The following is a 111,317-nucleotide window of genomic DNA, read 5'->3' on the forward strand; positions in this document are numbered from 1 at the left end:
TCTAGAGCAGGATGCGAAAAAGTGGGAACCGGTTTTTCGCATCGATCCTGCTCTAACTCCTTGATGAGAGCCGGATGAGTTCGTATTCCAAAGAAAAAGCCGGCCTCGCGGCCGGCTTGTTTCGTTAGCGTCGGGCACAAGGCCAGGCGCTGGGCATTGAGGCGATCAGGCCTCGGCCTTGACCTTCAAGACCTGGCGGCCGCGATACATGCCGCTCTTCAGATCGACATGGTGCGGGCGGCGCAGTTCGCCGGAGTTCTTGTCTTCGATATAGGTGGGCTGCTTCAGCGCGTCGGCCGAGCGGCGCATGCCACGCTTCGACGGCGACGTCTTTCTCTTCGGAACGGCCATAGTAATCTCCATCGTGCCGCCGTCCGGAAGCGCTTGGCTCAAGGCCGCGCTGCCGTCACGACGACGGATCAATCTCGTGAGGCGTTGCCCATACACGCTGCGGCGCGCGCTGGCTAGAGCGGGATGCGAAAAAGTCGCAAGCCAGCCTGTGAATTGAGTCCATAGCTTCCGAACTAGTCCATGTCTTCCTCGCCCTCGGGCACCGCGCAGTTGCCGAGCGCGCCCAATTGTCCGACGCGTCGCTGCACGCGTGCCGCCCCTGCCTGCAGGCTGCGGCTTGGCCGGCCAGGGTCGCGCGCGCTCGGATTCGGCAGGGCGGCGGCGAGCCTGGAGGCTTCCGGCCCGGTCAGCCCTGCCGCCGATTTCTTGAAATAGCGCTGGGCCGCGGCCTCCGCGCCGAACAGCCCATCGCCCCATTCGGCGACGTTGAGATAGACCTCGATGATGCGCTGCTTCGGCCAGGCGAGGTCGATCGCCAGTGCCAGCGGAATTTCCAGCGCCTTGCGGATGTAGGAGCGGCCGGGCCAGAGGAAGAGGTTCTTGGCGGTCTGCATGGTCAGGGTCGAGGCGCCCCGGCTGGGCCCGTCCTCATCGTCGAGCACCGTGTTGAGCTCGATCCAGTCGACGCCGGAATGGGCGCAGAAGCGCTGGTCCTCGGCGGCGATCACGGAGCGGATCAGGGCCGACGAAATCTGGTCGAGCGGCACCCATTGCCGTTCGACCGGCTGCAAGCTCAGCCAGCGCGCGATCATCAGGGTCGATGGCGCCGGGATGAAGCGATAGAGCAGGAGGCCGAGCGCCAGCGCGATCAGCAAGCCGAGGACGAGCCGGCCGATCCAGCGAATCAGACGCGCGAAAAGCCCGCGCCGCGCCGTCCGCTGTCCTGCCGCCATGCCCTCACGTCCCCTTGGTTTGCTGTCCCTTGGCTTGACGGTGCCGGCCGGCTCCGGCAATCGGGGCTCTCATCACCTGGTGAGGGCAGGCTTCATGCGAGACACCGGTTGCCGCCGTCCCGCATCCCGCGCTCACGGCGAATGCGAGATCCGCGCATGAGTTCCGCCCTGCCCACCGCCGAGACCGGCGACCTTGCCTCCAGCCTCGCACGGACGGCGCAGGCGATCGAGTCCCTGTTGGACGCGCTGCTGTCGGCTGCGCCACGCGAGAGCGAGATCGCCCGGCCGGAGCCTTTGCTCTCGGCCATGCGCCATGGCGCGCTCGGCGGGGGTAAGCGGCTGCGGCCCTTCCTGACGGTCGAGACCGCGCGGCTCTTGCGTGGCGATGCGGACCAGGCGCTGCGGGCGGGTGCGGCGGTCGAGCTCGTGCATTGCTACTCGCTGGTCCATGACGACCTGCCGGCGATGGATGACGACGACACGCGCCGTGGCCGGCCGACCGTGCACAAGGCCTTTGACGAGGCGACTGCGATCCTGGCCGGCGACAGCCTGCTGACGCTGGCCTTCGATGTGATGGCGGATGAGGCGACGCATCCTTCGGGCGAGGTTCGCGCGGGGCTCGTTCTAGCCTTGGCGCGCGCCTCGGGGTTAGGGGGCATGGCGGGCGGGCAGATGCTCGACCTTGCGGCGGAGGGGCGCTTCGACGGCGGCCGGCCGCGCAGCCTCTCCGAAGCCGAAATCCGCCGCCTGCAGGCGATGAAGACCGGCGCCCTGCTGGCGGCGAGCGTCGAGATCGGTGCGCTGATCGCAGGTGCCGCGCCCGAGGCGCGCGCCGCGCTGGTCCGTTACGGCCGGGCGCTGGGTGCTGCCTTCCAGGTGGCCGACGATATCCTCGACATCGAGGCCACGCCCGAGGAGCTCGGCAAGGCGACGGCGAAGGACCAGGACAAGGGCAAGGCGACATTGGTCGCGGCGCTGGGGCTCGCGGGCGCCAAGCGCGAGCGCGACCGCTTGAGTGCCGACGCAATCGCGGCGCTGGCGGGCTTTGGCTGGGAAGCGGACATGCTGCGCGCGGCAGCGCGTTTCGCTGCGGAGCGCACGAGCTGACGGGGCCCGGTGCAACCGGGAGCGGAGCTAAGTCTTGAGCTTCACCGGCTGGCGCAGGATCGTTTTGAGCTTGGCCGAGTCAGTCTTGCGCGGATCGCTCAGATAGATCTCGTGGTGTGGCCCGTTGAAGGCCAGCCCCCTGTTCGGCATCACCTCACCATGGAGCCGGGCCAGGACCGGACCTTCGTCATCGTAGCTGCCCACATGCAGGGTCTGGAGCGATAGCCCTTCACTATGGGGTTCGAGGCGTAGGCTTTGCGGGGGCTGGCCGCGTTTTCCGCCCGTCTTGGCCACAGCGTTCTCGAATAGGTCACGGGTGACGAAATCAGGGACCATGATCATCATCGTCCAGCGCCACTGGTCCTTTTCGCGTGCGATGAAGCTCCTGGGATCGTCTGCCCACCACAATCCTTCCAGCGGCGGCACGACATAATCCTTGCCGAGTGCCGCCTTCGCCGCGAATTTCATGGCATAGCTGACCCCGTAGAGCCATTCGACCGCCGAACGGTAAGCTGGAGCGGTGTTGGGATCGCCTCCGCCATCCACCTTGACGAACTGCATCTGCGGCACTTCGACCGAAACGAACTCTCCGGCGGGCGGGTTAAGGAGCGGCTTGAGAAGCTTTCTGAAATCAAGCTTCTCCATCCTCGTCGCCATCCTCGTAGACCCCAGCTAAAAAGCGCGGCTCTAACGCCAGCGGCCGAAGGCGTCGGCCAGGGTCTGGCTGCCCGGGAAACCCTTCTCGAAGGTCAGGATGCCGCGCTTGCCTGAGGCGAAGCGGATCGGCACGTCGATCCAGTTGCGGTTCAGGATCAGGTCGAGATTGCGCTCGACCTCCACGGGCACGTTCGACAGGGCCGCGACGAAGAGGTTCTCGCCAAGCGCCGAGTTGATCGCCGACAAGGGTGCGCCGCGCTCGTTCTCGTCGGTTTTGAACTGCGGTACGCCGACCTCGCGGATGGTCTCCGGCGCTGTCGTGCCCGTATTGGTGAAGCGCAGGCCGATAATGTGCGAGGCCGGGAAGGCCGTATCGGTGTTGCGGCGGATGGTGAAGTCGAGCCCGATGCCGGCCTCCGGTACCTCGATCGTGGCGCGTACGATCGTCTCGACCGGCCGGCCTGGGCCGGCGCTCTCGCTGTCCAGCCGCCAGAAGACGCGGCCGTTCACGGTGCGCGGCTGCTGCGGGTTCTCGGCGACCTCGGTGTAGAGGATGGCGCGCTGCGCGACGGTGATCTCGCTGCCCTGCGCGGGTGCGCCGGTATTGCTGTTCGGCCGGGTCTGCGGCGGCGCTCCGGCATCGCCGACGCGGTCGTTCAGCTTGCCGGCGGCGTCGGGCTGCGGCGGCTGCGCCGGCGTCTCGACATGGCTGCGCGCCGTGTTCTCGGGCGGCCTGACCTTGTTGACGTAATAGGCGGCGGCGGCGATCGCCGCGACCGCGATGGCGACGCCGCCGCCGACGATGGCGGTGCGGACATGGCCGGGATTGACGCGGCGTTCGCGCCGGGGCGCGACGCGGGGGCGGATCGTCTGCTGCTCGGCGGCTTCCGGCAGCGGATCCTCGAAGCGCCCGTCATCCTGGGTTTGCTCGGGCTCCGCTTGCGCGATGGCGGCCGGAGGCGTGGTGACCTCCCTGCGGGCCGGTTCGGGCGTGACGGCGGGGCGGAAGACCGGCCCGGCCTGGGCTGGCGGATGCGCCGGTCCCTCGCCGTAATCGGCCTCGATCTTCGCCACGGCCTCGTCGAGCGAGAGCCGCTCGCGCATGATCTCGGCCTCGCCGAGCGGCGGGTCAAGACTGCGCAACTGCGCGACGAGCGCGGTCCTGGCGCGGTCATAGACGGCCCGCCGCGCCGCAGACGACTTGTCGGGCAACCCAGCGATTGCACGTGCCAGGATGGGATAGAAATCGGCCATTGGCCTCACTTGTCGATGTTGGCTGGTCCCGTCAACCCTCGAAAGGGTTGTGGACGAGGATGGTGTCGTCGCGTTCCGGGCTGGTCGAGAGCACCGCCACGGGCGCGCCGATCAGTTCCTCGATACGGCGGACATATTTGATCGCCTGGGCCGGCAGATCGGCCCATGAACGGGCGTTCGCGGTCGAGCCTTCCCAGCCTTCGATCGTCTCGTAGACGGGCTCGACGCGGGCCTGGTCGCTCTGTCCGGCGGGCAGATGCTCGAGCAGGTCGCCATTGAGCTTGTAGCCGATGCAGACCTTGATCTCCTTGAAGCCGTCGAGGATGTCGAGCTTGGTCAAGGCGATGCCGTCGATGCCCGAGGTCTTCACCGTCTGGCGGACCAGACAGGCGTCGAACCAGCCGCAGCGGCGCTTGCGCCCCGTGACGACGCCGAATTCCTTGCCCTTCTGGCCGATCAGTTCGCCGATTTCGTCGAAGAGTTCGGTCGGGAAGGGGCCTTCGCCGACGCGGGTCGTATAGGCTTTGGCGATGCCCAGCACATAGCCGACCGCGGAGGGGCCCAGCCCCGAGCCGGTCGCGGCCTGGCCGGCGACGATGTTCGACGAGGTCACGAAGGGGTAGGTGCCATGGTCGACATCGAGCAGGGCGCCCTGGGCGCCCTCGAACAGGATGCGCTTGCCGGCGCGACGCTCCGAATCGAGCAAGGCCCAGACGGTGTCGGCATAGGGCAGGATCTGCGGCGCTATGGTCGTGAGCTGCGTCAACAACTCCGCTCCGTCGACCTCGGCGATGCCCAAGCCCCGCCGCAGCGCATTGTGATGCGCGAGCAGGCGCTCGATCTTGGCCTCGAGGATCGCGGGATCCTTCAGGTCGATGACGCGGATGGCGCGGCGGCCGACCTTGTCCTCATAGGCCGGGCCGATGCCGCGCTTGGTCGTGCCGATCTTGAGACCGGCATTCGAGGTCTCGCGGAAATGATCTAGCTCGCGATGCAGCGGCAGGATCAGGGTCGCGTTGTCGGCGAGGCGCAGGTTCTCAGGGCTGATCGCGACGCCTTGCTTGCGCAGCCGCTCGATTTCCTCGACCAGATGCCAGGGGTCGACGACAACGCCGTTGCCGATGACCGAGAGCTTGCCGGGCCGCACGATGCCCGAGGGCAGCAGCGAGAGCTTGTAGACATTGCCGTCGATGACGAGGGTATGCCCGGCATTATGGCCGCCTTGAAAGCGCACCACGACATCGGCCTGGCTCGACAGCCAGTCGACGATCTTGCCCTTGCCCTCGTCGCCCCACTGGGCGCCGACCACCACCACATTTGCCATGGTCCAGGTGTCCTGCTGTCTTGCCTGTTTGATCCCACGCAAGCGCCGCGCACATGAAAAACCCCGGCGCAAGACCGGGGTTTGTAAGGCAGGTTCTTGCAGGCCCTCATGAGGCAACACTGCGGCGAGGTCAAGGCTGTGCATATCCGATGTCGCTGGTCGCGGGGCTCGTGGCGGCGTCGCTGTGCGTTCTTTGGCGATCGAAAAGGCTGCATGGGGCGCTTGAGGCGAGGAATCCTGGTTCCTGACCAGGGCTGCCTGCCTGCGAAACCCGAGCGGCACAGTCCCGACGTCGCTCAGCCCGCCAAGGAGCGGCGCATATAGGCGCGCGGCGGGGTTCCCAGGCGGCGCGTGAACATCGTGGTGAAGGCGGCGACATTGTCATAGCCCGCCAGCATGGCGATCTGCGTCACCGGAGCGCCGGCGGCGAGCTTCGGCAGGCAGGCGAACAGGCAGGCCTGCTGGCGCCATGCCGCGAAGCTGAGGCCGGTTTCGCGCAGGAAGAAACGGGTGAAGGTGCGCCGGCTCATCGCCAGCCTGTCCGCCCATTGGTCGAGACGCAGATGGGCCGAGGGCGCCTCCATGAAGGCCCGGCACAGCACCGAGAGCCGGGCGTCGGTGGGGAAAGGCAGGCCGAGCGGCCGGGGCGCCAGGGTCGTGACCTCCTCGGCGAGCAGGTCGAGCACCAATTGCGGCTTGCGGCCTTCCACCCCGGCGTCGTGCAGGCGAATCGCCTCGATGATCAGGCCGCGGACGAGGTCCGTGACTGCGAGCACCTGCAGGAAACGTTCGGCAAGCGCGTCGTCACCGGGCAGCAGATAGACCGAACGCATGCTGACATCGCTCATCATCTCGACGGAATGTTCGAGATGGGGCGGGATCAGCAAGGCGTGGCCGGGCGGGATCATCCAGCAGCCGACCTCGGTCGCGAGCAGCACGACGCCGGAGAAGACGCAAAGCAGCTGGATATGCCTGTGGCTGTGCGGCGGCACGGTGTAACCGGCCGGATCGTCCGAGCGATGCACGATCACGCTGCTGCCGGCATGGTAGATTTTGCCGACACTGTGACGGTGGCTCTCGTCGAGCGCTGCGACCGTCGGCGCCGGCAGTTTCGTCATATCTTTAGTTTCGTCACAACCTTGGCCCAATCGCGAAAGTTTTTGACCAAAACACGAATGAAGGTCAGCGGCAAGGCCTGTAGAAGGAACCCGGCATGGCGCGCCGAATGGCGGCGCGAAAGAGGTTTCGAGATGGTTGCGGCATTTCCGGGGGCTGAGCCCCGCATCGAGAAGACGACGACGTCGATCCTGCTGGCGGTGAGCTTCTGTCATCTGCTCAACGACCTGATGCAGTCGCTGCTCGCCTCGCTTTACCCGCTGTTCAAGGCGAATTACGCGCTTGATTTCGTCCAGATCGGGCTTCTGACCATGGCGTTCCAGGTCACCGCGTCGCTGCTGCAGCCTCTCGTCGGCATGGCGACCGACCGCTGGCCGATGCCCTATTCCCTGCCTGTCGGCATGGGCTCGACCTTCCTCGGGCTGATCCTGCTCGGCAATGCCGGCAATTTCGCGCTGCTGGTGACGGCGGCCTGCCTGATCGGGCTCGGCTCGGCGATCTTCCATCCGGAGGCGTCGCGGGTGGCCCGGCTGGGCTCCGGCGGCCGGCACGGGCTGGCGCAATCGCTCTTTCAGGTCGGCGGCAATATGGGCTCGGCGACGGGGCCGCTGCTGGCGGCCTTCATCGTCCTGCCCTTCGGCCAGGGCAGCGTCTCCTGGCTGTCAGGTGTCGCGATGCTGGGCGTCGTCGTGCTCTGGCGCGTCGGGGCGTGGTATGCGGCTCATCGCAAGCAGAATGCGGGCAAGCCCGCCGCCAGCCGCGCCTTGCCGCTGCCACAGGGGCGGGTCGCCATCGCCTTCGGCATTCTCGTGCTGCTGACCGCGACGAAGAACGTCTACATGGCCAGCATCTCCAGCTATTTCACCTTCTACGTCATCGACCAGTTCGGGCTCGGCGTGCGCGAGGCGCAGCTCATGCTGTTCCTGTTCCTGGCTGCTGCGGCGGCGGGAACATTCCTTGGCGGGCCGATCGGCGACAGGATGGGCGCGCGCTTCGTGATCTGGTTCTCGATCCTGGGTGTCATCCCCTTCGCCCTGCTGCTGCCTTACGCCAACCTGTTCTGGACGGGTGTGCTCAGCGTGGTCATCGGGCTGATCTTCGCCTCGGCCTTCTCGGCCATCGTGGTGTTCGCGCAGGAGCTGGTGCCGGGGCGCGTCGGGCTGATCGCGGGAGTGTTCTTCGGCTTCGCCTTTGGGGCCGGCGGGCTGGGAGCGGCGCTACTCGGCAACTTCGCCGACACGCATGGCATCGCCTTCGTCTACCGCATCTGCTCCTACCTGCCGCTGCTGGGGTTGCTCACCATCCTGTTGCCGCGCCTTCCGCGTGCGGGGTAGGGGCTGACCGCTCCGTCTGCAGGGCAGGCCGTCATCCGCGGCGGTTGCCGCGAAGGGGGCGGCTCGCAAGAGCAGGATGCGAAAAAGTGGGCACCGGTTTTTCGCATTGATCCTGCTCTCGCTTTTAGATGAGAGACGGATTCAGATCTCAGATGGGATCACTTCGTGATTCCATCTGAGATCATCCGGCTCTATGCCGGCAGCTCTCTCCTGCCGCCGGAGCTCCCGCATGAAGACGCTCGCCATCTCGACCCTGACGATCTGCGGCATCGACGAATTGCCGGCGCAGAGCGAGCGCCGCGTCACGCATGTCCTCTCCCTGCTCGATCCGGGCCTGGCGGAGCTCGACGCCTTCGGCGCCTATGGCGAGCATCATCGCGTCACCTTGCGCTTCCACGACATCCTCGGCCCCTCGCAGGGCTATACCCATCCGCAGCCGAAGCATGTCGAGGCGATCCTGGGCTTCGGCGAGAGCCTGCGGGAGGGCGTGGCCGGCCGCGTCGAGGGCCATCTCCTGGTGCATTGCCATATGGGCATTTCGCGCTCGACCGCTGCGATGCTGGCGCTGATGGCGCAAAACGACAGCGAGGCGAGCGAGGACGAATTGTTCGACCGCCTGCGCAGCGTGCGTCCGCAGGCCTGGCCGAATTCGGTGATGATCGGCTTCGCCGACGAGCAGCTTGGCCGTGGCGGGAGATTGGTCGAAGCGCTGCGCCGCCATTACGGCCACCAGCTCAAGGTCCAGCCGCAATATCAGGACTGGATGACCCGGCTCGGCCGGCAGAGCGAGCTCGACATGGCGCTGTGAGCGCCGATTTGCATTTGGCCTTCGCCGTTATTCCGGGGCGGCCCGCAGGGCCGAGCCCGGAACCCACGACCGGGTGAGCGCCGGAAACGGCTAGAGCATTTTCGAGCGAAGTGGACACCGGTTCGCGTGAAGAAAATGCTCTAGTGGCCGGACGGCCCAGTCGTGGGTTCCGGGTTCATGCCTGCGGCATGCCCCGGAATGACAGTGCAACGGCGGCAAATCTCCAGTTCACCGAATGCCTCAGCGCGCCAGGCGCGGCTCGGCTATGGCCTGCGGCTGGAAGGTGACCTCGCGATCGCCGGGCCATTTGATCCGGTAGGCGAGCTTGATCTCCTTCTCGGTCGCGGGGGCGAGGTCGAAGGTCCAGGCCTGGATGCCGCGCTTGTCGCCGACCTGCTTTTCGGTCGGCGGCGTGGTCTGCGGCAAGGTCTCGATGGTGATGGCGCTGCTCTCGGAGAAGGGCACGCGCTCGGTCACCGTGACCTTCACCGGCTGGGCATGCAGGCTCTTCACCACGGTGCGGAACTCGCGCAGGTCGGTGCGGCTCTGGCCGAGCCAGGTCGGGTCGTTCTCGCGCCGCCTGACCGGCGCGCGCGTCACCTTGAGCTTGTCGTCGGCGCCGAAGCCGAGCTCGACCTTGTCGCCTGAGGCGACGAGGCCGATCCGGCCCTTGCCGATATAGCCGCCGTCGCGATGCAGGAAGACCTCGCCCGGCAGCAATGGGGCCTCGTCCTCATGGGTGAAGGCGGCTTCGAGATAAGCTTTCTCCTCCAGCTCCGGCGTCGTCCGCGCGCTTAGATTCGGGCTGACCTTGCTCTGGCTCAGCAGGACGGCCTTGGACGAGCCGTCCTGCGGAACCGTGATCCGGCCGGGCACCTGGAAGCTCGCCTGATAGGCGCCGGCCTCGATGGTCGAGGCCGTGATGGTCGCCGGCTGCGCGACGCGGTCCTCCAGCGATTGCGTTGCACCAAAGCCGCGTGGCGCCGGCGCACTGGCAATGGCGGGAGGAGCGGCGCGCTCCGTCGCCTGCTTGCGGGCCTGCTCCATGGCGCGCTCGCGAGCCTGATAGATTTCCTGCGGCTCGAAGAACATCACCTGCATCGGGGCGAGATCGGGCGCCCGCGTGCCGCCGGCCGAGCGGGTCGTCGAGAGGGTGACGGCGACATCGGCCCAGTCCTCGCCGCTGCGCTGGCGCAATTCGGCGCGGCGCATGAAATTGATCTCAGGCTTGGCCCCAGCGCTGCCGGTAGCGAGCCTGGCCTCATAGAGCGGCGTCCAATTCGCCCCGGCGACGCGATAGCTCACCGTGAACTCGGCCGCGACGGGAGCAGGTGCCTCGACGGCGATGGCGACGTCGCGCTTGGGCGCGCCAGGGCGGCCCGTTTGCGGGCGGGCGCGTTCGAGGGCTGCGATCTCGCTTTCGATTTCGGAGGCGCGACCGCGCACAGCCCTGAGCTCGGCATTGACCTTGACCAGCGCGGTGCCGATCGCGTCAAAAATCGCCGGCCAGTCGGCGACCGGCAGCGCCTTGCCGTCGGGGCCGAGCTTGTCGGGGCCGGTCTGCGCAAAACGTTCGATCGTGCCGCGCTTGGCCTCGATGGCGCCAGCCTGGCCGTCGAGCACGGCCTTCTCGTCGCGCAGCGCCTTGAGCTTGGCCTCGATCACGCTGTCGAGCGGCTTGGCGTCGCCAGGTGCGAGGCGGACATCGACGGCGCCGATCGAGAAGGAGCCGTCACCTTTGCCTTCGACGCGGATCGAGGCGGGGTCGATCGTCGCCGGCAGGCCGCGCAGGACGATCTGCGAAGCGCCCTGCAGCAGTTCGGCCCGGCCGAGGCGGGTGATCACCGCCCCGTCGGGATAGACGGTGACGCGGTCGATCCGCGAGGCGAGGTCCATTTCAGCGGCGGCGGCAAAGCTCGGCGCGACGATCAAGGCTGCGGCCAGTCGGCTCATCATAGCGGTGTCCCCTCCCAAATCACGGTGCCCGCGATAAAGCACGCCCGATTTCGACGTGGCAAAGGCGGAATTGGGCCGGACTGCGGAAGGGAGTGGCGGAGTGCGCCACAGGTGTTGACGCGGGGATGGGGAGATGGGGGTTAGGCTGTGCGAATATTCAGAGCGGGACCACTCTCGATCCATTGCGGAGATTGCATCGGATACGTCGCTACGTCCGAGATGAACGGCCCATAAGCGTTATGCTTTCCCCGGGCACGGCTTATGCTTGTCCACCCAATGTCGCGTTTGACATGGGGGGTAGGCCGATGGAGCGGTTCCTAGCGCTATTCTTCTGCCTATGCGCCGTCTGGATACCGGCTGTCGCCGCAAACGCAGCCGATCCCGTGCAACCCATGACGCGTCAGGCACGGGCCTGTCTTGCCTGGGACAAGGACCTGCATCGCCTGCTCGATTGGAGCGAGCAGTTCGGTATCCATGCGCCGGAACTGCGTGTGAGCATTCGCGCAGAAGCCCGCAAGCTACGGGAGAGATGCATACGCGACATCAGCATGGCCTCGCTCAATCGCTATGTCATGCTCATGAAGCTGCTTTATGATGACGAAGCGGACGAGTTTGAAAGCTTCGACTGAAGCACCGCTATAGTGCCGCATTTCAGCCAAGCGGGGTCAGGGCTCGCGCCGGATTGCCGAGATGGCCGGCCGCCGCCGAGGATCAGAACGGCGGAAGGTCGATCGTGGTGCTGCGCATCGGTCCCTGGATCGATCCCAGAAAGTCGAAGTTCAGATAGCTCGGCTCGTTCCACTTCAAGGGTTTGACCAGATAAGTGAAATCGGCGGCCCCGCGTGTCTTGCCGAAGGCGAATGAGTCGCTCGGCGCAAAAAAGCCCTTGATGATCTTGGCGTCGCCGCCGAAATCGCGGGTCGCCATGATCCGCACCTGCCCCGGGGGCGTCCAGAACGGGTGATAGTCGCTGGGTTTCAGGGTCTGGCCAGCCTGGATTTCCAGGCCGATGCCGGCATTGAGCTCGTCGCCTTCGAACAGATAGCGGTGAGGCCTCTGCTTGAAGCGATCCGTGATCTCGACCACGATCTTGAGCTTGCCCAGGAAGTAGGTCCCGACCTTGGAGATCTTGAGGAAGCGGAGGTGGAACAGCTGCGCTTCGCCGATCTGGGGCGGCAGCGGCTTGTCCTCGAAGGGCGGCGGCTCGTCATCGGGCTCCACGCCCTTGTCGCTCGGCACCGCCTTGATGTGCACGGAGCGATCGAGGCGGTTCTCCCACTCCTTGGCGTATTTTTCGCCGGCGCCCGTCGGCTTGATGCGCAGCGAGCGCAGCGGCGTATGGAGGCGAAGATGCAACGCGACGGCCTGCGCCCGCCGCAAGGACAGCGCCTTGTTGTGGGCCGTGCTGCCCGAGGCGCTGCAATGGCCGATGATGGCGATGTTCCAGGGCATGAGCATGCCCTTTTGCATGATGATCGGGGCGAGGACCTTCTCGATATAGCCGCGATGCAGCGACTTCAGTCGGGCGCTGTCGATGTCGAAGTCAAAGAGCAGAGTGCTCACAGTCGGTTCGCGTCTATATTCTTCAAACCCGCCGGCGCTTCCGGTTTTTCTTATCATCGCGCATCCTCCGGTGAGTAGAGGTTTCCGGCGACGTTACGGTATAGAAAACTCTATTGCACGCGGATTCCTTGGCCCAATATGGAGGATTACGCATTGCCGGGAATGCGGGCGATGACCTTGATTTCGAAGTCGAAGCCGGCAAGCCAGTTGACGCCGATCGCGGTCCAGTTCGGATAAGGCGCCTGTGTGAATACTTCGCTCTTCACGGCCATGATGGTTCCGAACTGGTTTTCGGGATCGGTGTGGAAGGTCGTCACATCGACGATATCGTCGAAGCCGCAGCCCCCTGCGGCGAGGGTCGCCTTCAGATTGGCGAAAGCCAGCCGAACCTGACCGGCAAAGTCCGGTTCCGGCGAGCCATCGGAACGGCTGCCGACCTGGCCGGAAACAAACAGCAGATCGCCGGAGCGGATCGCGGCCGAATAGCCATGTGCCTCGTAAAGAGCATGGCGGTTTGCCGGGAAGACGGCAGCGCGTTGCATCATGTCAGGGTCCTTTCAGATATTGCTGTCCCGCGCGAAGTCGATTTGGCAGTCGGCGGCCGGGACTTCACAAAAGGCAGCGTGATTTGATATACGTCTCGTATGTAGAATAATCTCACATACGGTACGTATGTCAACTCGGGTGCGCTGCGTATCCGCAGTGAAGGTGAGCCATGGCCCCAAAGCGCCGTATCGAAACGATGGAGGAAAACCGCGCCAAGCTGATTTCGGCTGCGCGCAAGGCCTTTGCTGAAAAGGGTTTTGCCGCAGCCTCGATGGACGAGTTGACGGCAGATGTCGGCCTCACTCGCGGGGCGCTCTACCACAGCTTCGGCGACAAGAAGGGGCTGCTCGCCGCCGTTGTCGCTCAGATCGATGGCGAGATGGCCAGGCGCGCGCAACAGGCCGGCGCCGCAAAGCGGACTGATTGGGAGGGGCTGCTCGCTGAAGGGGCGGCCTATATCGAGATGGCGCTCGATCCTGAAGTGCAGAGGATCGTACTGCTCGACGGACCTGCTTTCCTCGGCGACCCGTCGCAATGGCCAAGCCAGAATGCGTGTCTGCATGTGACGAAGCAGGCGGTCGCCAGGCTGGTCTCGGAAGGCATCCTGGCGCCGGTTGATGTCGAAGCCGCGGCTCGCCTTCTCAATGGAGCGGCGCTGAATGCAGCCCTGTGGGTGGCGGCGAGCGAAGAGCCGCAGTCGGTTTTACCCAAGGCCATAGAAGCGTTTCAGCTCATGGCGTCAGGCTTGTTGGCGAAGCGAATCTGACCTCAAGCGCGCCGGCAGGGTTCCGGTGTTTTTCAGGGAGCGCGAACGCATTCGGGCTCTCGTCAAAGAATGAGAGCAAGATGCGAAAACCGGTTCCCGCTTTTTCGCATCTTGCTCTAAGCCCGTCCCCGCGCGCTTGCCTGCGGCTGGACGCGGTGCTCCAGGAAATTGCGCAATTCGGTGACGCGGCGCCAGGGATCGAGCACCTCCTCGTCGAGCCCATGCGCCCAGGCGAGGTCGCTGCGCGCCGGGTCGGCGTCGAGGGCCGTGATGTCGGCGAGCCAGGCGGCCGTGGCGGCTTCGTCCTTGCGAAACCCTTCCGCGATTAGCAGCGGCGTCATCCGCCCCAGGATCGAGGCGACCTGCGCCAGCGGGAATTCGGGGTGGTACTGCACGCCCCAGAACAGCCCGCCTGCATGGGCGATCTCGCAGGCATGGACCGTGCTGTAGGGGTTGGAGGCCAACACGGTCGCGCCAGCGGGAGGCTGTGCGATGGTGTCGAGATGGATCGCTGGCGCGTCGAAGGCGGCCGGCCGGCCCGCGAGCAGCGGATGGCTCTGCCCGGCCTGTGTCAGCGTGATCCTGCGGGCGAAGCCGATCTCGCGGCCCCTGGGATTGGCGATGACCGTGCCGCCGGCCGCGACCGCGCCCATCTGGATGCCCCAGCAGGAGCCGAAGCAGGGCGTGCCGCTGGCATAGATCGCCCGCATCAACTCGATCTGGCGCGTGACCGCCGGCTCGAGATTGTAGATGTGCAGCGAGGAGCCGGTCAGGAAGATGCCGTCATAGGATTGCAGGCCGCTGCCATCGGGCAGGTTGGCGCCCTCATCGGCCGGCAGGCAGATATCGGTGATGCTGCCCGGCGCGATGCGGCTGATCTCCTCGGCATAGGCGTCGGCGGGTGAGAGGTCGCGATAGCCCGCCGCATGGTTCTCGCGCTGCTCGCGCGTGTTGCCGTCGACGAAGAGCAGGCGGAGCGGGCGAGGCGAAATCTGCAGCATGAGCGGAGTCCAGGCCAGAAAAGCGTGCCAAAGGGGCGTACGGAGGGATGCGCGGGGCGACGGGCGGCCCTGCGCCTCATCTCATAGGAGGCAAGCCGCCTGCAAGGCTATTGCAATTGCTCATTCCTGAGGCAGCCGGACGCCAGACGTGACAGAAGCCGAGACCATGCCGGCCAAAATTCCGCCCAACAAGATTCCGCTCAGCAAGCCCCCGCTCGACAAGACTTCCGTCAACGGGATCGTCAGCAAGACGCTGCCGCAGCGTCTCTGGGGCAATGCCTATCTGCTGCTCAGCCTGACCACGCTGATGTGGGCCGGCAATGCGGTGGCCAGCCGCCTCGCGGTCGGCCAGATCTCGCCCATGGCCCTGACCTCGCTGCGCTGGGTTTTCGTCTGCGCCATCCTGCCCTGGCTGATGCGGCGCGAGCTTGCCGCCTATTGGCCGGTGTTCAAGGCGCGCTGGCGCTATGTCGTCATGACGGGGGCCGTGGGCTTCACCGCTTTCAACGCGCTGATGTATCTCGCGGGCTATTCGACGACGGCGATCAATATCGGCATTCTCCAGGGCGCGATCCCGATCTTCGTCCTGGTCGGGGCCTTCCTGGCCCATCGCACCGCGATCGGCCCGCTGCAGGCGTTCGGCGTCTTCGTCACCCTGCTCGGCGTCATGGTCGTCGCCAGCCGCGGCGATTATCACGTGCTGACGCAATTCGCCTTCTTCCCCGGCGACCTGCTGATGATCCTGGCGAGCTTTTTCTATGCCGGCTACACGGTTGCGATCCATTCGCGGCCGGTGATGCCCGGCCTCGTCTTCTTCACTGCGCTGGCGATCGTCGCCTGCCTCGCCTCGCTGCCGCTTTTCGGTGCCGAGATCGCGATGGGCCACAGCTACTGGCCGACGCCGAAGGGCTGGCTCATCCTCGCCTTCGTGGTGATCTTTCCCTCGCTGATCTCGCAGATCTTCTTCCTGCGCGCGGTCGAACTGATCGGCCCCGGCCGCGCCGGCGTCTTCGTCAATCTGGTGCCGGTCTTCGCGCCGATCCTGGCGGTCTTCATCCTCGGCGAGCAATTGGCGCTCTATCACGGCCTGGCGCTGGCGCTGGTGCTCGGCGGCATCTTCATCGCCGAACGGCTGGGGAAGCGGTGAGGTTCAGGGTCATGATCTCACAGGTCAGTTTGGTCGCCGGTTTGATGATCGTGTCGAGCTCCGGCGCCTTGGCGGCGCCGCGATATCTATCCTGCGAATTTGCGCAGCCCTCGGGCAAATCCCAGATCTTCAATTTTGCGCTCGACGCTTCCTCGGGAACGCTTGGAATCCATGTTCCGAGCACCGGCAGTGAAAGACAGGTGAAGGCGGTCTTCGCCGCCAACACAATCACCGCGAATGAGGGCGCGGTCGCATGGGAGATCGACCCATCCAAGCTGGTCGTTGTCCGCGACAAGCGGATGGTGGGGGAGAAGGATCGCGGCGTCTGCAAGCGCATATCCGCCGGGGAAAGCGGTTTTGACCAATAGGGGCGTTCTCAGAGCGCGCGCCATGATATCGGCCGGCCCGGCTCTCAATCGGCTGTCGCGGAAGCCCTGACATTCGCGGCAAGATCGGCGGCCGCGGCCGGCATGCCGCGGGAACTCTCGGGCGCATTAAACGCATTTTACGAGGCAAGTCTCCTTTTACGAGGCAAGTCCCGGCGGAAGCGCGATCGCCCGCTTTTGCTGCTCCGCCGCGATCAGCATTTCCACGAAAGCGGTCACCTTGCGCGGCCGAAACCGCGCTGCGGGATAGACCGTATGGATGCCGCCGGACGGCAGCGACCATTCCGGCAGGATGTGAATCAGCCGGCCCGACGCCAGTTCATCTGCAACCAGGAAATCCGGCAGAACCGAAAGACCTCCCCCGGCTCGAACGACCCCGAGCACCCCGGGCGTCGTGTCGATGGCAATTCTCGCCTGCAGGCGAACCGCGCGTCGATCGAGATCCCCACGCGAGAATTGCCACAGCAGCGGTTCGCGCAGTGCCATGTTGGCGACGAACGGAAGGGACACAAGATCGTCCGGGTCGAGGACCCCGGCAATCCGGTCCGCGAACGCCGGTGCTGCGACCAGCACTTGCTGGAAGGAACCGATCTTGCGCGCCTGAAGGCTGGAATCCGCAAGCCAGCCGACGCGGACCGCCATGTCGACCCGGCCGGATGTCAGATCCATGGTCCGGTCGCTCAGCGTCTGCTCCACGCGGCAAGCCGGATAACGCGCCGTGAAAGCCGCGATGACCGGAGCGAGCACCGCGGCGCCATAGTCGTTGGGCGCGGTGATCCGCAAGGCTCCGGTCGGCTCGATGGCGGCCTGGGCTAGTTCGTCGAAGGCATCCTCCGCTTCACGCAGGATCATCACGCAGCGGGCGTGAAACATCACCCCTGCCTCGGTCGGATGGACGCGGCGAGTGGTGCGCACGAGAAGGCTCGTCCCGAGATCCTGTTCGAGCTGCGCCACCTGGTGGCTGACCACGGCCTTGGTGATGCCGAGCCGCTCCGCCGCGCGCGTGAACGAGCCGGTATCAACGACTGCGGCGAAATAGCTCAACCGATTGAGATTCATCGTTTCGATCAAGTCTCGCCGGCATTGATTGTCAAACAATAACAGACATTCTGTCTTATCTGTCGGTCTTTCTCAATCAATACCCGCGCGTCATATCTGGTGGCGAAGGAGGCCGGATATGATCGCTGCCACACACGTCACCTATCTCTTCGATCCGCTGTGCGGCTGGTGCTACGGCGCCTCGGCGGTGCTCGAAAAGCTTGTGGCCAGGCCGGACTTCATCATCGATCTCGCGCCGACAGGACTGTTTGCCGGCACTGGGGCTCGTCCGATGGATGACGGTTTCGCGGCTTACGCCTGGAGCAATGATCAGCGCATTTCCCGCTTGAGCGGCCAGCCCTTCAGTGAAGCCTATCGCCGCGATGTGCTTGGCGACCATACGCGCCTCTTCGACTCCGGTCCTGCGACGCTGGCGCTCACCGCTGTCGCCGTCACCGCCCCGGATCAGGAATTCGCAGCGCTCAAAGCCATTCAAAGCGCCCGTTACGTGGACGGACGCGACATCACCGCTGTCTCCGTCCTCTCCGATATGCTGCGCGCCCTGGGCCTGCAGGAGGCCACTGATCGCCTCACAACGCCCGATGACGATCTGCTTGCCACCTATCGCAAGCGTACCGAGGCCGCGCGCGAAGAAATGCACCGCTTTGGCGCCAACGGCGTTCCAGCCCTGATTGCGGGCGTGGGAGAGAGCCGCCGTCTCGTGCCCGGGAATGCGCTCTTCGGCAGCCTTGAGGTCCTGGTCGCCAGGCTGAAGGGCGTGAGCCCGGATCTGACGTCACCAGACAAGCGTCTCGGCTGAATTTCATCGTCGCAAACCCATCGACAGGAGACCATCATGTTCACAAGGAGATCCATCATGACATCCAGCATCGCCGCCGGCACTGCCGCCGTCTTTGCTCCGGCGGGCCTCAGCCATGCCGCAGGGGCGCTCAGCTGGAAGCATTTTCCTGCCGGGCAGAACGGTTTCTATCGCGCCCCGGTCCTGGTCTCCGGGGCCACGGAAGCCGTGCTGATCGACGGCGGCTTCACATTGTCTGACGGCCGCGCCCTTGCTGAGGCGATCAAGGCGACCGGCAAGAGGCTCACCACGATCTATATCAGCCAGTCCGACCCCGATTATTATTTCAGCCTCGGACCGATCAAGGCCGCCTTTCCCGATGCGCGCGTGATCGCCGCCTCAGCCACGGTCGAGGCGATCAAGGGCAGCGTCGAGAAGAAGCTGGCCGTCTGGGGGCCGCAGCTCAAGGAGAACGGCCCGCAGACCCTCGCCGAGGTGGTCATTCCCGAAGCATTCGACGGCAAGGCGATCGCCGTCGATGGCGAGAGCATCGAGATCGTCGATGCGGAGGGCCTCCCCAACCGCCGCTATCTCTGGGCGCCGTCGCTCAAGGCGGTGTTCGGTGGCGTGCTGATCTTCTCCGGCGTTCATGTCTGGACCGCGGACACCAATAGCGCCGAACTGCGGGCCGCTTGGGTCAGGAACCTCGACCTGATCGCCGCGCGCCGGCCTGCCATCGTCGTCGCAGGCCATATGACGACTGACGCCAAGACCGATCTGTCCGGCCTTGATCACACGAAGGCCTATCTGCTGGCTTTCGAGGAAGAGCTGGCGAAGAAGCCCGATTCCGCTGCGCTCAACGCGGCCATGAAGGCGCGCTTCCCCAATTTGGGAATGAGCGTCGCGATCGATATCGGCGCCAAGGTCGCGACCGGCGAAATGAAGTGGGGCTGAGCGCCACGGGCGCCAATCTCGATCTGATCCGCACGCGGCCTTGCGCGCTTCAGCGCAGCGCCGCGACCGCCGCCTTCGCCACCGCCGCATGGGCGGCCTCGCGGGTCTTCTCGTCGGCCTTCGACCCGGCGAGATAGACCGCGATCGCGAAGACGCGGCCATTGGGCAGCGTCACGATGCCGATGTCGTTGGTGGCGTGGTTGACGCCGTCCATGGTCAGGCCGGCCCCGGTCTTGTGGGCGAAGCGCGCCCCTAGCGGCAGGCCGGCGCGGATGCGCAGCGGGCCGCTCGTCGTCTGCGTGATGACCGTATCGAGGAAGGCGGCATGGGCCGGGTCGCGCAGCCAGTTGCCCTTGGCCAGCGCCTCCAAGAACAGCGTGCTCGCCTCGGGCGTGGCGGCGTCGCGTGGGTCCTTGAGGGCGAGAGCGAGCGCGGCCGAGCGCCTCCTCGGAGAGAGCGCCTTCAATTCGGCCCGGAAAGCCTGCTCGTCGACGGTCCTGTCCCAGCCGAAGCCTTGCAGGCCGAACACCTGCGGCTGGAACTCGCGCTCATAGCGATCGACCGAAATCCCCCCGATGCCGCCATCCCGGAGCATCTTCGTCACCGCTTGGGGGCCGCCAATGAGGCGCATCAGAGTGTCGGCCGCGGTATTGTCGCTCTGGCCGGCGGCGAGCACGATCAGCTCGCGCAGCGGATAGGCGTTGCTCTCGCCCGTGAAGGCCTTGGCCAGCGGGCTGTGGAACAGCGAGAAATCCTTGCGGGTGATGGTGATCGGCTGGTCGAGCTTCAGCTTGCCGGCCTCGACCGCCTGCAGCACCGCGACCGCCAGCGGCAGCTTGAAGACGCTCTGCATCGGGAAGGTCTCCGCTCCGCGATGCGACCAGCTCTTGCGGTCCTTCAGGTCGAGCAGGGCGACGCCGAGCCGGCCCTGCGACTGGCGCTCGATCGCCGCGATCTCCTGGTCGAGCCTGGCCTTGTCCCAATCGGCGAGGGCCGGTGTCGCGAGCAGAGCCGGCGTAGCGGCGAGGATGGCGAGGGCAAGGGCAGCGTAGCGAAGCATGAGGCGTCTCCTGTGGCGGCGCCACAGGGGAGTGTGATTGGGGCGGCGATGGGGCGCGTTTTGGGCTAAGCCGCCCCGCCCGGCTCTTCCGTGCAGATCTCCAATTCGATCGGGCAGTCGCAGTCGAGATCGAGATGATCCGGCACGAGCTGCTTCAGGCGTTCGCGCAGGCCCTCCAGCGTCGGCGCTTCCGTGACGATGCCGAGATCGCAGCAGGAAACCGCGTACCAGAGGTCGGCCTCCTCGTCGCGGCGGACCTCGAACTTGACGGGAAGCATGGGCGCAGCCTTGCGGGGTGCGACCATGGCGCGCAGATCTGCAAAACGCATCAGCTCAGAACCTCAGCCGCCGGGCGCGTTTGACCATCGGGATTTCGTGGATCTTGTCGAGCAGCGCGTCCGAGATCGGCTCGTCGACGGCGACATAGCAGATCGCGTCGCCGCCCGGCTTGTCGCGGCCGAGCGAGAAGGTCGCGACATTGACGCCGGCCTCGCCCAGGAGCGAGCCGAACTGGCCGATGAAGCCCGGCTTGTCGGCATTGCGGACATAGAGCATGTGCGGGGCGAATTCGGCATCGACCTGGATGTCGCGGATCTCGACGATGCGCGGCTTGCCGTCCTGGAAGACCGTGCCCGAGGCATGGCGCGGCATGTCCTCGGCCTCGACCACGATGCGGATGACGCTTTCGAGGTTCCCCGCGACTTCGCGGGTCAATTCCTCGACCACGATGCCCTTCTCCTTGGCGATCATCGCGGCGTTGACCATGTTGATCTCGGGCAGGAAGGGCCGCAGCACGCCGGTGATGGCGGCAGCCGAGATCGCCTTCAGGTTGAGATGGGCGACTGCGCCCTCATATTCGATGCGGATGCCCTTGACCGGCGCCTCGGTGAGCTGGCCCAGGAACGAGCCGAGCTTCTCGGCCAGCGCCACGAAGGGCTTGATCCGCGGCGCTTCCTCGGCCGAGATCGAGGGGAAGTTCACCGCATTGGTGATCGCGCCCTTGAGCAGGTAGTCCGACATCTGTTCGGCGACCTGGAGGGCGACATTCTCCTGCGCCTCGTTGGTCGAGGCGCCCAGATGCGGCGTGCAGACGACGTTCTCCAGGCCGAAGAGCGGGTTGGCCTCGGCGGGCTCGACCGAGAACACGTCGAAGGCCGCGCCCGCGACATGGCCGGATTTGATCAGTTCGGCCAGCGCCGCCTCATCGACCAGCCCGCCGCGGGCGCAGTTGATGATGCGCACGCCCTTCTTGGTTTTGGCGAGGTTCTCCGCCGAGAGGATGTTTTTGGTCATCGCCGTCATCGGCACATGCAGCGTGATGAAATCGGCGCGCTTGAGCAGGTCCTCCAATTCGACCTTCTCGACGCCGAGCTGCACCGCCCGCTCCGCCGACAGATAGGGGTCGAAGGCGATGACGCGCATCTTCAGGCCGATGCCGCGCTCGGCGACGATCGAACCGATATTGCCGCAGCCGATCAGCCCCAGCGTCTTGGCCGTGATCTCCACGCCCATGAAGCGGTTCTTCTCCCATTTGCCGGCCTGGGTGGAGGTGTCGGCCGAGGGGATCTGCCGGGCGAGCGCGAACATCATCGCGATGGCGTGCTCGGCGGTGGTGATCGAATTGCCGAAGGGCGTGTTCATCACGATGATGCCGCGCGCGGTGGCGGCGGGAATCTCGACATTGTCGACGCCGATGCCGGCGCGGCCGATCACCTTCAGGTTCTTGGCAGCCTCGAGCAATTTGGCGGTGGCCTTGGTCGCCGAGCGGATGGCGAGGCCGTCATACTCGCCGATGATGGCGGCGAGCTTGTCCTTGTCCTTGCCGAGGTTGGGATCGAAGGTCACCTCAATGCCGCGATCCCGGAAGATCTGCACGGCGGCGGGCGACAGGGCGTCGGAGATGAGGACTTTGGGGGCGGGGTTCTGAGCGGTCATCGGGGATGGCTCCGGCGGCGCAGTGGCGCACGCGAAAAGAGGAGTGCCTCGCCTGTCATTCCGGGGCGGCGCGTCAGCGCCGAACCCGGAACCCATGACGGGGTGCGACGGTGTGGATGCAGCAGCGGGGAAGGCTCGCCCGGTCGTGGGTTCCGGGTTCGCGGGCAAGAGCCCGCGCCCCGGAATGACAGGGCAGCGCCTTACGCCGCCTTCTTGCTCAACCCCGCCTTGGCCTCGGCGAAGGCGTATGTGATCCAGGGCAGCAGCGCCTTGAGATCGCGCGATTGCACGGTCGCGCCGCACCAGATGCGCAAGCCCGGAGGGGCATCGCGGTAGTGGCCGAGATCGAAGCCGGCGCCGGCCTTCTCGATGATCGCGACGACCTGCTTGGCAAACGCCGTCTGCGCGTCGGCCGAGAGCGCCGTCACCGCCGGGTCGGTGAATTTGAGGCACACGCTCGTATTGGAGCGCGTCTTCGGCTTCACCGCCAGGAAGTCGATCCAGTCGTTTTCGCGCACGAACTTTTGCAGCACGCGGAAATTGCCGTCGGCGCGCTTCACCAGCCCGTCCAACCCGCCGACCTTCTTCGCCCAGGCCAGCGCATCGAGATAATCCTCGACCGCGAGCATGGAGGGCGTGTTGATCGTCTCGCCCTGGAAGATGCCCTCGGAGAGCTTGCCGCCCGAGACCATGCGGAAAATCTTCGGCAGCGGCCAGCTGGGCTTGTAGGTCAGCAAACGCTCGACCGCGCGGGGCGAGAGGATGATCATGCCATGGGCCGCCTCGCCGCCGAGCACCTTCTGCCAGGAGAAGGTGGTGACATCGAGCTTGGGCCAGTCGAGGCGCTGGGCGAAGGCTGCCGAGGTCGCGTCGCAGATCGTCAGCCCCTCGCGGTCATCGGCGATCCAGCTCGCATCCTGAACGCGCACGCCCGACGTCGTGCCGTTCCAGGTGAAGACGACGTCGCGGGTTTTCGTGTCGACCTTCTTCAGGTTCGGCAGTTCGCCATAGGGCGCGGTGATGGTGCGCACATCGGTGAGCCGCAGCTGCTTGGCGACATCGGTCACCCAGCCCTCGCCAAAACTTTCCCAGGCGACCATGTCGACGCCGCGCGCGCCGAGCAGCGACCACATCGCCATCTCGACGGCGCCGGTGTCGGAAGCGGGCACGATGCCGATGCGGTAATCGGCCGGCACCTGCAGCACCTCGCGGGTCAGGTCGATGGCAAGCTTGAGCTTGTCCTTGCCGACCTTGGCGCGGTGCGAGCGGCCGAGCGCTGCGTCAGAGAGATGTTTGAGAGCCCAGCCGGGGCGCTTGGCGCAGGGGCCGGACGAGAAATGCGGCACGCGCGGACGCGTGGCCGGAACGGTATTCGCCATCGATGTCTCCATCCTTACAGATGGGCGCGCCACGGTGGGGTGGCGTGTCCCGTCGATGGGGGTAGGGCGGGAGGGGTGGGGGAGTCAAGCGGCTTCCATTTTTCTGACCAGAATTGAGTTTAAGTTACAATTATTTTCATATAAATTCAATATTTTCTACTCCTCAATCGAGGTTTCTGAAAAGATGACCATCTGTTCGATTAACTTAGTCATCTCATCTGGAATTTCATCCTTGTGCATCGCGTCTATTATCGACGACGGTGTTACGTTGACGCCGAATTTTTCTTGAATCGATTTATTTATGCAACTTAAAGCCTCTTTTCCTGGAATAAGATCTATCCGCGTTTCCATTTGTTTCCAGGAAGATTCTAGAGCATTCAGAGTTAGTTCTGTGATTTTTGCATCGTGACGCCCTGATGGGTTGCTCCGCTCAAATCGCCTTCTCTCATCCAAAAAATGCGCCGTGACATAGTTCTTCTGCGAAGCGCAGAATGAAGTCAGTAACTCGCCTATGTCTGGGTTGGACGCTATCGCGATACCGGCACGCCTCTCGTTCTCTGCTATCCTTTTGGTCGCGGCTCGATTAATGGCATTGGTAACGAGGAGAAAATTTTCTATTTCTTTTTTGTTGTGTATTGTAATGTAATCACAAAAATCTCGGCATTTGGCGACTATATATTCCTTTTCTTCTTCGCATCTGTAATCTCTATCCAGTATGGCGGCCGCTTTTATTTTGCTGCCTAACGTGGCTTCCATGCCGGCTTTGAGAGTGCGCATTCGTTCCGGGTTGAATCCTTCGACAGGCACAACCGCAAAGTCCCTCCGGTTACCTACGCCGTTGGCGCCCAGTTTTCTTGCAAATCGACTTATAATCTGAAAGTCCTTACCTTCTACAAATAAAACCCTTCTCGTCTTAGCGAGCTGAGTCAGTATTGGATTTAAATTTGAGCCTAGAACGTCGAAAACGTGACGTAATTCTGACGGGTCTTTAATTCGGCGAGCGGATTTTTTATTCTTGCTGATTAAAACGATATCGTCCGTCTCTGCCTCTGTCACTATTTCTGTCGAATGAGTCGCAAGCAGGATGTCCGGCCCGAGATTTCTGAGTAATGATAGGAGTTGTCTCTGTAATTCAGAATGTAAATAGATATCTGGCTCGTCAATCAGGAATAAAGCGACGTCCTTTGATTGAATGACGTGAGTCAGCATTTGACACCATACCTGGAATCCAAATCCTGACCAGAACAATTCTCTCGGGATACGATTCTCAGGACAGTACATGTGAAGGCGAGGTTTGTCGTGAGATCGATCTACCTCGGGGCGCTGTATGTCCATCCCCGGCCAAGTTTGCTGCAATGCTGCACGAAATTCATCAAATTTATCAGGGTAATGATGCCAGATATTTCTAAAATTCCTTGCTGCGCGGTAGCTGAATAGAGCCATTCGTGCTGCTTCTTTTTCATACAAATTCTCATGATGCTCCACGGGCCCAAGTATTGGAACGAATCCAATTGGGCAATTGAAGTTCTCTGAAAACGTTTTCGGGCTTGAAAAATTTTTTCCTTGCGCATCCGGGATCAAAAAGCATGATCCCTGTTCGGGAAAATATAACGTAAGTTTATTATCGTTCGACAGCGTAAATATTACCGATGCAGGATTGTCTTCGTCGTAGTTGAAGAAAATATTTTCTTCAGCAACTGATATCGATTTGAGTTCAATTTCGTGCCCGTAAGCCAAGCCATTCGGCCCCCGTACTAAGGCGGCCTTCTTGGCCGACGCCTTTCTCATAGCCGCAGCTAAAATTCTAAACCCCGCGAGAACCGTCGATTTCCCAGCATTGTTGGGGCCGACTAAGATATTGAAATGCCGTAAATCGATGCGGAAGTTTTTGAAAGCTTTAAAGCGATTAAATTCAACTTTCGTAAATTGATGCAGCATGATGAGCTCTGTCATATTTTGCACGCGTTTTTTTGATTATCGAATCGATCTACAAATTAGTTGATTTTAATGTACCCGGCAATTTGCTGAGTTCAGCCATCGTGGGAATTTCCTCAAGCCAAAGCTAGAATGCAGGGCACGCCTTATCGCTGTCAGTTCATGTGGGGCGTCCTTGTGGCAGCCACTCAAATGTCGGCCCTGCCGCAAGACATGTATGATCGGGACAAGCCCGACCATGACGAAAACGGCGCGGAAACCCTTCTCCCCTGGCGTGAGAAGGTGGCTCGGAGCAGCCGAGACGGATGGGGGGCGCTGTGAGTTTTCCATTTAGCCGAACAGAACGATAGCCGGATAGGGCACGGCGCCCCCTCATCCGCCCCTGCCGGGGCACCTTCTCCCGCCATCAAAGTCGGCTGTTGCCGACTTTGACAGTTTGGGTTGCCCATCTCGGGCAAGCCCGAGATGGGTGGGAGAAGGGAAGAGGCGCCTCAATCCCCCGTCACTGTCATCTCCGCGTCGATCGCTTTCATCTTCGGGTTGGCGGCGCAGAAGGCCCTGATCCTGGCCTCTACATTGGCCTGGTGGGCCTTCGGTTGGCGATGGCTTGCCGCGCTGTTCTTGAGATAGGTGGCGCAATCCATCTCCGGGTCGGTGATCGCAGCAAAGGCCGTGGCGGCGGTGAGGAGGCAGGCGAAGGCCGCGACGAGGGCGCGGGAGGCGAGGGGCATGATGGCGGTCCTGAACGAGCGGGCCGCGCGCTGCGGCCGCGCCGCTCCTGCACCGCCCCGCTGCTGCGCGCAACGGCGTTTCCCGATGCCCCGGCTTGCAGGGAGGGCATTGCTCGGGGAAGGGCACGTCATGCTCGGGCTTGACCCGAGCATCTCTGAAACCAGTGCCTTCTGGTCATGAGATTCTCGGGTCTGCGCTTCGCTCCGCCCGAGAATGGCGGAAAGGGCGGCTCACCTAAAACCGCGCCCAAGCCCAAAATTGACATGATCGCGGCAAAAATTGCTATTGGGACGGGGCGCTGGGAACACGGCGATCAAGATGACCAGAGATGACGATCAGGGCGGCTTTGACGACGCGCCGCCTCAACCGCAGGACCCTGGCGACGACCCCCTGGTCGCGGAGGCGATGGAGCTGGTGAAGCAGTTCCGGGCGCTGCCGCCGATCAAGCGCAAGCTCGTCATCGACTTCGCCCGGGCGCTGGCCGAGGAGGCCGCGCGATAGCGGGATGTGGAGAACCAGCTTAGAATTGTTGCAAGCTTGGCCTGGAGCAGCGCACTCTTTTGCGGCGCAGCAAAGTGCCGGTCCGGCTTCGCGGCGATGAGGTCAATATGGCGGTACCCGCAAAGCGTGATCCAGCTCTGATCGGTCCCAGGCGCGTGCTCGGCTCGTGGCTGTGGAAGATCGAGGACGGCACGCTGCGGGCCAGCCCCGCCATCGCCAGGGCTTTCCGGGTTGATCCCGAGCGCGCCAAGATCGGGCTGCCGCTCGACGATTATATCCACGCCGTCCATCCCGATGATCGCGAGGCTTTCGACATCGAGGTCTCGAAGGCGGTTGCCGTCTCCGGCGAGTTCTGGGCCGAATATCGCGTCGTGGCGCATGACGGCTCGGTGCGCTGGCTCTGGGATCGCGGTCAATGCGTCGTCTCGAAAGCCGGGCGGCCGATCGAGTATATGGGGGTGGTGATCGACATCACCTTCGGCTCGCGCCACGATCTGGACGATGCCGCCGACCATCTGATGGCAGCGCGCGAGATCGCGGCCGCGGCGGGGCAGAACGATCTGCGCTTCATGATCGACATGGCCCTGCTCGAGGTCGGCCGCGTGGCTCCGCACGAGCAGGGGCGGCTGTCTCCCGGCAGCGAGCGCTAGAGCGAGGCTAAGGCTGCGCGAGCAAGACGGCCCTTGCGCGCGCCCGGCGGGCATGGTGGGACAGGCCGACACACAAACCGGAGCCCGTCATGGCCAAGAAGACCCCCGAACAGCTAGCCAAGGAGTTCGAGGGCCGCAAGGCGAAGGGGCTCGCCAAGGGCGGGGCGGCGTTCTGGCCCAACATCATCGCCAATGCGGTGCTGAAGCTCACCGTCGCCGGTAGCGAGATCAATGCGGCCGTGCTGATCGAGATGATCGAGCGCGAGGCGCAGACGCAGGAGCTGGTGATCAAGGCCGGCGCGACGGAGGCCGTGGCGCGGTTGAAGCAGGCGGTGGCGAAGGGGGCTTAGGGCTTTCCTTCTCCCCTCTGGTTTTTCCTTCTCCCACCCATCTCGGGCTTGCCCGAGATGGGCAACTTAAAGTGTCAAAACCGGCAACGGCCGGTTTTGATGGAGGAGAAGTGAGAGAGGGCGCTCAGGCGCCCTTCAGCCTGGTGTTGCACTGGCTGTAATAGCCGCCGCCCTTCTGGATCCATTTCAGGTCGCTGTTGCCGCCATTGGCCTTGTTGATGTTGTACTGGTCGTTGCAGGTCTTGAAGCGCTGCTTGCCGGCCGAGAGGGTCGAATATTTCGGATCGACCTTGGCGGGGAAGACGGCGTTGCCGGCGGCGGCCGGGGCAGCGGCTGCGGGCTTGGCGGGAGCCGCCGCCGGGGCCGTGGCCGCGGCCGGGGCGGCCGTATCGGAGCACTGGGCCTTGCGGAAATCGTTCCAGGACTGACCGCCCAGCGTGTTGCCGGTCTTGGCCGCGTTATATTTGGTGCTGCATTCCTTCATCGTCAGCGCCTGGGCCGGAGCCGAGGCTTGCAGGATGAACCCGCCGACGAGTGCGAAGACGCCGGCGGCGAGCGCGGTGCTGGTCTTTGTCATGGTCATCGTTCCCTGACGGGCATGGCCCGTTGGTGGAGCTTCGGCCGGACGGCTCATTCCGGGCGGTCGTGCTGCAAGGAAGGAGGCTAACGCCTTTAAAATGAACGGTCCATGACAGAAACCCGGGCGCTCGGCCGGGGCGTGCGGGCGGTCTAGCCGGGTTCGCCGGCGATCACGCCCTTGCGGAACAGGAAGCAGCCATAGGGGCGCGGATCGCCGACCTGCACGACGGCGAAGGCCGCCTTCGCCGCCTCGTAGAAGGCGAAGCGCTCGATGCCGACGAGGGGGAGGGGAGCGCCCGTCGCGCGGTCGAGCTCATGCTGCACCTGCGCCTGCACGACGGGGACCGCCTGCGCATCGCCGACCACCAGCATGCGTCGCACTGGGCCGGGCTCGAAATCGTCGATCGGCAGCACGGAGAGGATGGCGCGGGCAGCGCGGGCCATGGTCAGCCCGGGCAGGCGAATGAGCCGGCCGCTGGTGGTGGCGCGCGCGATGGTCTCGGCCGGGTGATTGGCGTCGACCAGCGCAAGATCGTCGCCATGGCCCATGGCGGCAAGCAGCCAGAGCAGATCGGCGGAGAGGACGGGATCGAGGCCCTTCAGCATGTAAGACCTTTCAGCATGGCAGCACGCTCATAGCGGGTTGCGCCCCCGATGCGCGAGATAGAGCCGGCGGGCGTTGCCGCCCATGATGGCGGCGCGCTCGGTCTCCGAAAGCGGCGCAAGCAGCGCCTCCACGGTCTCGATCCAGCGGCCATAGCTGGCGCGCAGGGTCAGGACAGGCCAGTCGCTGCCCCAGATCAAGCGCTGCGGGCCGAAGCTTGCAAGCAGATGTTCGATGACCGGGCGCAAACTCGCAGGCGTCCAGTCCTCGGCCGCCTCCGTGACCAGGCCCGATAGCTTGCAGAACAGGTTCGGATGCCGCGCCAGGGCCGTGATGCCCTGGCGCCAATCGCCGAGATCGCCGCTGACGAGGTCGGGCTTGGCGGCGTGGTCGATCACGGCGGCGAGCTCGGGATGGCGTTCGAGCCGGCTCAGCATCGGCGCGATGTGCCGGGGCTTGAGCAGCGCGTCGAAGACGAGGTTTTCCGCGATCAGCGCGTCAAAAGCGGGGTCGAGCTCCGGTTTGCCGAGCCAGCCCACGTCGGGGATGTCATGCACCATCGGGCGCAGGCCGACGAGCAGTGGGGTCGAGGCGAGATGCGTGATGCGCAGGCTTACGTCCCGCGCCTCGAAATCGGTCCAGCCGACGACGCCGGCAATGAAGGGCGTGCGGGCCGCGACATCGAGCAGGAACAGGGTCTCGGCCTCGGTCGGCGCGGCCTGGACCAGGATGGTGCGGTCGATATCGTGGCCGGCCAGAAGCGGCGCGAGATCGTCGGGGCCGAAATCGCGATGGATCGGTCCCAGCGCCGGCGTCAGCCAGCCATAATCGCCGCGTGCGAGTGTCCAGACATGCTGATGAGCGTCGATCCGCATCGGTTCAAACCGGCACGGGGACGTCGGCGCCGAGGAGCCCTTCGGCCTTCAATTCGGCCCAGAGCGCGGCGGGAACGGGGGCGGAGAGTTCGGCGATCTGGTCCTCGACCTCGCGGGGCGAGACCGCGCCCATGACGAGGCTCGCGACAGCGGGATGCCCCAGCGGGAAATGCAGCGCGGCGCGTCGCAGCGGTACGTCATGGCGGAGGCAGACGGCCTCGATTGCGGCGACGCGGGCGAGGATCTCGGGCGGCGCGGGCTTGTAATTGTATTTCGCCCCAGTGACCGGGCCGGTCGCGAGGATGCCGGAGTTGAAGACGCCGCCCAGCATCAGGCCGATGCCCTTCTTCAGCGCCAGTGGCATGAAGGAGGCGAGCCCCGGCTGTTCCAGCAGGGAATAGCGGCCCGCCAGCAGCATCGTGTCGAAATCGCCGGCGCGGGCGAAGCGCTCGCACATCTCAGCCTCGTTGACGCCGACGCCGATCGCTTTCACCGCGCCGGACGCGCGCAAGCCTTCGAGCGCGCGATAGGCCCCGCCCATGGCCTGCGAGAAGCGCGCCTCGATCGCGTCCGCGCCATGTGTCCAGACATCGACGTCATGGATCAGGACGATGTCGATCCGGTCGACGCCGAGCCGCAGCGCCGATTGCTCCAGCGAACGCATCGCGCCGTCATAGGAATAGTCGAAGCGCAGCGCATGCGGCAGGCCGCCGAGATAGCCGGAGCCGTCGCCGCGCGCGCCGAAGGGCTCGGCGACGCGGCCGACCTTGGTCGAGACGGCGATATTGGCGCGGTCCACACGGCGCAGCGCTGCGCCGATGCGGTGCTCGGACAGGCCGTGGCCATAGAGCGGGGATGTGTCCAGAAGCGTCACGCCGCCCGCGATGGCGGCCTCGACCGTCGCCACCGCCTGGGCCTCGTCGAGCCGGGCATAGAGATCGCCGAGCGGCGCGCCGCCGAAGCCGAGCGTCGAGACATCGAGGCCGGAGTGGCCGAGCGGGCGCGTTGCGAGGGCGGTGGCGGCAGGCATGTCAGGGCGTTTCCATGGTTGTAGCCGACACTAGAGGTTGCCAGGGGTTATGGGGAGAGTTTGACCGCGCCCTTCGGGTGAGGTGAAAACGGCGGAGCTGCAGCGTCGCATCGCTTGCCGATACCGATGGTATCGGCGGCGCAATGCTCCTCCCATCTCCGCCGTTTTGACCTCATCAAATCCGCCCCATAACCCCTGGCAACCTCTATGTGCACGCCAACATGTTAGCTTGCAACCGCCAGGGAACCGGATTAGCGTCGCGGCAAGATGTCGGTCGTTCTTTCCTAAGGGGAGCGGCGGCCGGCAACCAACAGACCCGTCAACGGGTCGTGCCATGTCCGGAGGGAGGACACCAATGTCATCTGAGATTCTCAAGCCGACCCGTCGCGCCTTGTTGCGCAATGCCGCAGCGCTCGGCGCGCTGGGCACGCTCGCGGCGCCCGCGATCATTCGCGAGGCCAACGCCCAGTCGAGCTTCAACTGGAAGCGCTTCGCGGGGACCAAGCTCGACGTGATGCTGGTGAAGAACCCGCGTTCCGACCTGATGCAGTCCGAGGAAAAGGCCTTCACCGCGCTGACGGGCATCGAGGTCTCCTCCGAGCAGGTGCCCGAGCAGCAGCAGCGCCAGAAGGCGATGATCGAGTTCTCCTCGGGCAAGCCGGCCTTCGACGTGACCATGCTGGCGCTCCATGTCCAGAAGCGGCTCTCGGCCAAGGGCAAGTGGATGGAGGACCTGCGGCCCTATCTCGCCGATGCCTCGCTGACCTCGCCCGATTTCGACTATGCGGATTTCGCGGCCGGCGCGGTGGATTTCGGCAAGCAGGCGGACGGGTCGATCGACACGCTGCCGCACTTCATCGATTTCTGGATGGTCTACTACAACAAGGAGATGTTCGCGCAGAAGGGGCTCGAATATCCCAAGACCATGGACGAGCTGGTCGCTGCCGCCGCCAAGCTCAACGACCCGTCGAAAGGCGTTGCCGGCTTCGTTTCGCGCGGCCTGAAGAACGCCAACATCCCGGTCTGGACCTCCTGGCTGCTCGGCCAGGGGCTGGAGACGGTCTCGGCGACAGGCAAGCTGCAGACCGACGGGCCGGAGGCGGTCTGGGCTGCGGACATGTACCGCAAGCTCAACAAGGATTACGGCCCTCCGGGCACGATCGGCTTCAACTGGAACGAGTGCCAGACCACCTTCATGCAAGGCCGCGCCGCGATGTGGCTCGACGGCATCGGCTTCGCCACGCCGCTGGAAGACCCGACCAAGTCGCGCATCGTCGGCAAGGTCGGCTATGGCGTGACGCCCGCTGGCCCCAAGGCACATCACTCGGCGCTGTTCGGCGATGGGTTGGGTATCGCGCGCGGGTCGAAGAACAAGCAGGCCGCTTGGCTCTACCTCCAGTACATGTGCAACAAGGGCAACCAGCTGGCGATGATCAAGGCGGGCGCCGGTGCGCCGGGCCGGCTGTCGGCACTGAGCAGCACGGAGGCCTCTGCGGGGTCGCGCTTCCCGAAGCAATATTTCGAGTGCCTGGCGGAATCCGGCAAGATCGCGCGCGCCGGCCTGCCGCAGATCATCCCGGTGACCGAGTTCCGTGATGTCTTCGGCGTGGCGCTCACCAACACGCTGACCGGTGCGGACTCGGCTACCGAATTGAAGAAGGCGACCGAGACCTTCAAGCCGATCCTCGAGAAGAGCGAACAGGCTTAAAGCATCTGCGCTCGCGTCATGGCCGGGCTCGTCCCGGCCATCCACGTCTTCGCGGCGTCGATGCGGCGTTCAAGACGTGGATGCTCGCCACAAGGGCGAGCATGACGGAGTGTGCAAGACAAGGCGCAGACGATGACGATCACCACATCCATGCCCGCAGCTGCCACGCGGCCGCCCTCCGTGGCGTTCCAGCATTCCGCCGATTTCACGCCGCGTTACTGGCTGTTTTCGCTGCCGGCCGTGCTCATCATCGCCGGGGTGATCGTCTTCCCCTGGCTGTTCACGCTCTATATGTCGACGCAGGACTGGAAGATCGGCGGCGGGCCGGAATTCGTCGGTCTGCAGAATTTCGCCGAGCTCTTTCGCGATGCCCGCTTCATCGAATCGATGGGTCACACGGCCTATTTCACAATTTTAGCAGTTGTGCTCCCCATTGTGTTCGGCACGGCCGCGGCGCTGGTCTTCCACCGCGAGTTTCCGTTCCGGGGCTTGCTGCGCACCGTCTTCGTGATGCCGATGATGGCGACGCCGGTCGCGGTCGCGCTGGTCTGGACGATGATGTTCCACCCTCAGCTCGGCGTGCTGAACTACCTGCTCTCGCTGGTCGGCATCGGCCCGCAGAACTGGGTCTATGACCCGGGAACCGTGATCCCGACGCTGATCCTGGTCGAGGTCTGGCACTGGACGCCGCTGGTCATGCTGATTGTGCTCGGCGGCCTCGCCGGCCTGCCGCGCGAGCCCTATGAATCGGCGCTGATCGACGGCGCCAATAACTGGCACATGTTCCGCCACATCACGCTGCCGCTGGTCTGGCCCTTCATCATGGTCGCGATCGTGATCCGCACCATCGACGCGCTGAAGGCCTTCGACACCATCTTCGTGATCACCCAGGGCGGGCCGGGCACGGCGTCGGAGACGCTGAATATCTTCCTCTACCTGCAGGCCTTCCAATTCTACAAGATCGGCTACGCCTCGGCCGTGGTGGTGATCTTCTTCGTGATGATCATCATGCTCTCGCTGCTGCTGCTCTATGCGCGCCAGAAGTCGAAGTGGAACGCGTGATGAAGCGCCTGGCAACCAAACTCGGCTTCTATGCCTCGGTCTTCGTGCTGGTCTCGCCGGCGGTGCTGGTCTTCCTCTGGATGATCTCGCTGTCGCTGAAGAACGAGCTCGACAACACCGCCTTCCCGCCGGTGTTCATCCCTGATCCGCCGACGCTGAAGAACTATGTCGACGTCTTCGCGCAGAACAATTTCGCGCTCTATCTCTGGAACTCGATCCTCGTCACCGGCGGGGCCGTGCTGATCGGTCTTTTGGTCGGCGTGCCCGCGGGCTACGGCATCGCGCGCGGCAAGGCGGCGAAGTTCGCGATCCTGATCCTGATTGCGCGCATGACGCCAGCCTTGTCCTATCTGATCCCGCTCTTCCTGCTGTTCCAGATCACCGGGCTGGTGGGCACGATCACCGCGCTGGTGATCACCCATCTCGTCATCACGATCCCGATCATCGTCTGGATCATGATCGGGTATTTCGAGAATGTTCCCATGGAACTCGAGGATGCAGCGCGCATCGACGGCGCCACCACCTGGCAGGCCTTCCGCCATGTCGCGCTGCCGCTGGCGCTGCCCGGCGTCACGATCGGCGGCATCCTCGCCTTCATCTTCTCCTGGAACAACTTCATCTTCTCCGTCGTGCTCGGAGGCAAGAACAGCCGCACGCTGCCCTCGGCGGTCTACAACTCCCTGACGTTCGAGCAGATTTCGTGGGGGCCGCTGGCTGCGGCGGCGCTCCTCGTCACTCTGCCGGTTCTTCTCGTCACTGTCCTGGCGCAGCGCCAGATCGTCGCCGGCCTGTCGGCCGGAGGCCTCAAGGACGGGTAAATCACCTGCCCGGCCTTGCGGCTCTTCCGCGCTCAAACTAACATGTCAGTCCGTCATCTTCCTCGAAAGACAAGTTCCATGGCTCTCAATCCCGACCGCTTCGGCCTCTCCTGCGCCATCACCACGCCGATGCGGGAGGGCGGCGCCGTCGACCTGCCGCGCCTCGTCAAGCATGCGCGCCATGTCCTCACTGAGGGCTGCGACAGCATCACCCTGTTCGGCACCACGGGCGAGGGCGCCGCGCTCGGCCTGCCGGCGCGCACGGCGATGATGGGGGCGCTGATCGGGGCGGGCGTGGATCCGAACAAGCAGATCTATGCGGGCATCGCGGCGGCTTCGCTGCATGAGGCTGTCGAGCAGGCGCGGCTGGCGCTCGACGCCGGGGCCAAGGGGCTCCTGGTCGCGCCGCCCTTCTACTTCAAGGGCGTCAGCGACGAAGGACTCTATGCCTGGTTCTCGCAGTTCTTCGACAAGCTCGGCGCCTCCGCGCGCAACGCCATTCTCTATCACATCCCCTCGGTGACGGCGGTCAGCATCAGCGTCGGGCTGGTGCAGAAGTTGAAGACAGCGTTCCCGGGCGTCGTCACCGGCATCAAGGATTCGTCCGGCGATTATGCCAGCACGGAAGCCTTCCTGAAGGCGCATGGCGAACTCGCCATCCTGGTCGGCGACGAGCGGCAGCTCGCCCGGGCGGTGCGTGCGGGTGCGCAGGGCTCGATCTGCGGCGTCGCCAACCTCGTGCCGCATCTGCTGCGGCCGCTGGTCTATGAGGGAACCGACAGCCCGGTGGTGAACGCGCTGGTCGACGAGATCTGCAGCTATCCGGTGCTGGCGGCGGTGAAGGCCCTGGTCGGGCATTTGCATGGCGATGCCGGCTATGGCGCGATGCGCGCGCCGCTGGAGGCGCTTGACGACAGCCAGCGCAAGCAGCTCTTCGCCGCCTTCGACACGATCACGCGCGCCAAGGCGGCCTGAGACCAGGCGGCCCCAGGGAGGACAGGTTGAGCCAGCCGGAGACGGAGCCCGAACGCGAGGCCGAGCCGCTGAAACTGCGGGAGCGGGCTTATGCCAGCTTCACCGAACGGTTGCTGGCGCGCGAGATCAAGCCCGGGCAATTCGTGACCCAGCGCGAGCTCGTGGCGCTGACCGGCCTGCCTCTGGGGGCGATCCGCGAACTGATCCCTCGGCTCGAAGCCGAGGGATTGATCAAGACGGTGCCGCAGCGGGGCATGCAGGTCGCCCATGTCGACCTCAACCTGATCCGCAACGCCTTCCAGTTCCGGCTCTTCCTGGAAAGGGAGGCGACCGCGCTCTATGCGGCGAACGCGACCGACGCGGAAATCGCCGAGCAGCGCGAGCGGCACGAGGCGATCATCGCGCGTGCCGAGGCCGGAGGCGACGAGACGCTGATCGAGGACGCCGAGGATGTCGACCGGTTGATGCATGAGGCGATCATCGATCACCTCGACAACGACATCGTCTCGAAGGCCTTCCGCGTCACCTGGCTGAAGATCAGGCTGATCCGGCAATATGAGACGCGGATTCAGAACCACATCCTGGTGCCGGTGATGCGGGACCACCTCAAGATCATCACGGCGATCGAGGCGCGCGACCCGGTGCGCGCCTCCGAGGAGATGAGCCTGCATATCGGCAATGCCCGGATGCGGGCGATGAATTACTGATGCGATATGAAGCCGGCTCATGAGGGGCGGCTTCACCTCAATAGCGATCCGGACAACCGGGCATTCTCGGGAGGAACAAAGATCATGACCAGGCTGACCAAACGCGAACTGCTCGTCGGCTCCGCGGCGCTTGCCGGAGCGAGCATTGCCATGCCGGCCGTCCTGCGCGCGCAAGCGATCGTGTTGCGCTGGGCCGACGGCCAGGCGATGACGCATCCCTCGCCGCAAAGCGCGGTGAAGGCCGCAGCCGATGTCAAGGCGAAGACCGGCGGGCGCATCGACATCCAGACCTTCCCGGCCGGCCAGCTTGGCTCGTCGCGCGACATGGTCGAATCCGTGGCCAGCGGCGCGCTCACGATGGTGACGGAGGGCGCGGCGCTGCTGGGCCAGTTCGTGCCGCAGATATCGATCATCGAGGCACCCTATATCTGGCGCGACCCGGCCCATATGACGCGGGCGCTGAAATCGCCGCTGATGGACGAACTCAACAAGGTGCTGGTCGAGAAGCGGGGTCTGCGCGTCATCGGCGTGACCTATTACGGCGTCCGCCACCTCACCAGCGGCTCCAAGCCGATCAATTCGGTGGAAGACATGAAGGGCTTCAAGCTGCGGGTGCCGGAGGTCGACACCTTCCGCGCCATGGCCGAGGCCTGGGGCGCGCGGCCGACGCCATTGAACTTCAGCGAGCTCTATCTCGCTCTGTCGCAGGGTGCGGTCGACGGCCAGGAGAACCCGCTGCCGACGATCCAGTCGGCCAAGCTCGCCGAGGTCCAGAAATACCTCATCCTGACCGCACATATCATCACGCCGCGCCTCGTCATCGTGAACGATGCCGCCTGGTCGAAGCTGAGCGAGGCCGACCGTACTCTCGTCCGGGCTGCGATCGACACGGCCTCGGCCTGGCAGGACAACGAGATCGTCACGCAGGAGAACGGGCTCGCCGAGACCCTCGGCAAGAGCGGCATGACCGTGATCAAGCCCGATCTGGAGAGCTTCCGCAAGCCGGTCCTGGCGTCGCTGCCGGCCAAATTCGAAAGCAAATGGGGCAAGGGCCTCTGGCAGCGCATCGAGGCGCTCTGAAACGACTTCGCAGAATATCTCAGCCCTCATCCTGAGGAGCGCTCCGTAGGGGCGCGTCTCGAAGGATGCTCCAGCTCGCTCCGGAGCCTCCTGGAGCATCCTTCGAGACGCCGCTTCGCGGCTCCTCAGGATGAGGGCTGAGGCAGCAACCCGCTTTGGAGACACAGCATGATCGCCTTCGTGCGCACGGTGTTCGACCGGGCGATGGACATTCTCGCCGGTATCCTGATCGTGACGCTGCTCGTCTGCGTGACGCTGGGCATCGTCACGCGGGCGCTGGGCGATCCGCTGATCTGGACCGACGAGGTCTCGCGCTTCCTGATGCTCTGGGTCGCGGTCTGCGGCTGGGTCATCGCCAGCCGGCGGCAGGCCCATATCCGCATCCGTTTCTTCCATGACCTGCTGCCGCGGCAGGCCTGGCGGGCCGCCGAGACGGTGATGCAGATCGCCATGATCGTCTTCGGCCTGCTGGCGGGCTGGTACAGCATCCATCTCGTCGCGGTGAACCATGATCTCGAGGCGACGACAGTGCCGATCTCGATGGGGCTGCTTTACGCGCCGATGGTCTTCGCCGGCTTCGTCACGGCTGTGCAGGGCCTGTTCGAACTGATCGCCAATCTCAGGAACTGGGCGGTCTCGCCCTATGAGCCGGCCGAGCCGCCGATCACGGGAGAGGTTCTGTGAGCACGCTGATCTTCCAGATCTCGGGCGTCTGGCTGCTTTCGATTCTCGCCGGCTTTCCGCTGTTCGCCTCGATGGGGCTCGCCGCCTTCGCCTTCGTGGCGCTGGCCGATCTCTCGGCCTCGATCGTGCCGCAGAAGATGGCGCAAGCCATGAACGCCTTTCCGATCGTCGCCGCCCCGCTCTTCATCCTGATGGGCAACATCCTGGGCGCGGCGCGCATCACCGACCGGATCGTGGAGTTTGCGACCTCGGTGATCGGCTGGCTGCGCGGCGGCTATGCCCATGCCTCGATCCTGACCAGCATGATCTTCGCGGGCATGGTGGGCTCGGCTGTCGCCGATGCGGCAGGCTCAGGCGCAATCGAGATCAGGGCCATGAAGAAGGCCGGCTACCGGCCCGAGACGGCCGCCGCGATCACCGCGGCCGCGGCGACGATCGGCCCGATCATCCCGCCCAGCTTGCCGATGGTGATCTACGGCGTCACGGCCGATGTCTCGATCGGCCGGCTCTTCATCGGCGGCGTCATTCCCGGCATCCTGATGGGGCTGTCGCTGATGGCGATGGTCATGCTGATCTCGAAGCGCCAGGGTTTCCGCAAGGAGCCGTTCAAGGGTTTTCGTGAGATCGGGCGGACCTTCTTCAGCGGCTTCTTCGCGCTGATGACACCACCCTTGATCCTGGGCGGCATGTTCTCCGGCATCTTCACGCCGACGGAAGCTGCTGCGGTCGCCTGCCTTTACGCATTGTTCCTCGGCTTCTTCGTCTACCGCACCCTGGAGGTGAAGCAGCTCGGGCCGATCCTGGTCGAGACCGTCGAGACCACCGGCCTCGTCATGGTCCTGGTCATGGCGGCGGGCGCGCTCGGCTGGTGCATGTCGATCTCGCGGGTGCCGCAGACGCTGACACCGCTGATCGTCGAGACGATCAAGGATCCGCTGGTCTTCCTCCTGGTCTGCAACCTGATCCTGCTCCTGGTCGGATGCTTCATGGAAGCGCTGGCGGCGATGCTGATCCTGATCCCGATCCTGGTGCCGGCTGCGCATAGCTTCGGCATCGACCCGGTCCAGTTCGGCATCATCATGATCCTGAACCTGATCCTGGGCACGATCCATCCGCCGATCGGGGTGGTGCTCTTCGTGGTGACGCGGATCGCCAATGTCTCCTTCGAGACCATGTCGAAGGCGATCCTGCCCTGGATCGTGCCGCTGCTGGTCGTGCTCGCGGCGATCACGCTCTGGCCGCCGCTGACGACCTGGCTGCCCAATCTGGTGATGGGCAAGTAAGGCGCTTGGTTGAGCAGTGCGCTGCTCATGCTCTGAACCACGCCGCCATCCTGGGCGACCCACCGGGTCCGGCTTTCAGCCGGCCCGATGGCAGGCTCCGGTCACGCACTTCTCGGGGCACAAGTGTTGTTCTTGAGAGATATCGCCCGAGAACGACGCCCTCCGTTCGATCCCGAAGCTGCGCCTGGCGTTTTCGCATGCCCGAAACCGCGTGCAGAGGCGGGTTGCGATTGCGATTTGACCTCCCCTGACGCAGAGTCACGGCGAGGGCTCGTCTTGCAATTGGTATTCTAGAGGGCTAGCCTTCGATGAGACCACTCCGGGCAAGGCCATAGGTCGCCCGATGCATTCGGTAGGGGAGTTGAGGCATGGCGCGTTCTCTGACCACCACGGCGCTGGCGCTGACCATGGGGCTCGCTGCGGCGGCTCTTCTGCCGGCGCCATCGCAAGCTCAGGTCCTGCAAGCGGCGGTCGATGCCTCTCCCGCCGGGCTCGACCCGCATATCATCACGGCTTTCAGCTCATTCCAGGTGGTGAACGGCTCGATCTATGAGGGCCTGACCGGGATCGACAAGGATCTGCGCGTGGTGCCGGCCCTGGCCCAGTCCTGGACGCTCTCCAGCGACGGCAAGAGCTATGTCTTCAAGCTGGTTTCGGGCGCGACCTTCCATGACGGCAAGCCGCTGGAGGCGGCCGATGTGGTGGCGAGCTTGAACCGTGTGCTCTCCAAGGACATCGCCTCGCCATTGGCGAGCCGTCTCGCCGCGATGGAGAAGGCGAGCGCCGTCGATGCCGGGACCGTCGAGGTCACGCTGAAGGAGCCGTCGGCGCCCTTCCTGACCGCGCTGGCCTCGATCGCGATCGTGCCGCGCGCTTTCGAGACCAACAAGGATGGGTTGCAGCGCCAGCCTGTCGGCACAGGCCCGTTCAAATTCAAGGAATGGCAGCCCAACGGCTTTATCGAATTGGAGAAGCATGCCGGCTACTGGAACAAGGGCCAGCCCAAGCTCGACGGGGTGAAGTTCAACATCATCCCGGAATCGGCGACGCGCCAGGTCGGACTGTCGAGCGGCCAATATGCGCTGCTGCCGAATATCGACGCGGCCACGGCCCTGCAGCTCAAGGGCCGGCCGAACGTCAAGATCGCCGACACGCTGGAGCTCGCCTATACGCTCGTCGGCATGAACACCTCGAAGCCGCCCTTCGACAATCCCAAGGTGCGCGAGGCGCTGAACTACGCGCTGAACCGGCAGGAGATCGTCCAGGCCGCGCTCTTCGGCGCCGGCGTTCCCGGCGGACCGCTCTCGCCGGCGCTGAAGGAATGGGCGCTCGACGTGAAGGAGTTCCCCTGCTTCACGCCGTCCGCCGCCAAGGCGCAGGAGTTGCTCAAGGCCGCAGGGATCACGGCGCCGGTTGCGGTGACGCTGCTCGTGCTGCCGCGCCAGGATATTCGCGACATCGCCCAGGTCGTGCAGGCGCAGCTCAACAAGGCCGGCTTCAAAGCGGAGCTGAAGATCCCCGAGCTCGGCCAGTTCGTGCAGGATTGGCGTAACTCGAATTTCGACGCCTTCGTCTCGACCAATGCGGGCTCGATCGATCCGGACGACTATTTCTATCGGACCTTCCGCACGGCCGGCTCGACCAATGTGTTCAAATACTCGAACCCCGAGATCGACGGCCTGCTCGATGCGGCCCGCATCGAGACCGATAAGGCGAAGCGGAAGGCGTCCTATAACCGGGTGCAGTCGCTCCTGACCTGCGACGGTCCAGCCGCCTTCATGACCTATGGCCAGCTCTTCACCGCCATGCGCACGAATGTCAGCGGGTTCGACATCGTCGCGAACCGCTCGCTGTTCTCGCTGGCCACGACGACACAGGCGCGGTGAGGCAGGGTTGATACATTCGGCGCTGGAATAACCGAGCCCGTGCTGCTTCATGGATTAATGGGTTCTCTGGGAAACACGCCGTCATCCCGGGACTTCGCTGAGTTTATCCTTGGGCCGATCGAAGATCGGACCCGAGGGCGAAGCCCAGAATGACGGCGCGTGTTTTATAAGCCATGAGCTTCGTCCGCTCCCGTGCGCTTGATCTCGCCGTCGTTTTGTTTGGCGTGTCGGTGCTGACCTTCCTGATGATCCGGCTGATCCCCGGCGATGCGGTTGCGATCATGCTGGGCGCCAACACCGAGGTGACGCCCGATCGGGTCGCTGCGCTGCGCAGCCGGATCGGGCTCGATCAGCCGGTGGTGCTGCAGTATTTCAATTGGCTCGGCGGCGTGCTGACAGGCGATCTCGGCGTGTCGTTGTGGACCCGGCGGCCGGTCTCGCAGGAGATCACGGGGCATATGTGGCCAACGATCCAGCTCACCGTGCTGGCGCTGATCGTGGGAGCAGGCCTGTCGCTGCCGCTGGGCGTGCTGATGGCGCGATTGCGCGGCAAGGCCTGGGACACCGCCTTGCGGGTCGGCTCGGTGGCGGGGCTCACCATCCCCTCCTTCTGGCTCGGCATCATGATGATCCTGGCGCTGACGACGCTGGCGCCGGAATGGCAGCTGCTCGGCTATGTCCCGTTCAGCGAGGACCCGCTCGGCAATGTCGCAAAGCTGCTGCTGCCGGCGGTGGCGCTGGCCCTGCCGATCCTGGCCAATCTCTCTCGCCTGGTGCGCTCGGCCATGCTCGACGCGCTGCAGCAGGACTATGTCCGCACCGCCCGCGCCAAGGGCCTGTCGGAGAGGCGCATCCTGTACCGGCACGCGCTGCGCAATGCGCTGATCCCGTTCGTGACGAGCGCCGGCATCATGACCGGCTATCTGCTCGGCGGCGCCATCGTGGTGGAGCAGGTTTTTGCCATTCCGGGCCTCGGGCGATTGATCCTGGGGGCCATCGCCGAACGCAATTACCCGCTGGTGCAGGCGACCATCCTCGTCGTCACCTTCGCCTTCGTGCTCGTCAATTTCGCGGTCGATCTGCTGTATGTGCTGATCGACCCGCGCGTGCGGCTGTGAGCGCTGCCATGGCCGGGAAGACGCCAAAGACAGGCAAGACACCAAAGACAGGCAAGACGCCAAAGCTGCTGATCGTCGCTGCGAGCGCCGTGATCGTTCTCATCCTCGTCGCGGTGCTGGCACCCTGGATCTCGCCTTACGATCCGCTGGCGCAGGACATCCTGGCCCGGTTGAAGGGCCCGAGCGCGGCGCATTGGCTCGGCGCCGACCAGTTCGGCCGCGATCTGTTGTCGCGCCTGATCCATGGCCTGCGCGCTTCGCTCGGCATCTCGGCTGCGGCGGTGATCGTCGCGCTCCTGATCGGCGGCACGCTTGGCCTCGTCGCGGCCTATTATCGCGGCTGGACCGAGCGCATCGTCATGCGCTGCATGGATGTGCTCTTCGCCTTCCCGGTGATCCTGCTCGCCATCGGCGTCATCGCGATGCTGGGTCCGGGTTCCGGCCCGACGGCGATCGCGATCGCGGTGGTCTACACGCCGATCTTCGCGCGCCTGCTGCGCGGGCCGGCACTGGTCGTGGCCGAGAGCGATTTCGTGATGAATGCGCGCGCGATCGGGGCCTCCGATGCGCGCATCATCTTCGTCCATATGCTGCCCAATCTGGCGAGCGTGCTGCTGGTGCAGACGAGCCTGTTGCTCTCGGCCGCGATCCTGGTCGAAGCGTCCTTGTCCTTTCTCGGGCTGGGCACGCAGCCACCGGCGCCGTCGCTGGGCACCATGCTGTCGGAGGGGCGCAATGTGCTGCTGCTCTCGCCCTGGAGCGCGGTGTTCTCAGGGGTTGCGATCCTGATCCTGGCCTTCGCACTCAACCTGCTCGGCGATGTGCTGCGCGACACGCTCGACCCGCGCCTGAGGGGCGAGCAGTGATCTGCCGCGACGCTACCCCAGCGATTTAGCCGGAATCCGTGGGGCTCTGATCGTCACAGCGTCTCCGTGACCTTCTTCAGATGCGGTGGATTGTCGGGGTCGTAACCCATCGCGAGCGCCGTGCGCTCGATCATGCGATAGGCTGGGGCGAGCATGGCGATGGCGTCCGTGACCGGATGATCGTCGCCGATCCAGGGCAGGCGCGAGGCCGGCCCGCCGGCCAGGTGCGCCGCGAGATGCGAGGCGTCGAGATTGGCGACCAGCGCGTCGACCGCCTCGGCGGTCTCGTCCCCGACCCGCAGCGCCAGCACCGGGGTCTGGTCGGTGACGGCCGCGCGCGGCCCGTGCAGCAATTCGGCCGCGGAATAGGCGAGCGCCGGCAGGCGCAGGGTCTCGGCCATCTTGAGCGCGATTTCGCGCGCCGGACCCAGGCCGTAGCCGCGCCCTGCGATGAAGGCGGCGCGCGCCATCGGCAGGCTCCGGCCGACCACGTCCCAGTCGAGCTGCAACGCCTGCGACAGCCGCCCCGGCAGGCGCTCCAGCGCCGCCACGAGCTCGTGATCATCGGCAAGAAGAGCGACCAGCAGCGCGCCCAGTGCCATCGACCCGATCACACTCTTGGTGGCGGCGACCGAGCGCTCGAGCCCCGCCTCCAGCGGTAGCACCCATTGGGCCGCGCGAGCCACGGGCGAGGCGGTGTCGTTGAGGATCGCGACCGTGGCGGCGCCCTCGCGCCGGGCGGCCATCGTGGCCGCCACGAGGTCCGGGCTGCGGCCCGATTGCGAGATGACGATGAACAGCGCGCGGCGCAACGCCACCGGCCGTTTCAGGCTGGTAATCACCGACGGCGCGGTCGCGGAAACGGGTATGCCGATGCGCGTCTCCAGGAGATAGCGCAGATGGACGCCGGCATGGCCGGAGCTGCCGCGCCCGCAGATCACGGCGACATCGAAATCCATCCGCTGCAAGCGCGCGGCCAGCGTTGCGAGGTCGCTGCGCGAAGCCATGATGCGGGCGACCACATCCGGCGCTTCGGCGGTTTCCTGCGCCATCGCGGAGCCGCGTCCGAGGTCCGTGGGAGCCGTCATAGGTCGTTGGCCATTGCTTGACCGGGGCGCAATTCGACCAGCACCTCGCCGGTCATCCAGCCGGAATCGACGAAACGTTGACTGATGCGTTCCGTCGGCATGGCGAGATTCCCTGGTGGCTATAGAACCACTTTAATGCCTTTCGTCGTTCCAGCAATACCAATCGATGCGCTGTCGGGTAAAATCGCTGCCGCTGGTTGGCCGGAGCCCATACTCAGCTCCAGCGTTTCTCGGTCTCTTAGATCGTACCCGCCGCCTGCAACCGTTCGATCTCGGGGGCGCTCATGCCGAGCCAGTCCGACAGGATCTCGGCGCCGTGCTCGCCGAGGCCGGGCGCGCCGCGGCGAATGACGGTGGGCGTGCCATGCAGCCGCACCGCAGGCGCCTGGAACGGCACCGAACCCATCACCGGGTGAGGCACGTCGACGATCTGCTTGCGATGCACGACCTGCGGATTGGCGATGACGTCGGCGATGGTGGCGACGCGCTCGCAGGGTATGTCGGCTGCGTGGATGATCTCGAGAACGGCTTCGCCATCGAGCCCGGCCGCCCAGGCATCGATGATCGCCTCCAGCTCGGCGACATTGGCATTGCGGGCGACGAAGGTGGCGAAGCGTGCATCCTGCGCCAGCTCCGGCCGGCCCATCGCGGCGGCGAGCCGCGGGAAATGCACGTCGTTGCCGGCGACGATATAGATCCAGATGCCGTCCCGGCTGCGGAAGCAATGCGAGGGCGAGAGGTAGCGGTCGCGATTGCCAAGGCGCTCCGGCTCGCGGCCGAAGAGGATGCGCTCCGGGATCGCGGTGGTCATCAGCGCCATGCCGCTGTCCATCAGGGTCGCCTCGACGACCTGGCCGCGGCCGCTGGTCTCGCGCGCATGCAGCGCCGCGAGGGTGCCGATGACGCCGTAGAGCGCGGTCGAATAATCGCAGACGAAGACGCCCGCCATGGTCGGCGCGCCGCCTGCCGGTCCGGTCATCGCCATGACGCCGGACTGAGCCTGCGCGGCGCCATCGAAGCAGGGGTGTTGGGCGAGCGGCCCCTCCTGCCCGAAGCCGGAGATGCGCACCATGATCAGGCGCGGATTCAGCGCGCTCAGCACGTCCCAGCCGAGCCCCATGGCCTCCATCGTGCCGGGCCGGAAGTTCTCGATCAGGATGTCGGCCGTAGCGGCGAGCTGCCGGAGCAGCGCCTGGCCCTCCTTGTCGCGGAAATCGATGGCAAAGCCGCGCTTGTTGCGGTTGGCCGAGAGAAAGAACAGCGTGTCTCCCTCCACCGTCTCGCCGACGCGCCGGCCCTCCTCGCCGCCGTCGATGCGTTCGACCTTCACCACATCGGCACCGAGATCGCCCAGAAGCTGACCGCAGAACGGCCCGGCAATATAGCGCGAGAGGTCGATTACCTTTACCCCATCAAGCGACGCCGACATGAATTCACCCTTCAGTTATTGACATGGTTCTGCAGGAATACTGTAGGTCTTATTTTAAAGAGGGAAATTTTTATTGACAAAAGTGTCGATGTCAGAATTTATTACGCTTGGAAATGGAGATCCATATGAAAATTTCCTATTTCTCCTGGCTCCGCACCAAGACCGGGATCCCCAATGAGGAGATCGCCTTGCCGGTGCAATGCAGGACGGTTGACGACCTCGTGCGGCATCTTGCGGCGCGCTATCCGGCCCTGGCCGAGATCGCCGACGCGCGCGGCAGCATGCGCTTCACCGTCAATCGCCGTTACGTCGAGAATTCGCACGAGCTTGCCTCCGATGACGAGGTGGGGCTGTTCCCGCCGGTGACGGGCGGCTGAACCATCGCTTCGCAGGTGAGGCAACCCACCCGGCGCGGCAGGGCGATGGCGTCGAGCGCGCAGCGCCAGGCGTCGTACATCATCAGGGTGCCCGAGAGGCTCGGCCCCGTGCCCAGGATCTCCTTGATCACCTCGATGGCCTGCATCGAGCCGAGCGCGCCGACCGCCGGGCCAAGCACGCCGATTTCGGAACAGGACGGCGTCACCGCCGCCGGCGGTGCATCCGGGAACAGGCAACGGTAGCAAGGGTGCGGCGGGCCGAGATAGGCCTTGAAGGTGGTGATCAGCCCGTCGGTGAGCTGCACTGCGGCGCTGACCAGCGGGATCTGTGCCGCAAGGCAGGCTGAATGCACGGCGTCCCGGGTGGCGAAATTGTCGCTGCCGTCTGCGACGATGTCGTAGTCGCGCACCAGCTCTGCCGCGTTCTCCGCGCTGATGGGCATGTCGTGACGGATGATCGCGACATGCGGGTTGAGCGCGCGCAGCGACCTCTCGGCACTCTCGGTCTTGGGCATGTCGAGCCGCTCGACCGAATGTAGGATCTGCCGGTGCAGGTTGGAGATCTCGACATAGTCGAAATCGACGATGCCCAGCGTGCCGATGCCGGCCGCGGCGAGGTATAGCAGCAGCGGCGAGCCCAGCCCACCGGCGCCGATCACCAGGACCCGGGCCGCCTTGAGCTTCTCCTGGCCGGAGACGCCGATCTCCGGCAGCACGGTCTGCCGCCGATACCATTGCAGCTCCTCGGGACTCAGCGTCTGGGGCATCGGCATTCCGGCGCTCCTCCTTGCGTGCAATCCTGGCGGGCTGACGCTCATGCTTCCTGGGCGATCTGACGTCCGTCCGACGCGGCTGCTGCGGCCGCCCTGATGCGCTTGACCACCAGATAGAGCCCGTTGGCGCGACTTGGCGCGAGGCTGCGGCCGACGAGCAGCCGCTCGACCACCTCGGGCGAGTAGGCCAGGATCTCGTCCGGCCGCCGATCGCCATAGAGCCTGAGCAGCATGGCGAGCAGGCCGCGCATCAGCATCGCGTCGGAATCCAGCGCGAGCCGCATGCGGTCCTGGTCGGCGTCATGCTCGGCCACCACCCAGACCTGAGACTGGCAGCCCTTGACGCGGTTATCCTCGCAGCAATCCTCCGGCGCCAGACGCGGCAGGCGCCGGCCGAGGCTGAGCACATGCCCGACCCGTTCGGTGAAATCCGCGAAGGCGGCGAACTCGGCTTCGAGTTGCGCCGCGACTTCGGCGATGGGCTCCTCGATCGGGCTGTCGAGCATGGTCATGGCCGACTCCGGCTTGATGACGTTGGTCGTGCAGAGAGCTTGTTCCAGGCCGGTTCACGCCCGCCTGGCCGTGGCCGGGCGGGTCGCGATCTGCCCTCCGGTCATCGGCCCGGCGACGCCGGTGGTGAGGGGGAAGCTCAACGGCATGCCGCGCAAAGCGCGGACCGCGAGAAAGGCGAAGCACTCGGCCTCGACCGCGTCGCCGCGGAAGCCTACCGCTTCGGCTGGAACGACCTCGACCCCGGCGCGCTTTTGCAGCGCCGCCATGATCGCGGGGTTCTTGCGCCCGCCGCCGCAGACGATGAGCTTCGTCGGCCGCTGCGGCAACTGGTCGAGTGAGCGCCCGACCGTGCCGGCGGTGAAGGCGGTCAGCGTCGCTGCCCCGTCTGCCAGCGAAAGCCCCTCGGCCATGTCGGCGGTGAAATCGTAGCGGTCGAGCGATTTCGGATAGGGCGCGGTCAGGTAAGGGTGGTCGAGCAAGCGGGCGAGCCGCTCCTCATCGACCGTGCCGCTGAGCGCCAGGGCTCCGTCGACATCCATCTCGCCCCTGCCGTGGCGCATGATCCAGTCGTTGATCGGTCCGTTGGCCGGCCCGGTGTCGAAGGCGTGGAACTCCTCGCCACCCGCCCACCAGGTGATGTTGCCGACCCCGCCGAGGTTCAGCGCAGCGGTCTCGGGCCCCGCATTGATGCCGCGCAGCAGCGCGACGTGATAGCTCGCCGAGAGCGGCGCGCCATGGCCGCCGGCGCGCATGTCGGCGGTGCGGAAGTCGTAGACGACATCGACGCCGAGCCTATCGGCCATCAGGCGCCCGTCGCCGAGCTGGCGTGTGTCGCCATGCCGGCCGGGCTCGGGCGCGCGGTGCAGCACCGTCTGCCCGTGGAAGCCGACAGCCGCGACGTCGGACGGCGTCAGACCCGCCTCTGCCATGAAATCAGCCACCGCCTCGGACTGCGCCCGGGTCAACGCCGCCTCGGCTTCGGCGAAGATGGCGGGCTCCGGCCCTTCGAAGCGCCAGGCCAGCGCCGCCTCGACTGCGGCCGCGAGCAGGGCCCGGATGTCGGTCTTGTACGGAGCGAGCTTCCAGTGGCCGAACTCCGCCACATTCTCTCCATCGGTGCGGATCGACGCCACGTCGATCATCCCGTCGAGAACCGTCCCGGTCATTAACCCGATAGCCCAAACCGGCTTCATGCGTCGCACTCCCTTTCCGTTCCCAGATCCTGGTGATTCATAGTCAATTCGGCGCGGCGCGCATTACGGTTCATCGCTTCAGGCGGCCAGGCGGTGCTTGGCGTAGACCTGACCCTCCGGCTTCCGGCAGCTCTTGCAATGGCCGACGCTGCAGCGGCCCAGCGTTTCCATGCGGTCGCGGAAGGCCAGGCCGCGCTCCAGCACCTGCTCGGCGCTCTCCTCGAAGAGATTGCCGATCACGCCGTGCTGGCCGTGGCTGATGATACAGATCGAGACCTTGCCGTCCGGCGCCAGGCACATGACATGACCGGCCCAGAAGCAGGCGCCGCTTGGCACGGGCAATTTGGGGTTGACGTCCTGCATCATGCGCTGGTGCAGCTTCTCGTCGCTTTCGAGATCCGACAGGGAGGCGACGTCGTGATGCGCGCCGCCGGGCAGCAGCGGCGTGACCTTGACGTGGTCGTCGACGCGTTCGAGCAGGCGCAGGAAAGCCGGATCATAGCTCTCGATCGGCTCGCCGAGATCGATCTGGTAGACCCCGACCTTGACGTGCTCGTCACCGGCCGCCTCCTCGAGCAAGATCTCGAGCCCACGCAGCGTGCGCAGGAAGGTGCCCTCGCCGCGGTTGAGATCGTGAGACAGTGCGTTGCCGCCGTCGATCGAGACGAAAATCTTGTGCCGGTGCTTGACCTCGAGCAGCTGCCGCGCCCGCTTCCTGGTCAGCATCGTGCCGTTGGTGTGCCATTGCAGCTGGGTGTCCGGCATGATGTCGCGCGTGACCGCCAGCAGCTCGTGGAAACGGTTGTTCATCAACGGCTCGCCGCGCCAGTTCAGGTGAATGGTCTTCACCTCGAGCGCTGGCGAATCCTTGAGCTTGATCAGCGCCTGCTCCAGATCGGCCGGATCGAGGTCGAGCTTGCCGTGACTTTCCTTGGTGTAGCAAAGGCGACACGCGAGATTGCAGCGTGTCGTCGGATCGAGCCAGAGCCAGACGGGCGACGGAGCGGCCCCCTGGGCGGTGTTTGCATGCAGCATAGGCTTGGCCTCCGGGTTGAATTGCCTTTGCACGGTTGCCATGGCCGACCTGCCTTCCGCCTGGCGCACGCGCCGGGCCCGCCTTGACGGCAGAAATACGCGCCGCCCTGCAGCGGCCAACCCTGTGCAACCTCGAAACGCCCCACCACGGCGCTCGCTGCGCCGGTCGACCTCCATTCCGTGCTTGATCATGGCCTCGCGACGCGTCACGGGGACGCCGCCTCGACAGCCTGGGAGATTGTTTTTCGCGTATTCTAATAGGACCACTTTAGTATCAAAATAAGACCACTGCGTCAAACGATCCACCGTGCCGGAGGCTCACGCCGGAGCCGGCGTCCGGAGAAATTTCGTCTCGTCCTGTGCCGGAACACCAGCCTCGCGCGGGTAATAGATCGGCACGCACCAATGGTTCGCGGCGGCCCATTCCGTATTCGGCAGCGAGACGTCCTGACCGAAAATCCGATGGCACGGCAGTTCGTAGACCTTGCCGGTCGAGACCGGGATCTCATCGAAGACGATGTATTTGTAGAAGCCGCTCGACATGCCGGCGGGCAGGCGCACGCGGTTCGGGTGGAGCGGGTCTAGCACGTCGCGGGCATAGGCCTGCTTCCAGGCCACGATCTCGCCGAGGCGCCGGGTCTGCACCACGCCCAGCGCGGCCCGGAACTCATCCAGGCGGTGATTGAGGCTGCGCACCTTGTAGCGCGAGCCGCGCCCGTAATCGCGGTAGCTGCGCAGATGCCGCACCATTTCGTCATTGGCGCTGACGGCGATGCCGCCCTCGGCCGTGGAGATCGTCTTGGTGGCATAGAAGGAGTAGAGGCCAACCTCGCCCCAGCTCCCGGGCTTGCGGCCGTTCCAGTCCGCGCCCGCAGCATGGGCGCAGTCCTCGAACAGGACGATGCCTTTCTCGCGGCAATAGGTGGCGATGCGCTCGATGTCGAAAGCGATGTGCCCGCCGATATGAACGATCCAGGCGAGTTTGGGCTTCACCATCTCGGCCTTGGCGACGAAATCGTCATAGGAGCCGCACAGATCCTCGCGGTTGCAGTCGTAGAACACGATTTCGGCGCCGGCGAGCTGGGAGGCGCGCGGCGTCGCCAGGAAGGTGTTCGACGGGCACAGCACCGTCTCGCCGGTGACGCCGACGAAATCCAGCGCGGCCAACGCGGCCCCGGCCCAGTTGTCGAAAGCGACGGAGGCGAGGCCGTTCCAGTCCCGCCATAGCGCTTCGAACTCCTCGATCTGTTCGCCATGGCTCCAGCGCTGCGAGCGCAGCACCTTGCGCCAGCGCGCCATCACCTCGTCCTCGTCGCGGTCGTCGAAGCCGACGGTGAAGGGCATTGGCGGCGGCGTGGTGACGGACATGGGCTGTGCGCTCCGGTGTTGATCGATGACGCTTGAAAGCGTCAGATTCTCGAATTCACCAAGTTTCTACAGTTGCAATCTGGAGAGAATACGAATCTATGGTAGTAGTCAATCAGGTTATTATAGTAATTTTATGGATACTATTCCATAAAATAGGCTATAATACTGTATCGTCTGCGCCGACGCCAAGCATCAATGCGCCGAGCGCGCGACCCTGAGCTTCGCTTTGATTGGCCGCATGCTGGCGTGCGGCGGCGATATCGGCGAGATACCGCCCGAAAGGATGGCTCTTCGCCAGCCCGGAGGCGCCGCAGGCCTTGAACAGCCGCGCGGCAAGCAAGGTGCAGCGTTCGGCCGCCATCGTCGCCTGCAGGCGGTAGACCATGCGCTGCGGGATCGGCGCCTGCTCGCCGCGACGGGCATAGTCCGTCAGCCGTGCGAAGTTGCGCCCCATCATGGCGGTGATCTCGTCGAGCGAAGCCTCGACCTCGGCGACGATGAGCTGGGCCACCGGATCGCGCGCCACGGCCTGGCCAGTGACGGCGACGCGGGCGCGGCTATGATCGAGGAAGGCGTCGAGGAATCCCCGCAATGCTCCCACAGCCGGCATGGTGATGGTGCGGAACAGCAGTTGCGGCAGCGGCAGCCGGTAGAGCGGGGCCGTGTTGATCGCGAGCCCTGGGCTGGTGCCGAGGAAGCGGTCGACATGCCGGTGCGTGCGATGCTCGGGAACGAAGATGCCCTCCACCGTGACATCCTGGCTGCCGGTGCCGCGCAGCCCCGTCGTGTCCCAGTTGTCATGCACGAGGGCGTCGGCGCGGGGCACGAGGAAGACGCGCAAATCCGGCGGCGCGCCTGGTGCCCCCACTTCCTGTCCGGCCGTCTCGGCGCTGACACTGCCGGCGAGTATCAGCCAGTCGCAATAGTCGGAACCGCTGGCGAAGCCCCAGCGCCCGCTGAGCCGGAAGCCGCCGCCGACCGGCGTTGCCTTGCCTGTCGGCATGTAGCTGCAGGCGAGGAGAGCGTCGGGATCCTCGCCCCAGACATCGTCCTGCGCGCGTTGGTCGAACAATGCGAGATGGAAGGCGAGCACCCCCATCACGCCCTGCAGCCAGCCGGCCGACATGTCGCCTTCGGCGAGCGCTGCCTGGATGATGAAGAAGCTCTCCGGCTCGAGTTCCGGCCCGCCATAACGCTGCGGCTGCAGCAACCGGAACAGCCCGGCCGAACGCATCGCGTCCATGACGATCGGCGAGAGCCGTGCATCGCGATCACCATCCGCAGCCTTGCTGCGCAGCAGGGGGATCAGCGTCCGGGCCCGCATCAGCGCTGCAGCACGAGACTCCTCCGTCGCGGCACCGGGCGGGGCGGAGAATGATCGAAATACGCTAGCATTCTGCATGGTCACACTCCCTGAGATAGGACCAATTCGAATTCTCTTCGCGTTCACCTGCGACGCGCTGGCAAACGGCGGGGCCGTCTAACGATGGATAAAATATCGAATAATATCAGTAGAATTGGACTATTCAGCTTCGGATGTGACCAAAATGGGAACATTTGAGATCTTACGCTGAATTCCCGGCGGACATCCAGCGGCAGAAAGCCGTCATAGATGTCGGCGAGAACCCTCTCAAGAGCAATACCTATCCCGTACCAATCTGTCTATTGCGTGGCGGGAAAGAGAACGCCATCCTGAACCGGAGCGGCGCTGCTGCAGGCATGGACTCGGTGATCGCGTCGGGCACAGGCGGCGCCTGCGCGACCGCCTAGAAGCCGCTCCGGGAGAGTCGATGACGAATGCCGTTTTCGCCCTGAAGGCCGCGCTGGCCGATCCCGCTCAACTTGAGGCGCGCGCCGCATGGCTTGCCCGCGCCGGCCGACCCATCGTGCTGGAGCTGCATACCTTCGGCGCGCGCGACATCGATACGACTGCGGGCCTCGCCGCCTCTCGCGCGACGGTCGCCCGGCTCAGGGAACACCATGCGGTCGAGCGCCTGATCGTGCATGTGCCCGTGCAGCAGGTGCCTGTGGTGACGCAGATCGATTTCGACGCCGGCCAATGTCAGAGGGCGATCGCCTTCGCGGCGGAGATCGGTGCCGAGGCGGTGGTGATCCATCGCTATTTCGAACTGGTTTTAGGGGATGCGCCGCCCCGCGCATTCTCGAAGCCGGAGGCGGTTCGGCGTTTTAATGCCATCATCCGTGACCTTGCCCGTCTCGCGCCCGAAATCAGGCTGCTGGTCGAGAATATCGGGCACTACTCGCTGCTGCCGCGCGATGGCCGGAATTACCTCAACGGACCGCTCGACCATTTCTTCCCCTGGGAGATCAGCGCCTTCCGCCGCTTCTGCGCGCAGGAAGGGCTGAACAATGTCGAGCCCTTCGTCGACGTGGCGCACGCCACGCTCTCGGCCAATCTGTTCAACCGCCGCAAGCGGCGCTTCACTGAGACGGCGGACGATCCGCGCTTCGCCTGGATCACGCCGAACGATCTCGATCAGGCGGAATGGCTGGCGCCCTTCGATTTCGTCGATCCCGCTATGAGCTACCTCCATGTCTCGGACGCCTGCCTGCTTGCCGCGGCCGAACTTGCGGAGCCGAACCTGCCCGAAGCGCGCCTGGTCGAGGGCATCGTCAGCGAGGGGCTGGAAATCGGTACGGGCAATTTGCCTTTCGCGCTGCTGCCGGGCCGGCTGGGACAGGGGAAGCCGACGCTTGTCCTGGAGGTCGAGCCGGGAGCCGGCGAAACGCATATAGACAACGGTGCCCAGCTCCGCTCGCTCGAACGGCTCGCGGCGCTGTTCGACCAGGCTCCGGCGGTCTGAAGCCCTTGGTGCCGGGCACTCGCATGAAGCGGGATCACGGGGACATCGCGCAGATGTGGCGTCCGGCTGTCCGGGGGGGCGGATTTCCGCCAGGCTCGGTGTGTCACGCGCCGAGGCTCCGCCCACTCCTCTAGCCTTTGGATAAGGGCGTATTCGCGGAATGAATCGATATTAAAGTAGTTCCGTCTGGCATAATCTCGGTCTGCGGCCCCTGAGGCTTTTCAAGTACCGGCGGGGTGGAGCGTGTCGGCTCCCGGCGCAGTAGCACCCGTCGCGAGACGCTGCGGCCGAGTTCCGGTGCGCTTCGCGTAGCGCGGACCTAACAGACGAACGGATGATGACGAAACAGCCGTCGAATCGCGCCCGGTCGACGGTCGCCGAACAAGCATCTGAAGCGGGCGATGCCGTCCGGCGCAATGTGCGGACGGAGCTCCTCGCGGCACTCAACCCGGCAAGCGCAACGCCGCGCTATCTGCAGCTCGCCTCGGCCCTCCGCTACCTGATCCAGCGCGACGTCTTTCGCGCCGACGAGGCGTTGGCATCGGAACGCGACCTGGCGGCCTGGACCAATTTCGCGCGCATCACGGTGCGCCGCGCGATCGAGGTGCTGCTGCGGGAGGGCATCCTGACACGGCGGCAAGGCTCGGGCACCTATGTCACGCGCCGCATCGAGCAGCCTCTCTCCGTGCTGGCGAGCTTCACCGAGGAGATGTCCTCGCGCGGGCGCCGGGCCGGCTCGACCTGGCTCTCCAAAGAGATCGCGCGGGTCTCCTCCAGCGAGGCGCTGGCGCTGGGCCTGGATCCCGGCGAGTCCGTGCTGCGCCTCTCCCGGGTCCGCACTGCCGAGAACGAACCGCTGGCCATCGAGATCGCGGCCGTGCCCGCCGCTTTGCTGTCCTCGCCGGATCTGGTGGGGGATTCCCTCTATGCGGCGCTCGCGACCGCCGGTTGCCGGCCGGCGCGGGGCGTGCAGCGCCTGCATGCTTCGCTCGCCACCACGCAGGAAGCCAAGCTGCTGATGATCCCGCCCGGCAGCGCGGTGCTGCGGATCGAGCGCCGAGCCTTCCTCGCCAATGGCCGCCCCATCGAGTTCACCATCTCTGCCTATCGCGGCGACCGCTATGATTTCGTCGCGACGCTGCGTTCCAGCCCGAACGAGGCCAATGGCGAGGGCGAGGGGGGCTGACGCAACCTTCGCGCAGAACCAGCTTACCCGAGAGCAGGATGCGAAAAACTGGGCACCGGTTTTTCGTATCCTGCTCTAGACGTTTTCCGCCACGATCTTTCGGGCCGGCTCCCAATGGACCGGCGGCTGGAAGGGAGCCGTGTCTGCAGCCTGATCGGCGAAGCCGCGCACCCGGCCGCAGACGCAATCGCCCTTGCGGCGCTGCGGACGGTCGACGGCGCCGAGGCATTCGGCCACGAGATCGAGCTGGAGGCGCTCGAATTTGGGATCGAAGCGCCCGGTCAGCCAGCCGATGACGAAGCCCGCCGCCAGCGTTCCCGCCGTCGTGGTGATGTAGCCCACCGTATCGATCTGCGGGATCGCACTGGCGATCGGGTCTGGCCGCTCACCGCGCGCGACGGCAGCCTCGGCCTCGGCCTTGGCGGCCTCGCGCTCGTCGGCCGACATCATCTCCTGTCGGAAACGGGTCGGGTTTATCATGCCCCTGCACTGCGGACAGGGATCCTCCGGGAGGAAGCGGACGAGTTGGACGATCTGTCCCGTGACCACCCCGTTCGCGCCCTCGATCAACCCGCCGATGTCGAGCGCCGGCATGGCGTAGCGCCGCGCGATGTCGGAAACCGCGAGCCGGCTCGTATGCTGGTCGGTACAGCCCATCAGGACATCGGCCTGGATCACGGCGTCGATGATCTCGGGTTGGGGCAGCCGGCCGATCCAGGTCTCGACTATCACGTCGGGCGACATGCCGGCGACATGGCGACGCGCGATCGTGACCTTGGGCACCGCATCCGCCGCGTCCTGCGGCACGCTGCCATGCAGTCTTTCCAGATTCGATTCGCTGGCATGGTCGGAATCGATCACGATCAGGCGTCCCACCCCGGCGCGCGCCAGGATCGGGATCGCGGCCGAGCCGGTGCCCCCGGCACCGATCAGCGCCACGGTCGCGCGCTGGAGCCGCTGATAGGCCTCCTTGCCGAATGCGCTGGTAAGCCGGGCCACGCGCTCGGGCGGAATCGGAGGGGCAGGTGGGCGCTCGCCGCGCGGCCAGGCGACAACGTCGGGCCGGCGTGCCGCCGCCACGCGTGTCGCCTGCCGCCAGCCGCCGCCGTGGAAGATCCGGCCCGAGACCGCGATCTCCTTGCCGGTGTCGCCTGCGAGCTCTGACATGATGATGCTGACATAGGGGCGGCCCGGCGCGAAATCGGCAAAATACTCCGCGTAATAGCGATCCATCTCGTCGTCGATGGAGCTTGGCCGGGGCGGAGCGCCTTCGGGATGCGAGTGGATGATGCCGACGCCAAGCGCATGCCGCTCCGCTGCGAGCGCGATCCGCCGCGAATAGCTGGCCGTGATCTTCACATCCGCGACGCTGTCGTCGAGATCGCCCTCGACCGGCTCGTCGAGCGCAGCCAGGGTCACCACGAGCCCCTCCGGCGTCTCGCGCCAGCCGAAGCGCGCGAAACTCGCCCATTCCTTGCGCGGATAGCGCCGGAAGACGAGGCGCTCGAGGAGGTCGAACTCCGGCGAGGCGAAGCGCAACAGCGCCGTCGGCTCCGCCATGCGATGGAGGGCGTTCACGCGCCGTCTCCGGCCGGCGATCCGCCCATCACATATTGGCGCGTGACCAGGAATTGCTGGCCAGGCGCGAGCGCGACGGGCGCATCCAGCACCAACTCGGTGGGTTCGCCATCGCCCGGCTCGATCTCGACCACGGCGTTCTCCGCCGGCACTCCGAGCAGGGCGGCGATGCCTGCGCCTGTCACCCCCGGCTTGACCTCGAACCGCCTGCGATTGACGAAGATGACGACGGCGCTGGAGGTCGTCTGATTACCGGCAGGGTCTGTCGTGCTGCTCATCGCTTGCCTCCTGGGGACGCTGCAAAGCCTTGGGTTCAAAAAAGCCTTGGGTTCAAACTTTGGGTTCGAGCGCATGCGTGCGGCACAGCGGCCGCTCGCGAATACCTGCGGCGAGGCAGGGCGAAATCAATGACGCGACTGCCTGCGGCAATACCAATATGAAACCAGATAGTCGCAACTTGGGGTAGATAGTCAAGGATGGATCGGATCATCGTTAAGGGCAGCCCAATCCGCGATGGAAGCATTGAACGATCGGCGCGGCAGAGCTAATTCCACTCCCGGCCCGCGAAGCGCTCTCTTTGCGTCTATGGCGGCGGCACGTACTGCTGGCCATGGATCGATAGGCGGCATGGGCTGTCGTTGACGCCGGGCGATGCGATTGTGGGCCTGCTATTTCCTACCGACCGCCCCTGAAAATTTCGGCGCTGCGGGCGGGTATCGACGTAAGTGGCTTGCAATTGGTATTATCGATGATTACCAGTTCAGAACCAGATGGACGCTGGTATCGTCCGCCCGATGCACGGGCAGTCTCCGCCCGCGCCTGCAGTCGAAACCAGGTCAGTCAAACCGCCTCATGCGCAGCTCTTTCCTTGCCAACCGTGCGATCGATCTCGCCGTCGTTTTGTTTGGCGTGTCGGTGCTGACCTTCCTGATGATCCGGCTGATCCCCGGCGATGCGGTTGCGATCATGCTGGGCGCCAACACCGAGGTGACGCCCGATCGGGTCGCTGCGCTGCGCAGCCGGATCGGGCTCGATCAGCCGGTGGTGCTGCAGTATTTTAATTGGCTCGGCGGCGTGCTGACAGGCGATCTCGGCGTGTCGTTGTGGACCCGGCGGCCGGTCTCGCAGGAGATCACGGGGCATATGTGGCCAACGATCCAGCTCACCGTGCTGGCGCTGATCGTCGGAGCGGGCCTGTCGCTGCCGCTGGGCGTGCTGATGGCGCGCTTGCGCGGCAAGGCCTGGGACACCGCCTTGCGGGTCGGCTCGGTGGCGGGGCTGACCATCCCCTCCTTCTGGCTCGGCATCATGATGATCCTGGCGCTGACGACGCTGGCGCCGGACTGGCAGCTGCTCGGCTATGTCCCGTTCAGCGAGGACCCGCTCGGCAATGTCGCAAAGCTGCTGCTGCCGGCGGTGGCGCTGGCCCTGCCGATCCTGGCCAATCTCTCTCGCCTGGTGCGCTCGGCCATGCTCGACGCGCTACAGCAGGACTATGTCCGCACCGCCCGCGCCAAGGGCCTGTCGGAGAGGCGCATCCTGTACCGGCACGCGCTGCGCAATGCGCTGATCCCGTTCGTGACGAGCGCCGGCATCATGACCGGCTATCTGCTCGGCGGCGCCATCGTGGTGGAGCAGGTTTTTGCCATTCCGGGCCTCGGGCGATTGATCCTGGGGGCCATCGCCGAACGCAATTACCCGCTGGTGCAGGCGACCATCCTCGTCGTCACCTTCGCCTTCGTGCTCGTCAATTTCGTGGTCGATCTGCTGTATGTGCTGATCGATCCGCGCGTGCGGCTGTGAGCGCTGCCATGGCCGGGAAGACGCCAAAGCTGCTGATCGTCGCTGCGAGCGCCGTGATCGTTCTCATCCTCGTCGCGGTGCTGGCACCCTGGATCTCGCCCTATGATCCGCTGGCGCAGGACATCCTGGCCCGGTTGAAGGGCCCGAGCGCGGCGCATTGGCTCGGCGCCGACCAGTTCGGCCGCGATCTGTTGTCGCGCCTGATCCATGGCCTGCGCGCTTCGCTCGGCATCTCGGCTGCGGCGGTGATCGTCGCGCTCCTGATCGGTGGCACGCTTGGCCTTGTCGCGGCCTATTATCGCGGCTGGACCGAGCGCATCGTCATGCGCTGCATGGATGTGCTCTTCGCCTTCCCGGTGATTCTGCTCGCCATCGGGGTCATCGCGATGCTGGGTCCGGGCTCGGGCCCGACCGCGATCGCGATCGCCGTCGTCTACACGCCGATCTTCGCGCGCTTGCTGCGCGGGCCGGCGCTGGTCGTGGCCGAGAGCGATTTCGTGATGAATGCGCGCGCGATCGGGGCCTCCGATGCGCGCATCATCTTCGTCCATATGCTGCCCAATCTGGCGAGCGTGCTGCTGGTGCAGACGAGCCTGTTGCTCTCGGCTGCGATCCTGGTCGAGGCCTCGCTTTCCTTCCTCGGGCTCGGTACGCAGCCACCGGCGCCGTCGCTGGGAACCATGCTGTCGGAGGGGCGCAATGTGCTGCTGCTCTCGCCCTGGAGCGCGGTGTTCTCAGGGGTAGCGATCCTGATCCTGGCCTTCGCGCTCAACCTGCTCGGCGATGTGCTGCGCGACACGCTCGATCCGCGCCTGAGAGGCGAGCAGTGATCTGCCGCGACGCTACCCACAGTGATCTCGCATGGCTGACCGCGGTGGCGCTCGACAATTATCGCGCGGTCTTCGCGCCGCTCTTGCCGGATTGCGACTGGGCGCCCTTCGACCAAGCGCATTTCCAGTTGCGCTTCAGCGAGGCCTGGCCGCGCGTCAGGATCGTTGCGGATGCCGTTCCGCTTGGCTTCGCGCTGGTCACGGATGGGCATATCGACATGTTCTTCGTCGATCGCAGTGCGCAGGGCAGGGGCGTCGGGGCGAGATTGCTTGGCGACGCGCAGGAGCGCGGGGCATGCTCGCTCGAAACCTTCGCGGTCAACCTGGCCGCACGGCGTTTTTATGAGCGCGCCGGCTGGCGCGTCGTCGCGCGCTATTCCCGGTCTTTCGCCGGGGTGGAGTGCGATTTCGTTCGCTACGAGCGGTCCTGACCGCTGTCAGGTCCCGCTCTCGACCTTGCCGGTTTCGATTTTGCCGCCCTCGCTGCGCAATTCGCGGACCTCGACGACGAAATCGTAGCGGTCGCCGCGATAGGCCGAGCGGGTGAACTCGACCGGCGTGCCGTTGGGCAGGAAGCCGCGGCGCTCGATCCGCAGGATGGCAGCGCCCACCGGCACGGATAGCAGTTTCGCCTCGGGCGCGGTCGCGAGCGAGGCTTGCAGGCGCTGCAGGCCGCGCACGGGCTTGGCGCCGCGCGCCTCCAGCGCGGCGTAGAGCGAGATGCCGACCTCGTCGAGCGAGGGCAGATGACGCGCGGGGACGACGGCGCGCTCGATCGCGAGGGGCTCGTCATCAGCGGTGCGCACGCGCGTCAGGCGGTGCACGGGTTGGTCGAGCGAGAGCGCCAGCGCCATGGCCTCGTCGGGCGTGGGCAGGCCGGTCGCCTTTTCGACCCAGATCGAGCCCGCAGCATGGCCGCGGATCGCCATGTCGGCCGAGAACCCGGCCAGCAGCGCCGCCGGCTGTTCGATGCGCGGCGCGATATAGGTGCCCGAACCATGCTTGCGCGAGAGCAGACCCTCCCGCAGCAGCACATCCAGCGATTTGCGCACGGTGACACGCGAAATCCCGATCGCGTCCGATAATTCGCGCTCCGAGGGCAGCGCGTCGCCAGTCTTGATCGCGCCGTCGCGGACCTGGGCGCGGATCAATTCGGCCAGTTGCAGATAGAGCGGCGTCGGGCTCGCCTCGACGAGTTGGCCCTTGGTGATGCGCAGCATCAGATCGCCCCGTCGGCGATATCGGAGAGCGCGACACGCAGATTGCCGCCGCTGCGCGCGAGAATGCCGGCCGCCGCCTCGGGCGCATAGCCGAGCACGACCAACGTCGCGAGCTTGATGTCGCCATGCGTGATCTGCAGCGCAGCAGCCGCCTCCTCGACATCGCAGCCGGCGATGCGCGCGACCATCTGCTGCGCCCGCAGCTTCAGCTTGGCATTGGCGGTGCGCATATTGACCATCATGCCGCGATAGACGCGGCCGAGCCGGAGCATGATGCCGGTCGAGATCAGATTGAGCACGACCTTCTGGGCGGTGCCGGCCTTCATCCGGGTCGAGCCCGCGATCAATTCGCTGCCGGTCTCGACCAGCACCGGAAACCGCGCCGCCGCCAGCAATGGCGCGCCGGCATTGTTGGCGATGCTGATCGTGACCGCACCGCGCTCCGTCGCGCGCTGGACCGCCGCGACGGTAAAGGGCGTCGTGCCGCTGGCCGCTACGCCGATCACCACATCGGCAGGGCCGATCCGCGCTTCTTCCATGCGCCGGATGCCATCGGCGGTGTCGTCCTCAGCGCCTTCGACGCTGGAGATCAATGCGTCCTGGCCGCCGGCCATGGCGAAGACGATGCGTTCGAGCGGCCAGTCGAAGGTCGGCGGCAATTCGGCGCCGTCCTGCACCGCGACGCGGCCCGAAGTGCCCGCTCCGACATAGACCAGCCGCCCGCTCTCGCCGAGAACTTCGGCTGCCGCAGCGGCTGCTGCGGTCAGCGCGGGCAGGGCGCTGCGGACGGCGGCGACAGCGGCCATCTGGCCGTCCCACATCGCTTCCATGGCGCTGGCGAAGGGCCAGGCGTCGAGATCGGTGAAACGGGGATCGACGTCTTCGGTCGCCATTTTGCGGCACGCTCTCAAGATACCAGTTAAATGCCTTTTACGAATTCAGAGATACCAATTAGTCCAGGCTATCGCAATCGCCAATCCGCTCGAGCCGGGTGTGATGCATCGCCAGGGACAGCCTGATCGCCCGGTTTCCCTTCGTCGCCGCCTGCCTCGGCATGGCGCTGCTGACTGGCATGGACACGCTGGCGAAGGCGTCCCCAGAGTCCATAACAATCTCTAGGCCGCCATCGTCCGCGCCAGGATGATCGCGCCCGAGACGGCATCGCCGTCGGCGGGCTTGAGGCGATGGCGGACATCGGGCGAGAGCCAGGGTTCGATCGCGCTCGACAGGCCGCCGAGCAGCGTGACGCGCGGCGCGCCCTGGTCGAACAAGGCGCGCACGAGCCCGTCGATCTGCTCGGCTGCGCCCTGGACGATGCGCCGGCCGGCTGCGTCGCCCTGATTGGCATGGCGCATCACCAGAGGAGCGAAGGTCGCGTAATCGGTCGCCGTGGCGCGGTCCATCCAGGCGACAGCCTCCGCCGGCTCGTTCTGGAAGCGCTGCATCACCTCGCCGAGCAAAGCGGTGCGTTCATGGCGGCCGTCATGAGCCCGCAAGGCGAGCCTGACAGCTTGCAGGCCGAGATCGGCGCCGCTGCCTTCGTCCGAGATCGGGAAGCCATAGCCGCCGACACGCAGCTCGCGCCCTTCGACGCGGCCGATCCCCATCGAGCCCGTGCCGGCGATCACGATCGCGCCGTCCTGGCCGGAATGCGCGCCGAGGCAGGCGGCGAAGCCGTCGCTGGTGAAGGCGATGTCGGCGAAGGGGTGGGGCAGGGCCTGCAGAGCCTCCAGCGCGCCCTTGCGGCCGAGCCCCGCAAGCCCGATGCCGGCGCAGATGGAGCCACGCGCCTCACCGGCAATACCGGCCTCCTGCAGGGCGCCCTCGACCGCCGTCATGATCGAGGCCCAGGCCTTGTCGATGCCGAACCGCGTCGCCGCCGGTCCCGACAGGCCCTGGCCGAGCACCTCGCCCGTGTCTGTCTCAAGCCGCGCGCGGCAGCCCGTGCCGCCGCCATCGACGCCCAGATAATGACGCGCTTGCCCCGACACAGCGCTCAATCCTTCAATCGGGTGATGTCGGCACCGCAGCGGCGGAGCTTGACGTCGAGCTGCTCATAGCCGCGGTCGAGATGGTAGACGCGGTTGATGATGGTCTCGCCCTCGGCGACCAGCGCCGCGAGAACGAGGCAGACCGAGGCGCGCAGATCGGTCGCCATCACCTGCGCGCCCCTGAGGGGCGAGCCGCCGCGCACCAGCGCGGTCGTCGCCTGCAGCGTGATGTTGGCGCCGAGCCTCTGGAGTTCGGGCACATGCATGAACCGGTTCTCGAACACGGTCTCGCGGATCATCGCCGCGCCGGCGGCCTGCGTCATCAGGGCCATGAACTGCGCCTGCAGATCCGTCGGGAACCCCGGATAGGGCTCGGTGCTGATGTCGACGCCGGTGAGGGCGCCATCGCCGGAGACGATCAGGCCGCGATCGCCCGGCCAGATCCTGACGCCGGCTGCCTCCAGCACCTGCGCGACCGAGGCCATCTGTTCGAGCCTGGCATGGGTCAGTTCGAGCTGGCCGCCGGTGATGGCGGCGGCGATGGCATAGGTTCCGGCCTCGATGCGGTCGGGGATGATCTGGTGTTGCGTTGCGCGGAAATCGGTGTCGCCGGCAATCAGGATGCGGTGCGTACCGGCGCCTTCGATGCGCGCGCCCATGGCGATCAGGCAATCGGCGAGGTCGGCGACCTCCGGCTCGCGCGCCGCGTTGACGATTTCGGTCTCGCCCTTGGCGCGGGTCGCCGCCATCATCGCGGTCTCGGTCGCGCCGACCGAGGGCGAGCCGAGCACGATGCGTGCGCCCTTCAGCCCCGCCTTCGCCTCGGCGACGATCGTGCCGCCTTCGATCTCGATCCTGGCGCCCAGCGCCATCAATGCCTTGACGTGGAGGTCGACCGGGCGCGCGCCGATGGCGCAGCCGCCGGGCAGCGAGACCCGCGTCGTCCCGAAGCGGGCGAGCAGGGGGCCGAGCACGAGCACGGTCGCGCGCATGCGCCGGACGGTGTCGTAGGGCGTTTCGCCGCCATTGGCCGCGCCGGCGTCGATCGTGGCGGAATGAGGATCATGGCGCGTGACCGTCGCGCCGTGAGCGTGGACGACCGCCAGCATGTTGTCGATATCGCTCACGGCGGGGAGGTTGGTGAGCGTCAGCGGCTGGTCGCTCAAAAGGGCTGCCGCGATCTGGGGCAGACTCGCATTCTTGGCGCCGGCGATGGTCACCGCGCCTTCCAACCGCTTGCCGCCGACGATCCTGAGCCGATCCATGAGCTTCCTCTTGTGACGAGCTGAATGGTGTTATACTGGTCTTGTCAAGACAAGACCACAACAAGGCGGCGTCGCGCCGCGCGAACGGTCCTCAGCCCTTGCATCGCGATCCCTCTCCTTCTTGGCAAGGCCCCCATCTGATCGCGGCGTCGCAGCTTTTCGACGGCGAACGGATGCTGGGACCGCGCTCGGTCGAGATAGCCGGTGGCGTCATTGTCGCGCTGCATGAGCCGGGCGAGGCGCCTGCGGGGCTGCCTGCAAGGCAACTGCCCGCCGGCAGCCTGCTCGCACCGGGCTTCATCGATGTCCAGGTCAATGGCGGCGGGGGCGTCCTGCTCAATGACGATCCGTCCGTGGAGACGGTCCGCACGATGGCTGCCGCGCATCGCCGTTTCGGCACGACCGGGCTGCTGCCGACATTGATCACCGACGCACCGGACCGCTTGACCGCGCTCGCCGGGATCGCCAGCGAGGCGCTGGCGGTCCCGGGCGTGCTGGGCTTTCATCTCGAAGGCCCCTTTCTGAATCCGGCGCGCAAGGGCATCCATCCGCCGCAGCATATCCGCTTGCCGGGCGAGGCGGAGATCGCGCTGTTGATGCGGTTCGGCATGATGGGCCGTTCGTTCTTGACGCTCGCGCCGGAACAGGTCGACGGGGCTGTCCTGAAGCGGCTCGCTGCTGCGGGCCTGCGCATCGCGATCGGCCATAGCGATGCAACCGCGGCCGAGGTCGCGGCGGCCGTGGGTGATGGCGCGACGGGCGTGACGCATCTCTTCAATGCGATGTCGCAGATGACACCGCGCGCGCCGGGCGTCGTCGGCGCAACGCTGGCGGATGAGCGCCTCTTCGCCGGGATCATCTGCGACGGTCTGCATGCCGATCCGGTCAATCTGCGCGCTGCCTTCCGTGCCATGGGGCGCGACAGGCTGATGCTGGTCACCGATGCGATGTCGCTTGTCGGCTCCGACAAGGCATCGTTCCTGCTGCATGGCCGCGCTATCACCCTGAAAGACGGGCGCCTGACCGACGCGCAAGGCACGCTCGCAGGCGCGCATCTCGGCATGATCGAGGCCGTGCGCAATGCGGTCAGGCTGATGGGCGTGACGATCGAGGATGCGCTCATCATGGCCTCGCGGACGCCGGCGCATTTTCTCGGGCTGGACAAGGAGCTTGGGCGGATCGTGCCTGGCTACCGGGCCGACCTCGTCGCCTTTGACGCGACAAGCGTGCTCGCGACCTGGATCGATGGCCGGCCCTGACGATCGCGCTTGCGGCTTCGCCCGCAGGCTGCATAACTCCGCCGCCTGAATTTGCGCCGGACCTTTACGCCCATGAGCCCAGCCTCGCATCTGATCGCCATCGACTGGGGCACCTCGTCGCTGCGGGCGGCGCTGATGGACCGCGACGGCGCCATCCTCGACCGGCTGCAATCGGGCGATGGCGTCATGGCGATGCTGGGGCGCGACTATGCCGAGCGCTTCGAGAGCCTGTTCGGCCCCTGGCTCGACCGCCATCCCGCCGCGACCGTCCTGGCATCGGGCATGGTCGGCAGTCGCCAGGGCTGGCGCGAGGCGCCCTATGTCGCCTGCCCCGCCAGTTTTGAGGATCTGGCGCGCGGTATCGCCTATATCGAGGTGGAGGGGCGCGGCCGGATCGGCCTCGTGCCGGGTCTCGTCAGCGATGAGGCCGGGCAGGCGCCGGACGTCATCCGGGGCGAGGAGGTCCAGGTTTTCGGCGGCCTGCGCCTCAACGGGCAAGCCAGCGGCGTCTTCGTGCTGCCGGGCACGCACAGCAAATGGGTCGTGGTCGAGGAGGGGAGGATTGCGCGCTTCCACACCTTCATGACCGGCGAGCTCTACGGTTTGCTCAAGCGGCATTCGATCCTGGGCAAGCTGATGCCGGAGGACAGCGAGCCGGCTTTCGCTCCCGCCGCCTTCGGGGCCGGCTGCAAGCTCGCGCTCTCCGACGAAGCGGGCGCGCTGCTGCACAGGCTATTCTCGGTCAGGACGACCGGGCTGTTCCACCGATTCACAAGCGAAGAGTTGCCGAGCTATCTCTCCGGCCTGCTGATCGGGGAGGAGGTGCGCGAGGCAAAGGCGCTGATCGGCGATCACGCGCTGAGTTCTGTCCAGCTTATCTGCCGCGAGGATCTGGCGCGCTCCTACCGGCTCTGCCTCCAGGCCGCCGGGATCGATAGCACCTGGATCGACGATGCAGCCTTTCTCGGCCTGTTCGATATCGCCCGCCGCAACGCCTTGATCGCCTGAGGTCCAGCATGAGCTTTCACGACGCGCTCCGCGCCTTTCCGTTCATCGCCATCCTGCGCGGCGTCAAGCCCGACGAGGTCGTCGGCCTCACCGAGGAATTGATCGCGGCGGGTTTTCGCACCGTCGAGGTGCCGTTGAACTCGCCCGAGCCGCTGCGCAGCATCGAGGCGCTGGCGCGCGCCTTTCCCGACATCCTGATCGGCGCGGGCACGGTGATGAGCCCCGACGCCGTGGCCTCGGTCGAGCGGGCGGGCGGGCGCCTGATCCTGATGCCGCATAGCGACGGGGCGGTCGTGCGCGCCGCCAAGGAGCGCGCCTTGACCTGCGTGCCCGGCGTCGCGACGCCGACGGAGGCGTTCGCCGCGCTCGCCAACGGGGCCGATGCGCTGAAGATGTTCCCGGCCGAGCAGATGCCGCCTGCCGTGGTCGGCGCCTGGCGCGCCGTGCTGCCGGCGGGGACGCTGCTCGTCCCGGTCGGCGGGATCAGCCCCGACAAGGTCGAGGCCTACCGCAAGGCCGGCGCCGGCGGCTTCGGCCTCGGCTCGGCGCTCTACAAGCCCGGCATGACGCGCGAGCAGATCCGCGGCACGGCGCTGGCTTTTGCGCAGGTGTCGGCCTGACGCGATAGGCCTGACGCTAGCCACGCAGCCCCGCCGCTTGGGGCGCTGTTCCCACGACAATTTTTACAGAGCCGCGCGCCTCCTCGCGCGGCTTTTGCATATGGCTGGCCGTGTGAAGCACTGCCGCGGGCGAGCGGGACATGTCGGGCCGTCATGGCTCGATTGACTCCCGATCGTAGCGGCGTGTATGTTCCTGTTATTGCAACTTAAGTTCCATTTAATGGAACTTTTTGAGATGCGCTCGATTGTCCATCCTGCTCGCAGCCGCTGATGTGCTTCGTTGCTTCTCCAGCACGCGTCACGATGTGACGGTGACGGATCTGGTTGCTTTGCTCGACATGCCGAAAAGCAACGCGTCGCGCCTGCTGCGGACGATGCGCGATGCCGGGCTTCTGGAGACGGTCGGCGACAGCAAGCGCTACCGGCCCAGCGTGCTTTTGCATCAGGCTGGGCAGGTCTACCGCTTCTCGGCTTCCCTGATCGATCGCGCTGACGCGGTCGTTGCGCGGGTCTCGGCCGAGATCGGCCATACCGGCTATATCAGCGTACGCCAGGGCACCGACATCATCGGCGTTACCGCTCATCCCGGTCGCCATGCGCTGCGGGTGGTCACAGCGATCGGCGACAGGATCGCGGCTTTCGCCTCCAGCACCGGCCGGGCTTTGCTGGCGCGGCTGCCAGATGACGAGATCCGCCGCCTCTATGCCGGCGGCTTCGCGCCGCCATCGGCCACGGCGCCGCAGAGTTTCGACGAATTGTTCGCCCGCCTCGCGACCGAGCGCGCCCGCGGCTATGCCGAATCCGAGGATGAGGCCGTCCGCGGCGTCGGCGCGATTTCGGTTGCGGTCGGCGATCCCGTCAGCGGCGACGAGGTCGCGCTCTGCATTTCCTTTCCGGCGGCGATGGCCAGTGCGGCCGAGCGGGCCGCCATCATCACCTCCCTTGGTCAAGGAGCGGCCGCGATCGCCGCCATCACCAAGGATCCCCGCTTCATCCCCCTCTCATCCTCTATCGCGGAGTGAGCTCCATGAGCACGCGTTGGCGCATCGGCTTCGACATCGGCGGCACCTTCACCGATTTCATCCTCTATGACGCGCAGGAGCGTTCGGTCCGGCTGCACAAGCGCCTGACCACGCCGCACGACCCGTCCGAGGCGGCTCTGATCGGTCTTGAGGAACTGGTCGCCATGGCCGGCATCACGCTGGCCGAGATCGGCGATATCGTCCACGGCACGACGCTGGTGACCAATGCTGTGATCGAGCGCAAGGGTGCCAAGCTCGGCCTGATCACCACCCAGGGCTTCCGCGACATCCTGGAGATGGGAACCGAGCAGCGCTACGACATCTACGATCTGTTCCTGACCTTCCCGGAGCCGCTGGTCTCGCGCGAGCATCGGCTCGAAGTGGCCGAGCGCATCGACCGCGACGGCAAGGTCGTCACGGCCCTCGACGCGAATGCCGTGCGCAAGGCTGCCGGCGAACTCGCCGCCGCCGGCTGCGAGGCGATCGCGATCTGCTTCCTGAACAGCTATCGCAACACCGCCCATGAGCGCGAGGCCGGCCGCATCGTCCGCGAGGCCTTCCCGGAGCTGACCGTCTCGATCTCCAGCGAGGTCGTCGCCGAGATCTGGGAATATCAGCGCTTCGTCACCACGGCCGCCAACGCCTATGTCCAGCCCTTGATGGGGCGCTATCTCGAGCGGCTGCAGCGCGAACTCGCAGCGCGTTCATTTGCCGGCGCACTGCGCCTGATGCATTCGGCCGGCGGCCTGGTCTCGCCTGAGACGGCGCGCGCCTTCCCGATCCGCCTGCTGGAAAGCGGTCCCGCGGGAGGCGGGCTGGCGACGGCCCTGTTCGGCGAGCTTGCCGGCCATAAGGATGTGATCTCCTTCGATATGGGCGGCACCACCGCCAAGGCCTGCATGATCGAGGACGGCCGCGCCGAGATCGCGCCGATGCTGGAAGCCGGCCGCGTCAACCGCTTCGCCAAGGGCTCCGGCCTGCCGATCAAGGCGCCCGTCATCGACATGATCGAGATCGGCGCCGGCGGCGGCTCGATCGCGGCGATCGACGAGGTCGGCCTGCTCAAGGTCGGCCCGCATTCGGCGGGCTCCGATCCGGGCCCGGCCTGCTACGGCATGGGCGGCACCAAGCCGACGGTCACCGACGCCAATCTCGTGCTCGGCTATTATGATCCAGGCTTCTTCCTCGGCGGGCGCATGGCGCTCGATCTGGAAGCGGCGCGCAAGGCCGTCGCCTCGATCGCGACCCCGCTCGGTCTCTCCGTCGAGGAGGCCGCCTGGGGCATCCATAAGGTCGTGACCGAGAGCATGGGCGCTGCCGCCCGCGTCCATCTCGTCGAGAAGGGCAAGGACCCCCGCCGCTACGCCATGGTCGGCTTTGGCGGCGCCGGTCCGGCGCATGCCGTCGATGTCGCGCGCGTGCTCGGCGTCAGCCAGGTCATCATCCCGCCGGCCTCGGGCGCGGCTTCCGCGCTCGGCTTCCTGGCCGCGCCGCTGTCCTTCGATCTCGTCCGTTCGCTGCCGGTCGAATTCGCCGAGGGCTTCGACGCTGCTTCGGTCAACGCCATGCTGGCCGAGCTGGAGGCGGAAGGGCGCAAGCACCTTCTCGAAGCCGGCGTGAAGCCGGCCGACATTGCCGTCGAGCGCTCGGCCGATATGCGCCTCGTCGGCCAGATGCACGATATCGCGGTCGACCTTCCGGCCGGGACGATCGACGCGTCGAGCCTGGAGGCAATCCGCATCGCCTTCGCCAAGGCCTATTCGGCCCGCTACACCTCGGTCTATGAGGGCGCGCGGCTGGAGGCGATCAATTTCCGCGTCCGCTGTGTCGGTCCCTCGCCGACGCTCTCGCTCTCCGGCGCCGCCGGGGGGGGCGAGGCCAGCGCCAAGATCAAGGGCAGCCGCCAGGCCTGGTTCGAGACCGGCTGGAGCGAGGCCACGGTCTATGACCGCTATGCGCTGCGCCCCGGCGACAGCATCAGCGGACCGGCCATCATCGAGGAGCGCGAGGCAACGACGATCGTGCCGCCGGGCGACACGGTGGCGATCGACGAGGTCCTGAACCTGCTGATCAGCGTCGCCAACACCAGCGCGGCCGAGGTCACCATCACCGCCGACATGCCGATGGCGGAAGCGGCGCGCCGCATCGAGGCCGATCCGATCTCGCTCGAGATCATGTGGAGCCGCCTCGTCAACGTCGTCGAGGAGATGTGGCTGACCGTCTGCCGCACCGCCTTCTCGCTGGTGATCTCGGAATCGCAGGACTTCGCCTGCGAATTGCTCGATCCGGAAGGGGAGACGCTGGCGCATAGCCCGCGCGCCATGCCGGTGTTCAACCTGACGCTGCCGCGCGCGGTCAAGGCGCTGCTGGAACGCTACCCGGCCGAGACGCTGAAGCCCGGCGACGTGCTGATCACCAACGATCCCTGGCTCTGCGCCGGCCATCTCTTCGACATCGCCATCGTCACGCCGGTCTTCCTGGGCGAGCGTGTCGTTGGGCTGATGGGAACCGTCGGCCATGTCTCCGACATCGGCGGCACCAAGGACTCGCTGCGGGCCCGCGAGATCTATGAGGAAGGCTTCCAGATCCCGCCGATGAAGCTCTACGAGGCCGGCCGGATCAACGAGACGCTGGTCAGGCTGCTCGGCGAGAACGTCCGCAATTCCGAGCAGGTGCTCGGCGACCTGCACTCCTTCGTGGCGGCCAACGCCATCGGCGCCGAGCGCCTGCAGTCCTTCATGGCCGATTACGGCATGCAGGATCTGCGCGCGCTCGCCTTCGTCGTGCAGAACCGCTCGGAAAAGGCGATGCGCGAGGCGATCTCGGCGCTGCCGGACGGAACCTATCACGGCACCGTCTCGAACAACCCGCTGGGCACGCCGATGACCTATCCGCTGGCGCTGACGGTCAAGGGCGACACGATCCATCTCGACTTCGCCGGCGCACCGCCGCAGCTGGCGCAGGGTGGGCTGAACTGCACGCTGAACTACACCAGCGCGCATGCGACCTACCCGCTGAAATGCATGCTGACGCCGAATGTGCGCGGCAATGCCGGCTGCTACCGGGCCTTCACGCTCGATGTGCCCAAGGGCTCGATCCTGAACTGCGACAAGCCGCTGGCGGTCAATCTGCGCACCCGCACCGGCTGGTACATCGCGCCCAACATCTTCCGGGCGCTGTCGCAGGCCGCGCCGAAACAGGTCCAGGCCTTCACCGGCCTGCCCGTGGCGGCCAATGTCTATGGCCGGGACGAGGCCGGCAGCACCTATTCCGACATGCTCTTCGTCGGCGGGGGCCAGGGCGGTTCCGCCCATGGCGACGGCAAATCGGGCCTGCTCTACCCGACCTCGGCGGCCAACACCTCGATCGAGACCTTCGAGGCGCGCGTTCCCGTGCTGGTTGTCGAGAAGACCTATCTCCAGGATTCCGGCGGTGCCGGCCAGCAGCGCGGCGGCCTCGGCCAGCGCGTCAAGCTGCGCAAGCTCGCGGCCGACGGCCTGCCGACCTTGGTCTCGCTCTATCCGGAGGGCGTCAACAACCCGATCCCCGGCCTGTTCGGCGGCCAGCCGGGCGGCGGCGCTTCGGGCCGGGTGCTCAATGAGGCCGGCGAAGTGCTCAAGGATGTCGGCACCGGCCAGCTGGTCCAGGTCATGCATCCCGATGAGATCGTCGAGCTCGTCCTGGCCGGCGGCGCCGGCTATGGCGCGGCTTCCGAACGCTCACCCGATGCCATCGCCCGCGATATCGCCCTCGGCTTCGTCTCGCCGGAGGCCGCCAGGCGTGACTACGGCGTCGCGAGCGGAGAGGCGCTGCAGGACGAGCAGGAGACCAAGCCCGGCGCGTTTGCCGCCGGCTGAGATCATCGCCAATCGGCGTTCAAGCCCGAAAGGGGCAAAGAGGGGGACTACCTATGACTGAACCTACCGGGGCGAGGCCGCAGAAGCACCCGAGCCTGTTCGAGCCGGCGACGCTGGTGCTGATCGGCATCCTCAGCGTCTTCGGCGCCATCATCGGCATGCAATTGCTGGTGTCTCTCGGCGTTACCGCCAACACCTCGCTGATCGGCGCGATGGCGGCGATGGCGCTGGCGCGCCTGCCGCTCGGACTGTTCCTGCGCTACCGCTCGATCCATGTGCAGAACCTGGCGCAGAGCGCGATCTCGTCGGCGACCTTCGGCGCGGCCAACAGCCTGCTCCTGCCGATCGGCATTCCCTTCCTGCTCGGTCGTCCCGACCTGGTCCTGCCGATGTTCGCCGGCGCCTTCATGGCGATGCTGCTCGACGCCTATCTGCTCTACCGGATGTTCGACTCGCGCGTCTTCCCGGCGACCGGGGCCTGGCCTCCGGGCGTCGCTGCCGCCGAGGCGATAAAGGCCGGTGACGAGGGTGGCCGCAAGGCCGTGCTGATGGGGGTCGGTTTCGTCACCGGCATCGCCGTGTCCTTCATCAAGATCCCGCTGGCGGCGATCGGCTTCGTCGGCTCGACTGCCGTCTCGGGCATTCCGATGTCGGCTTTCGGCGTCGCCTTCATTGGCAATATCTGGGCGCTGACCATGTTCGGCATCGGCCTGTTGCTGCGCGGCTATTCCGGCCAGCTCTTCAACAACGAGACCTTCGCCACGCTGATCCCCAAGGGCGATCTGATGGCGGCCTATATCCCGCACGGCTTCATGATCGGTGCGGGCATCGTCGCGCTGTTCCAGGTGGTGCAGCTGCTGATGCAGCGCAACGAAGCCGCCCGGAAGGCCGAGGCTGCCGCGGGCACGTCGGACGCCGCGGTGCGCCGTGCGCTCGGGCTGGGCACCATCGGCTATCTCGTGATTGCCGTGTTCATCGCGCTCGCTGGCGGGCTGATGAGCGACATGTCGATCGGCATGCTGATCCTGTTCGTGCTCTATGCGGCCTTTGCGGCCTATGTGCATGAATTGATCGTCGGCCTGGCGGCGATGCATTCCGGCTGGTTCCCGGCCTTTGCGGTGGCGCTGATCACGCTGATCATCGGCATGCTGATCGGCTTCCCCATCCCGGCTCTGGCCTTGCTCGTCGGCTTCTCCGCCGCGACGGGGCCGGCCTTTGCCGATATGGGCTACGACCTCAAGGCTGGCTATATCCTGCGCGGCAATGGCGTCGATCCCGCCTTCGAGCTCGACGGTCGCCGCCAGCAGCTCTTTGCGGCGATGTTCGCCTTCGTCATCGCCGGCATCGTGGTCCTGGTCTCCTATCAGAGCTATTTCGCCCAGAACCTCGTCGCTCCAGTCGACAAGGTCTATGCCGCGACGATCAAGGCCGGCGTCGCGCCGGGCGTCGCCTGGTCGCTGTTCATGTGGGCGATTCCAGGCGCGATCCTGCAGTTCATCGGCGGACCGAAGCGCCAGATCGGCGTGCTCTTCGCGACCGGCCTGTTGATCAACTTCCCGATGGCGGGCTGGGCCGTGCTGACCGGCATCGTCTGCCGGTTGATCTGGGAGAAGCTGCGCGGCGCGAGCGGTGAAGGTGACATGGAGGTCTTTGCCGCCGGCGTTATCGCGGGCGATGCGATCTTCAGCTTCTTCGACTCCGTGTTGAAGGGCTTCAAGCGCTAGAGCAGGATGCGAAAAAGTGGGAACCGGTTTTTCGCATCGATCCTGCTCTAACTCTTTGATGAGAGACGGATTCAGATTTCAGATCGGATCACTTGGTGACCCGATCTGAAATCATTCGGCTCTAGCGCCTGAGCCTGCGTGCCGGGGCTCCTCCCGGCACGCAGGCGTCCCCCATAACGACGAGATCCCACCATGACGATGACGGTCCGCAAACTCGGCACGCTCACCATCGGCCAGGCGCCGCGCGCCGATATCACGCCCATTCTCGACGCCGTCATCGATGCGGGGACGCCGCGCCGGCATGCCGGCGTGCTCGACGGTTTGAGCCGAGCCGAGATCGAGCGTGATTTTGCAGCCCGTCCGGGTGAGGCGATGCTGATCACCAAACTGCTCGACGGCTCCTCCGTGATCATCGACAGGAGCAAGACGGAAGCGGCGGCGCGGGCCAAGCTCGCCATGCTGGAGACTGAGGGCTGCAGCACGATCCTGATGCTCTGCACCGGCCATTTCGAGACGCTGACCTGTGATCATGCGCGCCTGATCGAGCCCGACCGCATCCTGCCGCCGACCGTCGCTGCCCTGACGCAGGGGGCGCGGCTCGGCATCATCGTGCCGATTCCGGAGCAGATCGCCAGCGAAGCCGGCAAATGGGCGGGGCTCGGCCAGGAGCCGCTCTATGGCGCGGCCTCTCCCTATGCGGAGCCCAGCCCGGCGCTGGCGGAGGCCGCGCGCGACCTTGCGCGGCGCGGCGCGCAGATCCTGCTGATGGACTGCATGGGCTTCGTCGAGAGCCATCGCCGCGAGGCGGCGGAGGCTTCCGGTTTGCCGGTCATCCTGTCCAACAGCCTGATCGCGAAGCTGGTCTCCGAGATCGTCTAGATCTAGCTCCCTGTTTTATCGCATTTTCTTCACGCGAACCGGTGTCCACTTCGCTCGAAAATGCTCTAGGGGCGCCGCGCGCTCGCCACGCCGAGACAGCAGATGCCTTCGCCGAGCTTGGCGGTGGCGTTGGGAAAGATGGTGAAGCCGTCGCGGGCTGCCGCGACCGGATCGCCATTGGCGCGCCGCGCGATCACCTGGCCGGCCGCGATGCGGTCGCCGGTTTTCCAGACCCCTTCGAGACGGTCGCCCTCTGCCTCGCAGAGCACCTGATCGACCATGTCGATCACTGTGCGTCGCAATGGCGCGAGCGGCGGCGCATCGACCAGCCCGAGATGGATGAGCGCGTTGTGGATCGCGGCATGGCCGACATTCGCCGAGTCGGGGTCGTCATGCCGGCCGCATTCCAGCGTGACGCCGTAGCCCCCGGTGAAGCGCATATATTCCGTGGTGCCAAAGCCCTCGGTGACCGAGAGCGGCGGCAGGTTCAACCGTTCGCGCGCCGCGATCTGGCGGGCATAGATGGGAAGCCAGCCATGGGTCAGGATGTCGGGGCCGAGGCAGGCGGCAAAGGCCGCTTCCTCCGTGGCATGGCGGAAGGCTTCGAGCTCGCCGGTGTTGTTCTCGGGGCCGAAGAAGACGAAGGGCTCGCCCTCGCCCTTGAAGGAGTGGATGTCGAGCAGGACATCGTGCTGGCGCAGCAGGGCGCAGAGGCGGTTGCCGATACGGTCCTCATTATCGGCGGGCAGGGGCTTCTCGCGCAGGTCGCGGTTGAGGTTGCGGTCGCCCTCGCGGGTGTTCTGCCGATAGGCCTTGGGATTGGCGACGGGCACGAAAGTGACCTCGCCGCGCAGGACCGTCAGCCGGCGCTCGCGGCAATCAGCAATGGCGCGGGCAATGGCGTTGGGGCCGCAGATCTCGTTGCCATGGACTGCGCCGAGCACGATCAGCCTCGGGCCGGCCTTGAGACCGTGGAAGCGCACGCTTTCCAGCGGCGCGAGATCGATTGCGGCGTTGGGGCTGGGCTTGGTCGTCATCGTCGGTCTCGGTTCCGGGAGTCGATGGCCGCTCAGGCGCGGCGCGTTTGCGAGTGGGGGTCGAGGATGTCGCGCAGGCCGTCACCCAGCAAGTTGAGGCCGAGCACGGTCATGAAGATGGCAAGCCCTGGAAAGACCGAGATCCAGGGCGCGGTGGTGATCTGGTCGCGCGCATCCGAGAGCATCGAGCCCCAGCTCGGGAAAGGCGGGCGGATGCCCAAGCCGAGGAAGGACAGGGCAGCCTCCGCCAACACCGCCCCGCCCATGCCCAGCGTGCCGATGACGATGATCGGGCCGGCGATATTGGGCAGGATTTGTTTGAGCATGATCCGGGTATTGCCGCTGCCGAAGGAGCGCGCCGCCTCGACATAGCCCTGCTGCTTGATCGAAAGCGTCGCCGCCCGCGAAAGTCGGCAGGTATAGGACCAGTTGGTCAGGCCGAGCGCGATCAGGAGGCTGGTCAGGCCGGGCTGCAGGATCGCCATGATGGCGAGCGCGAAGATCAGCGAAGGGATCGAGAGCATCAGATTGGTCAGGCCGTTGACGAAATCATCCCACCAGCCGCCCCAATAGCCCGCCGACATTCCCAGTGCGACCCCGATCAGGGTGTTGATCAACTGCGAGACGATGCCGACGGTCAACGAGATGCGCGCGCCGTAGAGCACGCGGCTGTAGATGTCTCGCCCCTGCGCGTCGGTGCCGAACCAGAACTCGGCGCCGGGCGGCACCTCGGCATTCATCAGGTTGGCGTCCATGACCGGATCTGTATGCGCCAGCCAGGGCGCCAGAGTGCCACCAACGATCACAGCTGCGAAAAGCACGCCGCCGATCCAGAGATTAGCTCTAAATTTCATAAGCTCGCTCGACCCTAGAGCATTTTCCGCGTTTCTCCCCGCGGAAATGCTCTACCCCCTTGTTTTATCGCATTTTCTTCACGCGAACCGGTGTCCACTTCGCTCGAAAATGCCCTAGCTGTATTTGATGCGTGGATCGATCAACGCGCAGAGCACGTCCACGACGATATTGACGATGAGAAAGAACAGCACGAGCAACAGGATGCAGGCCTGGACGACGGGTATGTCGCGCAACGAGACGCTATCGACCAGCAGCGACCCGATTCCCGGCCAGGCGAACAGCTTCTCGATCACGACGGCGCCGCCCATGATCGAGCCGAACTGCAGGCCGAGCGTCGTCAGCACGATGACGGCCGCGTTGCGTGCCACATGCCAGCGCATCACCCGGGCTTCGCTGTTGCCCTTGGCGCGCGCGGTGCGGACGAAGTCTGCGTTCATCACTTCGAGCACGGCAGCCCGTGTGGTTCGTGCCAGCAGGGCCAGCGGCGCCACGCCGAGCGCGACAGCCGGCAGCACGAGATAGCGCGGATTGCCGTCGCCATAGCCGAAACTGGGGAACCAGCCGAGCAACAGGGCGAAGGTGTACATCAGCATCAGGCCGAGCCAGAACTGCGGCAGAGACAGGCCGGAGACGGCGACGACCATTGACTGCATGTCGACCCATCCGCCGGGCTTGAGAGCGGCAAGAAAGCCAAGCGGGACGCCGAAGGCGATCGCAAACAGCATCGCGGCCATGGCAAGCTGCAAGCTAGGCCAGATCCGCTCCGACAGCGAGTTGACCACGGGCTGACGTGTCCTGAAGGATGTCCCGAGGTCCAACGTCAGCAGTTTCGCGGCGTATTTGCCAAAGCGCACATGCACGGGTTCGTCGAGACCGAACTGCGTATTCATCCGCGCCACCGCCTCCGCATCGATGACCGAGCGGCCATCGGAGCTCTGTGTGGATGCGAAGTCGCCGGGGATCACGCTGAACATCACGAAGACCAGCGCCGCGACGGCGAGCAGGATCGGCACGGCCTGCAGCAGTCGCTTGAAGACATAGGGCAGCATGGGGAGCTCCTGGCCATGAACCGCCCGGCGGAACGAGCCGCCGGGCGTAGGGACTTGGCGCGGGAGGGTTACTTCGCCGCCGGCGAGGAGGCGTCGATCCAGAGATCCTCGAAATATTGCAGGGCAAGCTCCGTCGCGTTCGGCTGCAGGCCGTGCAGCCAGGGCTGATAGGCCAGCACCGCCTTGTTGTAGTTGAAGAACCAGACCGGCGCGTCGGCATAGACGATCGCATTGGCCTGTTTGACGAGGTCGAGGCGCTTGGCGGCGTCGCCGGTGGTGCCGGCCTCATCGAGCAATTTGTCGACCGCGGGGTTCTTGTAGGTGGTGTAGTTGCAGGCGCTCTGCGGCGTCGCCGAATGGAAGCACTTCATCGCCGTCAGCGGGTCGGGCCCCGAGGTGTTCGACCAGATATAGGCCTGGAAATCGCCCTTCGCGACGATGCCGCCCAGCGCCGAGCCCTCGACCGGCTTGACCTTCACCTTGATGCCGACCTTGGCCAGCATCGGGATCGTCGCCTCGACGATCGGCATGCCCCAGCTCTCATTGGGCGTCGCCGTCCATTCGAATTCGAAGCCGTCGGGATAACCGGCCTCGGTCAGGAGCTTCTTGGCCTTCTCGGGATTGAAGTCATAAGGCTGCATCGCCTTGTCATAGGCTGGCGAGGAGAGCGGCAGCCAGCCGGTGGCGCGATAGGCCTTGTCGCGGACGAGGCGCTTGATGATCAATTCGCTGTCGATAGCGTGGTTGATCGCCTGGCGCACGCGCTTATCGGCAAAGGGCTTGAAGCCCGGATTCATGCCCATATTGCGGGTGAAGACCTCGGCGACCTCGAGGATGCCCTTCGACAGATTGGGGTCGGCCTTGTAGGCGACATATTGCGTCGGCCCCAGGATCGAGACGTCGATCTCCTTGTTGCGGAAGGCGACGTCGCGGGCGGCAGCCTCGCCCATCGGCGAGATTACCAGCTTGTCGGCATAGGGCTTGCCGGGCTTATAGAACTTCTCCCAGCGCTCGAAGACCATGCGCGAGCCGGGAACATGCTCGACGAATTTGAACGGGCCGAGTCCGATCGGCTTGTTGAAGAAGTCGGGGGCCTGGGCCTCCTTGGCGGGGTAGATCGAGGTCGTCGCGGCGTTGAAGAGGAAGCCGGGCTCGGTGCGCTCGGTGAAGGTCATCTCGAGCGTGAAATCGTCGATCTTCTTCAGGCCGGAAATCTCCTTGGCCTGGCCCTTCTCGACATCGATCGCACCCTTGAGCAGGCGGACATAGCGTGCGGCGGGATAGCTCTTCGAGCCGTCCATCAGGCGCGTGAAGGTCCAGATGATGTCGTCGGCGACCATCTTGCGACCGTTATGGAAGAGCGCGTCATCCCTGAGCTTGAAGGTGTGGACGAGGCCGTCGGCCGAGACCTCGACGCTCTTGGCGAGCTCCAGCACCGGCTTGTTGTTGGCCGAATCCCAATTGTAGAGCGAGCGGTGCAGCGCCTTGCCGTAGATGTCGTCCTGGATCTGATTGGAGACGTGGCTGTCATTGCTGACGAAGGAGGCCGCATAAGGCGCGGTGAAGCGGATGGTGCCGCCCTTGCGCGGTTCCTGTGCCTGGGCACCGACGTTTTGCACGCTGAACGCTGCCAGCGTCAGCGCGGTCGTGAAGACTAATTTCTTGAGCACGGTAGTTCCTCCCAGTTTTTTTAAATTCCGTTCCGGCGTTCTTGCCGGAATCGATTGCTTCCATTTGGAACTATAACGGAGTTCAGGCGCGCGTCCTCCCTCTCGGAGATGGTTTCAGGCGAGACCGAGGCGATCATGGACGATCTGCCCGTTCAGGATGGTCAGGTCGCAGCATGTGTCCTTCAAGATCTCGTCGGGCGCCGCCGTCAGCAGGTCGCGCGAGAACACGGCGACATCGGCCAGGAAACCAGGGGCGAGCCGGCCCTTCACGGCCTCCTGCTTCTGCGAGAAGGCGCCGAACTCGGTATAGGCCTGCAGCGCCTCTTCGATCGAGACGCGCTGGGCCTCGTCCATCACCGTGCCGCGCCAGGTCTGGCGGGTCAGCATGGCGTGGAAGTTCGGGAAGGGATCGGGGTCGCAGACCGGCGCATCGCTGCCGGTCGCAGGCTTCAGGCCGAGATCGAACCAGGTCCTGAATGGATAGCTCGGCAGAGCCCGCTCTGGCCCCAGAACCTTGACATAGGCATCGCCGAAATCGTGGATGAAGACCTGCTGCGGGCAGGGGTATATGCCGGCCGCGACCATGCGTTCATGCTGCCTGGGTGTCGAAAAACCGCAATGTTCGACGCGATGGCGCCGGTCCGGGTCGGGATGGGCTTTGAGCGCCTTCTCATAGGCCGTGATCAATTGTTCGATCGCGGCGTCGCCGATGGCGTGGCAGGCGAGCTGGTAGCCCTTGGCATGGATATCCATGACCATGCGCTCGAGTTCAGCATCGTCCAGCATCCAGACGCCGGTGGTCTTGTCCTCGCCGAGATAGGGCTGGCTCATCCAGGCGGTGCGGCCGCCGGCCGAGCCGTCGAGGAAGAGCTTGACCGCGCCGATCATCAGCATGTCGTCGCCGGTGCCCGAGATCAGCCCGGCGGCATGGCATTGCGGCACGATCGAGCGGCCCTCGTCGCCGAGCAGGGTCAGCCAGGTGCGCACCGGCAGGCGGCCGTCGCGCTTGGCGCGATGGTAGGCGGCGATCTCGGCGAAGCCCGCCTTCTGGCCGACGGCGGCGTCCATGCAACTGGTGATGCCGAGCGAGAGCAGGTAGTGCCCGGCGCGCTCGATCGCTGCGACGATCTCGGCCTCGCTCGGCAGCGGGATCACTGCCTGGATCGGGGCACGGGCGTTCTCGGCGAGCAGGCCGGTGAGTCGGCCGTTCTGTTGCTCGATCAGGCCACCTTGCGGCGCCGGCGAGGCTTCGTCGATACCGCCGAGCGCGAGCGCGGCCGAGTTGCAGATCGCGATATGGCCGCAGGTCCGCACCAGCATGACCGGATTGTCAGGGGCGGCGCGGTCGAGTTCCTCACGGAAGGGATGGCGGCCGGTGTCGAGCTTGGTCTGGTCGTAGCCGCGCGAGAGGATCCATTCGCCGGGCTTGGCCTTGGCGGCGCGGGCTGCGATGGCGCTGAGCAATGCCTCCAGCGTCGGCGCGGCGGCGGGCTTTGAATCGACCCAGTCCATGGTCAGCCCGAGCGAGACCAGATGGAGATGGGAATCGTTCAGGCCCGGCGTCGCCAGCCGCCCCTTCAGATCGATGACCCGTGTCCCGGGGCCGATCAGCGGCGCGATCTCGCTGTCCTGGCCCGCAGCGAGCACCTTGCCCTGCCAGAGCGCCAGCGCCTGCTTGACCCCATCCTCGCGGCCACACCAGATCGGGCCGTTCCGCAATACGATATCGGCCTGCACGCTCATGGGCGGGACCTCGTTGCCACGTCGCTCGCCTTGGTCATCGCTGTCCTCCGGTTGCCTTGTGGTTGCCGGCGCTTCAGGGCCGGTCGTCGTCAGATATCGTCGAGCGGGAAGATCGGCCGGCGCACCTTGCGGTAGGGCCGGGTCTTGAAGTTGCGGGTCGAGAGCGCGCCGGTATCGACCTCCAGCACCTCGCGCGCGACGGGCTCGAAGGCGGCGCGGAAATGCTGCATCGACTTGACGATCAGGGTCGATTTGCGGGCCGGATCGACGCCGAGCGAGGTGAACTGGGCGAGATCGGTCGCCTGGCCGTTATGGCTGATCACGATGATCTCGACATCGTCGACGCGCAGCAGGGCGGACAGTCCGTAATTGCGCCAGACGCCGCCGCCCATCGGGCCATAGGCGATGAAGTGGCCGTCGGTCAGCGCCACGACATGGGCGTCGAGATCGAGCGGCCTGCCGCCCGTCGATGGATCGACCTTGCCGCCGAGCTTGAGCTTGAACCGGTTGCCGACACCGGCCGCCTGGGCTGCAAGAGCGGCCTGCGGATCGCGGATGGCATGGAAGCCGACGTTGCTGAGCCCGGCATCGAGCACGGCGCGCAGCAGATTGGTGGCGTCGCCATAGGCGCCGGAGCCCGGATTGTCGGAGTAGTCCGAGATCAATAGCGGCTTGTCATGCCGCCCTTCGCCAGCCTTGGCGCGGGCCATCGCTTCTGCCAGCGGCGTGAAGCTGATCGAGGAGAAATGCCGCTGCTCCCAGGCATAGTCCATCAGCTCCTCGGCAATGGCCTGGGCCTGGCCGCGATCATTGGCGGTGACGGCGACGGAGGGGCCGATATCGTGGACATCGGCGGAGGAGAAGCCGGCCTGCACGCTGACGACCAGCGCCTCGCCGGAGGCCTCCAGGGCGTCGCCCCGGCGCAGCAATTCCTTGAAGGGCGGGGAGGTCGTGCGGCCGCCATCGAGTGCGTAGAGGATCGGGCGGCGGGCGACCGTGACCTGCGGCCTGATTTCGCCGGCCATGGCTCGTTCGAGCAAGCGCGCGCCCTGCCAGCTCCGCTCGTACTGATCGATATGGGGATAGGTGCGGTAGGAGATCAGCGCATTGGCGCTGTCGGCCATGAGCTGCGTCAGGGTGGCGTGGAGGTCGAGCACGGCGACGATCGGGATGTCGGGGCCCAGCCGCTTGCGCAGCCGGGCGAGTAACTCGCCCTCGCCATCATCGGAGCTTTCTGTCGCCATCGCGCCGTGGAGATGCAGCAGCACGCCGTCGGTGCCGGCGCTGGCGTCGAGGATATGGCCGGCGAAGAGCTCGAAAGCCGCATCCAAGACGCGGCCGGACGGGTTGGCGCCCGTCACGAGCGGGTGAACGAGGTTCCAGCCGAAATTCTCGGCGGCTTCGAAGGCTGCGCCCATCGCGGTTCGCGTGCCACGAAAGGCTTGCGGAATCGCGTTGCCGAGATAGACGCCATGCGCCTCGAAGGCGTCCTGGCCGGTGAGCTGAACACTGAAGGTGTTCGTCTCATGCATGAATTCCGCGATCAGTACGCGCCGCCCCATCGCCTCTCCGCCCTCCCAGAGCCGGATGAAGAGCAGGTTTCACGCGAAAGCCGGTGCCGGCCTTCTCGCATCCTGCTCTGGTCGTTTCCTGTCCCAATACCCTTTTCGACTCTTGTGGCCGGTCGTTCGGGGTGCTGCCAATTCCCTTGCGTGCATGTGCTCCCTGCATCCGGGCGCTTGCCGAGCCCGGGCGGATATGCTCGCCGCCTTGTCAGGCGGCGCGGCTGGTCTCACTCGCCGGCATGTCGCCATGGTCTTGCGCGCGGGCGTAGACCTTGCCGAAGCGGTTGGCGAGGAAGGCCTGAAGCGTGATGTCCTCCTGCCGGACGAAGCCGCTTTGCGGGAGGGTTCCGTCCGCAAGCAGATCGAGCACCGTGCAGATGCCGGCTGCGGTGGTGATCTGGATGGCGCTGCGCGTCACGCCGTCGACCAGGCCGCTATAGATCTTGTGAGCGTAGGTCTCCTGCACGAGGCGGCCGCCTTTGCGTCCGCTCACCGTGACGAAGACGATGACGACGTCCTGCAAGGTGCTCGGCAGCGCGTTCTCGAAGATGTCCTTCAGCACGTCGCGACGATCGGCCAGGCGCAGGTCCTGCAGCAGCACCTTCATGAGCGCGCAATGGCCGGGATAGCGGATGGTGCGGTAGTTCAGCGTGCGGACCTTGCCGGCCAGCGTCTCGCAGAGCGTGCCGAGACCGCCCGAGGTGTTGAAGGCCTCGTAGGTGACGCCGTCGAGCGAAAACTCCTCGCGCTCCTCCAGCGCCGGGACGAGGACATGCTCGCCATTGGCGATCGCCTCGCAGGGCTCGCAATATTCGTTGATGATCCCGTCCGTGCTCCAGGTCAGGTTGTAGCCGAGTGCGTTGGAGGGATATTGCGGCAGAGCGCCGACCCGGAGCTTGAGCGAGTCCAGCGTGTCGAAATCGTGTGCCAGATCGGCGGCCACGATCGAGATGAAACCGGGCGCGAGACCGCATTGCGGGATCAGCGCGGCCTTGGCGTCGACAGCCAGTTCCTTGACGCGCTTCGTGCTCGCGACATCCTCGGTCAGGTCGAGATAATGCACGCCGAGCGGGGCGGCGGCCTCTGCGATCCGCGTCGTCAGATCGTAGGGCGCGGCGCTCAGCACGGCGAAGCGGCCGGCGAGCAGGCGGTTCAGGGCCGCGGCATCGGCGATGTCGATCGTCTGGGTCGAGACGGTCGCGCTCTTGCGGATGCCGGCGAGCTGAACGTCGGAACGATCCGCCAAGACGACGCGGTAATCGCCGCTTCCACCGAGCAGATCGGCGATCGTCGCCCCGATCTTGCCCGCGCCAACCACCACCACGTCGCGCATCGTCTTCGCCCTCAGCCACTGTTCTTGAAAGCGATGGTCGCTCGCGGCTTCATCGGATAGAAGCCGCGAACGCGACGATTCATATGGTATTTTTCGGCATATCGCCGTAAGCATTGTGCAAGATGACGATCGATCAGACTGACCGCCTCCTGCTCGTGTTCCTGACCGAGAACGCCCGCGCGCCGGTCGCCGAGCTCGGCCGCAAGCTCGGCTTGTCGCGCACCACGGTGCAAAGCCGGATCGAGCGGCTGGAGCGGCGCGGCGTCATCGCCGGCTATACCGCGCGCCTCTCCGACGATCATGAGAAGGGGCTGGTCAAGGCGCATGTGCTGATCACGGCGATGCCGAAGCTCGCGCCCAAGGTCGAGGCGGAGCTGCGCCGGATTCCGGAGGTCCGGACGCTGCACTCCGTCAGCGGGCATTTCGACATGATCGCGATCGTGGTGGCGCCCTCGATCGGCGAGCTCGACCAGCTCATCGACCGGATCGGTGGACTTGAAGGCGTCGAGCGGACGATGTCCTCGATCATCCTCTCGACGCGGATCGAGCGCTAGCCGCCGGTGTCCGGCGCTCCATGGCTTGCCAGGGGCGGGCGCAGCGGCTTTGATCCCGGGAGGCCGTCTCTCACGACGCGGCGGATTCAATCATACCAATCAGCTTGCATATCAAACAGCCTGCTCAAGCAGGCGGCTATCGGGAGAGAAGCATGACGGTCGTTGCATTGTTCGGCGCTGGCGGAAAGATGGGGATGCGGCTTGGGCGCAACCTGGCCGGGTCGCGCTTCCAGACACGCCATGTCGAGGTCAGTCCGGCCGGCCGCGAGCGCGTGAAGCAGGCCTATGGCGTGGACTGCATCGACGCGGGCGAGGCTATTATCGGCGCCGATGTCGTGGTGCTGGCGGTGCCCGATACCGCTGTCGGCGCGGTCGCGCATTACCTCGTGCCGAAACTCGCTCCCGGCACCATGGTCGTCATCCTCGATGCCGCCGCCCCGCATGCCGGCCATCTGCCTGAGCGCGCCGACATCACCTATTTCGTCACCCATCCCTGCCATCCGCCGATCTTCAACGACGAGACCGATCCGGCGGCGAAGGCGGACCATTTCGGCGGCATCGCCGCCAAGCAGCATATCGTCAACGCATTGATGCAGGGGCCTGACGCGCATTATGCGCTCGGCGAGGAGGTCGCGCGTGCGATCTGGGCGCCGGTGATGCGCTCGCACCGGGTCACGGTCGAGCAGATGGCGATCCTGGAGCCGGGCCTGTCGGAGACCGTCTGCGCCACGCTGCTGGATGCGATGCGCGAGGCGATGGAAGAGGCGATCGCGCGCGGCGTGCCGCGCGAGGCGGCGCGCGATTTCCTGCTCGGCCATATGAACATCCTCGCCGCCGTGACCTTCGAGCAGGTCCAGGGCGTGTTCTCCGATGCCTGCAACAAGGCGATCGTCTTCGGCAAGGACACGATCCTCAAGCCGGACTGGAAACGGCTTTTCGAGCCGGAGGAGATCGCCGAGAGCGTGCGCCGCATCACGTGAGGGGCGGGCCTGAAATGAACCGAGCGATCTCAGGGAATTGCGATCGCTTGCCATCCCCGCGCCGTCATTCCGGACAAGCCGCGCAAGCGGCGCTGATCCGGAATCCATCGAAGGGCGACGTACTCTACGATGGATTCCGGGGCTCCGCTTCGCTACGCCCGGAATGACGGCGCGTAGGTGGTCTGGACAGAGCCTCTAAAATCATTGGCTTCATTTCGGGCCAGGCTCTGAGGAGCCTGAAACAATCGCGCTCCGCCCAGGATGACCGCGCGTTTGATTTCCAACTATATCATATTGAAATCGCGACGCTTCCTGTTCCGTTTCTGACGGGCGTGACCTCTGTCACCTCATGCGTCGCTCATTCCCGACGCCGGTCCTGCGGGCCTGCGCTCGCATCTCCTGCCTCAAATTTTTGCTGAGCCCGCTCACGGATTGAGCGCTTGCGCGCCAATAATCTCTTGACGTGTCCCATTGGTATACCAAAAATATCCCACAAGGAGCCAACGCCTTTGACCACGTCATCAAGCCTCACCGCAAGCCTTGCCGACGACAGCGACGAGTCGCTCGCCGAGCGCGCCAAGCAGCAGATCCGGCAGATGATCCTCGCCGGGGAATTGCCCGGCGGCGCGGTCGTCCAGGATCGCCGCCTGGCCGAGAAGCTCGGCCTGTCGCGGACGCCGGTTCGCGAGGCGCTCGGCCGACTGGCGGGCGAGGGCTATCTGCGCCGCGACCGACGGATCCTCACCGTTCATTCGGTCTCGATCGAGGACGTCATGGAAATCCTGGCGACCCGTCGCGTCCTCGAAGGCGAGACGGCGCGGCTGGCGACCGGCCGGCTCGCGCCGGCGCGCATCGCCGAGATCCGCGCCGCCGTCGAGGGCATGGTCAGCGCGGCTGCCGTCTCGCATGACAAGCACTGGTCGGTGGACGATCTGGTGCATCTCTCCATCGCCGAGGCCGGCGGCAACGGGCTGATGGCGCGCATGGTCAAGGATTTGCGCGAGCGGACCCGGATGTTCGGCCTCGCCCGGATTCCGCGCCGCTTCGATCCGGGCAAGGGCGAGCATCTCGCCATTCTGGCCGCGATCGAGGCTGGCGATGCGGAGGCCGCCGCGCGGGCCATGCAAAGCCATATCGACAATGCCCGCCAGGGCATCCTCGACCTGCTGGCGGGAACGCTGGCGAGGGATGCGCGGTGAAGCGGCTTAGCATCAGGTCACGGCGCGCAAGCCGAGAAGGGACGACGAGATGAGCGGACGATTGCTCTTCCTGCAGAATGGGCCCAACCGGGACTCGGTCGCGCAACTGCCCGAGCGCTTTGCCTCCTGGGGCCTCGATGTCGATGTGCGCTGGGCCTATGACGGCGACTTCCCCGAGCGGCTCGACGGCTATGCCGGCATCTTTCTCTCCGGCAGCCCGCATGGCGCCTATGAGGACGTGCCCTTCATCCACCGCGAGCATGAATTGATCCGCGAGGCCGAGAGCCTCGACATCCCGATGCTCGGCGTCTGTTTTGGCAGCCAGATCCTGGGCTCGGCGCTGTGCGGGCGCGACCAGGTTTTTCGCCGCTCCTTCTGCGAGGTCGGCAATAAATGGCTCGATGTCGCGCCGGCGGCCCGGACGGACCTGATCGCCGATGAGATCGGCGAGCGCGTCTACATGTTCGTCTGGCACAATGACGAGGTGCGCGCCGACCACCCGGACATGACGATCCTGGCTTCCAGCGATCTCTGCCCCAACCAGATCTGGCGTTATCGCGACAGGAAAGTCTGGGGCATCCAGGGCCATCCCGAGGTGACGCAGGCGCAGGCGCGGGTCTGGTTCGAACAGAACCGGGTCACGATGGAGCGCGACGGTGCCGATATCGACGAGCTCAAGGCGAGCGCCGACGAGGCGCTGCCCGCCAAGACCATGCTCAGCAAATTCGCCGCCCTGTGCGGCGCCACGGTCGCGTAGCCCGCGTCCAATATGAGGAGAAGCGTGATGAAGAAGCTGCTCATCGCAGCGGCCGTGGCGGCCTTGCTCGCTCCGGTCGCGGCATCCGCCAAGGAGATGACCTTCGCCTCATGGGGCGGGGCCTATCAGGAGGCGATCCGCAAGGCCTGGATCACCCCGTTCTCGAAGGAGAGCGGCATCAAGGTCGAGGAGGACACCGGTCCCGATACCGCCAAGATCAAGGCGATGGTCGACACCAAATCGGTGACCTGGGACGTGGTGACGGGCGGCGGCGGCGGGCTGATGCGCGGCGTCAAGCTCGGCCTGTTCGAGAAGATCACACCCGACATGGTCAAGACCGACCATGTCCTGCCCGGCGCGCGCAATGACTACGCCATTCCCTCCGAGATCTTCTCGACCCTGATCGGCTATTCGACCAAGGCCTTCCCGGCCACGGGCGCGCAGCCCAAGAGCTTCGCCGACTTCTGGGACACCGCGAAGTTCCCGGGCAAGCGCACGCTGCCCGATGCGCCGGAGACGGTGGTCGAGGCGGCACTGCTCGCCGATGGCGTGCCGATGGCCGATGTCTACCAGACGCTTTCGAGCGAAGCCGGCCTCAAGCGTGCGCTCGACAAGGTCCGCGCCGTGAAGCCGCAGGTCGCGGTCTGGTGGTCGAGCGGGGCGCAGCCCGTCCAGGCGCTGGGCTCCGGCGACGTCGTCATGGCGCTCGGCTGGAATGGCCGCTTCCAGGCCGGTATCGACTCGAAGCTGCCGATCGCGATGGCCTGGGACCAGCAGATCCCGCAGGTCGGCTTCTTCATGATCCCCAAGGGCGCGCCCAACAAGGCCGAGGCCGTCGCCTTCCTGAACTACATGGTCAAGCCCGAGAACAACGCCCGGCTGAGCGAATACGTCGCCTATGGCCCGGTGACCGAGCAGGCCTGGGCTTCGATCGACGCAGCCCGCGCCGCCAACCTGCCTTCCACCCCCGAACGCCTCAAGAATGCGCTTTTCCTCGACATCGAATGGTGGGCCGAGAATGGCGCGAAGGTGACGGAAGCCTACAAGGCGATGCTCAAGGAATGACGATGGCGACCCCCAGCTACTGGTTCCCGCGCGAGGATTATCTCGCGCGGGTCGACAAGATCCGGGCCGAGCTCGTGCGCACAGGGCAGGATGCGTTCATCGCCTTCCTGCCGGAGACGGTGACCTATCTCACCGGCTTCTTCACGCGCGGCTATACGAGCTTCCAGTTCGCGATCATCCCGGCCGATGGCGAGCCGGTGCTGTTCTGCCGCGATGTCGAGGAATATTACCTCGACGCGACCTGCGTCTTCCCCAAGCGGGTGATGTGGACCGATTCCGACGATCGCCATGCGGTTGCGGCCCGCGCTATCGGCGAAGCCGTCGGCGTCAAGGCGCGGCTCGCCGTCGAGATGCAGGCCTGGCCGCTGAGCGTGTCGCGTTATGACGCCTTGCGCGCGGCCTTGCCGGAGGCGCAATGGAGCGACGCCTCGCGCTTCGCCACCGAAATGCGCTTCATCAAATCGCGCGCCGAGATCGCCTATCAGCGCTCCGCCGGCAAAGCTGCGGAAGCCGGCATGGCGGCCGGCATCGCCTCGGCCAAGGCCGGGGCGACCGAGCGTGAGATGGCGGCCGAGATCTGCGCCGCGATGATCCGCGCCGGCAGCGACCTGCCGGGGCCGGGCGTGCTCTCCTCGGGCGAGCGCGCCTATCACCTGCATGGCGGCTATTCCGATCGCGTGCTCGAGCGGGGTGATATCGTCCAGTTGGAGACGACACCCAATGTCCGGCACTACCACGCCCGCTTCATGCGGCCGATCAAGGTGGCGGAGGCGACCGATGCCGAGCACGCCATCGTCGAGCAGTTGATCGCCATCCAGGACGCGGCGATCGCTGCGGTGAGACCGGGCGTGGCGGCGACCGTGCCGGATGCGATCTATCGCGAGGGCGTGCTCGCGGCCGGCCTGCGCGAGACCTACACCAACAAGACCTTCTACTCGGTCGGGCTGATGCTGCAGCCCAATGGCGGGGAGCCGCTGGAAGCCGAGCCCAAGGCGAGCTGGTCCTTCGTGCCGGGCATGACCTTCCACACCTATGTGCTGGCGAAGGGGTTCGGCATGTCCGAGACCATCGCCGTGACGGATCATGGCTGCGAGCGACTGACGAACTTCCCGCGCCGCTTGTTCGTGTCGTGAGGCTGGCCGCGTGACCGTGATCGCCACCAGCGAAGGGCGCGGACGCAGCGCGGTCGGGCGGGGTTTCCCGGTCTGGCTCGGCCTCGCGCCCTTCGCGCTCGTGCTCGCCGTTCTGTTTGCCGCGCCGGTCCTGTCCCTGCTGCGGCTCGCCTTCGGCGAGGGCGCCTTCACGCTCGCGCAATTCCAGCGCTTGATCGACGTGCCGGTCTATCGCTCGGTGCTGGGCACGACCTTCGGCATTGCGGGCCTGGTCACCGGGCTCTCCGTTCTGGCGAGCTACCCGCTTGCCTATGTCATGGCGACGGTCGGGCCGCGCACGCGCAACCTGCTCTTGATCCTCGTCCTGTTGCCGTTCTGGACGAGCGCGCTGGTGCGTACCACCGCTTGGATCATCCTGCTGCAGAGCAATGGCGTGGTGAACCAGCTCCTGATGGCGGGCGGTTTGACCGCGTCGCCGATCGCCTTCGTCTATAATCTCTCGGGCGTGCTGATCGGCATGACGCATGTGCTGATGCCCTTCGTCGTGCTGCCGCTCTATGCCGCCTTCCGCAGCCTCGAACTCTCGACGGTCCAGGCGGCCGAGGGCCTGGGCGCCGGGCCGCTCACCATCTTCAGCCGCATCATCCTGCCGCTGACGGCGCCGGGCGTGGTTGCGGGCGCGATGATCGTCTTCATGAACGCGATCGGTTTCTATCTGACGCCGGCGCTGATGGGCGGGCCGGGGCAGACGATGATCGCCCAGATGATCGCCTCCAACATCAACAAGGAACTCGACTGGCCTTTCGCCGCGGCGCTGGCGAGCGTCCTGCTGGTTGCGACGGTCTCGCTGCTGGGGCTGTTCCAGCGCCGCTTCGGCCTCGATCGCCTGATCGAGGGCGGCGGCGGCAAGGCGGGCGAGCCCTTCACCGTGACCTCGCGCGGGCGTTCATGGGGCGGCTGGGCGACGGTCGCGGCGGCGGTGCTGGTCGCAGCCTTCCTGATCGCGCCGATCGTCATCGTCTTCCCGATGAGCCTGGGCTCCTCGCCCTTCCTGAGCTTCCCGCCCGACAGCTACAGCCTGGTCTGGTACGAGAACTTCTTCACCACCAGCAAATGGATGGCGGCGCTGACGCGCTCGCTGCAGATCGCGGCGCTGGTGGTGGTGATCTCGGTCGGGCTCGGTACGCTCGCCGCGCTCGGGGTCTCGCGGATGCGGCCGCGCTGGCGCGCCTTGGTCGAGACGCTGTTCATCCTGCCGATGATCGTGCCGGTGATCATCCTGGCGGTCGGGCTCTATTACCTGCTCGCGCCGACCGGCCTCGTCGGCTCGATCTGGGGCGTGACGCTCGGCCATGTCGTGCTGGCGACGCCCTATGTCTTCATCACCGTGCGGGCGGCATTGAAATCCTTCGACGGCAACCTCGAACTCGCCGCGCTGGGCCTGGGCGCCTCATGGCCGACGATGTTTCGCCGCGTCATGCTGCCGGGCATCGCGCCTGGCATCGCGGCCGGCGCCATCTTCGCCTTCATCACCTCCTTCGACGATGTCGTGATCGCGCTGTTCCTGACCAATATCCGCAGCCGGACCTTGCCGAAGCTGATGTATGAGGGCGTCGCGCACGAGATCGACCCGACCATCATCGCCGCCTCCTGCCTCATCGTCCTGGTCACGATCCTGGTCCTCGGCGCCAACCTCCTCGTCTCGAAGCGCACATGACATGACCATTCCCGCTCTCGGCAAGGCCGTCTCGATCCGCAGGCTCGACAAGCATTACGGCCGCACCAAAGCGCTGGACGGCGTCTCGCTGGAGATCGCGGCCGGCGAGTTCTGCACGCTGCTCGGCGCATCCGGCTCGGGCAAGACGACCCTGCTCAAGACCATCGCCGGCTTCGAGAGCTATGATGCCGGCGCGATCCTGGTCGGCGGCGACGATATCGGCCCCGTGCCGGTGTCGAAGCGCAATATCGGCATGGTCTTCCAAAATTACGCGCTGTTCCCGCATATGAGCGTGCGCCGCAACGTCGCCTTCGGCCTGGAGATGCGGCGCCTCGCGAAGCGGGAGGTCGAGGCCCGCGTCGAGGAGGCGCTGGCGCTGGTCGATCTCACGGGGCTGGCCGAACGGCAGCCGCGCCAGCTTTCGGGCGGGCAGCAGCAGCGTGTCGCGCTGGCGCGCGCGCTCGTCATCCGCCCCGACATCCTGCTGATGGACGAGCCGCTCGGCGCGCTCGACAAGAATCTGCGCCAGTCGATCCAGCTCGAACTCAAGCGGCTGCATGCGGCGGTCGGCGCGACTGTCGTCTATGTCACGCATGATCAGGAGGAGGCGCTCTTCCTTTCCGACAGGATCGCGCTGATGGACAAGGGCCGCATCGTGCAGACGGCGAGCCCGCAGGAGCTTTATGCGAAGCCGGCGAACCGTTTCGTCGCAAGCTTCCTCGGCGAGTGCAATTTCATCGCGATGGAGACGGGCGAGGTCGCGGTGAGGCCGGAGAAGACGCGCCTCGGCGAGCAGGCGAGGGTCTGCGACCGGACGATCCAGGCCGAGATCATGTCGGTGATCTTCATCGGCCGGGGCTACCGCATCCTGCTTGATGCCGGTGGGCGCGAGATCATGGCGCTGGCCGAGGGCAGCGACGAGATCGCCGCGCTGAGGCCCGGCCAGAGCGTGGCGGTCGGCTTCGACCAGAGCGATGTCATGCCGCTGGCCGCGGCCTGACGGGGCGGCTGTTTACGCTCGCACCCACGCCGCCAGCCCGATTGCCCGGGATGGCGGCGAGGGTTTGAGTGAAGACGGAAAGCTCTATCGTGCGCGTTTCGCGCCGACCAGCTCGTCCCATTTGCGGAAGGCCACGACCATCTTCTCGGGCTTCAGCGGCAGCTCGATCGGATTATTGGCGATGAGGTCGGCATATTCCGGCCGGCCGAATTCGGCGATGACCTTCTGGCTGCTTTCCGGGGCGAGCGAGAGCGGCACGTTCTTCACCGCCGGGCCCGGATAGAGATAGCCCTCGTCATAGGCATAGGCCTGCGCCTTGGGCGTGAGCACATAGGCCATCATGTCGAGCACCACGGCGAGGCGGTCGTTGGGGACGCCCTTGGGCACGCACATGAAGAAGGCGTCCGAGACCCAGTGGAAGCCTTTCAGCGTCTGGATCTTCGCCTCTTTCGGGACGATGCCGAGCGCGCGCGGATTGATGTCCCAGCCGGTGGTCGAGATGATGATATCACGCGAGCCGTCGCCGAACTCCTTCATCGTCGCGCCGGTGCCGGTCGGGTAGTATTCGACGTATTGGCCGAGTTCCTGGAGATAGGCCCAGGTCTTGTCCCAGCCGCCGACCGGGTCCTGCGGGTCCTTGTCGCCGAGGATATAGGGCAGGCCCATCATGAAGGTGCGGCCCGGTCCCGAATTGGTCGGGCGGGCATACATGAAGCGGCCCGGATTGGCCTTGGCCCAGGCGAGCAGCTCTTCGGCCGTCGTCGGCACGGCCTTCACCCGCTCGGGGGCGTATTCGAGCAGCGGGCCTGACGGGTAGTAATTGACCACGACGCCGAAGCCGTCGCCCTGGACCTTGTGCAGGTTGAGCGCCGCCGGCTCGTAGTTCTCTTCGATCTTTGGGAACTTGTCGGCGAAATCGGGCAGGATTTTCAGCCAGAGCTTCTGGTCGAGCCCGGCCGCCAGGCCGTCGCTGCCGGTGAGGACGAGGTCAAGGTCGGCGCGGCCGGCATCCTGCTGCGCCTTGATCTTGCTGGCGAGCTCAGGTGCGGGCGCCTTCACGAAGGCGATGCGCGAGACCAGCTTGGGGTTGGCCGTGCGGTAATCCTCGAAGGCTTTCTGCATCAGGGCGAGCGCACCGCCGACATCGATGATGCTGATCGTGACCGGCGCGCTCGGCAGCGCCGGCGACGCCGCGAAAGCGCCCGGCGCACCCGCTGCGATTGCGCCCAGGCCGCCCAGCACGGTGCGGCGATTGATGCTCGTAAGATCCTGTTTCATCCGGTCTCTCCCCTGTTGTTGTGACTGGCTAGTTCCAACGCGTTTTCTTCACGCGAACCGGTATCCACTTCGCTCGAAAACGCTCTAATGCACCGTCTCGATCGTGCCGAAACGGCGTTCGATTCTGTCGATCCGCACGCGCCGGACCTTGAGATCGTCGGACCATTCGACCTCGCTGTCCGCGAGCGCGATGCCGTGAGCGGCCAAGGCCGGCGCAAGCACGGCGAGCGGGTGGCGCGAGGCCATCGCGATCGCTTCATCCGGGATTGCGAGCCCCCAGGCGACGACGTTGCGGATTGCCGCATCGAGGCACAGCGCCGAGCCCGCGAGCAGGGCGGTGCCAGTCTGCCGGACCGAGCCGTCGGCGAGGCGCTCGACGCTCATGCCGGCGAAATCGTAGCGGCCCGGTTTGGCTGCCGCGCCGACCACCGCGTCGGTAACGAGGATCGAGCGCGCAAATCCCTTGGCCCGGATCAGCGATTGCAGGGCCTTGGGATGGATGTGGATGCCGTCGGCGATGAAGCTCGCCCACATCCGGTCCTCGGCGAGCTGGGCGAAGATCGGGTTGGCGAGCTTGTGGGCGGTCTGCGGCATGCCGTTTCCGAGATGGGTCGAGAGCGTCGCGCCGGCTTCGGCCGCCGCCGCGACCTGATCGAAATCGGCGGCGGTGTGGCCGAGCGCGACGATGCGTCCTTGCCGGGCCATGGCCTGAATCAGCGCTGCGGCGCCCGCGATTTCCGGCGCGACCGTCACCATCAGGATCGGCCGCTTGAGCCCCTTCTGCAGGCGCTCGACGAGTCCGGAATCGGCTGCCGTCATCGCATCGGGCGGGTGGCAGCCGGCATAGCCGGCGGCGGGATTCAGGAAGGGGCCTTCGAGATGGTAGCCGGGGCACATCGCCGGCCCCAGCCGGCTGGCGGCGATTGCGGCGTCGAGCGCCTTGAAGCGCGCTTCCAATTCATCGGGATGGGCGGTGATGATCGTCGGCAGGCAGGTCGTGACGCCGGTTGCGAGCATCGCTTCCAGCGCCTGGTCCAATTCGGCGGCGGTGATCGCGCCGGAGTTGAAGTCGACGCCGGCGAAGCCGTTGACCTGGAGATCGACGAGACCGGCCGAGATCCGCATCGCGCCGCCTCAGGCCTTGGCCAGCAGCGACGCCGCCGGCGGGTCGAGGAACAGCACGGTGTTGGGGTGGGTCTGCAGGATCGAGGCCGGGTGCAGCGGGCTTACCGGGCCTTCGACGGCGTCGCGGGTCGCCTTGGCCTTGCGCTCGTCGGGCACGGACAGGACGATCAGCTTGCTCGTCATGATCTGCCGCACGCTCATCGAGATCGCGCGCTGCGGCACGGCCTCAAAGCTCTCGAACCAGCCTTCGCCGAATTGCTGGCGGCGGCAGGCTTCGTCCAGCGTCACCACGATATAGGGCTCGGTCGTCTCGAAATCGGCCGGCGGATCGTTGAAGGCGAGGTGGCAATTCTCGCCGATGCCGGCGAAGCAGACATCGATGCGGCGGCCGGCGATCAGCGCGTTCAGCCGCTGCGTCTCGGCCTGCGGGTCGTTTTCGCCATCGACGGGGATGAATGTGACCGCTCCGCCCAGGGGCGCAACGAAACGCTCACGCAGATAGCGCCGGAAGCTCGCCGGATGGGCCTCGCTCAGGCCGACATATTCGTCGAGATGGAATGCCGTGACCTTCGACCAGTCGATGCCCTCGGCCGCAACGAGATGCTGCAGCACCTCGAACTGGCTCGCGCCGGTGGCGACGATGATCGTTGCCTCGCCATGGCGCGCCAGCGCCTCGCGGATCGCATCCGCGCCGAGCGCGGCAGCCTGGGCGCCAAGGGTCGCCTTGTCGGGAACGATGCGGATATCGAGCATGGTATTTTTGAACCGTTTGTGCTTGTTTTTGTTTGAAAACCTGTCGTTCGAGTTTAGAAAAGCGCGCGATAAAGGCAACCGATATTTTTGAACGATATGGTTCTAAAAGGAAGTGTGATGGCGCTTGCGAGCCTCGACGAGAGCGTCTTCTCCAATGCCCATGAGCGCGACCGCGCCCGAATCTACGGGCTGGTCGCAACGGGGCTGGCCCAGTCGCGCGCCGAGGCCGGGCGGCTTTCGGGTTTGCGCTCCACCACCGTCTCGCGTGTCGTCGCCGATCTGGCGGCGCGCCGCCTCGTGGTCGAAAGCATTGGGGAAACAGCGGGGCGAGGCCGGCCGGCGGGCGTGCTGATCGCCAATGCGCGGCGCATCGGCGGCAGCGTGATCCATGTCGTCAGCCAGTCGTTGATGGGTGCCTTGGTCGACCTCAACGGCCAGATCATCGCCGAGCGCGGGGTCGCGATCTCGCCCGAGGCCGATAATGAGGCGATGTCGCGCGCGATGTGCGGCCTGGCGGCTGAGCTGAAGGAGGCGACGCCGCTCGGCATGGCCCATGCCGGCACGGTGGTTTCGCTATCGGGCCTGCTCGATCTGCGGGAGAAGCGCTGGCTGATGGCGTCGCGCTGGCCGCGTATGCGCAATCTCGACATCCAGGCCCTGCTCGATCCCGTCGCCGGCCCGGTCGAGATCTGCCGCAATCTCGACGCGGAATTGCGGGCCCGCGTCGCGCGCGATCCCGGGCGCTTCTCGGGCGGTACGCTGCTGCTGCATTGGGGCTGGGGCATCGGCCTCGCCCATGCGGTCGATGGCGAGCCCCTGGCGCCGGCCGGCGGCCCGTTCGGCGAGATCGGCCATTGGCGTTTCTCGGTGCTCGGCGAGCGGCGCTGCGGTTGCGGCAATACGGCTTGCCTGGAGACCGGCGCGGCGCTGTGGGCGCTGCTGCCGATCCTGCGCAGCCATTGGCCCGAGCTTGACGAGGATGAGGCTGACCTTGGCGAGCAGTTCTCCAGCCGTGACCCGTTGAACGTGCCCGAGATCGACGCGGCCGCGCGCATCCTGGCGCGGGCGCTGGCCAATGCCTGCCGCCTGCTCTTTCCTCAGCGCATCATCGTCAGCGGCCCGCTGGTCGCCAATGCCCGGCTCTGGGCACATTTCGATGCGCTGTTCCGGGCCGAGGGCGCGATGGAAGGGCTCGCCGTGCCGCAACTGACCAGCGTGCGCGCGAGTCAGGATCACGAGATCCAGGGCGCGGCGGCGCCGTTGCTCCGCCGCGCCACCGAGGCGCTCCTGAAAGGGCCGTGACAAGGCCGCTCCAAGCTCAGGACAGCGGCCAGCCCTTGGGCGAGGATACGGCCCGCATCACGCCGCGCAACTCCGCCAGACCTTTCAGCCTGCCGATGATCGGGTAGCCGGGATGAGTCGGCCTGCCGATGTCGTCGAGCAATTCATGGCCATGGTCGGGCCGCATCGGGATACGCCAGTTTTCGTCGCCCGCGAGGCGGCGGCGTTCCTGCTCCTCCAGCAGCACCGAGACCAGCGCGACCATGTCGGTGTCGCCGTCGAGATGGTCGGCTTCCATGAAGGAGCCGTCCGGCTCCTTGGCGACATTGCGCAGATGGGCGAAATGGATGCGGCTGGCGAAGCGCTTGGCGATGGCGGGTACGTCGTTGTGCGGGCCGGCGCCGAGCGAGCCCGAGCACAGGGTCAGCCCGTTGGCGATGCTGTCCACTGCGCCGAGCACGAAGGCGATGTCGTCGCCGCCCGAGACGATGCGCGGCAGGCCCATCAGCGAGCGCGGCGGATCGTCGGGATGGATGGCGAAGCGCATGCCGAGCTCTTCGGAGGTCGGGATGATCTCGCGCAGGAAGCGCGCCAGGTTCTCGCGCAGGATCGCCGGCGTGATGCCGCGATAGCGGTCCAGCATGCGCCGGAGGCCGGGAATGTCGTAGCGATCGAAGGCGCCGGGTAGCCCGGCCATGATCGTCGCCAGCAGCTGCGCCTTGGTGCTTTCGGAGGCGGTCTTGGCCCAGTGCCGCGCGGCTTCCAGAGTGGCGGGGGTGAATTCGGCTTCCGCGCCCGGCCGCTCCAGCATGTAGCAGTCGAAGGCGGCGAATTCGATGATGCCGAAGCGCAAGGCGCGGCCGCCGCCGGGCAGGGGATGGGCGAGCTCGGTGCGCGTCCAGTCCAGCACCGGCATGAAGTTGTAGCAGATCGTCTTGACGCCGCAGGCCGCGAGGTTGCGCATCGAGGCGCGATAATTCTCGAAGAGCGGGGCGAGGTCGCCTTCGTTCAGCTTGATCCGCTCATGGATTGGCAGGCTCTCGACCACGCTCCAGCGCAGGCCGAGCGACGGGTCGGCGGCGATCAGCGCCTTGCGCTCCTCGATCGCGGCAATGCTCCAGACCTCGCCATAGGGGATGTCGTGCAGGGAGGTGACGATCCCGCGCGCGCCCGTCTGCCTGATCTGCGACAGCCCGACCGCGTCCTTCGGGCCGAACCAGCGCCAAGTTTCTTCCATAACGTCTCTCCCTGCGGGCGCTTGCTGCGCTGCCAGTGTCTTGCAATGTCTCGTCTCAGTCCCGTGGCGGGCCGAGTCTGCTCTTGTCGAAGGCGTCGACATGCGCTTGTGCGATCGCCTCGATCGCGTCGAAAACGGTGCGCAGATGGGCGCGCATCGCAGCTTCCGCGCCGCTCGCATCGCCGCGGCCGACGCAAGCGGCGATCTCCTGGTGTTCCCTGAGGATCATGTCCGACCAGGACGGCGTCTCCAGCGAGAGGCAGCGCACCCGGTCGAGCTGCGCCTTGACCGCTTCGATCATGCTCCAGACCGAAGGGTAGCCGGCAAGGCGCGACAATTCGGCATGGAAGCTCTCATCCAGGCGAAAGAAGCTCTTGCGGTCGCCTGCCGCCATGGCCTGGCCCTGCTGCGCGACGAGAGCGTCGAGCCGCGCCTTGCCGGCGGCGTCGATGCGCTCGGCCGCCAGGACGACGGTGCGGCATTCCAGCGTTTCGCGCACGAACTGGCTGTCATGGACGGCTGCAAGGTCGATCGGCGCGACGAAGGTGCCGGCTTGCGGCCGCACGAGGAGGAAGCCCTCATCGACCAATCGCTTGAAGGCTTCTCGCACCGGCGTGCGGCTGACCCCGAACTGCGCCGCCATGCGCGCCTCCGACATCGCCTTGCCCGGCAAGATCGCGGCGTCGAGGATATTGGCCCGAAGCGCACGGTAAATCTGATCGGCGCTTTGTCCCGCCGTGGAGAAGGTCATTGCATTCTCACTCGCTAGTATACTAGCATACCAATGCCGCGATCAGAGCGTCAACCGTCCTCGGGCGGAAGGCGTCACGGAGTTGCAAAGGGGAGACCCGGCGCGATCTCCGAAGGAAACAACACAGCGGTGGACATTGTCGGGGAAGAGGCCATGGCACGGGACAGGACCAGCGCGGACGCATCTCGCCTCGAGTGCGCTCTCCCAGCAGCGCTTGCCGTCTCGCCTCTCAGCGCATGATCTTGCCCGTGTTTTCGCTCGGCCCCATTCTCTTGGTCGACGCCTTGCCCTTGTTCAACGCTTGGCCCTTGTTCAACGCTTCGCTCCCGCCTGCTCCAGGCGGCCTGCGCCTGCCCTCAATCCCGTGGCTTCCATGACAATACACGCAGCGAATTTCCACGAGCTCAGGCTCGATCGACTCAGTCGCGATTTCGGCACGCACAACGCGCTGAAGGACGTCTCCCTGACGATCAAGAAGGGCGAGTTCATCGCGCTTCTCGGCCCGTCGGGCTGCGGCAAGTCGACGACGCTGAACCTGATCGCCGGCCTCCTGCCCGCCACGGGCGGCGGCATCTGGCTCGACGACAAGCGCATCGACCCGCTGCGGCCCGAAGAGCGCGGCTTCGGCATGGTGTTCCAGAACTACGCGCTGTTTCCGCATATGAATGTCCGCCGCAATATCGGCTTCGGGCTCAAGATGCGCGGCCTGCCCAAGGCCGAGATCGACAAGCGCGTCGACGAGGCGGCTGCGCTGGTGCGCCTGCAAAGCCAGGTCGACAAGCTCCCCGGCCAGCTTTCAGGCGGCCAGCAGCAGCGCGTTGCGATCGCCCGCGCCATCGTGGTCGAGCCGCCGCTGGTGCTGATGGACGAGCCCTTGTCCAATCTCGACGCCAAGCTGCGCCTCGAGATGCGTGCCGAAATCCGCCGCATCCACAACACGCTGGGCGCGACCACGATCTACGTCACGCATGACCAGGAGGAGGCCCTGTCGCTCGCCGATCGCATCGTGGTGATGCGCGACGGCGAGGTCCGCCAGGTCGGGGTGCCGGAGGATCTGTTCTCGCGGCCCGATCATCTCGACGTCGCCGAGTTCATGGGTTTCCGCAACGTCGTGGCCGGGCGCGTCACCTCCGTCGATGGCGGCGTCGCGCAAGTCGCGGTCGGCTCTGCCAGCGTGACCGGGCGCGTGCGCGGCGCCGTCACTGCGGGTGCGGCCTGCCATGTCGCGATCCGGCCGGAAGACCTGAATCCGAGCACCGAAGGCGGGCTCAAGGCGACGATCATCTCGACCGAATTCCGCGGCCGCGAATTCGTCGGCTTCGCGCGCATGGAGGACGGCACCGACCTGTCCTTCCTGGCTCACACCAAGCTGGAACCCGGCACGAATGTCACGCTGGGAGCCGATCCCGAGCGCGTGCTCGTCTTCGGCGGGGGGGCGGCATGAGCGCTGTTCCCGACACGATCCCGCTGAAGCAGCGGCTTGCGGCTCGCGGCGTCGATGGTTTGACCCTGCTGGTCCTGCCGGCGGTGCTGTTCCTGCTGGCGCTGTTCGTCTACCCGTTCCTTTACGGGTTGGTGTTGTCCTTCAATCCCAAGAGCGGCGGCGCGCTGGCGAACTACATCAAGTTCTTCTCCGACTCGTTCCTGTACGGCACGATTGCGACGACGCTCTGGCTCGCTCTGCCGGTGACGTTCCTGACCTTGCTTTTTGCGGTTCCGATCGCCTTCCGCGTCAGGCTGCTGCAGCATCAGCGCCTGCTGACGACGCTATTGGTGATCCCGATCACGCTCGGCACCGTGCTGGTCGCGCAGGGGCTGCTGAACTATCTCGGCCCACAGGGCTGGTTCAACCGGACCCTGCTGACTCTCGGCCTGATCTCGACCCCGATCAAGCTCCTGCACAATTACTGGGGCGTCGTGATCTCGCTGGTGATCACCGGCTTCCCCTTCACCTTCCTGCTGACGCTGTCCTATCTCTCGGGCATCGATCCGGCGCTGGAGCGAGCGGCGGCGACGCTGGGGGCGGGCCCCTGGCAGCGCTTCAAGACGATCATGTTCCCGCTGCTGCTGCCGGGGCTGGCGATCACCTTCTGCCTCAGCTTCGTGCAGGCCTTCTCGGTGTTTCCCTCGGCCGTGCTGCTGGGCGCGCCGGCGGGGCCGACGCGGGTGATCTCGATTGCGGCCTATCAGGCCGCCTTCGAGGAGTATGATTATTCGATGGCCTCGGCGGTGGCGATGATCATGGGCGTGGTTCAGCTCGGGATCGTCGTTCTGGTCCTGAGCGCACGTGGCCTGCTTTATCGCGGCCCGGCCGGCGGCGGGAAGGGCTGACGATCATGGTTGCAGATACCCGCCTCTCGACGAAGCTCTGGGCCGCCGCCAACTGGGCTGTCATCGGCTTCTTCCTGCTCAACCTGCTGGCGATGATCGCCACCGTGGTGACGAGCTCCTTCGCCACGCGCTGGCTCGGCACCTGGTTCCCGGCCGGCTGGACCATACGCTGGTACTCGGCCGCCTGGGCTGAATTCCAGCTCGACGAGGTGCTGAGCGTCACCTTCCAGATCGTGTTCCTGGTGGTCCTCCTGTCGGGATTGATCGGCGTGCCCGCTGCCTATGCGCTGGCGCGGCGCGAATTCCCCGGAAAGCGGCTCGTCATGCTGCTGTTCCTGCTGCCGCTCCTGGTGCCGCCGATCACTTTCGGCATTCCGCTGGCGACGGTGCTCTACCGGCTCGGCCTCGCCGGGCAGATGTCGGGCGTCGTGCTCGCCAATCTGGTGCCGACCGTGCCCTTCGTCATCCTGGTGATGATCCCCTTCATCGAGCAGATCGACACCAAGATCGAGGCGGCGGCGCGCGTCTTCGGCGCCAACACCTTCAAGCTCTTCGTGCATGTGCTCCTGCCCTTGCTGATGCCGGGCATTCTCGCCTCGCTCCTGCTCGTGCTGGTGCGCACCATCGCGATGTTCGAATTGACCTTCCTCACCGCGGGGCCGACCAGCCAGACCCTGGTGGTGGCGCTCTACTACGCCGTCTTCGCGGCCGGCGTGCGCGCCGTGCAATCGATCGACGCGATGGCGGTGGTCTACATGGTCACGACGTTGATCTGGCTCGTGATCGCACTGCGCTTCGTCAACCCGACGCAGATCGTCGGGCGGGGAGGGCGGCGCTGACGTGATCTAGCGCAGCCGGCTTAAAGCCGGCTGCGGAGGGATGAATTCAAGGCCCCGGCGCGCCCTGTCAAAAGGGGGCGGATAGAGGGTCGAACCTTCAGGGAGAGAGCCATGACAGATTCGACATATCCGACACGCAGACGCGTCGTGGCCGGCGCGGCGGGACTTGCCGCGCTGGCAACGACGGGGGCCCGCGCCCAGGCCGCGCCGGTGGCGCTCAACATCATCGATGTCGCGGGCAATCTGCAATTGACGCAGGCCGCGATCGAGCGCTTCGGCAAAGACAATCCCAAGCTGATCTCGCGATTGAATTTTTCGCGAGCGCCCTCGCCGGAACTGCCGGCGAAGCTCAAGGCGCAGCAGGAGGCCAACCGCGTCGATATCGACCTCGTCCTGACCGGGCCGGGCGCGATGTCGGACGGCATCCAGCAGGGCCTGTGGGTCGATGTCTGGAAATCGCATACGGCGAAACTGCCCAAGGCCGAGGAGGTCTATCACGAGCAGGCGCTGATGATGCAGCGCAATTTCGGCCAGAACGAAGGCGTCGCCGTCGTCTATTCGCCGTCGGGCCCGCTCTTCGAATATGCGCCCGAACGCCTCAAGGTCGTGCCCAAGACGGCCGAGGAGTTCCTGACTTACGTCAAGCAGAACCCGAAGCGCTTCACCTATGCCCGGCCGGTCAATTCCGGCCCCGGCTGGACCTTCCTGCAGGGCCTGCCTTACATCCTCGGTGATGCCGATCCGTCCGACCCGATGAAGGGCTGGGACAAGAGCTGGGCCTATCTCAAGGAGCTCGGTACCGGCATCGACTACTATCCCGGCGGCACCACGCCGACGATGAAGGAACTCGGCGAGGGTACGCGCGACGTCATCGTCTCGACGCTGGGCTGGGACATCAATCCGCGCGCGCTCGGCATCGTGCCGAAGGAGGCCAAGGTCTTCGTGCTCGCCAACACGCACTGGATTCCCGACACCCAGTTCATGTGCATCCCCAAGGGCGTGCCGGCCGACAAGATCGCCGTGCTGCTGGCGCTGATGTCGCATATGCTGAAGCCCGAGGCGCAGGCCGCGACCTATGACAAGGGCTATTTCTACCCGGGGCCGGCGGTGAAGGGCGTGACGCTCGCCATGGCGCCGCAGGAAAGCCGCGACGTCCTCAATGAATATGGCCGCCCGGAATATGACGATCTCATCGCCAAGCTGCCGACCAGGCCGCCCTTGACGCCGGAGCGTCTCGTCGCCGCCTTCCGGCGCTGGGACCAGGAGATCGGCGTCGGGCACGGAGCACCGAAATAGGATGCGCTTCGCCGCCACAGGGCTGGACCACCGCCATATCTTCCACATGGTGGGCGGACTCATCGAGGCTGGCGCGCAATGCGTCGGCTTCGATCCGCGGACCAGCGACGAGCGCGTGCTGTCAGGCTTCCGCGAGCGCTTTCCCGCTCTCGCGCCGCGCAGCACGGACGAACTGCTCGACGACCCCTCGATCGAGCTGATCGTCTGCGCCGGCATTCCCGATGAGCGCGCCGCGCTCGCGATCCGTGCGATGCGGGCGGGCAAGGATGTCATGGTCGACAAGCCCGGCGTCACCACGCCGGCGCAACTGGCCGAAGTCGAGGCGGTTGTGGCGGAGACCGGGCGCATCTTCTCGGTCTGCTTCTCCGAGCGCTTCATCGTTCCCGCGACCATCATCGCCGGCAAATTGGTCGCGGACGGAGCGATCGGGCGCGTCGTGCAGACGATCGGGCTCGGCCCGCATCGGCTCAATCGCGCGATCCGGCCCGGCTGGTTCTTCGACAAGGCCAGGTTCGGCGGCATCCTGACCGATATCGCCTCGCATCAGATCGACCAGTTCCTGCACTTCACCGGTTCGCGCGAGGCCGAGATCGTGGCCTCCGCCACCGGCCATTTCGGCGCGAACGATCTGCCCGATTTCGAGGATTTCGGCGAAATCCTGCTGCGCAGCCCGCAGGCCGGCGGCTACATCCGCGTCGACTGGTTCACCGCCGATGGCCTGCCGACCTGGGGAGACGGACGGCTCACCATCCTGGGGACCGAGGGCACGATCGAGCTGCGCAAGTATGTCGATGTCGCAGGCCGACCGGGGACCGACCATGTCTTCCTCGTCGACAAGGTCGGCACGCGCCATATCGACGCCTCGCAGGAGCCATTGACCTACTTCCGCAATCTCGTCGCCGATATCGGCGCGCGGACGGAGACGGCCATGGCGCAGGCCCATGTCTTCACGGTCTGCCGGCTGGCGCTGGAGGCGCAGGCCAAGGCTGTTGGGTTGCAGGGGAAAACGCCAAGGAGTCTGGTTGCGTGACGGGCAAGATCGGCATCGCCATCATCGGGCTTGGACCGGCTTCGCTGCCGCATTCCAAGAGCCTGCTCGATCTCGCGGATCGCAGCCAGGTGCGCTGGGCGGTCAGCCGCTCGCAGGCGCGCGCTGAGGCCTTTGCCGGGCAGTTTCCCTTCCCGGTGACGACCGATCTCGACGCCGTGCTGGCGGACCCCGCCGTCGATGCAGCGATTGTTCTGACGCCGCCGAGCAGCCATCTCGATGCGTCGGCACGCTGCTTTGAGGCCGGCAAGCATGTCCTGGTCGAGAAGCCGCTGGAACTGACGAGCGCGCGCGGCGCCCGCCTCGTCGCGGCTGCGCGAAAGGCCGGCAAGGTCTTCGGCGTCGTGCTGCAGCATCGCTTCAGGCCGGCGAGCCTTCGCCTCAAGGCGGCGCTGGACGACGGCGAGCTCGGCAGCATCGAGGCCGCCTTCCTGCGGGTGCCGTGGTGGCGGCCGCAATCCTATTACGACGAGCCGGGGCGCGGCACGCTGGCGCGGGATGGCGGCGGCGTCTTGCTGACGCAGGCGATCCATTCGCTCGACCTGTTCCGTTCGCTGGTCGGCGTTTCCAAGGTCGTGGCGGCGCAGGCCCGCATCACGGCGTTGCACCGCATGGAGACGGAGGACTACGTCTCGGCCCTGCTCGAAACCGGCAGCGGTGCGCCCGCGACATTGGTCGCAACCACGGCCGCCTATCCCGGCCATCCCGAGCGCATCGAGATCATCGGCAGCAAGGGATTTGCCGCATTGGTCGGCGGCCGGCTGGAATTGTCGTTCCTCGACGGCCGCTCCGAGATCGTCGAGGCGGAGGGTTCGACCGGCAGCGGCGCCAACATCATGGATTTCCCGCATGACGCCCATCGCGCCGTGATCGCGGATTTCCTGGATGCGATCAGGCAGGGCCGCGATCCGGTCGTGACCGGTGAGGAGGCGCTGGCCTCTCAGCTTCTCGTCGACGATATCCTCGCGGCGGCAGGCTGGAAGGCTGGCGAGGGAGCCGCGCCATGAGGCCAGGCTCGCGCCGCTCAAGCGTTCTACGGCAGGCGGGTCTCCGGCCGCAGCCGCACGATCTCGGCGCAGGCGAGCAGCAGATGGTAGAGCACGCGCACCGGAACGGGCTCGATGATGGCCTGCCCGGCGCTGTCGATCTGGTTGATCCAAAGCCCGGTCTTGCGATCGACGAAGCGGTCGAACATCAGGCGCAGATGGCCGTCGAGCCGAGTGGTGGCGATCTCGTCGCCCTCGAACTCGATCCGTGCGACAAGCGCCTTGAGATATTCGGTCTGGGGCCAGAGCAGCGCCGCGCCGTTCAGAACCGCTCCGTTGGGGTCGATCTCGTTGATGACGGGATGCGTCTTGCCTTGATCGCGGTGCCGCTCGGCGAAGCCATAGAGCCGGCGTGCGTCGATGCGGGCGCTGGCGGAATGCGTCAGCCGCTCATGGTGATAGAGCAGCCAGGTCCACTCGTAATGGTGGCCAGGCTCGCGGACGAGGCCGCGCGGTTCCGGCCAGGCGCTCCAATCCTCGCCGAAGAACTCCCCGAGCGAATCCGTCGCCTCATCGAGCATGCGCCTGCGCATCAGCGCGACGATGGTGTCCGCGCGGGCGAGCCAGCGCCTGTCGCCGCTGGCCTCGGCCAGAGCGTGGCAGGCTTCGAGCAGGTGCATATGCGGGTTCTGCCGGCGCGGCAGGGTGCCCAGTGTGTCCTCCCTGAAGCCGCCGTCGGGATGGGCGAGCTGCGTCTCGATGAAGCCCATCACCTCTTCGGCCCGCGCCAAGGCCAAGCCATCACCGCTCGCCCTGGCGAACCAGCCGAGCGAGAACAGCACGAAAGCGAGGTCGTAGAAATCCGACCTGGTATCGACGACCTCTCCGCTCGCCCTGCAGCGATAGCAGAAGCGGCCATCGGGGCGCCGGCAGGTCTCCCAGAGGAAGGTCATGCCGTGGCGTGCGGCGTCCAGCGCACCGGGCACGCCGAGCAGATGCGCGTGGCTGAAGACATAGGTCAGGCGCGCCGTCACCAGCGTGCTGCGGATGTCGCTGCCGGAGGCCGCGCCGCCGGGCTCGAGCATCTCGACGAAGCCCGGCCGCGTGGGGTCGTAGACGCGCGCGAGCCAGCCCGGCAGCAGCGTTTCCCTCAGCCAGCCGGAAAGCGTGTCGGCGGTGTCGGCAAGCATGGCGTCGTCCTTTGCAGGCCCCGGCGGCGGGAGATCCCGAAGGCGATGTATCGGGACGCCGCGACTTTCGACAAGTGCGCGGTGCGGCCGCGCGCCATCTCATTTCCGCATCCGCCTCGGCGCTGCGGCCAAGGACGTCAGGCCTGACTCGACGGAGTTTCAGCCTGATGAAGCAACCAAGCAAGGGAGATAAATGATGACAGACGATCAGAGGACAAGAAAGCCGGGCGCTTCGCGCCGGCAATTCGTCGAAGGTGGCGCAGCCGTGCTGGCGACCCTGCCGGCGCTGGGTGCGACGGGCGCCTTCGCGCAGGCGCTGGCGCTGCCAAAATCGCCGGTCGCGATCAGCGTGATCGATGTCGGCGGTGCGCTCGCTTTGCTGCAGAAGCCGCTCGAGAATTATCGCGACGCCAAGAAGAACCTGGTCTCGCGCATGACCTTCACCAAGGCGCCGGCGCCGGAGCTGCCAGGCAAGATCAAGGCGATGCAGGAGGCCGGCCGGGTCGATATCGACCTCATCATCGGCGGCCTGGATGCGCTCTCCGCCGGTATCGAGCAGAATCTCTGGGAACCGCTCCTGCCGGCTCACGCCGCATCGCTGCCCGATCCGACCAAGATCCTGCTGAAGGCCGCGCTCGACATGCACAATCTCGGCGGTGGCCAGGGCATGTGCGTGGTCTATTATCCCTCCGGACCGCTGCTCGAATACATGCCGGCCAAGGTCAAGACGCCGCCGACCACGGCCGAGGAACTGCTGACCTGGACCAAGCAGAACCCCAACCGCTTCCTCTATGCTCGGCCGGCCAATTCCGGCCCGGGCCGCACCTTCATCATGGGGTTGCCTTATCTGCTCGGTGACAAGGATCCCAAGGACCCGGTCAATGGCTGGGACAAGACCTGGGCCTATCTCAAGGAGCTCGGACAGAACGTCGAATACTACCCGACGGGCACTGGCGCGACGATGAAGGAGCTCGGCGACGGCTCGCGCGACATGATCGTCTCGACCACCGGCTGGGACATCAATCCGCGTGCGCTCGGCATCGTGCCGAAGGAAGCCAAGATCCAGACGCTGAAGGGTTTCCACTGGGTCTCCGACGCCCAGTACATGTTCGTGCCCAAGGGTGTCTCCAAAGAGAAGCTCGCCGTCATCCTCGACCTGATCAGCCACACGATGACGCCGGCGCAGCAAGCCTTCACCTATGACGAGGGCTATTTCTATCCGGGTCCGGCGGTGAAGGACGTGCCGCTCTCGATGGCGCCCGAAAGCAGCCAGAAGGCGATCGCTGAATATGGCCGGCCCGAATATGCCGACCTGATCGCCAATAATCCGATCGAGACGCCGCTGACGCCCGACAAGATGGTCGTGGCCTTCCGCCGTTGGGACGAAGAAGTCGGCACCAAGCGGAAATAACTCTTCCGCCGACTAGAGCATTTCCGCGTTTCTCCGAATCGCGGAAATGCTCTAGCTCCTTGTTTTATCGCATTTTCTTCACGCGAGCCGGTGTCCACTTCGCTCGAAAATGCTCTAGCTCTGGCCTGAAACGAAAAGGCGGCGCGGTTCATCCGCGCCGCCTTTTTCGTATGGGCTCGGTCTCTCGGTTCAGGCGGCTTGCGCGAGGAACCGTTCGGCGTAGTGGCAGGCGACCAGGCGTTGGTCGAGCTCCCGGGCTGGCGGGCGCTCGCTGCGGCAGAGATCCGTCACATGCGGGCAGCGGGTCGAGAAGACGCAGCCCTTGGGCGGGTTTAGCGGCGAGGGCAATTCGCCCTTCAGCACGATGCGCTCGCGCTTTTCCGTGGTGACGCGCGGCGTCGAGGCGAGCAGAGCCTGGGTATAGGGGTGCAGCGGGCGAGCGAAGATCGCCTGCTTGGGGCCATGTTCGATGGCATGGCCGAGATACATCACCATCACGTCATGGGCGATGTGCCGGACGACGCCGAGATCATGCGAGATGAAGAGATAGGCCAGCCCGAACTCGTCCTGGATATCGGCGAGCAGGTTCAGCACCTGGGCCTGGATCGAGACGTCGAGCGCCGAGACCGGCTCGTCGGCGACCAGCAGTTTCGGCGACAGGATTAGCGAGCGGGCGATCGCGATGCGCTGGCGCTGGCCGCCCGAGAACATATGCGGGTAGCGGCTGTAATGCTCGGGGCGCAAGCCGACCTTGGCCATGATGGCGCGCGCCTTCTCGGTGCGCTCGGCCTTGCTCAGCTTGGTGTTGATCAGCAGCGGCTCTTCGAGGATCGCGCCGATGCGCTTGCGCGGATTGAGCGAGCCGTAAGGGTTCTGGAAGACCATCTGCACCGTGCGGCGCAGCCTCGTCTTCTCCGAGGAAGGCGGGTGGATCGCGTCGAGGCCGTCGAGCGTCAGCGTGCCCGATGTCGGGGTCTCGATCAGGGTGGCCATCCGGGCGAGCGTCGATTTCCCGCAGCCGGATTCACCGACGACGGCGAGTGTCTTGCCGGGTTCGACCGTGAAGGAGACGCGGCTGACGGCCTGCAGGCTCGCCGGCGCGCGGAACAGGCCGCGCTTGACGGGGTAGGTTTGCGTCAGTTCGCGCGCATCGATGACCGGTGTTGTCACGGCGTCGTCTCCGGGGCCGCGAGCTGATTGCCGCCGGCCGCGCGCAGCGCGTCGCGCTGCGGATCGCCGAGCGGGTAATGGCAGCGGATCTGCCCGTCCTGCCAGGGCCGCAGCTCCGGCTGGACCAGGCGGGAATGGTCGGTGGCATAGGCGCAGCGCGGGCTGAACAGGCAGCCCTTGGGCCGGTCATGCAGGCCCGGCACCATGCCGGGAATGGTGGCGAGCCGATGCTCGCCTTCGCTGCGCTCGGGCAGGGCGGCCAGGAGCGCTGCGGAATAGGGGTGCTGCGGGGCAGCGAAGAGCGAGGCGACGTTGCGCTCCTCCATGATCTGGCCGGCATACATCACCATGATGCGCTGCGCCGTCTCGGCGACCACGCCCATATTATGGGTGATCAGGACCAGCGCCATGTCGCGCTCGCGCTGCAGCGAGATCAGGAGATCGAGGATCTGCGCCTGAATGGTGACGTCGAGCGCGGTGGTCGGCTCGTCGGCGATCAGCAGGCGCGGATTGCAGGCGATCGCCATCGCGATCATCACGCGCTGGTTCATGCCGCCCGACAATTGGTGCGGATAGGCCTTCATCCGGCTCTCGGGAGCGGGAATGCCGACCTGCTCGAGCAGTTCGATCGCGCGCCGGCGCGCCGCCTTGCCGTCCATGCCCTCATGCTTCCTGAGCGTCTCGGCGATCTGGAAGCCGATGGTGAAGCAGGGATTGAGGCTGGTGCTCGGCTCCTGGAAGATCATCGCGACATCCTTGCCGGTGAGCTTGCGGCGCTCCCGGTCGGACATGGCGAGCAGGTCGCGTCCACCGAACATCAGGCGGTCGGCGGTGATCTTGCCGGGATAGGCGACGAGGCCCATCAGCGCGAGCATGGTGACGCTCTTGCCGGAGCCGGATTCGCCGACAACGCCGAGGATCTCACCCTCGTCGAGCGTCAGGCTGATGCGGTCGACGGCCTTCAGCGTGCCGGCGGAGGTCGGGAATTCGACGCACAGATTCTCGATTTCGAGCAGCGGCATGGTTCTAGCGTTTCAGTTTGGGGTCGAGGGCGTCGCGCAAGCCGTCCCCGAGCAGGTTGAAAGCGAGCACGGTGATCAGGATCGCCAAGCCCGGCAGCGTCACCACCCACCAGGCGCGCAGCACGAACTCACGCGCATCGGCCAGCATCGTGCCCCATTCAGGCGTTGGCGGTTGCGCGCCCAGGCCGAGGAAGCCCAGCGCTGCGGCGTCCAGGATCGCTGTGGAGACGCCGAGCGTCGCCTGCACGATCAAGGGGGCGGTGCAGTTGGGCAGCACTTCGCTGAACATCAATCGCAGGGTGCCCGCGCCGCTGACCTTGGCGGCGACGACATAGTCCTTCGAGGTCTCGGCGATGACGGCGGCGCGTGTGATCCGGACATAGTGCGGCAGAACCACGATCGCGACGGCCAGCATCGCGTTCATCAAGCCGGGCCCCAGGATCGCGACGATGACGATGGCGAGCAGCAGGCTCGGCATCGTCAGCACGATGTCCATCAAACGCATGATGACGATTTCGGTGATGCCCTTGAAGAAGCCCGCGACCAGGCCGAGCACGATGCCCAGCACCATGGCGAGCGCCACCACGGCGATGCCGATGACCAGCGAGAGGCGCGCGCCATAGAGCAGGCGCGAGAGGATATCGCGGCCAATCGCGTCGGTGCCGAGCGGATAGCTCCACGAGCCGCCTTCCTGCCAGGCCGGCGGCTTCAGGAAGACGGCGTTGTTGGTCAGATAGGGCGAGTGCGGCGCCAGCACCTCGGCGAAGACGGCCGCCAGCAGCACGAGGACGATGACGATGAGGCCGGCAACCGCGCCGCGATTGGCGCTGAAATAGCTCCAGAACTCGCGCAGGGGATGCGGCGGGGCGCCAGCCGGGACGGTCGCGCTCGGAGCTTCCAAGGTTTCAGCGGTCATGGTTCAGCGCCCCTCAACGTGCATGGCGGATGCGGGGGTTGATCAGACCGTAAAGCAGATCGACGAACAGATTGACGCTCATCACCACGACGCCGATCAAGAGCGTGCCGCCTTGCAGGATCGGGTAGTCGCGCCGGCTGATCGCCTCGATCAGCCATTTGCCGATGCCCGGCCAGGAGAAGATCGTCTCGGTCAGGATCGCGCCGGTGAACAGCACGCCGACCTGCAGGCCGATGACCGTGATCACCGGGATCAAAGCGTTGCGCAGGGCGTGCAGCGCGACGACGCGCAAAGGCGCCATGCCCTTGGCGCGCGCGGTGCGGATATAGTCCTCGCCCAGCACCTCCAGCATGGCCGAACGCGTCATGCGCGCGATCACGGCGAGCGGCACGGTGCCGAGCACGATCGAGGGCAGGACGAGGTGCGACAGCGCCGATTTGAAGGCGTCCCAATCGCCCGCCAGCAGGCTGTCGACAGTGAGGAAACCGGTGACGGGCTCGATGTAGTATTGAACCGCGATGCGGCCCGAGACCGGCGTGATGCCGAGCTGGACCGAGAACAGCAGGATCAGCAGCAGGCCCCACCAGAAGATCGGCATCGAATAGCCGGTCAGCGACAGGCCCATCACGCCGTGGTCGAAGATGGAGTTTCGCTTGACCGCGGCGATGATGCCGGCGGGCAGTCCGATCGCGAGCGCGATGAAGATAGCGCAGAGCGCGAGCTCGATCGTCGCCGGGAAGAGCGCGTTGAATTCCGAGATCACGCTCTCGCGGGTGACGATCGACTTGCCGAGATCGCCATGCAGCACGCGGCCGATATAGATGCCGTACTGGACCAGCAGGGGCTGGTCGAGGCCGAGCTCCTTGCGCAGCATCTCATGGCGCGTCGCGTCGATGCCGCGCTCGCCGGCCATGGTCTCGATCGGATCGCCAGGCACGAGCCGGATCAGGAAGAAGGCCAGCATCGTGATGCCGATGAAGGTCGGGATCACGAGACTGACGCGTGTGAGGATGAAGCGAAGCATCGGAGCCCCAGTCTTGTCGGCCTGTTCGCCGCGTGAACCGATCGTCGCGACAGATTTTATTTGGTCCTGTTACAACGAGGTCGAGCGCGCCTGCAAATCCTGCCTGTGGATTAGGCAATCCGGGCGCGGCTTTGAGAGGTCCGCGCCTGGTTTTTCAGGTCATTTCGCCAGCGAGACGCCGACGAAGGGCTGACCGCCGAAGAAGTGGATCTTGTAGTCTTTGACGTCCTTGCGCACCGGCGTGAAAGCCTGCGCATTGGCGAAGAGCAGTCCGCCGACATCCTCCTGGAAGATCTCCTGCATGCGTACGAACATCTTGGTGCGCTCGGCCTGGTCGGTGATGGTGTTGGCCTTGGTCAGGAG

At 65.8% G+C, this 111,317-nt stretch carries 105 protein-coding genes (1 of these 105 running past the window's edge); 52 read left to right on the plus strand and 53 right to left on the minus strand.

Features of this window, described 5'->3' with window-relative positions:
* Positions 1–165: 165 nt before the first annotated feature.
* A complete protein-coding gene (rpmF, locus tag ACSQ3P_RS14555) occupies positions 166–351 on the minus strand; it encodes a 50S ribosomal protein L32 (RefSeq protein ID WP_069688448.1) in 186 nt (61 codons plus the stop codon).
* A gap of 173 nt (positions 352–524) precedes the next feature.
* Entirely contained in the window at positions 525–1,244 is a 720-nt protein-coding gene (gene mtgA / locus ACSQ3P_RS14560) for a monofunctional biosynthetic peptidoglycan transglycosylase (RefSeq protein ID WP_436166270.1), read from the minus strand.
* 156 nt (positions 1,245–1,400) lie between these two features.
* Between mtgA and ACSQ3P_RS14565 the strand changes: the two genes are divergently transcribed.
* Complete coding sequence (locus ACSQ3P_RS14565) at positions 1,401–2,351, plus strand: polyprenyl synthetase family protein (protein WP_436166271.1); 951 nt, start codon at positions 1,401–1,403, stop codon at positions 2,349–2,351.
* A gap of 27 nt (positions 2,352–2,378) precedes the next feature.
* Here ACSQ3P_RS14565 and ACSQ3P_RS14570 read toward each other — a convergent pair whose 3' ends face one another.
* The 4 genes from ACSQ3P_RS14570 to ACSQ3P_RS14585 all read right to left on the minus strand — a co-directional run bounded on the left by ACSQ3P_RS14570 (position 2,379) and on the right by ACSQ3P_RS14585 (position 6,704).
* A complete protein-coding gene (locus ACSQ3P_RS14570; RefSeq protein ID WP_436166272.1) occupies positions 2,379–2,996 on the minus strand; it encodes a GyrI-like domain-containing protein in 618 nt (205 codons plus the stop codon).
* Positions 2,997–3,038: 42 nt separating this feature from the next.
* Positions 3,039–4,262 (minus strand): histidine kinase, encoded by a 1,224-nt coding sequence (locus tag ACSQ3P_RS14575; RefSeq protein WP_436166273.1) that lies wholly within the window; start codon positions 4,260–4,262, stop codon positions 3,039–3,041.
* Between the two features lie 31 nt (positions 4,263–4,293).
* The gene (locus tag ACSQ3P_RS14580) at positions 4,294–5,586 is read right to left on the minus strand and encodes an adenylosuccinate synthase (RefSeq protein WP_436166274.1); all 1,293 of its coding nucleotides are present in this window, start codon (positions 5,584–5,586) and stop codon (positions 4,294–4,296) included.
* Between the two features lie 296 nt (positions 5,587–5,882).
* Positions 5,883–6,704, minus strand: coding sequence for an AraC family transcriptional regulator (locus ACSQ3P_RS14585; protein ID WP_436166275.1), 822 nt, complete (start codon positions 6,702–6,704; stop codon positions 5,883–5,885).
* Positions 6,705–6,836: 132 nt separating this feature from the next.
* On the opposite strand from ACSQ3P_RS14585, the gene ACSQ3P_RS14590 reads away from it, so the two are divergent.
* Both ACSQ3P_RS14590 and ACSQ3P_RS14595 read left to right on the plus strand, forming a co-directional pair.
* Entirely contained in the window at positions 6,837–8,036 is a 1,200-nt protein-coding gene (locus ACSQ3P_RS14590) for an MFS transporter (RefSeq protein ID WP_436166276.1), read from the plus strand.
* 229 nt (positions 8,037–8,265) lie between these two features.
* A complete protein-coding gene (locus ACSQ3P_RS14595; RefSeq protein WP_436166277.1) occupies positions 8,266–8,844 on the plus strand; it encodes a tyrosine phosphatase family protein in 579 nt (192 codons plus the stop codon).
* A 240-nt stretch (positions 8,845–9,084) separates the two neighbouring features.
* Here the strand turns inward: ACSQ3P_RS14595 and ACSQ3P_RS14600 are convergent, their stop codons facing one another.
* A complete protein-coding gene (locus ACSQ3P_RS14600; protein WP_436166278.1) occupies positions 9,085–10,797 on the minus strand; it encodes a mucoidy inhibitor MuiA family protein in 1,713 nt (570 codons plus the stop codon).
* 395 nt (positions 10,798–11,192) lie between these two features.
* On the opposite strand from ACSQ3P_RS14600, the gene ACSQ3P_RS14605 reads away from it, so the two are divergent.
* Positions 11,193–11,429, plus strand: coding sequence for a hypothetical protein (locus tag ACSQ3P_RS14605; RefSeq protein ID WP_436166279.1), 237 nt, complete (start codon positions 11,193–11,195; stop codon positions 11,427–11,429).
* A gap of 82 nt (positions 11,430–11,511) precedes the next feature.
* Here the strand turns inward: ACSQ3P_RS14605 and ACSQ3P_RS14610 are convergent, their stop codons facing one another.
* Together ACSQ3P_RS14610 and ACSQ3P_RS14615 are read right to left on the minus strand one after the other, a co-directional pair.
* A complete protein-coding gene (locus tag ACSQ3P_RS14610; RefSeq protein ID WP_436166280.1) occupies positions 11,512–12,363 on the minus strand; it encodes an OmpA family protein in 852 nt (283 codons plus the stop codon).
* A 146-nt stretch (positions 12,364–12,509) separates the two neighbouring features.
* Entirely contained in the window at positions 12,510–12,908 is a 399-nt protein-coding gene (locus ACSQ3P_RS14615) for a RidA family protein (protein ID WP_436166281.1), read from the minus strand.
* A gap of 170 nt (positions 12,909–13,078) precedes the next feature.
* Between ACSQ3P_RS14615 and ACSQ3P_RS14620 the strand changes: the two genes are divergently transcribed.
* Positions 13,079–13,675, plus strand: a complete 597-nt coding sequence (locus ACSQ3P_RS14620) for a TetR/AcrR family transcriptional regulator (protein WP_436166282.1) — start codon at positions 13,079–13,081, stop codon at positions 13,673–13,675.
* A gap of 116 nt (positions 13,676–13,791) precedes the next feature.
* Here the strand turns inward: ACSQ3P_RS14620 and ACSQ3P_RS14625 are convergent, their stop codons facing one another.
* Positions 13,792–14,676 (minus strand): type 1 glutamine amidotransferase, encoded by an 885-nt coding sequence (locus ACSQ3P_RS14625; RefSeq protein WP_436166283.1) that lies wholly within the window; start codon positions 14,674–14,676, stop codon positions 13,792–13,794.
* Between the two features lie 148 nt (positions 14,677–14,824).
* On the opposite strand from ACSQ3P_RS14625, the gene ACSQ3P_RS14630 reads away from it, so the two are divergent.
* Together ACSQ3P_RS14630 and ACSQ3P_RS14635 are read left to right on the plus strand one after the other, a co-directional pair.
* Positions 14,825–15,823: a DMT family transporter gene (locus ACSQ3P_RS14630; RefSeq protein WP_436166284.1), complete on the plus strand. Its 999-nt coding sequence runs from the start codon at positions 14,825–14,827 to the stop codon at positions 15,821–15,823.
* Positions 15,824–15,834: 11 nt separating this feature from the next.
* Entirely contained in the window at positions 15,835–16,191 is a 357-nt protein-coding gene (locus tag ACSQ3P_RS14635) for a hypothetical protein (RefSeq protein ID WP_436166285.1), read from the plus strand.
* A 156-nt stretch (positions 16,192–16,347) separates the two neighbouring features.
* On the opposite strand, the gene ACSQ3P_RS14640 is transcribed toward ACSQ3P_RS14635, so the two are convergent.
* The gene (locus ACSQ3P_RS14640; protein ID WP_436166743.1) at positions 16,348–17,277 is read right to left on the minus strand and encodes a LysR family transcriptional regulator; all 930 of its coding nucleotides are present in this window, start codon (positions 17,275–17,277) and stop codon (positions 16,348–16,350) included.
* Between the two features lie 109 nt (positions 17,278–17,386).
* Here ACSQ3P_RS14640 and ACSQ3P_RS14645 point away from each other — a divergent pair, with 109 nt between their 5' ends.
* Both ACSQ3P_RS14645 and ACSQ3P_RS14650 read left to right on the plus strand, forming a co-directional pair.
* Positions 17,387–18,067: a DsbA family protein gene (locus tag ACSQ3P_RS14645; protein WP_436166286.1), complete on the plus strand. Its 681-nt coding sequence runs from the start codon at positions 17,387–17,389 to the stop codon at positions 18,065–18,067.
* A gap of 36 nt (positions 18,068–18,103) precedes the next feature.
* The gene (locus ACSQ3P_RS14650; protein ID WP_436166287.1) at positions 18,104–19,000 is read left to right on the plus strand and encodes an MBL fold metallo-hydrolase; all 897 of its coding nucleotides are present in this window, start codon (positions 18,104–18,106) and stop codon (positions 18,998–19,000) included.
* 49 nt (positions 19,001–19,049) lie between these two features.
* On the opposite strand, the gene bla is transcribed toward ACSQ3P_RS14650, so the two are convergent.
* The 6 genes from bla to ACSQ3P_RS14680 form a co-directional block, all read right to left on the minus strand.
* Complete coding sequence (gene bla, locus ACSQ3P_RS14655; protein ID WP_436166288.1) at positions 19,050–20,060, minus strand: class A beta-lactamase; 1,011 nt, start codon at positions 20,058–20,060, stop codon at positions 19,050–19,052.
* A 65-nt stretch (positions 20,061–20,125) separates the two neighbouring features.
* On the minus strand, positions 20,126–20,389 hold the full coding sequence (locus ACSQ3P_RS14660) for a DUF1902 domain-containing protein (RefSeq protein WP_436166289.1): 264 nt from the start codon (positions 20,387–20,389) through the stop codon (positions 20,126–20,128).
* A 4-nt stretch (positions 20,390–20,393) separates the two neighbouring features.
* Positions 20,394–21,995 carry a phosphoglycerate dehydrogenase gene (gene serA / locus ACSQ3P_RS14665; protein ID WP_436166290.1) on the minus strand — a complete coding sequence of 534 codons (1,602 nt, stop codon included), beginning with the start codon at positions 21,993–21,995 and terminating at the stop codon, positions 20,394–20,396.
* A 200-nt stretch (positions 21,996–22,195) separates the two neighbouring features.
* On the minus strand, positions 22,196–23,374 hold the full coding sequence (locus ACSQ3P_RS14670; protein ID WP_436166291.1) for a phosphoserine transaminase: 1,179 nt from the start codon (positions 23,372–23,374) through the stop codon (positions 22,196–22,198).
* A gap of 156 nt (positions 23,375–23,530) precedes the next feature.
* Entirely contained in the window at positions 23,531–25,327 is a 1,797-nt protein-coding gene (locus ACSQ3P_RS14675; protein ID WP_436166292.1) for an ATP-dependent nuclease, read from the minus strand.
* A 473-nt stretch (positions 25,328–25,800) separates the two neighbouring features.
* Entirely contained in the window at positions 25,801–26,040 is a 240-nt protein-coding gene (locus tag ACSQ3P_RS14680; protein ID WP_436166293.1) for a hypothetical protein, read from the minus strand.
* A 319-nt stretch (positions 26,041–26,359) separates the two neighbouring features.
* On the opposite strand from ACSQ3P_RS14680, the gene ACSQ3P_RS14685 reads away from it, so the two are divergent.
* The 3 genes from ACSQ3P_RS14685 (at position 26,360) to ACSQ3P_RS14695 (ending at position 27,542) form a co-directional block, all read left to right on the plus strand.
* Entirely contained in the window at positions 26,360–26,542 is a 183-nt protein-coding gene (locus ACSQ3P_RS14685; protein ID WP_436166294.1) for a hypothetical protein, read from the plus strand.
* 107 nt (positions 26,543–26,649) lie between these two features.
* Entirely contained in the window at positions 26,650–27,192 is a 543-nt protein-coding gene (locus ACSQ3P_RS14690) for a PAS domain-containing protein (RefSeq protein WP_436166295.1), read from the plus strand.
* Between the two features lie 89 nt (positions 27,193–27,281).
* The gene (locus tag ACSQ3P_RS14695; protein WP_436166296.1) at positions 27,282–27,542 is read left to right on the plus strand and encodes a hypothetical protein; all 261 of its coding nucleotides are present in this window, start codon (positions 27,282–27,284) and stop codon (positions 27,540–27,542) included.
* Between the two features lie 124 nt (positions 27,543–27,666).
* Here the strand turns inward: ACSQ3P_RS14695 and ACSQ3P_RS14700 are convergent, their stop codons facing one another.
* From ACSQ3P_RS14700 to ACSQ3P_RS14715, 4 genes are all read right to left on the minus strand, one after another.
* Positions 27,667–28,119: a hypothetical protein gene (locus ACSQ3P_RS14700; RefSeq protein WP_436166297.1), complete on the minus strand. Its 453-nt coding sequence runs from the start codon at positions 28,117–28,119 to the stop codon at positions 27,667–27,669.
* Between the two features lie 152 nt (positions 28,120–28,271).
* Positions 28,272–28,727, minus strand: coding sequence for an RbsD/FucU family protein (locus ACSQ3P_RS14705; RefSeq protein WP_069688422.1), 456 nt, complete (start codon positions 28,725–28,727; stop codon positions 28,272–28,274).
* A gap of 27 nt (positions 28,728–28,754) precedes the next feature.
* Entirely contained in the window at positions 28,755–29,600 is an 846-nt protein-coding gene (locus tag ACSQ3P_RS14710) for an amidohydrolase family protein (protein ID WP_436166298.1), read from the minus strand.
* A gap of 4 nt (positions 29,601–29,604) precedes the next feature.
* The gene (locus ACSQ3P_RS14715; RefSeq protein ID WP_436166299.1) at positions 29,605–30,630 is read right to left on the minus strand and encodes an aldo/keto reductase; all 1,026 of its coding nucleotides are present in this window, start codon (positions 30,628–30,630) and stop codon (positions 29,605–29,607) included.
* Between the two features lie 355 nt (positions 30,631–30,985).
* Between ACSQ3P_RS14715 and ACSQ3P_RS14720 the strand changes: the two genes are divergently transcribed.
* From ACSQ3P_RS14720 to ACSQ3P_RS14770, 11 genes are all read left to right on the plus strand, one after another.
* Positions 30,986–32,338, plus strand: coding sequence for an ABC transporter substrate-binding protein (locus ACSQ3P_RS14720; protein WP_436166300.1), 1,353 nt, complete (start codon positions 30,986–30,988; stop codon positions 32,336–32,338).
* Between the two features lie 132 nt (positions 32,339–32,470).
* Positions 32,471–33,400: a carbohydrate ABC transporter permease gene (locus ACSQ3P_RS14725; protein ID WP_436166301.1), complete on the plus strand. Its 930-nt coding sequence runs from the start codon at positions 32,471–32,473 to the stop codon at positions 33,398–33,400.
* Positions 33,400–34,218: a carbohydrate ABC transporter permease gene (locus ACSQ3P_RS14730; RefSeq protein ID WP_436166302.1), complete on the plus strand. Its 819-nt coding sequence runs from the start codon at positions 33,400–33,402 to the stop codon at positions 34,216–34,218. The genes ACSQ3P_RS14725 and ACSQ3P_RS14730 overlap by 1 nt, the downstream gene beginning before the upstream one ends.
* A gap of 78 nt (positions 34,219–34,296) precedes the next feature.
* The gene (locus tag ACSQ3P_RS14735) at positions 34,297–35,193 is read left to right on the plus strand and encodes a dihydrodipicolinate synthase family protein (RefSeq protein WP_436166303.1); all 897 of its coding nucleotides are present in this window, start codon (positions 34,297–34,299) and stop codon (positions 35,191–35,193) included.
* Positions 35,194–35,219: 26 nt separating this feature from the next.
* Positions 35,220–35,900, plus strand: a complete 681-nt coding sequence (locus tag ACSQ3P_RS14740; RefSeq protein ID WP_436166304.1) for a GntR family transcriptional regulator — start codon at positions 35,220–35,222, stop codon at positions 35,898–35,900.
* 84 nt (positions 35,901–35,984) lie between these two features.
* Complete coding sequence (locus ACSQ3P_RS14745; RefSeq protein WP_436166305.1) at positions 35,985–36,980, plus strand: sialic acid TRAP transporter substrate-binding protein SiaP; 996 nt, start codon at positions 35,985–35,987, stop codon at positions 36,978–36,980.
* Between the two features lie 168 nt (positions 36,981–37,148).
* Positions 37,149–37,664 (plus strand): TRAP transporter small permease, encoded by a 516-nt coding sequence (locus tag ACSQ3P_RS14750; protein WP_436166306.1) that lies wholly within the window; start codon positions 37,149–37,151, stop codon positions 37,662–37,664.
* Complete coding sequence (locus ACSQ3P_RS14755; protein ID WP_436166307.1) at positions 37,661–38,947, plus strand: TRAP transporter large permease; 1,287 nt, start codon at positions 37,661–37,663, stop codon at positions 38,945–38,947. The genes ACSQ3P_RS14750 and ACSQ3P_RS14755 overlap by 4 nt, the downstream gene beginning before the upstream one ends.
* A gap of 368 nt (positions 38,948–39,315) precedes the next feature.
* Positions 39,316–40,833, plus strand: coding sequence for an ABC transporter substrate-binding protein (locus ACSQ3P_RS14760; protein WP_436166308.1), 1,518 nt, complete (start codon positions 39,316–39,318; stop codon positions 40,831–40,833).
* Positions 40,834–41,006: 173 nt separating this feature from the next.
* A complete protein-coding gene (locus tag ACSQ3P_RS14765) occupies positions 41,007–41,951 on the plus strand; it encodes an ABC transporter permease (RefSeq protein WP_436166309.1) in 945 nt (314 codons plus the stop codon).
* Positions 41,952–41,959: 8 nt separating this feature from the next.
* Positions 41,960–42,817 (plus strand): ABC transporter permease, encoded by an 858-nt coding sequence (locus ACSQ3P_RS14770; protein ID WP_436166310.1) that lies wholly within the window; start codon positions 41,960–41,962, stop codon positions 42,815–42,817.
* Positions 42,818–42,870: 53 nt separating this feature from the next.
* On the opposite strand, the gene ACSQ3P_RS14775 is transcribed toward ACSQ3P_RS14770, so the two are convergent.
* Positions 42,871–43,905, minus strand: a complete 1,035-nt coding sequence (locus ACSQ3P_RS14775) for an SIS domain-containing protein (protein ID WP_436166311.1) — start codon at positions 43,903–43,905, stop codon at positions 42,871–42,873.
* Positions 43,906–44,143: 238 nt separating this feature from the next.
* On the minus strand, positions 44,144–45,334 hold the full coding sequence (locus tag ACSQ3P_RS14780) for a CaiB/BaiF CoA transferase family protein (protein WP_310146780.1): 1,191 nt from the start codon (positions 45,332–45,334) through the stop codon (positions 44,144–44,146).
* A 125-nt stretch (positions 45,335–45,459) separates the two neighbouring features.
* Here ACSQ3P_RS14780 and moaD point away from each other — a divergent pair, with 125 nt between their 5' ends.
* Positions 45,460–45,711, plus strand: coding sequence for a molybdopterin converting factor subunit 1 (moaD, locus tag ACSQ3P_RS14785; protein ID WP_069693251.1), 252 nt, complete (start codon positions 45,460–45,462; stop codon positions 45,709–45,711).
* On the opposite strand, the gene ACSQ3P_RS14790 is transcribed toward moaD, so the two are convergent.
* From ACSQ3P_RS14790 to ACSQ3P_RS14815, 6 genes are all read right to left on the minus strand, one after another.
* On the minus strand, positions 45,639–46,484 hold the full coding sequence (locus ACSQ3P_RS14790) for a HesA/MoeB/ThiF family protein (RefSeq protein WP_436166312.1): 846 nt from the start codon (positions 46,482–46,484) through the stop codon (positions 45,639–45,641). The two genes, moaD and ACSQ3P_RS14790, sit on opposite strands and share 73 nt — an antisense overlap.
* A gap of 41 nt (positions 46,485–46,525) precedes the next feature.
* Positions 46,526–46,996, minus strand: coding sequence for a SufE family protein (locus tag ACSQ3P_RS14795; RefSeq protein ID WP_436166313.1), 471 nt, complete (start codon positions 46,994–46,996; stop codon positions 46,526–46,528).
* A gap of 54 nt (positions 46,997–47,050) precedes the next feature.
* Complete coding sequence (locus tag ACSQ3P_RS14800; protein WP_436166314.1) at positions 47,051–48,190, minus strand: anhydro-N-acetylmuramic acid kinase; 1,140 nt, start codon at positions 48,188–48,190, stop codon at positions 47,051–47,053.
* Positions 48,191–48,268: 78 nt separating this feature from the next.
* On the minus strand, positions 48,269–49,225 hold the full coding sequence (locus ACSQ3P_RS14805; protein ID WP_436166315.1) for a radical SAM/SPASM domain-containing protein: 957 nt from the start codon (positions 49,223–49,225) through the stop codon (positions 48,269–48,271).
* A 318-nt stretch (positions 49,226–49,543) separates the two neighbouring features.
* Positions 49,544–50,593 (minus strand): DegT/DnrJ/EryC1/StrS family aminotransferase, encoded by a 1,050-nt coding sequence (locus tag ACSQ3P_RS14810; protein WP_436166316.1) that lies wholly within the window; start codon positions 50,591–50,593, stop codon positions 49,544–49,546.
* 157 nt (positions 50,594–50,750) lie between these two features.
* The gene (locus ACSQ3P_RS14815; RefSeq protein ID WP_436166317.1) at positions 50,751–51,995 is read right to left on the minus strand and encodes a hypothetical protein; all 1,245 of its coding nucleotides are present in this window, start codon (positions 51,993–51,995) and stop codon (positions 50,751–50,753) included.
* Between the two features lie 388 nt (positions 51,996–52,383).
* On the opposite strand from ACSQ3P_RS14815, the gene ACSQ3P_RS14820 reads away from it, so the two are divergent.
* The gene (locus ACSQ3P_RS14820; protein WP_436166318.1) at positions 52,384–53,418 is read left to right on the plus strand and encodes a hypothetical protein; all 1,035 of its coding nucleotides are present in this window, start codon (positions 52,384–52,386) and stop codon (positions 53,416–53,418) included.
* Positions 53,419–53,755: 337 nt separating this feature from the next.
* Positions 53,756–54,604 carry a GntR family transcriptional regulator gene (locus ACSQ3P_RS14825; protein ID WP_436166319.1) on the plus strand — a complete coding sequence of 283 codons (849 nt, stop codon included), beginning with the start codon at positions 53,756–53,758 and terminating at the stop codon, positions 54,602–54,604.
* Between the two features lie 75 nt (positions 54,605–54,679).
* Here ACSQ3P_RS14825 and ACSQ3P_RS14830 read toward each other — a convergent pair whose 3' ends face one another.
* On the minus strand, positions 54,680–56,182 hold the full coding sequence (locus tag ACSQ3P_RS14830) for a ThiF family adenylyltransferase (protein WP_436166320.1): 1,503 nt from the start codon (positions 56,180–56,182) through the stop codon (positions 54,680–54,682).
* The gene (locus ACSQ3P_RS14835; protein ID WP_436166321.1) at positions 56,179–56,460 is read right to left on the minus strand and encodes a multiubiquitin domain-containing protein; all 282 of its coding nucleotides are present in this window, start codon (positions 56,458–56,460) and stop codon (positions 56,179–56,181) included. The genes ACSQ3P_RS14830 and ACSQ3P_RS14835 overlap by 4 nt, the downstream gene beginning before the upstream one ends.
* 574 nt (positions 56,461–57,034) lie before the next feature.
* Between ACSQ3P_RS14835 and ACSQ3P_RS14840 the strand changes: the two genes are divergently transcribed.
* The 3 genes from ACSQ3P_RS14840 to ACSQ3P_RS14850 are packed head-to-tail and all read left to right on the plus strand — an operon-like array spanning position 57,035 to position 59,246.
* On the plus strand, positions 57,035–57,985 hold the full coding sequence (locus ACSQ3P_RS14840) for an ABC transporter permease (protein WP_436166322.1): 951 nt from the start codon (positions 57,035–57,037) through the stop codon (positions 57,983–57,985).
* Positions 57,986–57,993: 8 nt separating this feature from the next.
* The gene (locus ACSQ3P_RS14845) at positions 57,994–58,815 is read left to right on the plus strand and encodes an ABC transporter permease (RefSeq protein ID WP_436166323.1); all 822 of its coding nucleotides are present in this window, start codon (positions 57,994–57,996) and stop codon (positions 58,813–58,815) included.
* On the plus strand, positions 58,812–59,246 hold the full coding sequence (locus tag ACSQ3P_RS14850; RefSeq protein WP_436166324.1) for an N-acetyltransferase family protein: 435 nt from the start codon (positions 58,812–58,814) through the stop codon (positions 59,244–59,246). Before ACSQ3P_RS14845 ends, ACSQ3P_RS14850 begins: the two co-directional genes overlap by 4 nt.
* 6 nt (positions 59,247–59,252) lie before the next feature.
* Here ACSQ3P_RS14850 and ACSQ3P_RS14855 read toward each other — a convergent pair whose 3' ends face one another.
* From ACSQ3P_RS14855 to murA, 4 genes are all read right to left on the minus strand, one after another.
* Positions 59,253–60,035, minus strand: coding sequence for a GntR family transcriptional regulator (locus ACSQ3P_RS14855; RefSeq protein ID WP_436166325.1), 783 nt, complete (start codon positions 60,033–60,035; stop codon positions 59,253–59,255).
* Positions 60,035–60,928: an N-acetylmuramic acid 6-phosphate etherase gene (locus tag ACSQ3P_RS14860; protein WP_436166326.1), complete on the minus strand. Its 894-nt coding sequence runs from the start codon at positions 60,926–60,928 to the stop codon at positions 60,035–60,037. Before ACSQ3P_RS14860 ends, ACSQ3P_RS14855 begins: the two co-directional genes overlap by 1 nt.
* A gap of 222 nt (positions 60,929–61,150) precedes the next feature.
* A complete protein-coding gene (locus ACSQ3P_RS14865) occupies positions 61,151–62,035 on the minus strand; it encodes a BadF/BadG/BcrA/BcrD ATPase family protein (protein WP_436166327.1) in 885 nt (294 codons plus the stop codon).
* Positions 62,032–63,291 carry a UDP-N-acetylglucosamine 1-carboxyvinyltransferase gene (gene murA / locus ACSQ3P_RS14870; RefSeq protein ID WP_436166328.1) on the minus strand — a complete coding sequence of 420 codons (1,260 nt, stop codon included), beginning with the start codon at positions 63,289–63,291 and terminating at the stop codon, positions 62,032–62,034. The genes ACSQ3P_RS14865 and murA overlap by 4 nt, the downstream gene beginning before the upstream one ends.
* A 137-nt stretch (positions 63,292–63,428) precedes the next feature.
* On the opposite strand from murA, the gene nagA reads away from it, so the two are divergent.
* The 7 genes from nagA to ACSQ3P_RS14905 all read left to right on the plus strand — a co-directional run bounded on the left by nagA (position 63,429) and on the right by ACSQ3P_RS14905 (position 73,660).
* A complete protein-coding gene (nagA, locus tag ACSQ3P_RS14875; protein WP_436166744.1) occupies positions 63,429–64,550 on the plus strand; it encodes an N-acetylglucosamine-6-phosphate deacetylase in 1,122 nt (373 codons plus the stop codon).
* A gap of 72 nt (positions 64,551–64,622) precedes the next feature.
* Entirely contained in the window at positions 64,623–65,558 is a 936-nt protein-coding gene (locus ACSQ3P_RS14880) for a 2-dehydro-3-deoxygalactonokinase (RefSeq protein ID WP_436166329.1), read from the plus strand.
* A gap of 8 nt (positions 65,559–65,566) precedes the next feature.
* On the plus strand, positions 65,567–66,178 hold the full coding sequence (locus ACSQ3P_RS14885; RefSeq protein ID WP_436166330.1) for a 2-dehydro-3-deoxy-6-phosphogalactonate aldolase: 612 nt from the start codon (positions 65,567–65,569) through the stop codon (positions 66,176–66,178).
* A gap of 272 nt (positions 66,179–66,450) precedes the next feature.
* Complete coding sequence (locus ACSQ3P_RS14890; protein WP_436166745.1) at positions 66,451–67,200, plus strand: IclR family transcriptional regulator; 750 nt, start codon at positions 66,451–66,453, stop codon at positions 67,198–67,200.
* 5 nt (positions 67,201–67,205) lie between these two features.
* A complete protein-coding gene (locus ACSQ3P_RS14895) occupies positions 67,206–71,057 on the plus strand; it encodes a hydantoinase B/oxoprolinase family protein (RefSeq protein ID WP_436166331.1) in 3,852 nt (1,283 codons plus the stop codon).
* 53 nt (positions 71,058–71,110) lie between these two features.
* Positions 71,111–72,781 (plus strand): OPT/YSL family transporter, encoded by a 1,671-nt coding sequence (locus ACSQ3P_RS14900; protein WP_436166332.1) that lies wholly within the window; start codon positions 71,111–71,113, stop codon positions 72,779–72,781.
* Positions 72,782–72,973: 192 nt separating this feature from the next.
* Positions 72,974–73,660 (plus strand): AroM family protein, encoded by a 687-nt coding sequence (locus ACSQ3P_RS14905; protein WP_436166333.1) that lies wholly within the window; start codon positions 72,974–72,976, stop codon positions 73,658–73,660.
* A gap of 65 nt (positions 73,661–73,725) precedes the next feature.
* Here ACSQ3P_RS14905 and ACSQ3P_RS14910 read toward each other — a convergent pair whose 3' ends face one another.
* The 7 genes from ACSQ3P_RS14910 to ACSQ3P_RS14940 form a co-directional block, all read right to left on the minus strand.
* Positions 73,726–74,697, minus strand: a complete 972-nt coding sequence (locus tag ACSQ3P_RS14910) for a succinylglutamate desuccinylase/aspartoacylase family protein (RefSeq protein ID WP_436166334.1) — start codon at positions 74,695–74,697, stop codon at positions 73,726–73,728.
* A gap of 32 nt (positions 74,698–74,729) precedes the next feature.
* Positions 74,730–75,551 (minus strand): ABC transporter permease, encoded by an 822-nt coding sequence (locus ACSQ3P_RS14915; RefSeq protein ID WP_069688389.1) that lies wholly within the window; start codon positions 75,549–75,551, stop codon positions 74,730–74,732.
* 114 nt (positions 75,552–75,665) lie between these two features.
* Positions 75,666–76,601, minus strand: a complete 936-nt coding sequence (locus tag ACSQ3P_RS14920; protein WP_436166335.1) for an ABC transporter permease — start codon at positions 76,599–76,601, stop codon at positions 75,666–75,668.
* A gap of 68 nt (positions 76,602–76,669) precedes the next feature.
* Positions 76,670–78,271: an ABC transporter substrate-binding protein gene (locus ACSQ3P_RS14925; protein WP_436166336.1), complete on the minus strand. Its 1,602-nt coding sequence runs from the start codon at positions 78,269–78,271 to the stop codon at positions 76,670–76,672.
* Between the two features lie 114 nt (positions 78,272–78,385).
* Positions 78,386–80,014 carry an amidohydrolase gene (locus ACSQ3P_RS14930; protein ID WP_436166337.1) on the minus strand — a complete coding sequence of 543 codons (1,629 nt, stop codon included), beginning with the start codon at positions 80,012–80,014 and terminating at the stop codon, positions 78,386–78,388.
* An 89-nt stretch (positions 80,015–80,103) separates the two neighbouring features.
* Positions 80,104–81,576: a M81 family metallopeptidase gene (locus ACSQ3P_RS14935; RefSeq protein WP_436166338.1), complete on the minus strand. Its 1,473-nt coding sequence runs from the start codon at positions 81,574–81,576 to the stop codon at positions 80,104–80,106.
* Positions 81,577–81,787: 211 nt separating this feature from the next.
* Positions 81,788–82,912: a saccharopine dehydrogenase C-terminal domain-containing protein gene (locus ACSQ3P_RS14940; protein ID WP_436166339.1), complete on the minus strand. Its 1,125-nt coding sequence runs from the start codon at positions 82,910–82,912 to the stop codon at positions 81,788–81,790.
* Positions 82,913–83,034: 122 nt separating this feature from the next.
* Here ACSQ3P_RS14940 and ACSQ3P_RS14945 point away from each other — a divergent pair, with 122 nt between their 5' ends.
* The 8 genes from ACSQ3P_RS14945 to ACSQ3P_RS14980 all read left to right on the plus strand — a co-directional run bounded on the left by ACSQ3P_RS14945 (position 83,035) and on the right by ACSQ3P_RS14980 (position 91,296).
* Complete coding sequence (locus tag ACSQ3P_RS14945) at positions 83,035–83,466, plus strand: Lrp/AsnC family transcriptional regulator (RefSeq protein WP_436166340.1); 432 nt, start codon at positions 83,035–83,037, stop codon at positions 83,464–83,466.
* Positions 83,467–83,618: 152 nt separating this feature from the next.
* Entirely contained in the window at positions 83,619–84,446 is an 828-nt protein-coding gene (locus ACSQ3P_RS14950) for a phosphogluconate dehydrogenase C-terminal domain-containing protein (RefSeq protein ID WP_436166341.1), read from the plus strand.
* A 509-nt stretch (positions 84,447–84,955) separates the two neighbouring features.
* Positions 84,956–85,645: a GntR family transcriptional regulator gene (locus ACSQ3P_RS14955; RefSeq protein WP_436166342.1), complete on the plus strand. Its 690-nt coding sequence runs from the start codon at positions 84,956–84,958 to the stop codon at positions 85,643–85,645.
* 49 nt (positions 85,646–85,694) lie between these two features.
* Complete coding sequence (locus ACSQ3P_RS14960; RefSeq protein WP_436166343.1) at positions 85,695–86,402, plus strand: type 1 glutamine amidotransferase; 708 nt, start codon at positions 85,695–85,697, stop codon at positions 86,400–86,402.
* A gap of 27 nt (positions 86,403–86,429) precedes the next feature.
* Positions 86,430–87,467 carry an ABC transporter substrate-binding protein gene (locus tag ACSQ3P_RS14965; protein WP_436166344.1) on the plus strand — a complete coding sequence of 346 codons (1,038 nt, stop codon included), beginning with the start codon at positions 86,430–86,432 and terminating at the stop codon, positions 87,465–87,467.
* Positions 87,468–87,469: 2 nt separating this feature from the next.
* Positions 87,470–88,600: a M24 family metallopeptidase gene (locus ACSQ3P_RS14970; protein ID WP_436166345.1), complete on the plus strand. Its 1,131-nt coding sequence runs from the start codon at positions 87,470–87,472 to the stop codon at positions 88,598–88,600.
* Between the two features lie 10 nt (positions 88,601–88,610).
* Positions 88,611–90,296, plus strand: coding sequence for an ABC transporter permease subunit (locus tag ACSQ3P_RS14975; protein WP_436166346.1), 1,686 nt, complete (start codon positions 88,611–88,613; stop codon positions 90,294–90,296).
* Between the two features lies 1 nt (position 90,297).
* A complete protein-coding gene (locus ACSQ3P_RS14980) occupies positions 90,298–91,296 on the plus strand; it encodes an ABC transporter ATP-binding protein (RefSeq protein ID WP_436166347.1) in 999 nt (332 codons plus the stop codon).
* Between the two features lie 84 nt (positions 91,297–91,380).
* Here ACSQ3P_RS14980 and ACSQ3P_RS14985 read toward each other — a convergent pair whose 3' ends face one another.
* From ACSQ3P_RS14985 to ACSQ3P_RS14995, 3 genes are all read right to left on the minus strand, one after another.
* On the minus strand, positions 91,381–92,574 hold the full coding sequence (locus ACSQ3P_RS14985) for an ABC transporter substrate-binding protein (RefSeq protein WP_436166348.1): 1,194 nt from the start codon (positions 92,572–92,574) through the stop codon (positions 91,381–91,383).
* A gap of 84 nt (positions 92,575–92,658) precedes the next feature.
* Positions 92,659–93,699 carry an N-acetylglucosamine-6-phosphate deacetylase gene (locus ACSQ3P_RS14990; RefSeq protein ID WP_436166349.1) on the minus strand — a complete coding sequence of 347 codons (1,041 nt, stop codon included), beginning with the start codon at positions 93,697–93,699 and terminating at the stop codon, positions 92,659–92,661.
* Between the two features lie 9 nt (positions 93,700–93,708).
* Positions 93,709–94,452: a glucosamine-6-phosphate deaminase gene (locus tag ACSQ3P_RS14995; protein WP_436166350.1), complete on the minus strand. Its 744-nt coding sequence runs from the start codon at positions 94,450–94,452 to the stop codon at positions 93,709–93,711.
* A 117-nt stretch (positions 94,453–94,569) separates the two neighbouring features.
* Here ACSQ3P_RS14995 and ACSQ3P_RS15000 point away from each other — a divergent pair, with 117 nt between their 5' ends.
* On the plus strand, positions 94,570–95,754 hold the full coding sequence (locus tag ACSQ3P_RS15000) for an ROK family protein (protein ID WP_436166351.1): 1,185 nt from the start codon (positions 94,570–94,572) through the stop codon (positions 95,752–95,754).
* Between the two features lie 16 nt (positions 95,755–95,770).
* Here the strand turns inward: ACSQ3P_RS15000 and uxuA are convergent, their stop codons facing one another.
* Together uxuA and ACSQ3P_RS15010 are read right to left on the minus strand one after the other, a co-directional pair.
* Positions 95,771–96,970: a mannonate dehydratase gene (gene uxuA, locus ACSQ3P_RS15005; protein WP_436166352.1), complete on the minus strand. Its 1,200-nt coding sequence runs from the start codon at positions 96,968–96,970 to the stop codon at positions 95,771–95,773.
* Between the two features lie 55 nt (positions 96,971–97,025).
* Entirely contained in the window at positions 97,026–97,721 is a 696-nt protein-coding gene (locus ACSQ3P_RS15010) for a GntR family transcriptional regulator (RefSeq protein ID WP_436166353.1), read from the minus strand.
* Between the two features lie 373 nt (positions 97,722–98,094).
* Here ACSQ3P_RS15010 and ACSQ3P_RS15015 point away from each other — a divergent pair, with 373 nt between their 5' ends.
* From ACSQ3P_RS15015 to ACSQ3P_RS15040, 6 genes are all read left to right on the plus strand, one after another.
* The gene (locus ACSQ3P_RS15015) at positions 98,095–99,165 is read left to right on the plus strand and encodes an ABC transporter ATP-binding protein (protein WP_436166354.1); all 1,071 of its coding nucleotides are present in this window, start codon (positions 98,095–98,097) and stop codon (positions 99,163–99,165) included.
* On the plus strand, positions 99,162–100,052 hold the full coding sequence (locus ACSQ3P_RS15020) for an ABC transporter permease (protein WP_310146861.1): 891 nt from the start codon (positions 99,162–99,164) through the stop codon (positions 100,050–100,052). The genes ACSQ3P_RS15015 and ACSQ3P_RS15020 overlap by 4 nt, the downstream gene beginning before the upstream one ends.
* A gap of 5 nt (positions 100,053–100,057) precedes the next feature.
* A complete protein-coding gene (locus ACSQ3P_RS15025; protein ID WP_310146863.1) occupies positions 100,058–100,891 on the plus strand; it encodes an ABC transporter permease in 834 nt (277 codons plus the stop codon).
* Positions 100,892–101,002: 111 nt separating this feature from the next.
* Positions 101,003–102,187, plus strand: coding sequence for an extracellular solute-binding protein (locus ACSQ3P_RS15030; RefSeq protein ID WP_436166355.1), 1,185 nt, complete (start codon positions 101,003–101,005; stop codon positions 102,185–102,187).
* A gap of 1 nt (position 102,188) precedes the next feature.
* Positions 102,189–103,217 carry a Gfo/Idh/MocA family protein gene (locus tag ACSQ3P_RS15035; protein WP_436166356.1) on the plus strand — a complete coding sequence of 343 codons (1,029 nt, stop codon included), beginning with the start codon at positions 102,189–102,191 and terminating at the stop codon, positions 103,215–103,217.
* Positions 103,214–104,242 (plus strand): Gfo/Idh/MocA family protein, encoded by a 1,029-nt coding sequence (locus tag ACSQ3P_RS15040; RefSeq protein WP_436166357.1) that lies wholly within the window; start codon positions 103,214–103,216, stop codon positions 104,240–104,242. The genes ACSQ3P_RS15035 and ACSQ3P_RS15040 overlap by 4 nt, the downstream gene beginning before the upstream one ends.
* A gap of 26 nt (positions 104,243–104,268) precedes the next feature.
* Here the strand turns inward: ACSQ3P_RS15040 and ACSQ3P_RS15045 are convergent, their stop codons facing one another.
* A complete protein-coding gene (locus ACSQ3P_RS15045; RefSeq protein ID WP_436166358.1) occupies positions 104,269–105,411 on the minus strand; it encodes an AGE family epimerase/isomerase in 1,143 nt (380 codons plus the stop codon).
* 196 nt (positions 105,412–105,607) lie between these two features.
* Here ACSQ3P_RS15045 and ACSQ3P_RS15050 point away from each other — a divergent pair, with 196 nt between their 5' ends.
* The gene (locus tag ACSQ3P_RS15050) at positions 105,608–106,822 is read left to right on the plus strand and encodes an extracellular solute-binding protein (protein ID WP_436166359.1); all 1,215 of its coding nucleotides are present in this window, start codon (positions 105,608–105,610) and stop codon (positions 106,820–106,822) included.
* A gap of 189 nt (positions 106,823–107,011) precedes the next feature.
* On the opposite strand, the gene ACSQ3P_RS15055 is transcribed toward ACSQ3P_RS15050, so the two are convergent.
* The 5 genes from ACSQ3P_RS15055 to ACSQ3P_RS15075 all read right to left on the minus strand — a co-directional run.
* Positions 107,012–107,992 carry a peptide ABC transporter ATP-binding protein gene (locus ACSQ3P_RS15055; RefSeq protein ID WP_436166360.1) on the minus strand — a complete coding sequence of 327 codons (981 nt, stop codon included), beginning with the start codon at positions 107,990–107,992 and terminating at the stop codon, positions 107,012–107,014.
* A complete protein-coding gene (locus ACSQ3P_RS15060; protein WP_436166361.1) occupies positions 107,989–109,014 on the minus strand; it encodes an ABC transporter ATP-binding protein in 1,026 nt (341 codons plus the stop codon). The genes ACSQ3P_RS15055 and ACSQ3P_RS15060 overlap by 4 nt, the downstream gene beginning before the upstream one ends.
* A gap of 4 nt (positions 109,015–109,018) precedes the next feature.
* Positions 109,019–109,930 (minus strand): ABC transporter permease subunit, encoded by a 912-nt coding sequence (locus ACSQ3P_RS15065; protein ID WP_436166362.1) that lies wholly within the window; start codon positions 109,928–109,930, stop codon positions 109,019–109,021.
* Positions 109,931–109,943: 13 nt separating this feature from the next.
* Positions 109,944–110,954 (minus strand): ABC transporter permease subunit, encoded by a 1,011-nt coding sequence (locus ACSQ3P_RS15070; protein ID WP_069688367.1) that lies wholly within the window; start codon positions 110,952–110,954, stop codon positions 109,944–109,946.
* A gap of 159 nt (positions 110,955–111,113) precedes the next feature.
* On the minus strand, positions 111,114–111,317 hold the 3' end of the coding sequence (locus ACSQ3P_RS15075; RefSeq protein ID WP_436166363.1) for an ABC transporter substrate-binding protein. It continues 1,413 nt past the right edge of the window; the window shows 204 of its 1,617 coding nt (coding positions 1,414–1,617); the start codon falls outside the window, past its right edge; the stop codon is at positions 111,114–111,116.

The sequence above is a fragment of the Allobosea sp. LjRoot9 genome (assembly GCF_964252745.1).
GTDB lineage: Bacteria > Pseudomonadota > Alphaproteobacteria > Rhizobiales > Beijerinckiaceae > Allobosea.

What these genes read in the sequence shown, in the direction of transcription:
- ACSQ3P_RS14735 (WP_436166303.1), top strand. Translation starts at nt 34,297, where the DNA reads ATGGCTCTCAATCCCGACCGCTTCGGCCTCTCCTGCGCCATCACCACG.
- ACSQ3P_RS14980 (WP_436166347.1), top strand. Translation starts at nt 90,298, where the DNA reads ATGACCATTCCCGCTCTCGGCAAGGCCGTCTCGATCCGCAGGCTCGAC.
- rpmF (WP_069688448.1), bottom strand. Translation starts at nt 351, where the DNA reads ATGGCCGTTCCGAAGAGAAAGACGTCGCCGTCGAAGCGTGGCATGCGC.
- ACSQ3P_RS14935 (WP_436166338.1), bottom strand. Translation starts at nt 81,576, where the DNA reads ATGGGGCGGCGCGTACTGATCGCGGAATTCATGCATGAGACGAACACC.
- ACSQ3P_RS14725 (WP_436166301.1), top strand. Translation starts at nt 32,471, where the DNA reads ATGACGATCACCACATCCATGCCCGCAGCTGCCACGCGGCCGCCCTCC.
- ACSQ3P_RS14930 (WP_436166337.1), bottom strand. Translation starts at nt 80,014, where the DNA reads ATGAGCGTGCAGGCCGATATCGTATTGCGGAACGGCCCGATCTGGTGT.
- ACSQ3P_RS14990 (WP_436166349.1), bottom strand. Translation starts at nt 93,699, where the DNA reads ATGCGGATCTCGGCCGGTCTCGTCGATCTCCAGGTCAACGGCTTCGCC.
- ACSQ3P_RS15015 (WP_436166354.1), top strand. Translation starts at nt 98,095, where the DNA reads ATGACAATACACGCAGCGAATTTCCACGAGCTCAGGCTCGATCGACTC.
- bla (WP_436166288.1), bottom strand. Translation starts at nt 20,060, where the DNA reads ATGCTTCGCTACGCTGCCCTTGCCCTCGCCATCCTCGCCGCTACGCCG.
- ACSQ3P_RS14855 (WP_436166325.1), bottom strand. Translation starts at nt 60,035, where the DNA reads ATGCTGCGCATCACCAAGGGCCAACTCGTCGAGGCGAGCCCGACGCCG.
- ACSQ3P_RS14730 (WP_436166302.1), top strand. Translation starts at nt 33,400, where the DNA reads ATGAAGCGCCTGGCAACCAAACTCGGCTTCTATGCCTCGGTCTTCGTG.
- ACSQ3P_RS14825 (WP_436166319.1), top strand. Translation starts at nt 53,756, where the DNA reads ATGACGAAACAGCCGTCGAATCGCGCCCGGTCGACGGTCGCCGAACAA.
- ACSQ3P_RS14670 (WP_436166291.1), bottom strand. Translation starts at nt 23,374, where the DNA reads ATGGCGAATACCGTTCCGGCCACGCGTCCGCGCGTGCCGCATTTCTCG.
- ACSQ3P_RS14965 (WP_436166344.1), top strand. Translation starts at nt 86,430, where the DNA reads ATGAAGAAGCTGCTCATCGCAGCGGCCGTGGCGGCCTTGCTCGCTCCG.
- ACSQ3P_RS14835 (WP_436166321.1), bottom strand. Translation starts at nt 56,460, where the DNA reads ATGAGCAGCACGACAGACCCTGCCGGTAATCAGACGACCTCCAGCGCC.
- ACSQ3P_RS14780 (WP_310146780.1), bottom strand. Translation starts at nt 45,334, where the DNA reads ATGTCGGCGTCGCTTGATGGGGTAAAGGTAATCGACCTCTCGCGCTAT.
- ACSQ3P_RS14660 (WP_436166289.1), bottom strand. Translation starts at nt 20,389, where the DNA reads ATGCGTTTTGCAGATCTGCGCGCCATGGTCGCACCCCGCAAGGCTGCG.
- ACSQ3P_RS15035 (WP_436166356.1), top strand. Translation starts at nt 102,189, where the DNA reads ATGCGCTTCGCCGCCACAGGGCTGGACCACCGCCATATCTTCCACATG.
- ACSQ3P_RS14845 (WP_436166323.1), top strand. Translation starts at nt 57,994, where the DNA reads ATGGCCGGGAAGACGCCAAAGCTGCTGATCGTCGCTGCGAGCGCCGTG.
- ACSQ3P_RS14770 (WP_436166310.1), top strand. Translation starts at nt 41,960, where the DNA reads ATGGCCGGGAAGACGCCAAAGACAGGCAAGACACCAAAGACAGGCAAG.
- ACSQ3P_RS14695 (WP_436166296.1), top strand. Translation starts at nt 27,282, where the DNA reads ATGGCCAAGAAGACCCCCGAACAGCTAGCCAAGGAGTTCGAGGGCCGC.
- ACSQ3P_RS14605 (WP_436166279.1), top strand. Translation starts at nt 11,193, where the DNA reads ATGACGCGTCAGGCACGGGCCTGTCTTGCCTGGGACAAGGACCTGCAT.
- ACSQ3P_RS14880 (WP_436166329.1), top strand. Translation starts at nt 64,623, where the DNA reads ATGAGCCCAGCCTCGCATCTGATCGCCATCGACTGGGGCACCTCGTCG.
- ACSQ3P_RS14840 (WP_436166322.1), top strand. Translation starts at nt 57,035, where the DNA reads ATGCGCAGCTCTTTCCTTGCCAACCGTGCGATCGATCTCGCCGTCGTT.
- ACSQ3P_RS15070 (WP_069688367.1), bottom strand. Translation starts at nt 110,954, where the DNA reads ATGCTTCGCTTCATCCTCACACGCGTCAGTCTCGTGATCCCGACCTTC.
- ACSQ3P_RS14970 (WP_436166345.1), top strand. Translation starts at nt 87,470, where the DNA reads ATGGCGACCCCCAGCTACTGGTTCCCGCGCGAGGATTATCTCGCGCGG.
- ACSQ3P_RS14985 (WP_436166348.1), bottom strand. Translation starts at nt 92,574, where the DNA reads ATGAAACAGGATCTTACGAGCATCAATCGCCGCACCGTGCTGGGCGGC.
- ACSQ3P_RS14895 (WP_436166331.1), top strand. Translation starts at nt 67,206, where the DNA reads ATGAGCACGCGTTGGCGCATCGGCTTCGACATCGGCGGCACCTTCACC.
- ACSQ3P_RS14995 (WP_436166350.1), bottom strand. Translation starts at nt 94,452, where the DNA reads ATGCTCGATATCCGCATCGTTCCCGACAAGGCGACCCTTGGCGCCCAG.
- ACSQ3P_RS14600 (WP_436166278.1), bottom strand. Translation starts at nt 10,797, where the DNA reads ATGAGCCGACTGGCCGCAGCCTTGATCGTCGCGCCGAGCTTTGCCGCC.
- ACSQ3P_RS14815 (WP_436166317.1), bottom strand. Translation starts at nt 51,995, where the DNA reads ATGCAGAATGCTAGCGTATTTCGATCATTCTCCGCCCCGCCCGGTGCC.
- ACSQ3P_RS14920 (WP_436166335.1), bottom strand. Translation starts at nt 76,601, where the DNA reads ATGCTGCCCTATGTCTTCAAGCGACTGCTGCAGGCCGTGCCGATCCTG.
- ACSQ3P_RS14565 (WP_436166271.1), top strand. Translation starts at nt 1,401, where the DNA reads ATGAGTTCCGCCCTGCCCACCGCCGAGACCGGCGACCTTGCCTCCAGC.
- ACSQ3P_RS14715 (WP_436166299.1), bottom strand. Translation starts at nt 30,630, where the DNA reads ATGCCTGCCGCCACCGCCCTCGCAACGCGCCCGCTCGGCCACTCCGGC.
- ACSQ3P_RS14805 (WP_436166315.1), bottom strand. Translation starts at nt 49,225, where the DNA reads ATGCTGCATGCAAACACCGCCCAGGGGGCCGCTCCGTCGCCCGTCTGG.
- ACSQ3P_RS14635 (WP_436166285.1), top strand. Translation starts at nt 15,835, where the DNA reads ATGATCTCACAGGTCAGTTTGGTCGCCGGTTTGATGATCGTGTCGAGC.
- ACSQ3P_RS14795 (WP_436166313.1), bottom strand. Translation starts at nt 46,996, where the DNA reads ATGACCATGCTCGACAGCCCGATCGAGGAGCCCATCGCCGAAGTCGCG.
- ACSQ3P_RS15050 (WP_436166359.1), top strand. Translation starts at nt 105,608, where the DNA reads ATGACAGACGATCAGAGGACAAGAAAGCCGGGCGCTTCGCGCCGGCAA.
- ACSQ3P_RS14615 (WP_436166281.1), bottom strand. Translation starts at nt 12,908, where the DNA reads ATGATGCAACGCGCTGCCGTCTTCCCGGCAAACCGCCATGCTCTTTAC.
- ACSQ3P_RS14705 (WP_069688422.1), bottom strand. Translation starts at nt 28,727, where the DNA reads ATGCTGAAGGGCCTCGATCCCGTCCTCTCCGCCGATCTGCTCTGGCTG.
- ACSQ3P_RS14570 (WP_436166272.1), bottom strand. Translation starts at nt 2,996, where the DNA reads ATGGAGAAGCTTGATTTCAGAAAGCTTCTCAAGCCGCTCCTTAACCCG.
- ACSQ3P_RS14820 (WP_436166318.1), top strand. Translation starts at nt 52,384, where the DNA reads ATGACGAATGCCGTTTTCGCCCTGAAGGCCGCGCTGGCCGATCCCGCT.
- ACSQ3P_RS14625 (WP_436166283.1), bottom strand. Translation starts at nt 14,676, where the DNA reads ATGCTGCAGATTTCGCCTCGCCCGCTCCGCCTGCTCTTCGTCGACGGC.
- ACSQ3P_RS15065 (WP_436166362.1), bottom strand. Translation starts at nt 109,930, where the DNA reads ATGACCGCTGAAACCTTGGAAGCTCCGAGCGCGACCGTCCCGGCTGGC.
- ACSQ3P_RS14910 (WP_436166334.1), bottom strand. Translation starts at nt 74,697, where the DNA reads ATGACGACCAAGCCCAGCCCCAACGCCGCAATCGATCTCGCGCCGCTG.
- ACSQ3P_RS14950 (WP_436166341.1), top strand. Translation starts at nt 83,619, where the DNA reads ATGACGGTCGTTGCATTGTTCGGCGCTGGCGGAAAGATGGGGATGCGG.
- ACSQ3P_RS15060 (WP_436166361.1), bottom strand. Translation starts at nt 109,014, where the DNA reads ATGCCGCTGCTCGAAATCGAGAATCTGTGCGTCGAATTCCCGACCTCC.
- ACSQ3P_RS14960 (WP_436166343.1), top strand. Translation starts at nt 85,695, where the DNA reads ATGAGCGGACGATTGCTCTTCCTGCAGAATGGGCCCAACCGGGACTCG.
- ACSQ3P_RS14945 (WP_436166340.1), top strand. Translation starts at nt 83,035, where the DNA reads ATGACGATCGATCAGACTGACCGCCTCCTGCTCGTGTTCCTGACCGAG.
- ACSQ3P_RS14710 (WP_436166298.1), bottom strand. Translation starts at nt 29,600, where the DNA reads ATGCGGATCGACGCTCATCAGCATGTCTGGACACTCGCACGCGGCGAT.
- ACSQ3P_RS14575 (WP_436166273.1), bottom strand. Translation starts at nt 4,262, where the DNA reads ATGGCCGATTTCTATCCCATCCTGGCACGTGCAATCGCTGGGTTGCCC.
- ACSQ3P_RS14645 (WP_436166286.1), top strand. Translation starts at nt 17,387, where the DNA reads ATGATCGCTGCCACACACGTCACCTATCTCTTCGATCCGCTGTGCGGC.
- ACSQ3P_RS14765 (WP_436166309.1), top strand. Translation starts at nt 41,007, where the DNA reads ATGAGCTTCGTCCGCTCCCGTGCGCTTGATCTCGCCGTCGTTTTGTTT.
- ACSQ3P_RS14680 (WP_436166293.1), bottom strand. Translation starts at nt 26,040, where the DNA reads ATGCCCCTCGCCTCCCGCGCCCTCGTCGCGGCCTTCGCCTGCCTCCTC.
- ACSQ3P_RS14745 (WP_436166305.1), top strand. Translation starts at nt 35,985, where the DNA reads ATGACCAGGCTGACCAAACGCGAACTGCTCGTCGGCTCCGCGGCGCTT.
- murA (WP_436166328.1), bottom strand. Translation starts at nt 63,291, where the DNA reads ATGGATCGGCTCAGGATCGTCGGCGGCAAGCGGTTGGAAGGCGCGGTG.
- ACSQ3P_RS14905 (WP_436166333.1), top strand. Translation starts at nt 72,974, where the DNA reads ATGACGATGACGGTCCGCAAACTCGGCACGCTCACCATCGGCCAGGCG.
- ACSQ3P_RS14650 (WP_436166287.1), top strand. Translation starts at nt 18,104, where the DNA reads ATGTTCACAAGGAGATCCATCATGACATCCAGCATCGCCGCCGGCACT.
- ACSQ3P_RS15020 (WP_310146861.1), top strand. Translation starts at nt 99,162, where the DNA reads ATGAGCGCTGTTCCCGACACGATCCCGCTGAAGCAGCGGCTTGCGGCT.
- ACSQ3P_RS14580 (WP_436166274.1), bottom strand. Translation starts at nt 5,586, where the DNA reads ATGGCAAATGTGGTGGTGGTCGGCGCCCAGTGGGGCGACGAGGGCAAG.
- uxuA (WP_436166352.1), bottom strand. Translation starts at nt 96,970, where the DNA reads ATGGAAGAAACTTGGCGCTGGTTCGGCCCGAAGGACGCGGTCGGGCTG.
- ACSQ3P_RS14620 (WP_436166282.1), top strand. Translation starts at nt 13,079, where the DNA reads ATGGCCCCAAAGCGCCGTATCGAAACGATGGAGGAAAACCGCGCCAAG.
- ACSQ3P_RS15010 (WP_436166353.1), bottom strand. Translation starts at nt 97,721, where the DNA reads ATGACCTTCTCCACGGCGGGACAAAGCGCCGATCAGATTTACCGTGCG.
- ACSQ3P_RS14860 (WP_436166326.1), bottom strand. Translation starts at nt 60,928, where the DNA reads ATGGCGACCGAAGACGTCGATCCCCGTTTCACCGATCTCGACGCCTGG.
- mtgA (WP_436166270.1), bottom strand. Translation starts at nt 1,244, where the DNA reads ATGGCGGCAGGACAGCGGACGGCGCGGCGCGGGCTTTTCGCGCGTCTG.
- ACSQ3P_RS14685 (WP_436166294.1), top strand. Translation starts at nt 26,360, where the DNA reads ATGACCAGAGATGACGATCAGGGCGGCTTTGACGACGCGCCGCCTCAA.
- ACSQ3P_RS14750 (WP_436166306.1), top strand. Translation starts at nt 37,149, where the DNA reads ATGATCGCCTTCGTGCGCACGGTGTTCGACCGGGCGATGGACATTCTC.
- ACSQ3P_RS14915 (WP_069688389.1), bottom strand. Translation starts at nt 75,551, where the DNA reads ATGAAATTTAGAGCTAATCTCTGGATCGGCGGCGTGCTTTTCGCAGCT.
- ACSQ3P_RS15045 (WP_436166358.1), bottom strand. Translation starts at nt 105,411, where the DNA reads ATGCTTGCCGACACCGCCGACACGCTTTCCGGCTGGCTGAGGGAAACG.
- ACSQ3P_RS14585 (WP_436166275.1), bottom strand. Translation starts at nt 6,704, where the DNA reads ATGACGAAACTGCCGGCGCCGACGGTCGCAGCGCTCGACGAGAGCCAC.
- ACSQ3P_RS15025 (WP_310146863.1), top strand. Translation starts at nt 100,058, where the DNA reads ATGGTTGCAGATACCCGCCTCTCGACGAAGCTCTGGGCCGCCGCCAAC.
- ACSQ3P_RS14760 (WP_436166308.1), top strand. Translation starts at nt 39,316, where the DNA reads ATGGCGCGTTCTCTGACCACCACGGCGCTGGCGCTGACCATGGGGCTC.
- serA (WP_436166290.1), bottom strand. Translation starts at nt 21,995, where the DNA reads ATGACCGCTCAGAACCCCGCCCCCAAAGTCCTCATCTCCGACGCCCTG.
- moaD (WP_069693251.1), top strand. Translation starts at nt 45,460, where the DNA reads ATGAAAATTTCCTATTTCTCCTGGCTCCGCACCAAGACCGGGATCCCC.
- ACSQ3P_RS14800 (WP_436166314.1), bottom strand. Translation starts at nt 48,190, where the DNA reads ATGAAGCCGGTTTGGGCTATCGGGTTAATGACCGGGACGGTTCTCGAC.
- ACSQ3P_RS14940 (WP_436166339.1), bottom strand. Translation starts at nt 82,912, where the DNA reads ATGCGCGACGTGGTGGTGGTTGGCGCGGGCAAGATCGGGGCGACGATC.
- ACSQ3P_RS14900 (WP_436166332.1), top strand. Translation starts at nt 71,111, where the DNA reads ATGACTGAACCTACCGGGGCGAGGCCGCAGAAGCACCCGAGCCTGTTC.
- ACSQ3P_RS15030 (WP_436166355.1), top strand. Translation starts at nt 101,003, where the DNA reads ATGACAGATTCGACATATCCGACACGCAGACGCGTCGTGGCCGGCGCG.
- ACSQ3P_RS14810 (WP_436166316.1), bottom strand. Translation starts at nt 50,593, where the DNA reads ATGTCCGTCACCACGCCGCCGCCAATGCCCTTCACCGTCGGCTTCGAC.
- ACSQ3P_RS14720 (WP_436166300.1), top strand. Translation starts at nt 30,986, where the DNA reads ATGTCATCTGAGATTCTCAAGCCGACCCGTCGCGCCTTGTTGCGCAAT.
- ACSQ3P_RS14885 (WP_436166330.1), top strand. Translation starts at nt 65,567, where the DNA reads ATGAGCTTTCACGACGCGCTCCGCGCCTTTCCGTTCATCGCCATCCTG.
- ACSQ3P_RS14590 (WP_436166276.1), top strand. Translation starts at nt 6,837, where the DNA reads ATGGTTGCGGCATTTCCGGGGGCTGAGCCCCGCATCGAGAAGACGACG.
- ACSQ3P_RS14790 (WP_436166312.1), bottom strand. Translation starts at nt 46,484, where the DNA reads ATGCCGATGCCCCAGACGCTGAGTCCCGAGGAGCTGCAATGGTATCGG.
- ACSQ3P_RS14775 (WP_436166311.1), bottom strand. Translation starts at nt 43,905, where the DNA reads ATGACGGCTCCCACGGACCTCGGACGCGGCTCCGCGATGGCGCAGGAA.
- ACSQ3P_RS15000 (WP_436166351.1), top strand. Translation starts at nt 94,570, where the DNA reads ATGGCGCTTGCGAGCCTCGACGAGAGCGTCTTCTCCAATGCCCATGAG.
- ACSQ3P_RS14690 (WP_436166295.1), top strand. Translation starts at nt 26,650, where the DNA reads ATGGCGGTACCCGCAAAGCGTGATCCAGCTCTGATCGGTCCCAGGCGC.
- ACSQ3P_RS14700 (WP_436166297.1), bottom strand. Translation starts at nt 28,119, where the DNA reads ATGACAAAGACCAGCACCGCGCTCGCCGCCGGCGTCTTCGCACTCGTC.
- ACSQ3P_RS14595 (WP_436166277.1), top strand. Translation starts at nt 8,266, where the DNA reads ATGAAGACGCTCGCCATCTCGACCCTGACGATCTGCGGCATCGACGAA.
- ACSQ3P_RS14675 (WP_436166292.1), bottom strand. Translation starts at nt 25,327, where the DNA reads ATGACAGAGCTCATCATGCTGCATCAATTTACGAAAGTTGAATTTAAT.